A 101,455-nucleotide genomic window follows, 5' to 3' on the forward strand; every position below is an offset into this window, starting at 1 on the left:
CCGCCGCCTCGTCGAGGCCGCCTACGACGCCGACCCGCGCCCCCGGTGCCGCGCACAGCACGGCGTCCACCGCCACCACGGCCGCCGCCGCGCCGTCCGCGCCCTCCGGCACCCGCACTCGCGCCTCGACCCGCAGCGGGCCGGCCAGGGACAGGCCGTGGCCGCGGGCCGTCGTCGCGGGGATGCGCGAGGCAAGCACGAGCGCCTCGCGGGCCTTCACCCGGGCGGCCTCGGCGGCGTCGCCGCGTCCGCCGAAGTCGGCGCCGGCCTGCCACGCCACGGCGTCCGGCGCGTGGTGCAGGGCCGCCCCCACGCGCCACAGCCGGTGCGCCAGCTCCCAGTCCTCCCCGCCGTAGCCCACGAAGGCGGGGTCGAAGCCGCCGCCGTCCTCGTAGACCTCGCGCGCCACCGTGAGCACGGCCGAGATGACGTACCGGTAGCCGGTGGAGTCGGCGCGGCGCAGGTCGTCCGTGGCGCGGTACCCCTCGCGCAGCCAGGCCGGCTCGGCCAGGCGGGCGTCCGCGGGCACCTCGTGCCCGGGCCGCCATCCGTGCGCCCAGGCCCGTTCCAGCCAGGCCTCGGCCAGGTGCCGCCGCCGGCCCACCACCGCGGCGTCCCGGGGCGCCTCGGCCACCGCCGTCAGGGCCGCGGCGAGGTACCCGGGCTCGGGGAGCATGTCCCCGTCGAGGAAGGCGAGCACGTCGCCGTCGGCCGCCTCCGCCCCGAGCGCCCGGGCCGCCGAGGCGCGGAACCCGCGGTCCTGCTGGCGCACGGTCACCACGTCGAACGGCAGGCCCGGGTCCAGCCGGGGCGGGACGGGCGAGCCGTCGTCGGCCACCACGAGCTGCAGCCCGCCGGCCACGCCCTCCTGGGCCGCGAGCGCGGCCGTGAGCCGGTCGAGGTCCGCCTGGGCCCGGTAGTAGGGCACCACCACGGAGACGGCGGCGCTCACGTCCACCTGTGCACGCGGCGGAGCACGTCGAAGAGCATCCGCGCGCAGTCCTCGGCCCCGGGCGAGAGGTCCACGCCGGGGTCCAGCCACGTGCGTTCGGGGTCCTCGACCGCTTCGGCGATGGCCTCGGCCATCGCGTAGGCCGGCGACCCGTTCGGGTGCACGAGCCGCAGGGTGCCCGGGCGCAGCCTCTCCATCTCCTCCGTGTAGCGGCCGGCGGAGGCGATCGCCCGCCGTCCCACCGAGGTCCACGCCGCCAGGGACCCGGACGCGGACACGTTGCGGTGCGCCGCGAACGGGATGCCCGCCGAGAGCAGGGCCGCGTCCGCGAACTCGTCCGGCACGAACCCGGTGACGCGGAACTCCAGGCCGCGCGCCTCGGCGTCGCGGGTCAGCTCCGCCACGAGGTCGTCATGCCCGATGCTGACGGGTCCGAGCGCCGTCAGCCGGCGCGGCGCCCCGGAGTCCGGGCCCCACTGGCGGTGCAGTTCGGTGAGGGCCTCCAGGGCGAGGGCGTGCCCCTTGCCCGGGTAGACGAAGCCGAAGAGCACGAGGTCCCGGTCGAGGCCGGCCATGCTCTCCGGCACCACCGGCTCGGCGCGGGCGGCCGCGGCCCGGCGGTCCTCCACGGGCAGCGGGACCACGTCCGCGGCCACGTCCACCAGGTCCGCCAGCAGCGCCCGCTCGTGCTGTGAGGAGACCACGACGCCGTCCACCGCCTGGGCGAGCCGCGCGTATGCCTCGCCGCGGCGGCGGTAGCGGCCGTCGCCCTCGGCGGGCTGCGGGATGTCGTGCAGGGTGAGCGTGGTGCCCTCGGGCAGGACGTCGACGAGCAGGTCCGCGGCGGCGGTCGCGGTGGGGCCGAACAGCGCGTCCGTGACGTCCAGGTGCACGGCGGCGCCCAGCGCGCGCGCCTCCTCCAGCAGGGGCACGAGGCCCCGGAACGCCGCGACGTCCTCCGCCGTGAGCAGCTCCACCTCGGCGCCCACCCGACGGAGGGCGGCGGCGGTCTGCCGGCCTTGGCGCACCACGCCGTGCTCCGGCGCGCCCACGGTCACGTACAGCACACGTCCCTGCGGCTGCGAGTCCACGTCCACGATCCCCTTCACCTGCGGCGGCGCTCCTCGACGCGGCGGCGCGCCGGAACGGACAGGATGCCGCTGCTCCGATTCTCCGATCCTGCCCTGACAGACTAGATTCCGCGACCCCCGGCCCGGGACGGGGACACGCCGCCCGCGCGGCATCGCATCCCCCAGGTCAGGAGGCCCTCCCCCGTGAGCATCACCGTCCAGCACGTGCCCGCGCAGCACCCGTACACCCGCGCGATCCGCCCCCTCGACCCGGGCGCCGCGCCGGACGTGGAGTTCCTGCCGGACCCGCCGGTGCCGGGCGCGCCCGCGCACCAGTGGTGGCCGCCCCGGGCCCTGCACGCGGAGTGGCTGGCCGAGCACCGCCCGGACGTGCTGCACGTGCACTTCGGCTTCGAGCACTTCAGCCCCGCCCAGCTGGCCGCCGCCCTGGACGCGCAGCACGCGCACGGGGGCGCCGTCGTCGTGACCGTGCACGACCTCGAGAACCCGCACCTGACGGACCAGGGCCCCCACCGGGACCGCCTGGCCGTGCTGCTGGGCCGCGCGGACGCCGTGCTCACGCTCACCCCCGGCGCCGCGGCGACCCTCGCCCGCGACTACGGCGTGCGCGCCCTCGTGGTCCCCCACCCGCACATCGTCCCGCTCGAGGACCTCGTGGCGCAGGGTGACGACGACGCCCCCGGCGCGGAGCCCGGCCTGCTGCCCCCCGACGCGTCCGACGACGGCGACGGCGCGGCCGCCCCCGCCCGCCTGCTGGTGCACGCCAAGGACCTGCGGGCCCAGGTGGCCCCGGTGGCGCTGCTGCCGGTGCTCGCCGCCGCCGTCGCGACGCTGGCCGACCACGGCCTCGACGCGCGGGTGACCGTGGAGGTCCAGGACACCGTGCAGGACGAGGACGCCCTGGCCGCGCTGCGCGCGGGCTGCGCCCACCACGGCTTCGAGCTGTGGCAGCACGACCGGCTCGACGACCCCGCCCTGCACGCGCTGCTGCGCGACGTGGACGTGTCCGTGCTGCCGTACCGCATCGGCACCCACTCGGGCTGGGTGGAGATGTGCCGGGACCTGGGGGTGCCGGTGGCCGTCGCGGACATCGGGCACATCGCGGACCAGTCCGGCGCCTGGTTGAGCCCCGACTCGCTCGCCGCGTTCGACCCGGAGGATCCCGACTCCCTCGCCGACGCGCTCGAGACGCTGGTGCGCGCCCGCGCGCGCACGGCCCCCGCCGATCCCGCCGCCCGGGCCCGGCAGCGCCGTCGCGTGGCGGCCGCCCACGTGGCGGTCTACCGCGAGGCCCTCGCCCGGGCGCGCGGGGCGCTGCCGAGCGTGTCGGTGCTGGTCATCACGGGGCACCGGGACGCGCACCTGGCCCGCGTGATCGCCGGGCTGGAGCGCTCTCACCGCCGCCCGGACCAGGTGGTCGTGGTGTTCATGGGCCAGCCGGACGGGCGCGTCCCGGCCACGGACCTGCCCGTCACCGTGGGGCACGTGGCCGCCGACGCCGGGCTGCCCCTGGCGCAGGCCCGCAACCGCGCGGCCGAGCTCGCCACCGGCGAGATCCTCGTCTTCCTCGACGTGGACTGCATCCCGGCCGCCGAGACCGTCGGCGTGCTGGCCACCGAGGTCGCGGCCCACCCCGGGTCCGTGGTGATGGGCCGGCCCCGCTACCTGCGGCCGGGCTGGACCCGCGACGTCGGGGAGGCCGACCTGACCTCGCACCGCGCCGACGCCCTGCTGCGCCGCCTCTCCGTGCCCCACCGGGCGCGCGCGCACCTGACCGCCGGCCCCTCGGACGAGTGGCACCTCGTGTGGACGCTGATCCTGGCACTGCGGCGCGCGGACCTGGCCCGCATCGGCTGTTTCGACGCGGGCTTCACCGGCTACGGCGCCGAGGACACGGACCTGGCCTTCCGCGCCCGCGACGCCGGCCTGACGCTGCGGTTCAGCCCCGCCGAGGCGTTCCACCAGCACCACGGCGTGATGACCCCGCCGCTGCACCACCTCGAGGACATCCTGGTCAACGCCCGCCGCTTCCGGCAGGTGCACGGCCGATGGGCCATGGAGGGGTGGCTGCGCGCGTTCGCGGACGCGGGGCTGATCGCGTGGGACCCCGAGGGCGAGCGGCTCGAGCTGCTGCGTCACCCGACGGAGGCGGAGCTGACGGCCGCCCGCCGCGACGACGCCGCGTACTGAGCGCCGTGACGGCCGGGGGCGGCGGGGCGGACTCAGCCCAGGGCGCCCTCGATCGCCGCCTCCCAGCGCCGCCGGTACTCGCCCGGCGCCACGAGCAGCAGGCCCGCGAGCCGGTCGGCGGCGGCCGGGTCCGCGAGGGCGCCGCGCACCGCGCCGGCCCAGTCGGCGTCCGGGTCCTCCCACGCGCACCACGGCACGCCCGCGGCCCGGTGGATCTCGCGGACGAACACGCGCTGCTCGTCGAACGGCCGCGGCTCGGGGGCGAGCACCACGGGGCGGCCGGAGCGGGCGGCGTCCACCACGGCGTTGTGCCCGGCCGAGACCACCACGACGTCGGCGTCCGCGGCCCGGCGGGCCGGCGCCTGGACCCAGCCGTGCAGCGTCACGGTGGCGGGCATCGCCTCCGCCGCGAGCCCGCCCGGCGCCTCCGGATCGCCCACCCCGGCGATCGGGCCGTACACCTCCCACGTCGCCTCCGGCACGGCGGATGCCGCCCGGGCCAGGTCCGCGGCCCGCACCCCGCCGCCGCCTGTCCCGGCGATCACGGCGACGCGCGGGGCGGCGCCGGCGGACGACGTCGTCGTGGCGCGGGTGCCGAGCCGGCCGGTGACGTCCGCGACCCCGAGGTAGGTGACCCGGTCCGCGTGGGCGGCGCGCCAGGCGGGGACCTCGAGCTCGGCGGCGTAGTGGGCGAAGAGGCCGTCGGCCTCGGCGTAGACGAGGGCGTGCGCGGGGTCGGTGCGCTCGCCGTGCATGCGGCGGTGCAGCACGGGCCAGCCCGCCAGGCGCAGGAACAGGGCCGCCTCCACGGACACGTCCACCACGCACACGTCCGGGTCCACCCGTTGCGCCGCCGCGTGGAGGGCGTCGAAGCGCGCCCGGATCTCGGTCCCCACCGGGGACCAGTGCAGGGGTGAGCGGGCCGGCTGCTGGTGGCCGGGCACGAGGTCCGAGGGCAGCGGGATGACGGGGACGTCCGCGGGCAGCAGTTCGGCCGCCCGGGGGTGGGCGGTCACGACCGTCACGTCGAACGCCCCGGTCGACGCCAGGCCGGCGGCGTGCCGTAGGTGCCCCGCCCCGTGCTGGTGGGCGTAGTAGAGGACCCGCCTGCGGGCCGGAGCCATCAGAGGGACTCCAGGTCCGCCGCATCGGCGGACGGGCGCGGGACCCCCTGCGGGTCGAACCCGTACGCGTCCTCGGCGGCGGCGAGGTCACGGGCGTCCTCGGCGGCCTGCTCGAGCAGGTCCACGTAGCCCTCCACCATGGTCTCCGCGCTGAACCGGCAGGCCCACGCGCGCACGCGTCCCCGGTCCTTGCGGCGGGCGTGACGGATCGAGACCGCGAGCTCCTGCGCCGTGTGGTGCACGGCCAGTGCGCCGGCCTGCGGGGCGACGATCTCCCCCATCGCGCCGCTGAGCAGCGCGGCCACCGGCACGCCGAGCGCCATGGCCTCGACCACGGCGAGCCCGAACGGCTCGGCCCACAGGGGGGTGGCCAGGAAGACCTCGCCCGTGGCGAGCATGTGCGGCAGCGCGTGATGGTCGAGGTGGCCGTGGTAGACGGTGTCCGGACCGAGCCGCGGCACGACCTCGCGGGCGTGGTACTCCTCGTCCGAGATCGGCCCGGCGAAGTGCAGCTCCATGCCCGCGATCCGGGCGGCGTCGATCGCCACGTGCAGGCCCTTCTCCGCCGTGATCCGGCCCGACCACACGGCGCGGCCGCGCACGGGGACGGCGTCGGAGACCCACTGGTGCAGCTCGATCCCGTTGGGCACCACGTCCACCCGCGGCAGCCGATGCTGCCAGGCCAGCGCGTTCGACGCGGACACCGAGGCCCACCGATGGTGGTCGGGGGCCGTCCAGCCCGGGGCGTCGACGACGGCCAGCACCTCCGCCAGCGTGGCCGGCGTGTGCAGGACGGTGACCATGGGGCGGGCGCGCAGCAGCTCGAGCGGCGCCGGAGAGAGGGAGTTGTTCAGGACGGCGTCGGAGTCGTCGTCGAGGATCAGCGCGCAGGCCCGGCGGGCGGCCTCCTCGCGCACGCGGGCGCCCGCGCGGCCCGGGCCGGCGCCCTCGGCGGGCAGCACGGCGACGACGTCGCCCGGCACCCGGGTGCCCTCCCGCGCGTAGACCGTGACGTCGTGGCCCCGGCGCACGAGGTGCTCCACGGTCATGGCCGTGTGCATCTCCAGCCCGCCCTCGTAGGGCGAACGGATGGGGTGGAGCATGTGGGTGAGCACGCTGATGCGCATCGGCGTCCCCTTCCCGGCCCGGGCCGGGCCGAACGGCCCCGTGCGGGGCGGCAGAAGCGCGACTGACCTGCGGTGACACGACCGCATCACGTCCGCGCTGACGTACCCCGGCACTGTAGACACCCGGGGGGTCCCCCCGGAAGCGCCGCCCCCCCTCCCGGGGGTGAGGGCAGGGCAGGCGCACACGCCCCCGTCACGAGAAAGTCCCGGCCCGCGACCTCGAGGATCGCGGACCGGGACGGTCCGTGGAGCTAAGGGGAATTGAACCCCTGACCTTTTCATTGCGAACGAAACGCTCTACCAACTGAGCTATAGCCCCAGGTCATGCCCTCCCGCGGGAGTGCACCGGACCATCATACGCCCGACGCCCCCGATCCTCCAATCCGGCGGCGCCACGCGGCGAGCACGCCGAGCACCACACCCGCCAGATCCGCGACGACATCCACCGGGTCCCCCGTCCGCAGCGGCACCCACGCGTGCTGCACGAGCTCGCTCACCGGCGCGTGCACCGCGAACGGCAGCGCCCACCATGCGCTCCGCCCCCGCCACACCGCGAGGAACGCGGGCAGCGCGAACACGGCCACGTGGATCGCCTTGTCCAGCCCCGGCACGGCGAATCCGGCCTCCGGCACCTGCTCGCCCGGCAGGTACAGCACCACCAGCTGCACCACGACGGCGACGGTCAGCGCCGCCGTCAGGGCGCGGCGCCGTCGTCGGGAAGCGGGGGTGGAGGGAGCGGCCGGGGAGCCGGAAGGAACGGTCATCCGCCCATTCTGTCCGGCTTCTGCGCCGGGCACTCATGGTCCCCGCCCTGCTGAAAAGGCTCTATGTTTTTGCCATTTCTGCGCCGACCATGTGATGATCGCGCCATCCGGGTGGGCTCGTTCCGCCAGGATGCCGGTGTTGACAGCGCCGCCCAGGGCCGAGGGACCGCGATGGCTTGAGCAGAGAGCTCGCCGTTCGTGGACTCGGGACCCGGCGGGATGCCCTCCACCTCCCCGGCCCCTGGCCGCGACGTGATCGGTACGCCACCCTCCGCCCTGCGGAGCCGTGCCCTGACCGGACCGCGCCGGGGGACCGGGACGTCCACAGTCACTCGTGCGAAAGGAAGTCCGATGCCGCCCTCCCAGGACGCAGCATCCCTGACCCAGCTCGGCGTGATCGGGGTGATCCTGCTCGTCGCGCTGTTCTACGGCGGGACCATGATCATGTCCGTGGCCATCTCCAAGAAGAAGGAGAACGCCGACGCCTACATGACGGCCGGCAATCAGATCGGCTTCGGCGTGTCCGCCGCCTCCATGACGGCCACCTGGATCTGGGCCGCCTCCATGTACGCCTCCGTGACCGCCGGCTACACGTACGGCGTCTCCGGCCCCCTCCACTACGGCCTCTGGGGCGCCCTGATGATCCTGTTCATCTACCCGTTCGGCCGCCGCATCCGCGCGGTCGCGCCGCGCGCCCACACCCTCGCCGAGGTCATGTACGCCCGGCACGGCCGCTCCTCGCAGCTCATGCTGGCCGGTTCCAACGTGCTCGGCTCCGTCATCTCCCTGACCTCCAACTTCATCGCCGGCGGCGCCCTGATCTCCCTGCTGTCCCCGCTGTCCTTCGGCGCGGGCATCCTGATCGTGGCCGCGGGCGTGCTGCTGTACACCCTGTGGTCCGGCTTCCGCGCCTCCGTGCTCACCGACTTCGCGCAGGTGATGGCCATGCTCGGCGCGACCGTCATCATCATCCCCGCCGTGTTCTTCGCCGCGGGCGGCCCGGGCATGTTCCAGGCCGGTGTCGAGGCCGGCCACGTCACGGCCCAGCAGCAGAGCTTCTTCTCCTCCGACGCGTTCATGAACCAGGGCGCGCCGTACATCGCCGCGGTGCTGGCCTACGCGATCGGCAACCAGACCATCGCCCAGCGCCTCTTCGCCGTGCGTGAGGACCTCATCAAGCCCACCTTCATCACGGCCACCCTCGGGTACGGCGGCACCGTGATCGGCGTCGGCATGCTCGGCGTCATGGCGCTCTACCTGGGCGTCGAGCCGCTCGACGGCGACGTCAACAACCTCCTGCCCCAGATGGTCGCCGACCACCTGCCGCTGGCGCTCGTGGCCCTGGCGTTCCTGATGATCATCGGCTCGCTGTCCTCCACCGCCGACTCGGACCTGTCCGCCCTCTCGTCGATCGTGATGACGGACGTCTACGGCCAGTCGGTCGGCCGCCAGAACGCCGACCCGAAGACCATGCTGCTGATCGGCCGCATCACCATGATCGTGGCGACGGCGGCGGCCCTGTACTTCGCCACCGCCAAGTTCGACATCCTCGACCTGCTGGTCTTCGTGGGCGCCCTGTGGGGCTGCCTCGTGTTCCCCGTGATCGCGTCCTTCTACTGGGGCAGGATCACCAACGTCGCGTTCACGGTGTCCGTCCTCGCCGCGCTGACCGTGTTCCTGCCCGTGCGCTTCGAGTGGATCCCGCTCGAGGGCGCCTGGGCGTTCGTGGTGGAGACCCTCGCGATCCTCGGCGTGGGCGTCGTGCTGGGCATCATGTGCTTCGGCTTCTTCGGCCTGCGCCCGGCAGTCGTGGTCGGCGCGATCGCCTCGGTCGTGATGCTGTTCCTCGGCTACGGCTTCCTGCGGGACTACGCCACCCTCACGGGCTCGCTCGTGGCCTACGCCGTGTCCTTCCTCGTCTGCTGGGGGCTCTCCGTCCGCTCCGGCCGGGACTTCGACTTCGACCGGATCGCGCGCGTGACCGGCGACTTCGACCCCGCGACCGAGGACCTGCCGCAGGTCGAGCGCGCCTCGGCCCCTGCGTCCTGATCCCCCCCGTCCCCCGACTCGCAAGGAGCATCCGCATGACCGTCGGTCTGACCCTGTACGTCCTGATGTGGCCCGTCCTCGTGCTGGCCGTCCTCGTCTCGATCGCCCGCGGCTTCTTCGCCGACTGGGCCGCGGCCCGTCGGGAGGGCCGCTCGATCATCTGAGGCCTCCGCCGGGGGCGGCCCGTGACCCTGGTGGTCCTCGCCCTCGACGCGGTCGTCCGCCTGACCCCCGCCGAGACCTCGGCCGCCATCCCGGGCATCGCCGGGCTCGGGCACATGCTCGTGACCGCCGGTCTCGCGCTGCTGTTCGTCGCCCTGTACAGCGGCGTACGGGAGCGTCAGGACCGCCTCGAGACGGGCCGCGCCGGCGGCGCCGTCGTCGAGGGGGTCTGACCCGCCCGATCCCTGCCCGACCGCGCCCGCGTCAGCGAGCGCGGTCGAGCAGGATCACGTCCAGGCGGCGCGGCCCGTGCACGCCTTCGACGCGCTCGAGCTCGATGTCGCTCGTGGCCGAGGGCCCGGAGATCATGGTGATCGGCGCCGTCGCCTCCACGCGGGCCAGCGCCTCCGGGAAGAGCTCCACCACGGAGTCCAGCGGCACGATGCACACGTGGTGGTCCGGGACCAGGGTGATCGCCCGGCGGCCCTCGTCCGGGCGGCCGCTGAGGAAGATCGTCCCGGTCTCCGCGCAGGAGACCGTCGAGGACGTCACCACCGCGTCCACCTCGTTCAGCGCGTCCACGCTGAGGGGCTCGCGCTCGCCGTCGTGGGCGCCGCGGACCGCGGCCCGCTCCCCCGTGTGGCCCACCGCGGGCTCCGTGATGCGCTCCCGGCCTGCCCCGCGGGAGTCCGTGGGGAGCCAGTCCGGCTCCAGGCCGGCCGGCACCACGTACCGGGCGTCCGGGCCGAGCAGCTCGGCGATGGCCGCGGCCACCGTCTCCTCGGTCTCGTCCCGCACGGAGGCCCGGTAGTCGATCAGCCGATCGCGCAGCATCTCCACCACCTCGGCCCGGTCCCGGGAGGAGGTCCGCCGGTAGGTGCGCTGCACCGGGTCCGCGACCGGCCCGTCCGCCGTCGCCTCGCGGATGCGCCGCAGGATCTCGGCCTTCGCCTCGCTCATCGTCCGTCCTCCTCGACGTGCTCGTCCTCCTGGCGGTCCAGCCCGGCGACGCCGTCCAGGGCGGTCCGGTGCTCGGTCTCATCCTTGTGGCGGGCCCACCAGTTGCGGAAGGACTCCCGCGGGGGCGCCGGCACGTCACGCTCGTCGGTCCACCCGCCGGCGATGCCCGGCAGCCAGCCGAGCACCCGGTCCGGCCCGGCCGCGACCCGGCCCAACCCCAGGCCCCGCTCGGCCAGCGACATGCGCCGACCCGAGGACATCACCACGGAGGCGCCCTTCATCGCCACGTCCATCTGCGAGGGCGTGACGGACTCCACCGCCGCCTTGGCGCGGGCCAGGGGGCCGGCAGCGGCGTCCTTCTCCGTGCGCAGGGCCTTCCGGGCGGCGTGGGTGGCCTGCACGTCCTCGTCCCGGAGGTGGATGAGGATCGAGGGGATGTCGATGGCCACGGGGCAGACGTCGTAGCACGCGCCGCACAGCGTGGAGGCGTAGGGCAGGGTGCCGTTCTCCCCCGCGTCCACACCGGTGAGCTGCGGGGAGAGGATCGCGCCGATCGGGCCCGGGTAGACCGAGCCGTAGGCGTGGCCGCCGGTCTGCTCGTACACGGGGCACACGTTCATGCACGCCGAGCAGCGGATGCAGTGCAGCGCGGAACGGCCCTTCGGGTCGGACAGCACCGCGGAGCGGCCGTTGTCCAGCAGGACCAGGTGGAACTCCTGAGGACCGTCGCCCTCGGTGACGCCCGTCCACATGGAGGTGTACGGGTTCATCCGCTCGCCCGTGGACGAGCGCGGCAGCAGCTGCAGGAACACCTCGAGGTCCTCGAAGGTGGGCACGAGCTTCTCGATGCCCATCACGGTGATCAGCGTCTCCGGCAGGGTCAGGCACATGCGGCCGTTGCCCTCCGACTCGACGACGGAGAGCGTGCCCGTCTCGGCGACGCCGAAGTTCGCCCCGGAGATCGCCACCTTCGTGCTCAGGAACTTCTCGCGCAGGTGCCGGCGTGCGGCCTCGGCCAGATCGGCCGGCTCGGAGGTGAGGCTCTCGTCCGTGTCCGGCATCTCCCGGAGGAAGATATCCCGGATCTCCCGGCGATTGCGATGGATCGCCGGGACGAGGATGTGGCTGGGCCGGTCGTGGCCGAGCTGGACGATGAGCTCGGCCAGGTCCGTCTCGACGGCGGCCACGCCGGCATGCTCGAGCGCGGCGTCCAGGCCGATCTCCTGGGTGGCCATGGACTTGACCTTGATCACCTCGTCCACGCCCTTGGCGGTGACGAGCTCCGTGATGATGCGGTTGGCCTCGGCCGCGTCCCGGGCCCAGTGCACGACGCCGCCGCGCGCGGTGACCTCGGACTCGAGCCGCTCCAGGAGCGCGGGCAGGTCCGCCATGACGGACTGCTTCAGCGCGGAGCCGGCGGCGCGCAGCTCCTGCCAGTCCGGCAGCTCCTCGACGACGCCGGCACGCTTGGCACGGATGGTGTGCGTGGCCCGGCGGATGTTGGCGCGCATCTGACCGTTCCCCAGCTGCTCGCGGGCAGACTCGGGGAACGGGGTGTTCAGCAGGATCTCGCCCTCGCCGTGGACGGGGCGGACGGTGGGCATTCCCAGGCGCACGCGGGTGGGTGCGGTGCTCATCGGCGGGCCTCCTCAACACGGGCGGACGGTCCGCGGCGGGCGCCGGCGGACGCGGGGATGGACAGTTCGACGGGGCCGTCGACCTCGAGCGGGTTCTCCCGGGTGGCCGCGAGGATCTCGGCGAGGTGCACGGTGCGCAGCGGGCGGCCGTCCTGGCCGCGCGCCTCGCGACGGTGCATGGCCCCGTCCAGGTGGAGCAGGCAGGAGGCGTCGCCGCCCGTGCAGAGGGAGGCGCCGGACGCGGTGACCTTCTCGATCTTCTCCTCCGCGATGGCGGCGGAGACGTCCGGGTTCTTCAGGGAGAAGGTGCCGCCGAAGCCGCAGCACTCCTCGGCGTCCGGCAGCGGTCGCAGGTCGATGTCCGCGACGGTGCGCAGCAGGTCCTCCTGGCGCGAGCCCAGGCGCAGCAGGCGCATGCCGTGGCAGGAGGGGTGGTAGGTCACGGTGTGCGGGAACCAGGAGCCGAGCTGGGCCCCGGCGTCCGTCACCCCGAGGACGTCCGTGAGCAGCTGCGACAGCTCGAGGGTGCGGGAGGCGACGACCTCGGCGTCGCGGGCCAGACCCTCGTCCCCGCCGGAGCGGGCGACGTCCGGCTGCTGGTGGCCGAGCGAGGCCACGCAGGAGGCGGAGGGGGCGACGGCGAGGTCGTAGTCGGCCTTCATGAAGGTGCGGACGTGGTTGCGCACGACGGGCAGGGCGTCCTCCATGTATCCGCTGTTGACGTGCATCTGCGAGCAGCAGACCTGGCCGGGCGGGAAGACGACCTCATGGCCGAGCCGCTCGAGGATGCGGACGGTGGCGAGGGCCACCTTGGGGTACATCGCGTCCACGATGCACGTGGCGAACAGGGCGATTCTCATGCCGGTCTCCGTTCCGGACGGGGCGCCTGGGGCGCCGTGCGGTGCCGCAGCACACGGGTGCCGTAGTGGTCAGACCATATCATGCCAGCCTCTTGCGAGGTGACCGCCCTCACAGTACGCTCCTTGGTCTGACCACAGTGGTCCGACCATCACCGGCCCGACCGGATCCCGCCCCGTCCCCTCGCCCACCGGGAGACCCCCGTGCACACCTTCACCCCCACCCCCGATGCCGCCGGCAGCGTCGCGCTCTCCGCCGCGCTCGGCGTCCTGCCCCTGCTGACGTTCTTCGCCACCCTCCTCGGTCTGCGCCTCAAGGCCTGGCAGTCGGGGCTCGCCGCGCTCGTGGTGGCCCTGCTCGTGGCCGTGCTGGGCTTCCACATGCCGGCCCACCTGGCGGCGCTGGCCGCCGCCCAGGGAGCGACCTTCGGCCTGTTCCCGATCGTCTGGATCGTCGTGATGGCGCTGTGGTTCTACCAGGTCACCGTGCTCTCCGGGCGATTCGACGACATGCGCGCGATCTTCGACTCGCTCGGCGGCGGAGACATCCGCATCCAGGCCGTGCTCATCGCGTTCTGCTTCGGCGGCCTGCTCGAGGCCCTCGCCGGCTTCGGCGCCCCCGTGGCCATCACGGCCACCATGGTGCTCGGCCTGGGTGTGCCCCCGCTGCGGGCGGCCACCGCCGTGCTGCTGGCGAACACCGCGCCCGTGGCCTTCGGCGCCGTGGGCACCCCCATCACCACCGCGGGCACGCTCACCGGCATCCCCGCCACGCACATCGGCGCGATCGTCGGCCACCAGGCCCCGTTCGTGGCCGTGTTCGTGCCGTTCCTGCTCGTGTTCATCATCGACGGGCTGCGCGGCGTGCGGCAGACGTGGCCGGCACTGATCGTGATCGGCGCGAGCTTCGCCGTCGCCATCTGGCTGGCCTCGACCTACTTCTCCTACGAGCTCACCGACGTCGTGGCCTCCCTGGTCTCCCTCGCCGCCGCCGTCCTGCTGCTGCGCTTCTGGCGGCCGCGGGGCGCCGAGGAGGCCCGCCAGCGCCTCGACGCCCCCGCCCGCGCGGCGGCGCAGGACCTCACCCCCGGCCGGATCTTCATGGCCGTGCTGCCCTACATCGTGGTCGTGGCCGTGTTCGCCCTGGCCAAGCTGGTCCCCTCGATCACCGCGGCCCTGAACTCCGCCACCGCCAAGATCCCGTGGCCCGGGCTCGACGGGCACCTCGTCGACGCCTCCGGCGCGCCCCTGGCGAGCACCGTGTACAAGTTCGAGTGGCTGGCCTCCCCCGGCACGCTGCTGCTGATCGCCGGCCTGATCATGGCCGTGGTCTACTCCCGGTTCGACCACGACGGCCGGTTCCCGCTCTCGGTGGGGAACGCGCTCGCCGAGATCGGCCGCTGCTTCGCCCGCATGCGCTGGTCCGCCCTGACGATCGTGATCGTGCTCTCCCTGGCCTACGTCATGAACTTCTCGGGCCAGACGGTCGCCATGGGCACGTGGGTGGCCGGCCTGGGCGCGGCCTTCGTGTTCCTGTCCCCGGTGCTCGGCTGGCTCGGCACCGCCGTGACCGGCTCGGACACCTCCGCGAACGCCCTGTTCTCCACCCTGCAGCAGACCGCCGCCACGAACATCGGCGCCGATCCGGCCCTGCTGGTGGCCGCCAACACCTCCGGCGGCGTCGTGGGCAAGATGATCTCCCCGCAGTCCCTGGCGATCGCCGCGACGGCGGTCGGCATGGAGGGCCGGGAGTCCGAGATCCTGCGCCGCGTGGTGGTGTGGTCGCTCTTGCTCCTGCTGGCGGTGTGCACGCTCGTGTACCTGCAGTCCAACGTGCTGGCGTGGATGCTGCCGGCGGCGGGCTGACCGCCTGCACCACCCGAGCGGGGCGGCGTCCATCGGTAGGATGGACGGTCGCCGCCCCGCCCCCTCGGAAGGTCCGTCCATGACCGCTGCCCCCGCCTACACCATCGTGCTCGACTGGCTCGAGGCCGAGCTGCGCTCCGGCGCCGTGGTCGTGGGGGACAAGCTGCCCGGCGAACGCACCCTGGCCGAACGCTTCGGCATCTCCCGGGCGTCCGTGCGGGAGGCCACCCGGATGCTCGAGGCCATGGGCCTGATCCGCGCCAGCGCCGGCTCCGGGCCGAACTCGGGCGCCGTCGTCGTCTCCGAGCCGTCCGCGGCGCTGGGCTGGGCGCTGCGCCTGCACATCGCCACCCGGTCCCTGCCGATGGCCGACGTCGTCGCCGCGCGCGTGCTCCTCGAGACCGATGCGGCGCAGGCGGCCGCCGCCACCTCCGGCGACCCCGAGAGCGTCGCCGTCCTGGCCGAGGTGGAAACCCTGCTGGACCGGATGGACGACCCCGCGCTGCCGGAAGAGGACTTCCACCTGCTCGACACCGAGTTCCATGTGCGGCTGGCCACCCTGGGCGGGAACGTCGTGACGGCGATGATGCTGGACTCCCTGCGCCAGGCGACCATCGGCTACGTGACCGAGACCGTGGCCGGGCTGTCCGACTGGCCCGCCGTGCGCGCCGGCCTGCAGGCCGACCATCGGCGGATCCTCGCCGCCTCCGCCGCCGGGGACGGCCGGGCGGCCGCGCAGGAGCTGCGGGAGCACGTCCTCGGCTTCGCCGCCCTCGCCCAGACCGGCAGGGTGCCCGCCGGCGGCTGAGCCGGCGAAGGGTCCGGCGCGCGCGGGGTCCCGCCGGACGGACGGCTCCGGCGGTTCAGGCGGTGACGCCGTGCACCAGGGCGCCCACGCCCACGGCGGTCAGCGAGCCCAGCGCACAGCAGAACTCCACGAGCATGCCCATGCCCATGGCCGTGAGCGCGCCGATCGAGCTGCTGAGCGCGGCCCGGGCGTCCCGGGTGCGGGCCCACTGGGAGGCGAACAGGCCGACGGCGAAGCCGAGGAACAGCCCTACCACCGGGATCACGAAGAACCCGACGGCGGCGCCGGCCACCCCCCACAGGATCGGGCCGCGGGTGACGCGTTCACGTCGCAGCCGTCGGCCGGTCAGCACCGCGGACGCGCTCAGCCCCGCCACGGCGAGACCGGCCGCGATGACGCCGAACGTCCAGGACGCGGGGGAACCCAGCAGCGCGGCCCACCCGAGAGCCGTCACGAGGTTGAGCAGCGAGCCGGGCAGGACGGGGTACACGGTGCCCACCAGCCCCACCAGGAGCAGGAGCACGGCCACGAGGGAGATCAGCGCGGGAGTCACCGCACCAGTATGACGGGACGGGCACCGCGGTGACGGCGGCACCGGCGACCGCGCAGCGGCCCCCGCGCCCTCGCCGGAACGGGCCGGATGGGCTAGATTCGCCGCATGTTGGTCGCCGTGCCCACCGAAGTGAAGAACAACGAGTTCCGTGTGGCCCTGACGCAGGGCGGGGTCCAGGAGCTGGTGCGCGCAGGCCACCAGGTCCTCGTGCAGTCGGGGGCCGGCGTCGGCTCCGGCGCCTCGGACCAGGACTACCGCGACGCCGGCGCCGAGCTGGTCGACGACGTCGACGAGCTCTGGGAGCGCGCCGAGCTGGTCCTCAAGGTCAAGGAGCCGCAGCCGGAGGAATACGGCCGCCTGCGCCGCGGCCAGGTCCTCTTCACCTATCTGCACCTGGCCGCCTCCCCCGCGTGCACGCGGGCGATCCTGGACGCCGGCACGACGGCGATCGCCTACGAGACGGTCACCCGCGGTCGCTCCCTGCCGCTGCTGGCCCCCATGAGCCAGGTGGCCGGCCGCCTGGCCCCCGCCGCGGGCGCCTACCACCTCCTCCAGCCGCAGGGCGGCTTGGGCGTGCTGATGGGCGGCGTGCCCGGCACCCGCCGCGCCCGGGTGGCCGTGATCGGCGGAGGGGTGGCCGGCGAGGCGGCGGCCGTGATCGCCGCGGGCATGGGCGCGGACGTGACCGTCCTGGACATCTCCCTCGAGCGGCTCGCGCAGCTGGACGCCGTCCACCAGGGTCGGATCCGCACGCTGGCCTCGTCCCACCTGAACATCGGCGAGACCGTGGCGGACGCGGACCTCGTGATCGGCTCCGTGCTGATCCCCGGCGCCGCGGCCCCGAAGCTGGTGACCGCCGAGATGGTGGAGTCCATGCGGCCCGGCTCCGTGCTGGTGGACATCGCGATCGACCAGGGCGGCTGCTTCGAGAACTCGCGGGCCACCACCCACCAGGATCCGACGTACCTCGTGGGGGACAAGATCTACTACTGCGTCTCCAACATGCCCGGCGCCGTGCCGCAGACCTCCACCTCGGCCCTGACCAACGCGACGCTGCCCTACATCAAGCGCATCGCCGACCTCGGATGGCGCGCCGCGCTGGCCGCGGACGAGGGCTTCGCCGGGGGCCTCAACGCGCACGACGGCGTCCTCACCCTGCCCTCCGTCGCCACGGCCGTGGCCGACGAGCTCGGCCTGGACCCCCAGAAGGACGTCCGCGTCACCTCCGAGGTGCTCGCGGAGGCCTGAGCCCCGCGCCCGTCGCGCGCGGGGCCGGCCGGCCGCTCAGAGCCCCGCGAGGAACGCCCGGTGGAAGGACCAGTCGCCGGTCACCTCAGGGTGGAAGGCCGTGGCGAGCAGGTGGCCCTGCCGCACGGCCACGGGCAGCCGCGCGTCGCCGTCGAGCCCCGGTTCCGCCGCGGGCACGGACAGGCGCGACGCCGGCACGCTCGCCAGGACCTCGACGCCCTCCCCCGCCTGGACGACGGCGGGGGCGCGGATGAACACGGCGTGCACCGGCTCCGCCGCGACCGCGGGGATGTCCAGGTCCTCCTCGAACGAGTCCACCTGCGCGCCGAAGGCGTTGCGCCGCACGGCCACGTCCAGCACGCCGAGCCCGCCCTGATCCGGCGCCGGGTTGCGGATCTCGCGGGCCAGCATGATCAGCCCCGCGCACGTGCCGTAGGCGGGCAGCCCGTCGCGGAGGGCGGCGATGAGCGGGTCCTTGAGCCCCATGATCCGGGCGAGGCGGTCCATCACGGAGGACTCGCCGCCGGGCAGCACGATGCCGTCCAGACCCTCGAGGTCCGCGGGGCGGCGCACGGGGCGCGTGCGCGCGCCGAGGGACTCGAGCACGTGGGCGTGCTCCCGCACGTCGCCCTGGAGGGCGAACACGCCGACGGTCTTCTGTGGACTCACCAGCCGCGCTCGGCCAGGCGGTGCGGGGCGGGCAGGTCGCCCACGTTGATGCCCACCATGGCCTCACCCAGGCCGCGGGAGGCCTCGGCGACCGCCATCGGGTCGTCGAACTGGGCGGTGGCCTTGACGATGGCGCGGGCGCGCTCGGCCGGGTTGCCGGACTTGAAGATGCCGGAGCCCACGAACACGCCGTCGGCGCCCATCTGCATCATCAGGGCTGCGTCGGCCGGGGTGGCCACGCCGCCGGCGGTGAACATCACGACGGGCAGGGCGCCGGTCTCGGCGACCTCGCGCACCAGCTCGTACGGCGCCTGCAGCTCCTTCGCGGCCACGTACAGCTCGTCCTGGGCCAGGCCCTGGAGCTGGGCGATCTCCTTGCGGATGGTGCGGATGTGCTTCACGGCCTCGGAGACGTCGCCGGTGCCGGCCTCGCCCTTGGACCGGATCATGGCCGCGCCCTCGGTGATGCGGCGCAGGGCCTCGCCGAGGTTGGTGGCGCCGCACACGAAGGGCACGTCGAAGTCCCACTTGTCGATGTGGTTCACGTAGTCCGCCGGGGAGAGCACCTCGGACTCGTCGATGAAGTCCACCTTGAGCGCCTGCAGCACCTGGGCCTCCACGAAGTGGCCGATGCGCGCCTTGGCCATCACGGGGATGGACACGGCCTCGACGATGCCGTCGATCAGGTCGGGGTCGGACATGCGGGCCACGCCGCCCTGGGCGCGGATGTCGGCCGGGACCCGCTCGAGCGCCATGACGGCCACGGCGCCGGCGTCCTCGGCGATGCGCGCCTGCTCCGCGTTGACGACGTCCATGATCACGCCGCCCTTCATCATGTCCGCCAGGCCGCGCTTGACGCGGGTCGTGCCGGTGCCGCGGGCGCCGTCGTCGGCGGCGGAGGCGGTGGAGGCGGAGAAGCTGCGGGCGCGCTCGTCGCTCATGGTGGTCCTTCCGAAGGGGTGGCGGCCCCGGCCGCGGGGCGGCTGGCCGGGGCGAAGACGCGGTCAACTCTAGTCCCCCGGCGGCGCAGCCCGGCCCGCGTCACGGACGACGACGTCACCCGGCCCCGTGCCGGCGCAGCGTGCGGCGTCGGCGCCACACGACGAACGCGGCCACGGCCGCGAGGATCAGCACGAGGGCGAGGGCGCCCCGGCCCTCTCCGAGCGCCGCGCCGATGACGGCCCACACCACGGCCATCCCGACGGTCCCGTACACCACGCCCCACAGGAACGTGCCGAGCGCGGCCGCCGGCAGGAACCGGCGCCAGGGCATGCGGGCGACGCCGGCGGAGCCGATCACCGCCGTCTGGATGCCCACCGTGAGGTAGCAGAACGGGATGGCCCACACCCCGTGGCGCTGGATGAAGCGCTGGGCGCGGACATAGACGGGCCCCTCCATCACGCGGGCGAACCAGCGGGTCCGCTCGACGCCGGAGGCCAGCCCCCGCCCGAGCGAGAACACGATCAGGGTGCGCAGGATCGCCAGCATCCAGAAGAACCCGATGGACCACAGCAGCGGCAGCCCGTCGATCCACGCCATCATGGGCGGAGCCACCCGTCGGTGCGGGGACTCATGCGCGCGCCCCGGCCGTGCTCACGCGTTCCAGAGCCCGTACGAGTCCGCGAGGTCCGCGATCTTCTGGGCGCGCAGCACGCGGGGCAGGTACGAGCCGTCGCCGACGGCGGCGCCCTGAGCATGCTTCTCGAGCAGGTCGCGGGCCCACGCGAGCTCGTCCTCGGACGGGGACATCGCCCGGTTGACCCAGTCCACCTGATCCCGGTTCAGGACGAGGCGGCCGGTCATGCCCATCGAGGCGGTGACGGCGCTGGAGTCGACGACCGCGTCCTCACCGTCCGCGTTGCCGGGCGGTCCGTCGATCGCCCCGGGCAGACCGCCCACGCGGGAGGCGATCACCATGCGGGAGCGGGCGTAGGCCATGGCCAGCGGGTCCTCGCCGACGCCGACGTCCTTGCGGAAGTCGTTCACGCCGAAGGCGAGACGGAACGTGCCCGGCGCCTTGGCCACGGCCGTGGCGTTCTCGATGCCCAGGGCGGACTCCAGCAGGGCGATCACCGGGGTGCCGGCGCGCAGACGCATCGCGGTGAACGTGACCTGCTCCGGCTCCTCGGTCTCGGCCAGCACGACGCCGCGCACGCCGTCGAGACCCGCGAGCGCCTCGAGATCCCGCTGCCAGTGGACCGTGGAGGTCGCGGAGATGCGCACCCACGCCGTCATGCCACCGGAGAGGGCGTCCACGACGTGCTGGCGGGCCGCGTCCTTCTGCTCCTCCGGCACGGCGGCCTCGAGGTCGAAGATGACGGAGTCGGCCTCGGAGGCCAGGGCGGGGGCGAACGCGTCGGGGGTGGCCGCGTTGACCAGCAGCCAGGAGCGGCTGAGCTTGGCGGGCAGGGCGGCGGCGCGACGGTTCCTCACGGGCATGGCCTCCAGCCTAGCCCGCCGCGGCCGTCCGCCCGCGGGCCCCTTCCCACCCGCGGGAGGCCTCACATCCGCTCGCAGCGGGCGAGACGGACGGCCGTAGCATGGAGAGGCCGTCGGTCCGTCCGACGCCGCCGACCCCCGACCGCCAGGAGTACCCGATGCGCCCGCCCTCCCCTTCCCGCGCCCTGCGGATCACGGGTGCCGTGGCCGCCGCGTGCCTGCTGGCCGGCTGCGCGGTCGCCCCCGACCTGGCCGAGGACTCGGCGTCCGACGACGGCGTGCCCCTGCCCGCGACGGAGGGGTATCAGCCGCTGACGGTCCACCTCGCCGTCGCGGAACCGGAGGCGGTCCCGGGGACGAGCGGCCGGCCCTTCGGCTGCGGCGACCTGCTGGTGCCCGTGCAGACCGTGCCGACGGACACCGAGGACGAGGCGGACACCGCCCTGGACTTCCTGTTCGCGGACGAGCGCGGCTGGCACGGCGACCCGTCGCTGTGGAACGCCGTGTTCGACGCGCGCGAGACCCTCACCCCGACCGGGCACCGCCGCGAGGGCGACGTGGAGATCTTCACCTTCACCGGCACCGTGACGCCGGAGGACGAGTGCACGGCCGAACGGATCCGCGCCCAGCTGCAGGCGACCGCCGCCGCCTTCACGTCCGCGGGCCAGGTCCGACTCGAGGTGGACGGCCGGGACCTCGACGACGTGTTGGGGCTCGAACCGCTCCGCCTCGGCGAGTCCGTGGACGTCCCGCAGGGGGACCCCACGCCGAGTGGGGAGCCGAGCGACGGATCCGGCGGGCAGACGTGGGCGCCGGCCGAGGAGTCGTCGTGGGGTCCCGCCGAGCCGACCCAGGGCACGTGGTCCCCCGGCCAGGAGCCGAGCGCCCCCTGACCGCGCGACCCGCCGTCGTCGCCCGTCATCGGACCTTCGGGCACGGCCGCGCCGTGCTATAGGGTGCCGAGCGTGCGGAACCTCCGAGATCACCTGTCCCAGCGCGCCGTCGGCGTGAAGCAGTCCGCGGTCCGCGACGTCTTCGACATCGCGATGGACCCGAACCTCGTCTCGCTCGCGGGCGGGAACCCGTGGCTCGCCGACCTGCCCCTCGACGAGCTGGGCCGGATCGCCTCCGACCTGATGACCCGGTTCGGCACGGAGTCCCTGCAGTACGGCCCCGGCCAGGGCACCGAGGAGATGCGTGCCGCCGCGACCGCCGTGATGGCCGCCGACGGCATCCCGGACGCGGATCCCGACCTCGTGGTCATCACCCCCGGCTCGCAGGCCGCGATCGACACCGCCTGCCGGGCGTTCGCGAACCCGGGCGACGTCGTCGTGGTGGAGGACCCCACGTTCGTGGGCGCGTTGACCACCTTCACCACCTGGCAGCTCGAGGCCGTGGCCACGGGCACCGACGACCACGGCCTGGTGCCCGCGGCCCTCGACGAGACCCTGACCCGCCTGGCCGCCGAGGGCCGCCGCGTGGCCTTCCTCTACACGATCCCCTCGTTCGCGAACCCCTCGGGCGCCCTGCTGCCCCCGGGCCGCCGCGCCGAGGTGGGCGCGATCTGCGAGAAGCACGGCGTGCTCATCGTGGAGGACAACCCGTACGGGCAGATCGCGTTCGACGGCGAGCCCGTCGCCCCGATCGCCGCCGACCACCGGGACAACGTGGTCCACCTCGGCACGATGTCCAAGATCTTCTCCCCGGGCGTGCGCATCGGCTGGGCGCTCGTGCCGGCCGCGCTCAAGCGCGAGTTCTACCTGTGCGCGGAGTCCGCCTACATCCACGCGTCCACGTACTCGCAGATGCTCTCCACCGCCTTCGTCACGCAGCTGGACTGGCAGGGCCACGTCCGCCACGTGACCGGGCTGTACCGCGAGCGGGCCGCGGCGCTCGTGGACGCGGTGCGTGAGCACTGGGACCCGGCGGTCGAGTTCATCACCCCGCAGGGCGGCTTCTTCCTGTGGGCCACCCTGCCCGCCGGGGTGGACACCCTCGAGGTGATGCACCGCGGCATCGAGGCGGGCGCGGTGTTCGTGCCGGGGGCGGCCTTCACCCCCGTCGAGGGCACGCACTCCACCCTGCGCCTGGCGTACTCGTTCGTGGCGGCCGAGAAGCTCGTGGAGGGCGTGCGGCGCCTGGCCCCGGTGGTGAACGAGTCGATCGCACGGGCCCGCTGAGCCGCGGCGGGCGCCCACGACGACGTCGGCCCGGCGCGTCTGCCGGACGTGCGACCTCTTCCCCGGGCCCGTGAGATCGTATACGATCTCGACCATGACGCAGAGCACACCGGATCCCACGCCCACCGTCACCGAGCACGACTTCACCGTCCGGGAGAACCGGCCGGGCAAGGTGCTCGCCGTCCACCTGAACTACCCCTCCCGCATCGCCCAGCGCGGCCGGTCCCCGCAGGCCCCCGGCTACTTCCTCAAGGCCGGCACCTCCCTCGCCCGCACCGGCGACACCATCGAGCGCCCCGCCGGCACCGAGCTGCTCGCCTACGAGGGCGAGATCGCGCTGATCATCGGCCGCACCGCCCGGCGCGTCAGCCCGAAGGAGGGCTGGTCGCACGTCTCCGGCATCACCGCCGCCAACGACTGGGGCCTCTACGACCTCTGCCACGCGGACAAGGGCTCCAACGTCAAGAACAAGTCCGGCGACGGCTACACCCCGCTCGGCCCCGCGGTGATCTCCGCCGCGGGCCTGGACCCGGCCGCCCTGCGCGTGCGCACCTGGGTCAACGGCGAGATCGTCCAGGACGACACCACCGAGGGCCTCGTCTTCCCGTTCGGCCGGCTCGTGGCCGACCTCTCGCAGCTCATGACGCTCGAGGAGGGCGACGTCATCCTCACCGGCACCCCCGCCGGCTCCTCCGTGGCCCGGCCGGGCGACGTCGTCGAGGTGGAGGTGGACGCCCCCAGCGCCCCCGGCGCCCCGACCACCGGCCGCCTGGTGACGACGGTCGTCGACTCGGAGCACTCCCTGGCCCCGTTCGGCGCGCAGCCGCAGGTGGACGACGTGCAGCGCGAGGAGGCCTGGGGCTCCCGCCAGGCCGCCGGCCTGGCCCCGCAGGCCGAGGCGGCGTCGTCGTCCGCGGTGGACGAGAACGGCCACTGGGTCGCGAGCGCCCCGCAGCCGGACCGTTCCCTGCTGACCCCGGAGCTGCGCGCCAAGATCGACGCCATCGCGGTGGCCACCCTCACCGCCCAGCTGCAGAAGCGCGGCGTCCAGAACGCGACCATCGACGGCCCGCGCCCGATCCACCGGGGTCGGCGCGTCCTCGGCTACGCGAAGACCCTGCGCTACATCCCCAAGCGCGAGGACCTGGCCAAGGAGTTCGGCGGCGGCTTCAACGCCCAGAAGCGGGCCATCGATTCGGTGCAGCCGGACGACGTGGTGGTCATGGAGGCCCGTGGCGAGCACGGCACCGGCACCCTCGGGGACGTCCTGGCCCTGCGCGCCCAGGTGAACGGCGCGAACGCCGTGATCACGGACGGCGGCATCCGCGACTCCGCCGCCGTCGCCGAGGTCGGCCTCCAGGTGTACGCCGGCGCCACGCACCCGGCGGTGCTGGGCCGCCGTCACATCCCGTGGGAGGTCGGCGGCACCATCGCCTGCGGCGGCACCACCGTGCAGCCCGGCGACATCATCGTCGGCGACGACGACGGTGTGGTGGTCATCCCGCCGTCCCTGCTCCAGGAGGTCGTGGACGACGCCTACGAGCAGGAGCTCCAGGACGCCTGGGCGTACGAGCAGGTCAAGGTCGGCTACCCGGTGGACGGGATGTTCCCCCCGAACGCCGAGTGGAAGGCCAAGTTCGCCGAGTACCGCAAGACCCTGCCGGACGCCCCGGCCCCGGAGGGCGACGCCTGAGCATGCGCCGCACGGACATCGGAACGGTCGGCCTCGCAGGCGCCCCCGTCTCCAAGGCGGACCGCGCCTACCAGGCGATCCTCGAGGGGATCCGGGACCAGCGCCACGAGCCGGGCGACCGGCTGGTGCTGTCCCAGATCGCCGCGGAGCTGGGCATGTCCGTGGTGCCCGTGCGGGAGGCGATCCGCCGCCTGCAGTCCGAGAAGCTGGTGGCCTACGAGCGCAACGTGGGCGCGACCGTGGTCGGCATCGATCCGGTCGAGTACCGCCACACCATGGAGACGCTGGCGCTGGTGGAGGGGTTCTCCACCGCCCAGTGCGCCCCGCACGTGACCGCCGAGGACCTCGCGGCGGCCCGCGAGGTGAACGCGACCATGCGCGCGATGACGGAGTCGGAGACGGCCTGGGACCCGGTGGCGTTCACCGAGCTCAACCGCCGCTTCCACTCGATCCTGTTCGAGCATCACCAGAACGAGCACGTGCACGACCTGGTGCACCGCGGCTGGAACCGCCTGGCCGCGCTGCGCTCCTCCACGTTCGCGTACGTGCCCGGCCGGGCGGTGGCCTCCGTGGACGAGCACGAACACCTGCTGCGCCTGATCGAGGACGGGGCGCGCTTCGAGGAGATCGAGGCCGCCGCCCGCGCCCACCGCCTGAACACCCTGCGCGCCTACCTGGAGCACAGCGCCGAGCCGTCCGCGTGAGCGCCGGCCGGACCGGCGCCGACGCCGTCGGCTCCAGGCCCCGATCATCAGACCCACCCGAAGCACTCAGCGAAAGAGACACCATGACGGAGAAGACCAGCATCGAGGCCCGCACGCCCGAGGGCCTGCCCGACGTCCTGCGCCACTACATCGACGGCGAGTTCGTCGACTCGATCGACGGCGACACCTTCGAGGTGCTCGACCCGGTGACCAACGAGCCGTACCTGACGGCCGCCTCCGGCAAGGCCGCGGACATCGACCGCGCCGTCGCCGCCGCGAAGCGGGCCTTCGAGTCCGGCGAATGGTCCCAGGCCCTGCCGCGCCAGCGTTCCCGTGTGCTGCACCGGATCGCCGACATCATGGAGACCCGCGGCGACCAGCTGGCCGCCATGGAGTGCTTCGACACCGGCCTGCCGATCAAGCAGGCGAGGGGCCAGGCCGCGCGCGCCGCCGAGAACTTCCGCTTCTTCGCGGACCTGATCGTGGCCCAGCACGACGACACCTTCAAGGTGCCGGGCCGCCAGATCAACTACGTGAACCGCAAGCCGATCGGCGTCGCCGGCCTGATCACCCCGTGGAACACCCCGTTCATGCTGGAGTCCTGGAAGCTGGCCCCGGCCATCGCCACCGGCAACTCGGTGGTGCTCAAGCCCGCCGAGTTCACCCCGCTCTCGGCCTCCCTGTGGGGCGGGATCTTCGAGGAGGCCGGCCTGCCGAAGGGCGTCTTCAACATGGTCCACGGCTTCGGCGAGGAGGGCTACGCGGGCGACCCGCTCGTGAAGCACCCGGACGTGCCGCTGATCTCCTTCACCGGCGAGTCCCGCACCGGCCAGATCATCTTCGCCAACGCCGCCCCGCACCTGAAGGGCCTGTCCATGGAGCTCGGCGGCAAGTCTCCCGCCGTGGTGTTCGAGGACGCGGACCTGGACGCGGCGATCGACGCGACCATCTTCGGCGTGTTCTCCCTGAACGGCGAGCGCTGCACCGCCGGCTCCCGCATCCTGGTCCAGCGTTCCGTCTACGACGAGTTCGTGGAGCGCTACGCCGCCCAGGCCTCCCGCGTGAAGGTCGGCCTGCCGGACGACGAGACCACCGAGGTCGGCGCCATCGTGCACCCGGAGCACTTCGAGAAGGTCATGTCCTACGTGGAGATCGGCAAGACCGAGGCCCGCCTGGTGGCCGGCGGCGGCCGCCCGGAGGGCTTCCCCGAGGGCAACTTCGTGCAGCCCACCGTGTTCGCGGACGTGGCCCCGGACGCCCGGATCTTCCAGGAGGAGATCTTCGGCCCGGTGGTGGCCATCACCCCCTTCGACACGGAGGAGGAGGCCCTGCAGCTGGCCAACAACACCAAGTACGGTCTGGCCGCCTACATCTGGACCAACGACCTCAAGCGCGCCCACAACGTCGCGCAGAACGTGGAGGCCGGCATGGTGTGGCTGAACTCCAACAATGTGCGGGACCTGCGCACCCCGTTCGGCGGGGTGAAGGCCTCCGGCCTGGGCCACGAGGGCGGCTACCGCTCGATCGACTTCTACACCGACCAGCAGGCCGTGCACATCAACCTCGGCGAGGTCCACAACCCGGTGTTCGGCAAGCAGGAGCAGGCCGCGGCGCAGATCGACGGCTGACCCCGCGCTGACCGGCGACCATGACGGCGCCCGCACCGTCCCCGCGACGGTGCGGGCGCCGTCGTCGTGGTGGGGCCGGGCCGGGTCTCTCCCCCGGCCCACCGACGCGGGTTGAGTTGTCGCGGGTGCGGGCGCCCCGGACCCGCGACAACTCAACCCGCGTTCCTCGACCGCCTTCCCGCCGGTCGCCCGGATCGTATACGATCGAGCCCGTGACCGTGTCCCAGGCCACAGCGCACCGCCCCCTCACCAAGGAGCACCGATGACCAACCTCGAGAGCCGCCAGAAGACCTCCTCCGGCTTCTTCGTCACCAAGGAAGTCCCCATCGACCCGGAGAACCCCCTCCCCACCCCGACGTCCGAGGCGCCGGACATCCTGCGCTGCGCCTCGATGGAGCTCGTGGTCACGGACCTCGCCGCCTCCCGCGAGTTCTACGTGGACGTGCTCGGCCTGGTGGTCACCGAGGAGGACGAGGAGACCGTCTACCTGCGCTCCATGGAGGAGTTCATCCACCACAACCTGGTGCTGCGCCAGGGCGAGACCGCCGCCGTGGCCGCGTTCTCCTACCGCGTGCGCACCCCCGAGGACCTGGACAAGGCGGTCGCCTTCTACGAGGAGCTGGGCTGCCGCGTGGAGCGCCGGAAGGACGGCTTCGTCAAGGGCGTCGGCGACTCCGTGCGCGTCGAGGACCCGCTGGGCTTCCCCTACGAGTTCTTCCACGACGTCGAGCACGTGGAGCGCCTGGCCTGGCGCTACGACCTCTACACCCCGGGCGCCCTGGTCCGCCTGGACCACTTCAACCAGGTGACCCCGGATGTGCCGCGCGCCGCCCGCTACATGCAGGACCTGGGCTTCCGCGTCACCGAGGACATCCAGGACGAGAACGGCACCGTCTACGCCGCGTGGATGCGCCGCAAGCCCACCGTGCACGACACCGCCATGACCGGCGGCGACGGCCCCCGGATGCACCACGTGTGCTTCGCCACGCACGAGAAGCACAACATCCTGGCGATCTGCGACAAGCTCGGCGCCCTGCGCATGTCCGACCACATCGAGCGCGGCCCGGGCCGCCACGGCGTCTCCAACGCGTTCTACCTCTACCTGCGCGACCCGGACGGCCACCGCGTGGAGGTCTACACCCAGGACTACTACACCGGTGACCCGGACAACCCCGTGGTCACCTGGGACGTGCACGACAACCAGCGCCGCGACTGGTGGGGCACCCCGATCGTGCCGTCCTGGTACACCGATGCCTCCCGCGTGCTGGACCTCGACGGCAACCTGCAGCCGCTGGTCTCCCGCACCGACGACTCGGAGATGGCCGTGACCATCGGCGCCGACGGCTTCTCCTACACCCGCGAGGGGCAGGGCGAGGAGTCCATGCCGGAGTGGAAGCAGGGCGAGTACAAGCTCGGCAACCAGCTCTGACCGGCACGGCCGGCACCGCTTCGGGACACCACGACGACGGCGGGCACCCAACGCAGGTGCCCGCCGTCGGCGTCCGCCCTCCCTACCATCCTCCGCGTCTCCCCGCCCCACGCCGTTCGAGGCGGAAAATCCACCTCATTCGAGCCGGGAGGGCCAGTTTGAGCTCGATTTCCCGCCTCAAAGCGTGGGGAGCAGGGGTGTCCCGCCTCGCAGACGGGCGTCGGGGGGCTGGCCTGGCTCACGGTGCACCGCCGCAAGCCCGGGCTGGGCATCGGGACGCGCGCCCCGGACTGATCCGGGGCGGTGACAGGATGGCGACGGGGCCGGGGGCCGAGCCGCGTAATCGTATACGATGAAGGCCAGGCCCCTGCCCGTCGTCGTGAAGGAGACCGCTGTGCTGGACCACGAGACCCACGTCAAGATCGCCGACGAGCTGCACCGTGCGGGCATCGACCGCGTGCCCGTGCCGCGGCTGACCGCGCGCTACCCGGAGATGGAGATCGAGGACTCGTACGCCGTCCAGCGCATCTGGGCCGAGCGCCAGGTCGAGGCGGGCCGCCGCAAGGTGGGCCACAAGATCGGCCTGACCTCCAAGGCCATGCAGGACGCGACCGGGATCGACGAGCCGGACTACGGCGTGATCTTCGACGACCAGGTGTTCGAGTCCGGCCACGTGTACGAGTGGAAGAAGTACACCCATCCGCGCGTCGAGATGGAGCTGGCGTTCGTGCTGCGGGACGAGCTGCGCGGGCCCGGCCTGAACCTGATGGACGTGCTGCGCGCCACCGAGTACGTGGTGCCCGCGCTGGAGGTGCTGGACTCGCGCATCGAGATGGCCGGCCGCACCATCACGGACACCATCTCGGACAACGCCGCCCTGGGCTCCCTGGTGATCGGCGGCCGCCCCGTGGGCGTGCACGACGTCGACCTGCGGTGGGTCTCCGGCATCCTCTCCCGCAACGAGGAGATCATCGAGACCGGCGTGGCCGCGGGCGTGCTGAACCACCCGGCCAACGGCGTGCACTGGCTGGCCAACCGCATCGCCGAGCACGGAGACGCGCTCGAAGCCGGTGAGATCGTGCTCGCCGGCTCCTTCACCCGCCCGATGTGGGTGTACGAGGGCGACACCGTCTACGCCGACTACGGCCCGCTCGGCACCATCACCTGCCGCTTCGCCTGACCCGCCCGTCGTCGTCGCCCCGCCCGCCCGCGCCCGCCCGCCCGCAACGCGGGTTGACCTATCACCAGTACGACGCCGCTCCACCCGCGACAACTCAACCCGCGTCGGGTGGAGGATGCGGAGAACCCCGGAGGAACGTCCCATGCCCGTCCGCCACAACCCGCAGCCGCTGTTCCGCGACCTCTTCACGCCCGAGGCCGTCGCCGCCCGTGGGGGCCGCCCCGCCGCCGGCATGTTCCTCTCCTCCGGGGACCCGACGACGGCGGAGATCTGCGCCGGCGCGGGCCTCGACTACCTGCTCATCGACGCCGAGCACGCCCCGCTGACGCTGCAGGACGTCCTCGCCCAGCTGCGCGTGATCGCCGGCTACCGCGTGCCCACCCTGGTGCGCGTGCCGGCGCTGGACACCGTGGCCATCAAGCAGTTCCTGGACCTGGGCGCCCAGACCCTGTTGGTGCCCATGGTCGACGACGCCGCGATGGCCCGCAGCGCCGTGGCCGCCGCCCGCTACCCGGACGGCTCCGCCGAGGGCGGGGTGCGCGGCGTGGGCTCCGCCCTGGCACGCTCGGGCCGCTGGAACCGGATCCCCGGCTACCTGCCCGGCGCGGCGGACCACGTCTCCGTGATCGTGCAGATCGAGACGGCCGCGGGCGTGCGCAACGCCGACGAGATCGCGGCGGTGGACGGGATCGACGGCGTCTTCATCGGTCCCTCGGACCTCTCCGCGTCCCTGGGACTGCTCGGCCAGCAGTCGCACCCGGAGGTGGTGGCCGCGGTCGAGGAGGTCATCGCGAAGGTCAAGGCCGCCGGGAAGTTCGTGGGCGTCAATGCGTTCGTGCCCGCGCAGGCCGACGCCTACGCCGCCGCCGGTGCGGACTACGTCAACGTGGGCGCCGACGTCGCCCTGCTGGCCCGCGCCGCCGAGGCCCTCGCCGACCGCTGGTGCCCGGAGCCGAGCGACGCCGCGGCCGACGGGGAGGGCGCGCCCCGCACGTCGTACTGACCTGGTCATCCCCTCACTTCGGGGCGCGAAATCCACCTCAAGAACGCCCGATCCTGGCCCATGACGTGGATTTCCCGCCTCGAATGGCTCGGGGCCGGCGCCCCGGGGGACGTCACCGCCTCCTGCACAACCACGCCGGGCCCCCTCGTGCGTCCCCAGGCCCCCGCTCGTCCGTCTCGGGACGCGGAGCGACGGGGCACGCTCGCCGCATGCCCCGTCGTCCCGCCCCGCTGCCGCCGTCGATCGACCCCGCCGCCTTCACGGTCGACGACGCGCGCCGGGCGGGTGTGACGTGGTCCCGACTGCAGTCCTCAGACCTGCGGCGGCTGCGCCACGGCATCTACGGGCCGGCCGGCCCTGCGGCGGCCTCCGTCCGTGAGTGGACGATGGACGAGGTCCGCGCGTACCAGCGGCGCCACCCCGGCGTCGTCGTCAGCCATGAGACCGCCGCCCGCCTGCACGGCCTGACCGTGCCCGCACGGCTGCTGGCCCCCGGTGCGGTGCACGTCAGCGTCGGCACCTCGGGCGGCCGGCCGGTCCAGGCGGGTCTGGTGCCGCACCGCATCGAGGTGCCGGAGGGACAGCGGATGACGCGGGGCGGCGTGCTCGTGACGACGCCGGCCCGCACGCTGTGGGACCTGTGCGCGGCACGGTCGGCGCTCACCGAGCGGGACGTCGTCGCCGCCGGTGACGCGCTGCTCTACCCGCCGTGGCTGCCCGGCGGCGGACGCGGGGCTCCCGCCTACACCCCGGAGGAGCTCGTCCGATCGCTGGCCGAACGGGGACGTTTCCAGGGGCGAGGACTGGCCCGGGCGGCGCTGGCGAGGATGCGCGTGGGGGCGGATTCGCCGCGCGAGACACGTCTGCGGCTGGCGCTCGTCGATGCCGGGCTGCCGGAGCCCGAGGTGCAGTGCCGGCTGGACCCGTCAGACCGCCGCGCTCCGACGGTCGACCTCGGGTATCGGCCGTGGCGCCTCGCGTTGCAATACGAGGGCGAGCACCACCGCTCCGCCGAGCAGCAGGCCCGGGACGTGCTGCGCGACCGCTGGTGCGCCGACCGCGACTGGCTCTCGATCAAGGTCATGTGGGCCGACGCCCGGGACGACTACGCGGACGTCGTCGCCCGGGTGCGGCGCCGGGCGGCCGCGTTCGGTGGGTGACCCGGTGAGATCCACGGTCACCGCAGTCCGCCACGGCCCCCCGTTTCGAGGCGGGAAATCCAGGTCAAAGCGCTCTGGTCCACGCCCGTGGGGTCGATTTCCCGCCTCTAAAGGACGGGCCCGGTGGGAGTCGGCCCGTGAACACCCGGCCTCCCCCACGTAGCGTGGCCCCATGACCGCGTCCGTTCCCGCCCTGAGCTCGCATTTCGCCGACACCTTCCCGGAGCTCGCCCTGCCCTGGCAGGCCCAGGCCACGGACGGCCCGCAGCTCGTCCTGCTCAACGCCGGCCTCGCGGCGGAGCTCGGCCTCGACGCCGAGTGGCTCGCCACCGACGACGGCGTCTCCTTCCTCACCGGCGAGCAGCCCGGCCCGGGCGCGCGGCCGGTCGCGCAGGCGTACGCGGGCCACCAGTTCGGCCACTACTCTCCCCGCCTGGGTGACGGGCGCGCCCTCCTCCTCGGCGAGCTCACGGCTCCGGACGGTCGGCTCCACGACCTGCATCTCAAGGGCTCCGGTCGCACGCCCTTCGCGCGCGGCAACGCCGACGGGCAGGCCGTGCTCGGCCCCATGCTCCGCGAGTACGTGGTCTCCGAGGCGATGCACGCCCTCGGCGTGCCGACCACGCGGGCGCTGGCCGTCGTCGGCACGGGCCACCCGGTCCGCCGCGAGACCGTGCTGCCGGGTGCGGTGCTGGCCCGGACGGCCGCGTCGCACCTGCGCGTCGGCACGGCCCAGTACGCCGCGGCCCTCCCCGAGCAGGCGCACCCCACGGAGGTGCTGCGCCGGATCGTCGACGAGGCCATCGCCCGCCACCACCCGCACGCCACCGACGCCGAGCACCCCGCGCTCGCGCTCTACGAGGCGGTGATCGCCGCGCAGGCCGAGCTCATCTCCCGCTGGATGCTCGTCGGCTTCGTGCACGGTGTGATGAACACGGACAACATGACCCTGTCCGGCGAGACCATCGACTACGGCCCCTGCGCGTTCATCGACGCCTTCGACCCGGCCGCGAGCTTCTCCTCGATCGACACCCAGGGCCGGTACGCGTACGGCAACCAGGGGCCCATCGCCGCGTGGAACCTCGCCCGGCTCGGCGAGGCCCTCGTGCCCGTGCTCGACGACGACCCCGACCGCGCCGTCGCACTCGCCCAGGAGGCGCTGGGCAGGTTCCACGGCGCCCATCTCGCGGCGTGGCGGGGCGGACTGCGGGACAAGCTCGGCCTCCCGGCGTCGGTGGCGGAGGACGACGTCGCCGCGCTCACCGACCGCCTGTTCCCGTGGCTGGCCGCGGCGCGGGCCGACTGGACCTCGTTCTGGGTGCGGCTGGCCGAGCACACGGCGCCGCCCGTGGACGACGACGCGGCCCGCACCGAGGCGGCACGGCTCGTCCCCGGCGCCCCGGACCCCGCGGGGCTCGCCGCCTGGCTCTCGGACTGGCGGGCGATGGGTCCCGATCCGGCCCGCATGCGCGCGGTGAACCCCGTCTACATCCCGCGGAACCACCTGCTCGACGAGGCCCTGACGGCCGCGGAGGACGGGGACCTCACCGCCGTCCACCGGCTGCTCGAGGCCGTGACAGATCCCTTCACTCCGCGCCCCGGGTTCGAGCGGTACGCGGAGCCGGGTCCGGCGGACGGGGCCCCGTTCGTCACCTACTGCGGCACCTGACCGCTTGTCGTTGACGAAACGGACGCCCTCCAGGGCACTTTCGTTGACGAAACGGGCGCTCTCACCCCCGCGCCAGCGACTTGACCGGCACGGCCGGGTCCGCGAGCGCGGCGGCGTCCACCACGATCCCCCGGTCGATGATGCGCCGGGCGGCCTTGACGGTCATGGGGTCGTCAATCGACGCGGCCCCGCGCAGGGTCCCGTCCGCGGCCAGCGCGAAGCTCGCCACCACGACGCCGCGCACCTCGCGGTCCACGATCCGCCCACCGGCCGGCACCGTCATGTCCCCCACGGCCTCCACGTGTGCGTCGTACCGGTCGGACCAGAACCACGGGGCGCCCGGGGCGTCCGCCTGTCCCCCCAGGAACGCCGCCGCGGCGGCCGCACCGGACCGCAGGGCCGGCTCCCAGTGCCGCGACGGCGCCCACGCGGACTCCCGGGCGCGCGCGGCGTCGCCCACGGCCAGGATCCCGGGCACGGTCGTGCGGCCCATCGCGTCCGTGAGCACGCCGTCGGCCACCTCCAGACCGGCGTCCGCGGCGAGGGCGGTGTCCGGCACGGTGCCGCCGGCCAACACCACGACGTCGGCGTCCACGGTCCGCCCGTCGTGGAGGTGGAGCCGGTGGGCGGCCGGCAGTGCGGCGCCGCCGTCGGCGTCCCGGTGCTCGATCCAGGCCGCCCGCCCGACCTCGACCGCGACCCCGTGCTCGGCGTGCATCCGGTGCAGGCGGGCGGCCAGCGCTGGCCCGACCGCCGCGCGAGCCGGGGCGTCCGTCCCGGTCACGAGCGTCACCGCGGCGAGCGAGCGGCGCGCCGCGGCCGCGACCTCCGCCCCCGTGAAACCGCCGCCCACGACCGCCACCTCGGTCCCGAACGTCAGGCGGTCGCGCAGGGTCTCGGCGTCGGCGCGGGTGCGCAGGGTGATCAGGTCCGGGTGGTCGGCGCCGGCGACGTCGAGGGCCCGGGGTCGCCCGCCCGTGGCGAGCACGACCGCGTCCGCGTCCAGGACCCGCCCGGAGGCCGTCTCCACCCGGTGGGGCGCGGGGCCGCCGTCGGGGTGGACGCCGCCCGGCACCACCCGGACCGCCTCGTCCTCCACCAGCTCCACCCCGTGCTCGGCGAACCATGCCGGCGGGGCGAGCAGCAGGCGGTGCGCGTCCGCGTCGCCGGTCAGGAACTCCTTGCTCAGGGGCGGCCGGTCATAGGGCACGCCCTGCGGGTCCACGAGGGCGATCCCGCCCGCGAAACCGCGGCGCCGCAGCTCGCGGACCACGGCGAAGCCCGCGACGCCGCCGCCCACCACCACGACCGAGCCGGGCACGCCCGCCGGGGCGTCGACGTCGTGGCTCATGCGCCGGGGACGAGGTAGAGCTGGCCCTCGCGCTCCTCGACGCGGTGCACGCCGACGCCCTTGGTGGCGGGCAGGCAGAGCGCCTCGCCGGTGCGCAGGCAGAACTGCGCGGCGTGCAGGGGGCACTCCACGCGGTCGTCCTCGAGCCAGCCCTCGGCCAGCGAGGCGTCCTCGTGGGTGCACGTGTCGTCGATCGCGTGGAACTCGCCCGCGTCCGTGTGGAACACCGCGACGTCGTCCCTCGTCCCCGCCGTCGCCGCCGGGACGACGATCGCCTCGCCCTCCGGGACGTCCGCCGCCGCGCCGATGTGGATCGGCTCCGCCATGGTCTGCCTCCTCTGGTTCCCGGGCCGGGCGGCCCGTGGTGGTCTCCCGTCACCGTATCCCCCGGCGCGGACCCGACACCCCTCCGCTGTGCTCCGCCCCGGTGCCACACCGCGCCCACCTGTGAATGGGTGAACCGGACATCACGGGGGCGTGAAATCACCCGACAAGCCTTCGAAAAATGTTCCCGGGAATGGTCGATCACGCTACGATCACGACGGCTCTCCGGCCCTCATCCCGCCCTCACCACGTCACCGACCCGGGAAAGCGACACGGCCCGCGCCTGTCGTTCCTCGGGCACTCCACCTTCCGAAGGCATCCGCATGAAGATTCTCCCGCCGCGTTCCGCCGCGTCCCCCCGCCCGCTCGCGCCCGCCGTCGCGGTCGCCGCGCTCTCCGTCCTCGTCGGCGGCCTGCTCCCGCAGCCGCCGTCCGCGACCACGGAGGGCGCCCCCGACGTGCGCCCGCTCGACGACGCCGCCCGCGCCACGACCGTCGGCGCGGCCGCGACCCCCGCGTCGGCCGCTCCCGTCGAGGGCGCCGGCGTCGCGACCGTCCCGCAGGAGGGCGAGAACCTCGTCCCGGCCGAGGAGGCTCCGGCCGGCGTCGTGCTCGGCGAGCCCGTGGTGGACCGCCCGTTCACGGTGGCCGCCGCCGTGTGGGACACCGCGGCGGACGACGCCGTCGAGCGCGTGGAGATCCGCGTGCGTCAGGACGGGGCCTGGGGCCCGTGGCAGGTCCTGGATCGGCCCGTCCTGCCTGAGGACGCCGCCCCCGCGCGCACCGGCACGGACCCGTTCGTCGCGTTCGGCGCGGACGGCGCCCAGCTGCGCGTGACCACCGCCGACGGCGCAGCCCCGGCCGGCCTCGAGCTGTCCCTCATCGACCCGGGCACGGCCGCCACGGACGAGACCGTCGCGAGCGCGCACCCGGCGGTGACCGCCGAGCAGGCCGCGGAGACGGCCGGCCTGCCGCGGGGCGTGAAGTCGAGCGCCGTCGTCGGGGGCGCCGCACCCGCCGAGGCCCGCACCGTGGCCACGGCCTCGGATGCGCGCGCGAAGATCCTCCCGGACGTGATCACCCGCGCGCAGTGGGGCGCGGACGAGTCCTGGGCCGAGTCCTCCCCGCAGTTCGACCAGGTGCGCGCGCTGACCATCCACCACACGGCCGGCACGAACGACTACTCGCGCGCCCAGGCCGTGGAGCAGATGCGCGGCATCTACGCGTACTACACGAGGACCCTCGGCTGGGGCGACTTCCCGTACCACCTGATCACGGACCGCTTCGGCAACATCTACGAGGGCCGCCGCGGCGCCCTGGACTCGAACCCGCTGGGCACGCACGCGGGCGGGTTCAACCGGGGCACGATGGGCATCTCCACGATGGGCAACTACGACGTGGTCGCCCCGTCCGAGGAGGTGGTGGACGCGATGGCCCGCGCCACCGCCTACTACCTGTACCGCGACGGCATCGACGCGCGGGGCCGAGTCACCCTGACCTCGGGCGGCAGCACGAAGTACGCCGCGGGCACGCCCGTCACCGTGGACACGATCTTCCCGCACCGGGCCACGTCCGCGACCGCGTGCCCGGGGCAGCACCTGATGGCCCGCTTCGACGACCTGCGGGACCGCGCCGAGGCCATCGCGACGGCGGCCGGCCAGCCGCCGGCACCGGCCACCCCGGCTCCGACGCCGGCCCCGACGACCGAGCCGTCGACCGCCGGCACGTACACGGTGCAGCCGAACGACGGCTGGTGGACCATCGCCCGCCGCACCGGCGTGCCCGCGGCCACCCTCCAGGAGCTCAACGGCATGACCGAGTCGACCGTGCTCCACCCGGGCATGGTGCTGCGCACCGTCGCCGACCCGACCGCCCCGGAGCCCACCCCGATCACCACCGGCACCTACACGGTGCAGCCGAACGACGGCTGGTGGGTCATCGCCCGACGGACCGGCGTCAGCGCCGCGGAGCTCCAGCGGCTCAACGGCATGACGGCGTCCACCGTCCTGCACCCCGGCATGGTGCTCATCACGGCCGCCACGGCGCCGACCTCCCCGCCCGCGCCTGCCCCGGCCCCGGCCCCCGCCCCGGACACGTACACGGTCCGCGAGGGCGACGGCTGGTGGATCATCGCCCACCGCACCGGCGTGACGATGGAGACCCTCCAGCGCCTCAACGGCATGACCGCGACCACCGTGCTGCACCCGGGGATGGTGCTGCGGACCGGCCAGACCGCCTCCGCCCCGGCGCCCTCGCCCGCCACCTACGTGGTCCAGGCGAACGACGGCTGGTGGCTCATCGCCCAGCGCACGGGCGTCTCCATGGAGCGCCTGCAGCGCCTCAACGGCATGACGGTCTCGACCCTGCTCCACCCGGGCATGGTGCTGCGCACCGCCTGAGCACCCCGCCGGGACGACGTCGGCCCGCACCTGCGCGCGAAGGTGCGGGCCGCCGTCGTCGGTTGAGTTATCACCGGTCGTAGGCCGCCGCACCCGGGATAAGTCAACCGGCGTTCCCCCGAGGCACGAGTGGCACGCCGAAGACGCCCTCGTGGCGCCGCGCCGCTGAGCGGCCGTCACAGTCCCTCCCCCTCGGCCCCCGGACGGCCCCGGGCCCCGCCCGCGGCCTACCCTGGAGGAGCCCGACCCGGGAAGCGACCGAGTCACGAGGAGATGAGACGAGCGCATGACCCGCCTGCCCGGTCTGCGTCGCCCGCGGTTCCTGGACCCGTGGCGTCGCCCGCTGGCCCCTCGTCTGCCCTGGCACGTGGTCCTCGCGGCCTCGATCGCGGGGGCACTGACCATCGCCACCCTCAGCCTCGGCGAGGACCTGGCCTCCGCGCCGCTGCTGGTGGGCGCCTTCGGCTCCTCCTGCGTGCTCGTGTTCCTCGTGCCGCACGGCCCGCACTCCCACCCCGCCAACGTGCTCGTGGGGCACGTGGTCTCGGCCGCATGCGGGATCGCCGTGATCTCCATGCTGCCCCTGGCCTGGTACTCGCTCGCGGCCGGCATGGGCCTGGCCATGGCCGCCATGGCCGGGCTCCGCGTGATCCACGCCCCCGCGGGCGCCACCGCGCTGACGGTCATGCTGAGCAACGCGGACTGGGACTACCTGGTCACCCCGGTGCTCGCCGGGGCGCTGGTCCTCACCGGGTGCGCGCTGCTGTACCGCCGCCTGATGTGGCGGGTGATCGGGCCGGCGGAGTGAGCTCACGCCGGGCCGCTCACGTCAGGAAGTCGCGCGCCACCTCGAGGAAGCGGTCGTTGGCCTCCTGCTCGCCGATGCTCACGCGCACGCCCTCGTCCGCGAACGCCCGGACGGACAGGGCCCGGGCCTGGGCGGCCTCGGCGAAGGCCTGCGTGCGCTCGCCGAGCGGCAGCCACACGAAGTTGGCCTGCGAGGAGGGCAGGTCCCAGCCAGCCTCGGCCAGGGCGGCGGCGACGCGCTCGCGCTCGTCGACGACGACCTGCACGCGCTCGAGGACCTCGTCCAGGTGCTCGAGCGAGGCGATCGCGGCCTCCTCGGCCACCGTGGACACCGCGAACGGGGTGGCCACGGTGCGCAGGGCCTTGGTGATCTCCGGCTGCGAGACCGAGTAGCCCACGCGCAGGTTGGCCAGGCCGTGCGCCTTCGAGAAGGTGCGCAGCACGACGACGTTCGCGTGCTTGCGGTACATCTCCAGACCCTTGACCGCGTCCTCGTCGCGGACGAACTCCACGTACGCCTCGTCGATGACCACGAGGATGTGCGCGGGCACGCGCGCCAGGAAGTCCTCGACCTCGGCGGTCGTGAGCACGGGGCCGGTCGGGTTGTTGGGGGTGCAGAGCAGGATCACGCGGGTCCGCTCCGTGATCGCCTCCAGCATGGCCGGCAGGTCGTGGCGGTGGTCCGCGGTGAGCGGCACCTGCACGTCCACGGCACCGGCGGTGCGGACCACGATCGGGTAGGCCTCGAAGGAGCGCCACGCGAAGATCACCTCGTCGCCCTCCCCGGCCTCGCCGTGGCCGGCGAAGGCGGTGATGACCTGGGCCAGGGCGCCGAGGGAGCCGGCACCGGTCACGACGTCGTCCGCCGGGACGTCCAGGTGCGCGGCCAGGGCCTGGCGCAGGCCGGTGGAGAGGGTGTCCGGGTAGCGGCAGAGGGTGCTGGGCGCGCCCTCCGGGCCGGTCACGACCTGACGCACCCGGTCGATCACGCCGGGCACGGGCGCGTAGGGGTTCTCGTTCGAGGAGAGCTTGTAGGGGTGCAGGCCCGGGACGGCGACCGGCGGCTTGCCGGCGGCGTACGGCGGCAGCATGCCGACCTTCTTGTGGGGCGCGACCACGGCGGGCGTCTGCTGTGCGTCATCAGTCATGGCCACCAGGGTAATGCGGGCTGCGGACGCCGTGAGCGGCACCACGGGACCCGGGCTCAGGCTGCGCCGAAGGCGACGGCGACGGCCCGGGCCGCCTCACCGAGCCGGTCCCCGAGGCGCGCCGGGTCCTCCGGCCGCGTCGCGTAGACCACGGCGAGGGCGGCGGGCAGCTGGCCCGGGACCCGCAGCGGCACGGCCACCGAGGAGACGCCGGTGATGACCTCGTCGGAGCTGACGGCCCAGCCGCGCTCCCGCACGTCGTCGAGCTCGGGTCGCTCGGGCGGGGCCTCACCGGGCAGCCGCGCCCACTCCTGTCCGGTCAGGGCGACGGCGATCGCCATCCCCGGCGCACCGACCCCGAGGGGGTGCCGGGTCCCCGGCCGCTGCGTGACGAGGTTGCCGCTGGGCGGCTCGGCCGTGGCCAGGGTGAGGCAGTGGGCCCCGTCCCACACCACCAGGAACGCGGTCATGCCCAGGTCGGTGGAGACGGCGGTCAGGTGCGGCATGGCCGCCGCGCGCAGATCCTGCTCCACCCGGCGGGCGAGGACGGCCAGGCCGGGGGCGGCGTGGACGCGGCCGAGGCCGTCGCGGCGCAGCAGGCCGTGGGCCTCGAAGGTGCGCAGCATGCGGTAGGCGACCGAGCGATGGACGCCCAGGCCGTCGGCGAGGTCGGCGATGGTGGGCGGCTCGGGCGCCTCCACGACGGTCTCGAGCAGGGTGAGCGCGCGGGAGAGCGTCTGGGAGGGTGCGCCCTCCCGGACCGGGCCGCCGTCGTGCTCTGCCATCCGTGCTCCTCGCCTCGCGTGCCGGACGTGACGCGCCCGGGGCGTGGTCGGCCCGCGCACCGGTTGTGAACCCTGTCACGTCCGCGTACAGTCTGGCACACATGTGTTCCCAGGGGGAACACCGTGTTCTCTGAGAGAACACGCCGTCGGGTGGCACGCGCGCCGCGCAGCGACATCCCCCGCAGCGAAAGGACCCCCATGCTCTTCCACCACCACGGCTATGTCTCCACGAACCCGCGCGTCCAGGTGGCGGCCGGCATCGGCCTGGACCGCCCCGCCGAGCTGCCGGACGAGATGGACGTGCTGATCGTCGGCTCCGGCCCGGCCGGCATGATCGCCGCCGCCCAGCTCGCGATGTTCCCGGACGTCCACACCCGCATCATCGAGCGCCGCCCCCACCGCCTCGAGATCGGCCAGGCGGACGGCATCCAGGCCCGCTCCGTGGAGACCTTCCAGGCCTTCGGCTTCGCGAGCGAGATCATCGACGAGGCCTTCGACCTGACCTCCATGGCGTTCTGGAACCCGGCCGAGGACGACGCGGACACGATCGTGCGCACCTCGCTGGCCGAGGACGACCCGGAGGGCGTCTCCGAGTTCCCGCACCTGATCGTGAACCAGGCCCGCATCCTGGACTGGTTCGCCGAGTACATGAAGAACTCCCCCACCCGTGCGCGGCCGGACTACGGCTGGGCGTTCGAGACCCTCGAGGACACGAACGACGGCGAGCACCCCGTGCTCGTGACCCTGCGCCGCACCGTGGACGCCCAGGGCAACGCCCTCGAGGACCCCGCCTCGGGACCAACCCGCCAGGTGCGCGCCAAGTACGTGGTGGGCGCGGACGGCGCGGGCTCTCGCGTCCGCAAGGCGATCGGCCACACCCTGACCGGCGACGCCGCGAACCACGCGTGGGGCGTCATGGACGCGCTGGCCGACACGGACTTCCCGGACATCCGCACCAAGTGCGCGATCCACTCGTCCAGCGGCTCGATCCTCCTGATCCCCCGCGAAGGCGGGCACCTGTTCCGCATGTACGTGGACCTCGGCGAGGTCCCGGCGGACGACAACCACAAGGTGCGCCAGACCCCGCTCGAGGAGATCATCCGCCGGGCCCAGCAGATCCTGCGCCCCTACACGCTGGACGTGAAGGAGGTCGCCTGGCATTCGGTGTACGAGGTGGGCCACCGCCTCACCTCGGGCTTCGACAACCGCGAGCGCGTGGCCCACCCCAACGTGTTCCTGCTCGGCGACGCCTGTCACACCCACTCCGCGAAGGCCGGCCAGGGCATGAACGTGTCCATGCAGGACGGCTGGAACCTCGGCTGGAAGCTGGGCCAGGTGCTCTCCGGGATGGCCCCGGTCGAGCTCGTGCCGACCTACTCGGAGGAGCGCAAGGAGATCGCCAAGAACCTGATCGACTTCGACAAGGAGTGGTCGACGCTCATGGCCAAGCCCACCTCCGAGCTGGGCGACCCGAACGAGGTGGCCGAGTTCTACACGAAGACCGCCGAGTTCCCGGCCGGCTTCATGACGGAGTACCAACCCTCCCTCCTCACCACGGACGCCACCGGTCAGGCGCTGGCGCAGGGCTACCCCATCGGCAAGCGCTTCAAGTCGGGGCTGGTGGAGCGCTCGTGCGACACCAACGTGAAGCACCTGGGCCACCTGCACCGCGCGGACGGCCGCTGGCGCGTCTACGTGTTCGCCGACACCGCCTCCCCGCGCGCCGAGGATTCGAAGGTCGCGGCGTGGGCGAAGGCGATCGTGGAGGACCCGCGGTCCTTCCGCAACCGCCACACCCCGTCGGACGGACCGGAAGACGCCCGCTTCGACATCAAGGTCGTGTACCAGCAGAAGCAGACCGAGTTCGCCCACCCGGACGTGCCGTCGATCTTCCGGCCGACCACCGGCCCCCTCGGCCTGCACGACCTGAACAACATCTTCGCCACGTGTCAGCCCAAGCACGGCGAGGACATCTTCGAGGCCCGCGGCATCAGCCGTGACGGCGCCGTCGTCGTGGTCCGCCCGGACCAGTACGTCTCCGGCGTCTTCGGCCTGGACGAGGTCGACCGCCTGAACGCGTTCTTCGCCGGCGTGCTGCTCGACGCGAACTGAGCGGGCGGCGGCGGGCGCCCCGCCGCCGGCGCGCTCACCGGGATCCCGGGGGCAGGTGGCCCCGCTCGGGCGGCGTGCGGCGCAGGCGCACCGCCCGGCTCGAGGCCACGGTGCCGGCGGTCAGCCCGGCCAACGCGGCGGAGAGCCCGGCGACCTCCGCCCGGGATGCGGGCTCGGCGGCCTCGAACTGCCGGATCAGGTCCACCTGGACGTCGAAGTCGTGGGCGGCGTCCAGGTCGTCCTCGGCCGCCAGCGGAGAGGTGGTCCGGAAGCCGCCCCCGGGCGCATCCCACCCGTGGCCGGCCGGGTGGAAGACCACCTCGGCCCGGCGCGCCGAGACGGGGGTGGGCGCCCCGTCCGCGGCGACGGCCAGGTCCCCGTCCGCGGAGAACTCCAGCACCGCGGTCCGCCCGGTCTCCACCGCGTTGCCGGACGGCGCCGCGACCGTCATGACGCCGGTCACGGGGTACACGGACGTGAAGTCCTCGCGCCCGGCCAGGTTCACGGCGTGCACCCCGCCCTGGGAGTAGCCGGCCAGGACGAGCGGGGCCCCGTGCGGGACGTCGGCCGCCTCGAGCGCCGCCCGCACCGCCGGGGCCGTGACCTCGGACTCGGAGCCGAGGGCGTCCAGGAGTCCGCCGGCGTCCCACGGGTCGGTCGACTCGGAATCCGGGATCAGGCCGCCGCGGGTGCCCGGCAGACCCACCACCCAGGCGCGGCTCCCGTTCTCTCGCACCACCTCCGTGACCGTGAGGTCCCCGTCCCCCTCCCCACGCGGGATGAGAGAGGCCAGCCCCGTGGCCGAGCCGTCCAGCAGGGCGGGCGCCGTCGGCCGGTCCTGCGGCGCCCCGTGCGGGGTCACCGCGCCCCGGGGCGCCGCGCCGGCGAGGGTCAGGGCGTCCGCCGCCACGGTCCACGCCTCGTCCGGGGAGACCCGCAGCGCCTCGGTGAGGTCCGACGCGGCATCCGTCCCCTTCTTCGCCGCGGAGGAGACGGGCCGCTTCAGCACGAGCTTCTGCGCCCTCGTCAGCATCTTCACGTCGATCCGCGCCAGGGCCGCGAGCAGGGGGAAGCCGGCGGCCGTGAGCATGGCGGCCACGATGGCCTCGGGCACCGCCTGGACGAGGTCCTGCACGAGCCGCTCCGCCTCGCGGGTGGTGAGGCCGTCATGGCCGTCCCGCCAGAGCAGCGCCGGCAGCTCCTCCAGGGAGGCGTCCTCGGCGGCCATGATGCCGGCCGCCGCGCGCTCGGCCTCCTCGTAGCGGGCCGCCGCGGAGAGCAGGTCGCGGTGCAGCTCGGCGCACTGCTCCGACAGGCTCCGCACGCGACCGACCGCCTCCGCCAGCCGGTCCTGCAGCAGGGCGGCGGAGGCGAGCCACGTGGCCGATCGGCCCAGCCCGAAGGCGGCCGCGTCGACCTGCCACGAGGCTCCGGCCGCCTCTTCGGCGGCGTGCTCGTGCCGCCCGGCCACGACGCGCATCTCCTCGGCCTCCGCGTAGATCGAGCCCGGTCCGCCGTGCGTGCTGAAGGCCACCGCCCCCGGGCCCGCACCCCGCCCGCCGGTCATGCCGCCACCGCCAGCGAGCGCAGGACGGCCAGCGCCGCCTCCTCGGCCGCCCGCTGCCGGGCCTCCGCGTTCCGGCGCGCGTCCTCGGCGTCCCGCTCGGCGGTGGCCCGCAGGGCGAGCCACTCCCCGGCCTCCCGTTCGAGCTCCGCCGCCAGGGCCGCCGCCCGCCGGACGGCCTCCCCATAGGCGCCGGCGGCCTCCCCGCGCCATGCCGTGTGCATCGCCGAGCGCACGTCCGTGGCGGCGCTGACCAGCCCGCCCAGCGCCGTGCGCAGCTGCGTCTGGGCCACGGCGAGGTCGGCGAGGGCCTGCTCGGCGGCCTCCCGCTCGCGCCGGGCGGGGTCGGCCCACGCGACCAGGCGGGCGGCGTCGTCGTCGAGTCCGACGGCCCGCAGGGCCGTGGCGATCTGCTGAGGTCCGATGAGGGGTGACATGCGGCCACCGTAGGGAGGGCCCGGGTCCCGCGACCGCGGCGAGGGGCGATCCGGGGATGGGGGACACCGTCGGGACGCCTGTGCAGGAGAGAACCGTCCCGCACCGTCCCGACGGCCGCATCGCACCCGGGCCCCGCATGCCCCGGCGTGTTGACCGAGGTCACACCCTGGCCTATCCTGAACGAGCGGTCAGTAATTCGGTGCGCCCCGGTGCGCCCTGACCACGGAACCAGCCCGCACTCAGCGTGAGGTGATCCCCATGACGCAGACCAGCTCCCCCCAGCACCTGGCCTCCGTCCCGTCCCCCGAGGATGCGGCCGGCCAGGAGAACTTCGATCGCCTGATCGCGGAGGACTCGCGCATCGAGCCCCGCGACTGGATGCCCGAGGCGTACCGCAAGTCCCTGACCCGCCAGGTCTCCCAGCATGCGCACTCCGAGATCATCGGCATGCAGCCGGAGGCCAACTGGATCACCCGCGCCCCCTCCCTGAAGCGCAAGGCGATCCTCATGGCCAAGGTTCAGGACGAGGCCGGCCACGGCCTGTACCTGTACTCCGCCGCCGAGACCCTCGGCACCCCGCGGGACGAGCTGAACGAGCAGCTGCTCTCCGGCCGCGCGAAGTACTCCTCGATCTTCAACTACCCGGCCCGCACCTGGGCGGACATGGGCGCGATCGGCTGGCTCGTCGACGGCGCCGCGATCTGCAACCAGGTGCCGCTGTGCCGCGCCTCCTACGGCCCGTACGGCCGCGCGATGGTGCGCGTCTGCAAGGAGGAGTCGTTCCACCAGCGCCAGGGCTGGGAGATCCTCTACGAGCTCTCGCACGGCACCCCCGAGCAGAAGCAGATGGCCCAGGACGCCGTGGACCGCTTCTACGGTCCGGCCCTGCAGATGTTCGGCCCGCCGGATGATGACTCCCCCAACTCCCGCCAGTCCATGGCGTGGAAGGTCAAGCGCTTCTCCAACGACGACCTGCGCCAGCGCTTCGTGGACATGATCGTCCCGCAGGCCGAGGCTCTCGGCCTCACCCTGCCGGACCCGGACCTGAAGTGGAACGAGGAGCGCGGCCACTACGACTTCGGCGAGCTGGACTGGGACGAGTTCATGTCCGTGATCAAGGGCGACGGCCCCATGAACACCCAGCGCATGGCCCGCCGCATCCAGGCCCACGAGGAGGGCGCCTGGGTCCGCGAGGCCGCCGCCGCCTACGCCCGCCGCCAGGCCGAGCAGCACGCGCCGGCCGAGACCCACCTGATCGGAGCCTGACCCATGAGCGAGACCACCGCCGCCTCCCACGCCTGGCCCCTGTGGGAGGTCTTCGTCCGCGCCAACCGCGGCCTCTCCCACGTGCATGCCGGCTCGCTGCACGCCCCGGACGCCACCCTGGCGCTGCGCAACGCGCGGGACCTGTACACCCGCCGCAACGAGGGCACCTCCGTGTGGGTCGTCCCGGCCGAGGCCATCGCGGCCTCGGACCCGGACTCCAAGGGCGGCTTCTTCGAGTCCGCGCAGGGCAAGTCCTACCGTCACGCCACCTACTACCAGCAGTCCGAGGGGGTGCCGCACCTGTGAGCTTCGCGACCAACGACTCCGCCACGAGGCACTCCGCGGGCGTGGCCATCACCGCGGAGGAGATCGCGGCCGGCGAGCAGAAGGCGAGCGACGACGTCGCCCGCTACGCCCTCGCCCTCGGCGACGACGCCCTGATGCTCGGGCAGCGCCTGTCCTGGTGGATCTCGCGCGCCCCGGAGCTCGAGGAGGACATCGCCCTGGGCAACATCGCCCTGGACCTCGTGGGCCACGCCCGCTTCCTCCTCTCCTACGCCGGCACCGCGTGGGGCAAGACCGAGGACGAGCTCGCGTACTTCCGCGACGAGGAGGAGTTCCGCTCCGTCCGCCTCGTGGAGGCCGAGAACGGCGACTTCGCCAAGACCATCGCCCGCCAGCTGTACTACTCGTTCTACTCGTACGAGCTGTACACCCGCCTGCGCGAGTCGGCCGACCCCACGCTCGCCGCCATCGCGGACAAGGCCCTCAAGGAGGTCCTGTACCACCAGGACCACGCCGCCCTGTGGCTGCAGCGCCTGGGCCTGGGCACCGAGGAGTCGAAGCGCCGCATGCAGCGCGGCCTGGACGAGCTGTGGCCCTACGTGGCCGAGCTCTTCCACGACGACGACGTCGTCCGCGCCCTCGCCGAGCAGGGCGTCGCCGTGCTGCCGTCCTCGCTCGAGGAGCCCACGATGACCCGCATCCGCGCGGCCATCGAGGAGGCCGGCCTGACCGTGCCGACGACGGGCACCGCCCGCGGCGGCGACCGCTCCGGCGCCATGAGCGAGTACCGCGGGTACATCCTCGCGGAGATGCAGTCCCTGGCGCGCCGTCACCCGGGAGCGACCTGGTGACCACCGCCAGCGAGCTGCGCCCCGCCGATCCCGCCGACGCGCGGGCCTGGGATGCGGCCTCCACCGTGCACGACCCGGAGATCCCCGTGCTGTCCATCGCGGACCTCGGGATCCTCCGGGAGGCACGGGCCGATGGCGAGAGGGCCGTCGTCGTCATCACGCCCACCTATTCCGGCTGCCCCGCCATGGACACCATCACCACGGACGTCACCCGCGCGCTCGAGCGCGCCGGATTCCCCGACGCCGAGGTGCGCCTGGTGCTCCAGCCGGCGTGGACCACGGACTGGATGACGGACGAGGGCAAGGCCAAGCTCAACGAGTACGGCATCGCCCCGCCCGTCGCGCGCACCACGGACGGCCCGATCAGGATCGGCATGGCCGTGAAGTGCCCGCGCTGCCACTCCCTGAACACCCGCGAGATCACCCGCTTCGGCTCCACCTCCTGCAAGGCCCTCTACACCTGCCGGGAGTGCCTCGAGCCCTTCGACTACTTCAAGGTGCACTGATGACCGAGACCACCGACGCCCCCACCACCGGCAAGCGCCGCGCCACGTTCAACACCCTCGAGGTGTCCGAGCTGCGCCGCCTGACCGAGGACTCCGTGGAGGTCACCTTCGCGGTGCCCGAGGAGCTCGCCGACGACTACGACTACGTGCCGGGCCAGTACGTGGCCCTGCGCAAGGAGCTCGACGGCGCCGAGGTGCGCCGGTCCTACTCGATCTGCGCCGTCCCGAAGCGCGGCGAGATCCGCGTGGCCGTGAAGAAGGACATCGGCGGCACGTTCTCCACGTGGGCCAACGAGAGCCTCGAGGTCGGCGAGAGGATCGACGTGATGAACCCGCAGGGCGCGTTCACGTCCCGCACGCACGTCACCTCCCTCAACGACGCCCAGAGGGTGGCGGCGGAGAAGGTCGCGGAGAAGAAGGACACGCACCTGGTGGCGTTCGCGGCCGGCTCGGGCATCACCCCGATCATGGCGATCGCCAAGGCCGTGCTCGCGGCCTCCGAGACCTCGCGCTTCGACCTGGTCTACGCGAACCGCTCCGCCATGGACGTGATGTTCGCCGAGGAGATCGGCGACCTCAAGGACAAGTACCCGGCCCGGTTCACGGTGCACCACGTGCTCTCCCGCGAGCAGCGCGTGTCCCCGCTGCTCTCCGGTCGCATCGACGAGGACAAGCTCACCACCCTCCTGGACCGCGTGATCGACGTGCAGGGCACCGACGAGTGGTTCCTCTGCGGCCCGTTCGAGCTCGTGCAGCTCACCCGTGAGACGCTCGCCGCCCGCGGCGTGTCCGAGGACGACGTGCGCTTCGAGCTGTTCACCACCGGCCGCCCGGAGAACCCGCAGGGCCACTCCGGCCGCGTGGTGGAGGTGGACCCGCAGGGCGACAACGTGACCATCGAGTTCAACCTCGACGGCCTCACCGCCAAGGTCGAGTCCCCCACGTCTGCCCACGAGACCGTCCTCAACGCCGCGCTGCGCGTCCGCTCGGACGTGCCCTTCGCCTGCGCCGGCGGCGTGTGCGGCACCTGCCGCGCCAAGGTCGTCGACGGCGCGTACGAGATGGACGAGAACTACGCGCTCGAGAAGGACGAGGTGGAGAAGGGCTACGTGCTCACGTGCCAGACCCGCCCGACCTCCGACTCGATCACGCTGGACTTCGACGCCTGAGCGCCCGCCCACGAGACCGAAGGAGCCCCCGATGATCGAGATCACCGTCGAGAACGGCGTCGCCGAGATCGTGCTGGACGCCCCCCAGAGGATGAACGCCCTGGACGAGGCCGCGCTGGCCGAACTCCAGGCCGCCTACGAGCGGGCCGCCGCCGGCGTCGAGTCCGGCGAGGTCCGGGCCGTGCTGCTGCGCGGCGAGGGCCGCGGCTTCTGCGCGGGCCGCGACATCTCCGCCGTGGTCCCGGCCGAGGACGACGCCACCGCCTACCTGCGGGACAGGGTCACCCCGGTGCTGCGGGCCATGTCCGAGATCCCGGTGCCCACCTTCGCCGCGGTGCAGGGCGCCTGCCTGGGCGTGGGCCTCGGCCTCGCGATCGCCACGGACGTGGTGTACGTGGCCGAGGACGCGAAGATCGGCTCGCCGTTCGCGAACCTCGGGGCCACCCTGGACTCGGGCGGCCACTGGCTGTTCACCGAGCGCCTGGGCGCGCACCGCACCCTGGACCTGATCTACACGGCCGAGCTCCTCTCGGGCGCCGAGGCCGTCCAGGCCGGGCTGTTCTCCCGGGCCCTGCCCGCGGACGAGCTGCTCGAGTTCACCCGCGCCAAGGTCGCCCAGGTGGCCTCCGGCGCGACCCTCGCGTTCCGCGCGTCGAAGGAGCTCGTGGCCCAGGTCCGTGACCACCGCGTGGGCCTGTGGGAGTCCCTCGGCGCGGAGAACATCGCCCAGGGCGAGCTCTGCGGCACCGCCGACTACGCCGAGGGCTTCCAGGCCTTCCAGGAGAAGCGGAAGCCGGAGTTCACCGGCCGCGGCTGAGCCGCCGCACCCCGCCACCGACGACGGCGCCGCACCCTTTGCGTGAAGGGCGCGGCGCCGTCGTCGTCCCGGCTTGGCCGCGTCACATTCCCGTCATCAGCTGGGATCGTGGCGTGAGTCACAGAGGATCGTATACGGTGACGGGTGTCACTTCCCGACCGATCGGTCGGGAACCACACCGTCCCGCCGCCGTCTCACGGTCGGCCGCCGCCCCGCATCCCAGGAGCATCCATGAGCCACACCGTCGCATCCCCCGCGGCGCCCGCCCCCGCGCGCGATCGCCGCGAGGAGCGCAAGGTCATCGCCGGCACCGTCGTCGGCACCACCATCGAGTGGTACGACTTCTTCATCTTCGCCCAGGCCACCGCCCTCGTCTTCGCCGCCCTCTTCTTCCAGCCGATGGGCGAGAACGGCTCCCAGATCGCCGCGTGGGCCACCCTCGGCATCTCCTTCCTCATCCGCCCGCTCGGTGCGATCATCGCCGGCCACCTCGGCGACCGCTTCGGCCGCAAGTTCGTCCTGTCCCTCACGCTGATCGGCATGGGCCTGGCCACCACCCTCATCGGCCTGCTGCCCACCTACGCCCAGATCGGGGTGTGGGCGCCGATCCTGCTCGTCGTGCTGCGCCTGCTGCAGGGCCTGTCCGCCGGCGGCGAGTGGGGCGGCGCGGCGCTGCTGTCCGTGGAGCACGCCCCCCACGGCAAGCGCGGCCTGTTCGGCTCCGCCCCGCAGATCGGCGTGCCGCTGGGCATGATCCTGGCCACCGGCGTGCTGTTCATCGTGCGCTCCACCATGTCCGAGGAGCAGTTCCTCGCCTGGGGCTGGCGCATCCCGTTCCTGATCTCCGTGGTGCTGATCGTCGTCGGCTACCTGATCCGCAAGGCCGTGGAGGAGTCCCCGGTCTTCAAGGAGATGCAGCAGCTCAAGGTGGACGAGTCCGCCCCGCTGGGCGAGCTCTTCCGGCACCACACCAAGGAGGTCATCCTCGCCGCCGTGATCTTCGCCGCGAACAACGGCGTCGGCTACCTGCTCATCGCGTGGTTCTCGAAGTACGGCGGCCCGAAGGGCCTGGGCATGACCTCCTCCGAGGTGCTCATCGCGAGCCTCGTCGGCGGCGTCGGCTGGTTCATCTTCACCCTGCTCGGCGGCTGGGTCTCGGACAAGATCGGCCGCAAGCTGACCTTCGTCCTCGGCTACGGGTTCCTGATCGTCTGGGCCTTCCCGCTGTTCGGGCTGCTGAACACCGCGTCTCTGCCGCTGTTCTCGCTGGGCCTGTTCGTCCTGACCCTCGGCCTGGGTCCGTCCTACGGTCCGCAGTCGGCGATGTACGCCGAGATGTTCCCGGCCCGCGTCCGCTTCTCCGGCGTCTCCATCGGCTACGCGCTCGGCACCATCATCGGCGGCGCCTTCGCCCCGCTGCTCGCCGACCAGCTCGTGAAGACCGGCTGGGAGAACGTGGCCTGGTACATCATCGTGATCTCCGCGATCTCGCTCATCGCCGTCCTGTTCGTCCCCAAGGGCATCCAGGACCGCGAGCTGCACGACGAGCAGGTCGTCGCCACCCGCTCCCACCCGGTGGTCCCGGCCTGATCCGGGCCGCCTGACGGGCTTCGCCCGTCCCCACCCCACGACGACGGCGCGTCCTCCTCCGGAAGGGCGCGCCGTCGTCGTGCGGTGCGCGGGCCGGACCGGGCCGGCGCCGAGGCCCGCAGACACGCCGCCACGTCGGGGACGAAACGGCGCGTCTGCGGGCCTCCGTGCGGGGTGCGCCGGGTCAGACGCTGATCGACGTGGCCTCGGCGCGGCCGCCCGGCCCCGTCTCCGCCCCGTCACACCCCGCCCCCGCAGTTGACCCCCGTCACACCGGCCCGGGATACTGAACCTGAACGCACGGTCGGTAATTCGCCGCGCCCGCCTCGTCGTCGGTCACTCAAGGAGTCTCCATGTCCGCACAGTCCCAGGCCCTGCTCGTCGGCGGTCGCCGCACGCCCGTCGGCAAGTACGGCGGCGCCCTCTCCTCCGTCCGCCCCGACGACCTCGCCGCCCTGACCATCAAGGCCGTGATCGAGGACGCCGGCATCGACCCGTCGGTCGTGGACGACGTCATCCTCGGCAACGCCAACGGCGCCGGCGAGGAGAACCGCAACGTCGCCCGCATGGCCTGGCTGCTGGCCGGCTTCCCGGACACCGTCCCGGGCATCACCGTGAACCGCCTCTGCGCCTCGGGCATGTCCGCGATCGGCATCGCCACCGCGATGGTGCGCTCCGGGATGGCCGACGTCGTCGTGGCCGGAGGCGTGGAGTCGATGTCCCGCGCCCCCTGGGTGATGGAGAAGCCGACGACGGCGTTCGCCAAGCCCGGCGCGGCCTTCGACACCGCGATCGGCTGGCGCTTCGTGAACCCGCGCTTCGCGGACGGCGAGTTCGGGGAGAAGTTCACCTTCTCCATGCCGGAGACCGCCGAGGAGGTCGGCGAGGTGGACGGCATCACCCGCGAGAACGCCGACGCCTTCGCCGCCCGCTCGCACGAGCGTGCGCTGGCCGCCATCGAGGCCGGCCGCTTCGCGGACGAGATCGTGCCCGTCGTCGTCACGGGCCGCAAGGGCGCCGAGACGATCGTGGACACGGACGAGGGCCCCCGTCCCGGCTCCACCCCCGAGGTGCTCGCCGGCCTGCGCCCGATCATCAAGAAGGACGGCGTGGTCACCGCCGGCAACTCCTCCTCCCTCAACGACGGCGCCTCGGCGATCCTCGTCGTCTCCGAGCGGGCCGCGCAGAAGTACGGCCTGACCCCGCGCGCCCGCGTCGTGGAGTTCACCTCGGCGGGCCTGGCCCCCGAGATCATGGGCCTGGGCCCCGTCCCGGCCACCGAGAAGGCCCTCGCGCGCTCCGGCTGGTCCGTGGCGGACCTGGGCGCCGTCGAGCTCAACGAGGCCTTCGCCACCCAGTCCCTGGCCTCGATGCGGCGCCTCGGCCTGGACCCGGAGACCGTCAACGCCGACGGCGGCGCGATCGCCCTGGGCCATCCGCTGGGCTCCTCGGGGTCGCGTCTCGTGGTCACGCTGCTCGGTCGGATGGAGCGCGAGGGCGCGGACAGGGGCCTGGCCACGATGTGCGTGGGCGTGGGCCAGGGCTCCGCGATGCTCGTCGAGAGGGTCTGAGCAGATGACCGACTTCAGCCACTTCTCGGCGCTGCACGTCGAGGAGCGCGAGGACCGCGTCCACGCGCGCATGGACCGCCCGGGCGTGCGCAACGCGATCGACCAGACCATGGTCGACGAGTTCCACGAGCTCTGCGCCCACCTCGAACGCGAGCCGAAGATCCTGATCATCTCGGGCACGCAGGTGGAGTCGAAGTGCGAGCCGGGGACGTTCTCCGGCATCTTCGCCTCCGGCGCGGACATCGGACAGCTGCGCGAGCGCCGCCGCGACGACGCCCTGCGCGGCGTGAACTCGCAGGTCTTCGACCGCATCCACCGGCTGCCCATGCCCGTGATCGCAGCGATCGACGGCTTCGCCCTCGGCGGCGGCGCGGAACTGGCCTACGCGGCCGACTTCCGCATCGCCACCCCGGCGCTGAAGATGGGCCAGCCCGAGACGAGTCTGGGGATCACCGCCGCTGCGGGCGCCCAGTGGCGGCTCAAGGAGCTGGTGGGCGAGCCGGTGGCCCTCGAGCTGCTGCTCGCCGGACGGATCCTGGACGCGCAGGAGGCCCTCGAGCTCAAGCTCGTCACCGAGCTGCACGAGCCGGAGGCCCTCCTCGACGCCGCCGACGCCCTCGCCGACCGCATCGCGCAGCAGGACCCGCTGGCGGTGCGGCTGTCCAAGCGCGTCTTCCACCTCCCCCGCGAGGCCCACCCCCACGTGGACGAGATCGCGCAGGCCATCCTGTTCGAGTCCGAGGCCAAGTTCGAGCGCATGCAGGCGTTCCTCGACCGCAAGAAGAAGTGAGGACTGACATGACCGATCAGCAGCACACCCCTGATGCCGCGCCGTCCTCCGTGCCCGCCGTCGTCGGCGTCCTCGGCGGCGGCCGGATGGGTGGCGGCATCGCCCACGCGTTCCTCGTCTCCGGCTCGTCCGAGGTGGTCGTCGTCGAGCGCGACCCGCGGTCGGCCGAGGCCGCCAGGGAGCGCATCGAGGCCGACCTGGCCGCCTCCCTGGACCGCGGCAAGATCGACGGCGACCTGGACGAGTGGGCGCAGCGCCTGACCGTCACCGTGGACCGCGCCGACTTCGCCCGCTGCGACCTCGTGGTCGAGGCCGTGTTCGAGGACATGCAGGTGAAGATCGAGGCGCTCACCGACGTCGAGGCCCACCTGCGCGAGGACGCCTGGCTGGCCAGCAACACCTCCTCCCTGTCCATCGACGAGATCGCCTCGCACCTGCAGCGTCCCGAGCGCTTCTGCGGCCTGCACTACTTCAACCCGGTGCCCGCCTCGAAGCTCGTGGAGGTCGTGATCGGCGAGCAGACCGGTGCGGAGCTCCAGGCCCTGTCCACCGAGTGGGTCCGCGGGCTCGGCAAGACCCCCGTCGTCGTCAAGGACGCCCCGGGCTTCGCCTCGTCGCGCCTGGGCGTGGCGATCGCGCTCGAGGCCATCCGCATGGTCGAGGAGGGCGTGGCCTCCCCCGAGGACATCGACGCCGCCATGGTGCTCGGATACAAGTTCCCGGTCGGCCCGCTGGCCCTGACCGACATCGTGGGCCTGGACGTGCGCCTGGGCATCGCGGAGTACCTCGAGTCCCAGCTGGGTGAGCGCTTCGCCCCGCCGCAGCTCATGCGGGACATGGTGGCCCGCGGCGAGCTCGGCCGGAAGTCCGGCAAGGGCTTCTTCGACTACCGCTGAGCCCCCGGGGCAGGCGCTTTCGAACGGGAGATAGGGCCTATCTCCCGTTCGAAAGCGCCCATTCCCCCGATATCACGTTCGAAAGTGCGGGGCGGCGCGGCTAGCGTGACGGGTATGGACGAGCCCACGCTGCTGCGCGTCGCCCGCGACCGCGCCCTCGAGCTGCCGGGCAGCGCCGCGTCGCACCCCTTCGGCCCGGACACCGAGGTCATGAAGGTGCAGGGGAAGCTGTTCGCGGTGTTCATCGACCACGACGGGCGCCGCCTCGTGAACGTCAAGGCCCGCCCGGAGGACGGCGCCCAGCTGCGCGCGGCCCTGCCCGCGGCGATCACGCCCGGCTATCACATGGACAAGCGGCACTGGCTTAGCCTGGCCGCGCACCCGGCCCTCGACGAGCAGCTCGTGCGGGACCTCGTCACGGAGTCGTACCTGTTGGTCGTCGCGAAGCTCCCCCGCACCCGGCGCCCCGTGGACCCCGAGACCTTCGGCCGGGCCTGATGTCGGTCGACCGCCCCTTCCGCTTCACCCACCGCTGGGCCGTCCCCGCGGACGCCCGGTCCGTGCTGGCCCTGCTCGCCGACCCGGCCGGCTACCCACGCTGGTGGCCGGCCGTCCCGCGCGTCCGTCGCCTGGGCCCCGACCGCGCCGCCGTCCGGCTGCGCGGGTTCGTGCCGGTGCGTCTGACGATGGAGCGTCTCATCGACGACCGCGCCCGCGGCCTACTGGTCGCCCGCCTGAGCGGGGGCCTGACGGGCACCGTGCGGGTCACCGTCCACGACGACGGTGCCCCGGCCGGACACGCGCCGCGCTGCATCGTGGCGTGGGAGCAGGAGGTGGTGCTCACCTCGCCGTGGATGCGCGCCGTGGCCCACGTGCCGGGCGCCCGCACCGCGATGGGCCTCAGCCACGCGGCCGCGATGCGCTCCGCGCGTCGAGCGCTCGGGGCGAAGGCCGTGCCGACCGCTGATCCCGCTCGAAGGGCTCGTCCATGACGGCCCGGCGCCCCAGGCCGGCTCAGAGCTCGGCCTGCGCCTCGTTCCACTCGCGGGACAGCGGCGGGCGGGAGAGGCCGTCGAGGAGGCCGTCGGCGGGGTCGATGCCGAGCTCCACGATCCTGTTGTCCGCGTCCACGTGGACGACCTTGGGCTGGAAGTGGCGGGCCTCGTCGTCGTCCATCTGCCCGTAGGCGATGAGGATGACGATGTCCCCCGGATGCACCAGGTGGGCGGCGGCGCCGTTGATGCCGAGCACGCCGGAGCCCCGCTCGCCCGCGATGGTGTAGGTCTCCAGTCGCGCGCCGTTGGTGACGTCCACGATGGACACGAGCTCGCCGGGGAGGATGTCCGCGGCGTCCAGCAGGTCCTGGTCCACGGTCACGGAGCCCACGTAGTGCAGGTCCGCCTGGGTCACGGTGGCCCGGTGGATCTTGGCGTGGAACATGGTGCGCAGCATGCGGCAGAACTCTCCGGATGAGGGGGTGGGTCGGGTCCGAGAGGACCGGTGCTCGATTCTACGCCGGTCCGGAGACGAGGGGCAGGGGCCGACGCCGGCCCGAGGCTCCCGCCCCTCTCGCCGAGGCCCGCAGACACGCCGTTACCGCCAGGCCGTAGCGGCGCGTCTGCGGGCCTCGACAGGTCAGATCCACGACGGCGGCACTCGGCCCGGCATCGTCCGCGCGGCCACCAGGCCCCGCAGCTGCCGCACGAAGAGCTCCCAGTGCCCCGGCAGGAACACGTCGGCGGTCACCCGGATCACCTCCCACCCCTCCGCGCGCAGGGCCGCGTCCCGCTCGCGGTCCTCACGCCACTGCCGGCGATCCGTGCGGTGCTGATCGCCGTCGTACTCGACGGCCACCTTGGCCTCCGCCCACACCAGATCGACGCGGAGCCGCTGTCCCGTGGCGAGGCGGATGCACGGGTTCACCGCGGGCTCGGGGACGCCGTCCAGGACGAGCCGCACCCGCAGCCGGCTCTCCTGCGGCGAGTCGGCCCCGGGACGCACGAGCTCCAGCGCCTCCCGGGCCGCACGGATCCCGCGCACCCGACCGCGTTCCTCGACGGCGGCGCGCAGCTCGGCCACGTCCGTCACCCCGGGAGGCAGTCGACGGCGGCGGGCCTCCGTCGGGGCGGTCCGAACCATGCTGTCCCCCAGCGCGACGAGATGCTCGAGCGGCCCGGCGTGCGCGGCGAGGTCCACGAAGGTCCACCCCGGTGCGGTCACACGCACCCCGTCCACGATCCGCACCGGTGCGTCGGCGCGGAGGCGGTGTGAGCGGATCCCGGCCCGGCTCGACGCGGTGCCGTGGCCGCGCGGGGTCGCGATGTGCACGGACCGGTCGGCGGCGAGCGGCCCGGTCAACCACAGGCCGAGCACCCGGGCGGCCGTGACGTGGCTGAACACGCCCTCGGGGTGCAGATCCTGCAGTGCCCGCACATGATCCATGGGGTCCGGTGCGACGCCGCGCAGGCCCCAGAGCCCCCAGCCGAGGGAGACCACGTCCCCGCGCCGCAGCCGGGCCGCACTCACGCCCGCCTCGCGCGCGGCCGGGGTCGAGAACACGGTCGGAGCGCGGAGGAGGCCGTCCAGTCCGCAGCGCATCGGAGGCAGGGGCGCGGGCGAGCGGGGCATGGGCCGAGCGTGCCCGATCCGGGCGGGCCGCCGTCGTCGTCCGCCGGGATCTGTGGACGACGCCCCGCCGAGGCCCGCAGACACGCCGCCACGTCCTGGCCATAGCGGCGTGTCTGCGGGCTTTGGCGCCACGGGTCGCCGCCAGACCCCACCCCACCCCTCCCCACGACGACGGCGTCACCCGCCCGGCTCCCCCTCCCGCGTGATCCACGTCTCGGCTAGGGTGAGGAGCAATAACCGACCGATCGGTCGGGACTCGTCCGCGCCCCCGACACCAGGAGACCCCGTGACCGTCACCGCCCCCTCCCTCCCGGAGATCCTCCCCAGCTACGTCGCCGGCAGCTGGTGGACGCCGTCGCACCCGTCCAAGGTCACCGACGTGACGGACGCGAACACCGGCGCGCGCCTGACCGGCGTCTCCACCGACGGCCTCGACACGGCCGCCGCCATCGAGCACGCCCGCACCGTCGGCCAGCAGGCCCTGGGCGAGCTGACCATCCACGAGCGCGCCCTCAAGCTCAAGGAGCTCGCGCTCTTTCTGAACTCCCGCGTCCAGGAGCTCTACGACGTCTCCTTCGCCACCGGCGCCACGCAGCGCGACCACGCCTTCGACGTCGACGGCGGCATCGGCACCCTCTTCACGTTCTCCGGCAAGGGCCGCCGCGAGCTACCGAACTCCACCGTGATCATCGACGGCGACGTGGAGCCCCTCTCCCGCGACGGCTCCTTCATCGGCGAGCACATCTACCAGCGCATCCCGGGCGTGGCCGTGCAGATCAACGCGTTCAACTTCCCCGTGTGGGGCATGCTCGAGAAGTTCGCCCCGGCCTTCGTCGCCGGCGTGCCCACCGTGGTCAAGCCGGCCACCCCCACCGGCTACGTCACGCAGAAGTGCGTCGAGCTGATGCTCGAGTCCGGCGTGCTGCCCGAGGGCTCGATCCAGCTGATCTCCGGCTCCGCCCGCGACCTGCTGGACCACCTGGACTACCGCGACCACGTCGCGTTCACCGGCTCCGCCGCCACCGCGGCCACGCTGAAGAAGCACCCGAACGTGCAGGAGGGCGGCGTCCGCTTCACCGCGGAGACCGACTCCCTCAACGCCGCCATCCTCGGCCCGGACGCGGACCCGGAGTCCCCCGAGTTCGAGGCGTTCGTGAAGGTCGTCTTCCAGGAGATGACGGTCAAGGCCGGACAGAAGTGCACCGCCATCCGCCGGGTGATCGTCCCGCAGGATCGGGTCGAGGCCGTGACCGCCGCCCTCACCGAGCGCCTGGCCGCGAAGGTCGTCCTGGGCGACCCGCGCGTCGAGGGCACCACCATGGGCGCCCTGGCCTCGAAGGACCAGCAGGGCGAGGTCCGCGGCGCGGTGCAGCGCCTGGTCGACGCCGGCGGTCAGGTCCGCCTCGGCGGCCCCGAGGGCTCGACCGGTGACGCCGACGCCGAGTCCGGCGCGTTCTTCGCCCCCACGGTGCTCACCTTCGAGGACGCGCGCACCCCCGAGGTGCACAGCGTCGAGGCGTTCGGTCCGGTCACCTCGGTGATCGGCTACACGGACGTGGCCGACGCCGTGGCCCTGGCCGCCCTGGGGTCGGGTTCGCTCGTGGCCACGGTCGCCACGAACGACGGTGAGACCGCCCGCGCGTTCGCCGCCGGGATCGGTGCCCACCACGGCCGCGTGCACGTCCTGAACCGCCAGACCGCCGCGACCACCACGGGCCACGGCGCCCCCGTGCCGGTGCTGATCCACGGCGGCCCCGGCCGCGCCGGCGGCGGCGAGGAGCTCGGCGGCGTCCGCGCTGTGAAGCACTACATGCAGCGCACGGCGATCCAGGGCTCCCCGGACATGCTCACGGCCATCACCGGCGTGTGGCATCAGGGCGCCGCGACCCACACGGTGACCCGCGAGGACGTGGAGGCCGGCACGGCCGTGCACCCGTTCTACAAGTCCCTGGCCGAGCTGACGGTGGGCGACCAGTTCGCCTCCGGCCTGCGCACCGTCACCCTGGAGGACATCACCGCCTTTGCGGAGGAGACCGGGGACAGGTTCTACGCCCACACGGACGAGGAGGCCGCCATGGCCAACCCGTTCTTCCCGCGCCGCGTGGCCCACGGCTACCTGCTGGTCTCGTGGGCCGCGGGGCTGTTCGTGGCCCCGGATCCGGGCCCGGTGCTGGCCAACTACGGCCTGGAGAACCTGCGCTTCATCACGCCGGTGACCTACGACGACGCCATCCGCGTGACCCTGACCGCCAAGCGCATCACCCCGCGCGTGAGCGACGAGTACGGCGAGGTGGCCTGGGACTGCCGGATCCACAACCAGAAGGACGAGCTCTGCGCTCAGTACGACGTGCTGACGCTCGTGGCCAAGACCTGGCCGATGGCCCCGTCCGAGACCTCCCAGGGCTGAGCCTCCCCGCCCCGACGGGCCGTCCCGTGCGCCCGCTGCGCACCGGGCGGCCCGTCGTCGCCCCCGGGAACAAGGAGCGTGCCCGGGGCGTTCACCTGTACGTCCCATTCGGACCGCGAGAGAAGAAGGTCGACACACATGTCCGAGTTCACCCGTTTCGAGCAGGTCGCCGTGCTGGGCACCGGCGTGCTGGGTTCGCAGATCATCATGCAGGCGGCGTACCACGGCAAGAAGGTGATGGCCTACGACGCCGTCCCCGCCGCCCTCGAGGGGATCGAGCGCCGCTGGGCGTGGATCCGCCAGGGCTACGAAGCAGACCTCGGGGAGGGCTACGACCCGCAGCGCTTCGACGAGGCCATCGCCCGCATCACGCCGACCTCGGACCTCGGCGAGGCCCTGGCGGATGCGGACATCGTGGTCGAGGCCGTCCCGGAGAACCTGGAGCTCAAGCGCAAGGTGTGGGCCCAGGTGGGCGAGCTCGCCCCCGCCACGACCCTGTTCGCCACGAACACCTCCTCCCTGCTGCCCTCGGACTTCGCCGACGCCAGCGGCCATCCGGAGCGCTTCCTGGCCCTGCACTACGCCAACCGCATCTGGGCGCAGAACACCGCCGAGGTCATGGGCACCGCCGCCACCTCGCCGGAGGCCGTCGCGGGAGCCCTGCAGTTCGCCGAGGAGACCGGCATGGTCCCCGTGCACGTGCGCAAGGAGATCCCGGGCTACTTCCTCAACTCCCTGCTCATCCCGTGGCTGCAGGCCGGCTCCAAGCTGTACATGCACGGAGTGGGCAACCCGGCGGACATCGACCGCACCTGGCGCGTGGCCACCGGCAACGAGCGCGGCCCGTTCCAGACCTATGACATCGTGGGCTTCCACGTGGCCGCCAACGTCTCCCGCAACACGGGCGTCGACTGGCAGCTCGGCTTCGCTGAGCTGCTCGAGAAGAGCATCGCCGAGGGCCACAGCGGCGTGGCCGACGGCCAGGGGTTCTACCGCTACGGGCCGGACGGGGAGAACCTCGGCCCGGTGGAGGACTGGAACCTGGGCGACAAGGACACCCCGCTCGGCTGACCTCCTCCGCTGACGGATCAGCGGCCGTCCGGTGCGCACCACGCATCGGGCGGCCCCGTTGCGTGCCCCCGCCGCTTCCTTGTGGCATCCGTCACAGCGCACGTAGAGTCGGGCCATGACGACCTCCCGACTCCCCCTGCTCGGCGCCCTCGCCGTGGGCGCGCTCGCCCTCGCCGGGTGCGCGGGCGGCGGCGGCGCGGAGCCCTCCTCCCCCGCCCCCTCGTCGGCGTCGTCCACGACGACGGCGGCCTCGTCCGCCCCCACGTCGCCCGCGGCCAGCAGCTCCACGGAGAGCACGGGCGCGGCGGAGAGCACGGCCGGCGCCTCCGCCTCGGGCAGCCTGTCCCTCGAGATGCCCCCCGCGCTGGACGGGCAGCGGACCCTGGCCGTGCAGGCCGCCGTCCAACGGGCCGCGGGGCCGGGGTCCGAGGTGGGGCTGAGCGCCGCCTCGCCGCTGGAGCGGCAGACGGAGCTGCGCCAGCGGGCCGCCGGCCTGGAGCAGGCGGTCGACGCCGGTGCGAGCCCGGCTTCCACCCGCAGCGCGGAACAGCAGGCCTGCCTGGACGCCACCCGCTCCGATCTGGAGCGGGACGCCGAGGCCGGGGCGGCGGACCTGGGGCTCACGGCCCAGCCGGAGACGGCCGCCACGACCGGCGGCGGGCCCACCACGACACCGGCGCCCTCCTTCACGGCGTCCCCCGACGCCGAGGTCACTCCGCTCGGCGTGCGCGTCACCGTGTACCCCACGGAGGAGGCCGCCCGCGCCGCCCTGGAGGACGCCCGAGCGGCGGCGCAGGCCTGCACCGGGGTGGACCTGGCCGGGCTCGACGTGGAGAGCGTGACGCGGACCGAGCACGAGGGCGGCACCGCGTACACGGCGCTCCCGGCCCCCGGGGGGTCCGTCTACTCCCACCTCACTGCCGTGCAGGACGGCGCCCGCACCGTGGCCGTGGCCCAGGCCGACGCGGACGGCGGGGTGCCCGCGGACGCCGAGGACCGTGCGGCCTCAATCGTGGCCGACGTGCTCGCCGCGCTCGACGGCGAGGGCTGAGGACAGCGGGCCCTCAGCCCCGCAGACCCCCGAGCACCACGCCCGTGACGGCGTCGATCATCTGGTCCGGTCCCTGCTGGCCGGGAACGCCGCGATCCGGCCGGTACCAGTCGACGATCGAGTTGATCATGCCGAGCGCGAGGCGGGCGAGGTTGCGCGGGGTCACGTCGGAGCGCACCGCACCCGCGGCCTGGGCGGCCTCGAGCAGGTCACCGAAGCGCCGGGTGATCTCGCGCCGGCGCTCGACGGCGGCCACCTCGACCGCCGAGTTCCCGCGCAGGCGCAGCAGCAGGGTCACCTCGGGCTGCTTCTCCGCCAGCACCCCGAGCGTGCCGCGGATGGCCGCCTCGACCTGCGCGCCGGCATCGGCCCCGCTGGCCACCACATCGTCCAGGCACGCCTCGAGGGCGTCGAGCGCCTCCGTCACCGCGTGGTCGAGGATCGCCTCCTTGGACTCCACATGGTGGTAGATCGCGGACTTGGAGATGCCCAGGTGGGCGGCGAGCATGCCCATGGACGTCGCCTCGTAGCCGTGCCGGTTGAAGAGCTCGACGCACTCGGCCAGCAGCGTCTGCCGGTCATAGCCGGGCCGGCCGCGGCGCGGGGTGGGGCTGCTCTGGGGCACGGGGCTCCTTCAGGGGCGGGCGGACGCCGACGACGACGGCGCACCGGTCCACTCTACCGGGCACGCCGGCGTCGGGTTCGGCCGCGGGGTCGGGATCAGGCCTGGTCGCGCAGGTCGTAGATCCGCTTGAGCTTGCCGGAGGAGCGGGCCAGGGACTCCGGCTCCACCACGTTGATCACGCACGAGGAGCCGATCTTCGTCTTGATCTCCATGCGCAGGTGCGCCGCGCAGGCCTGGGCCTCCTCGAGGGACGCATGATCACGGCGCTCGATGTTCACGGCCATCTGGTCCATACGGTCCGGGCGGGTGATCTCGAGGGTGAAGTGCGGCGACAGGGCCGGCTCCTTGAGGGCCAGCTCCTCGATCTGCGACGGGAACAGGTTCACACCGCGCAGGATGATCATGTCGTCCGAGCGGCCGGTGATGCGGCCCATGCGGCGGTGGCCCGGGTGCGTGGTGCCCGGCAGCAGGCGGGTGAGGTCGTGGGTGCGGTACCGGATGATCGGCAGCGCCTGCTTGGTGAGCGAGGTGAAGACGAGCTCGCCGTGGCGGCCGGTCTCGAGGACCTCGTCCGTGAGCGGGTCGATGATCTCGGGGCGGAAGTGGTCCTCCCAGATGTGGGAGCCGTCCTTGGTGGCCGCGGACTCGCCGGCCACGCCCGGGCCCATGACCTCGGAGAGGCCGTAGATGTCCAGGGCGTCGAGGTCGAAGGTCTGCTCGATCTCGCGGCGCATCTCCTCGGTCCACGGCTCGGCACCGAGGATCACGACCTCGAGGGAGGACTCGCGGGGGTCCAGGCCGAGCTTCTTGAAGCCGTCCGCGATGGTCAACAGGTAGGTGGGCGTGGAGAGGATGGCGCGCGGCTGGAAGTCGGTGATCAGCTGCACCTGCTTCTCCGTCTGCCCGCCGGACATCGGGATCACGGCCGCCCCGATGCGCTCGGCGCCGTAGTGGGCGCCGAGGCCGCCGGTGAACAGGCCGTAGCCGTACGCGTTGTGCACGCGGTCACCGGGGCGGATGCCGCCGGCGCGGAAGCAGCGGGCGACGAGGGTGGCCCACGTGGCCAGGTCGTCGTCGGTGTAGCCGACCACGGTGGGCTGGCCGGTGGTGCCGGAGGAGGCGTGGATGCGGCGCAGCTCGGGGCCCGTGGCGGCGAACGCGCCGAACGGGTAGCTCTTCCGCAGGAACTCCTTGTCCGTGTACGGGAACTTGGCGAGGTCCCCGAGCTCCGTGAAGTCCGAGGGGTGGACGCCGTGCGCGTCGAAGTGCTCGCGGTACGCGGGCACGTTCTCGTAGGCGTGGTGCAGGGTCCAGCGGAGGCGCTCGAACTGGAGCGCCTCGATCTGGTCCCGGTTCATCGTCTCCTCGGGGTCCGGGGCCCCGCGGTCGGCGGGGGCGGGCAGGGGTGCCGGCGTGTACGGGTTGGGGATCGAGGCCTCGAGCATGGCGTCCTCCTGGGGATGCGGGGTCGGGCGGCGGTCGACGACGGCGGCGCACCGGCGGGTGCGCCCGCCGGTCAGCGTCCGGGGGCGGGGATGGTGCGGGAGCGGCCGCGGAAGGCGGCCACCGGGGTGCCGTCGTCGGTGGTGACGGTGATGTCGTAGACGGCCGAGCGGCCCGCGGCGGCGACCAGGCGGCCCTCCGCGACGAGGGTCTGCCCGGCGCGGGTGGCCGCGAGGAAGTTGACGTCCACGCCGGAGGCCACGGTGAGGGTGGAGCCGTCCGAGGCGGGGTCGTTGCAGGCCAGCGCGAAGCACGTGTCCGCGAACGCGAAGACGGCGCCGCCGTGGGCCAGGCCGAAGCCATTGTGCTGGTCCTCGGTGAGCGTCATCCGGATGCGCGCGTGGTCCTTCTCGGCGGCCTCGAGGGTGACGCCGAGCCACCGTGCCACGCGGTCCTCCGCGAGCATGGGGTGGTGGGCGGTCTCGGTCATGGGCGGGCCTCCCTGCCGGCACGGGCGCGCCGGCGCGGCGGCGCAGAGAATTACTGAACGATCATTAGGTAACTCCCTGGATGTGACCCACGTCAAGTCCGGCCCGGTGTGTGACGCGCGCCGCCGCCCTGCCGCCGCCGGGGCGAGGCGCGCCGGGACCCTGTGGGCGGGCCCTGCCCATCGTGTCCGCGGCTCCTGTCTAGGGTGACGGCATGGTGACCTTCGCGCCGGACCGCGCCTCCTTCATGCTCAGCCCCTCGGACATCACCGCCGCCGCGACGTGCACCTACGGGTGGCTGCGGGGGACGGTGGACCCCGCGCTCGGGCGCGCCCCGCGGATCGGCGTGGCGGACGCGTTCCTCGAGCGGGTCTCCCGCCTCGGGGACGAGCACGAGTCCCGCGTGCTCGCGCGACTCGAGGCGGAGCACGGCGGGGACCAGGTGGTCCGGCTCGCCCGCCCGGAGCGCTACACGCCCGAGGGTGTGCAGGCCGCCCGCGAGCGCACCGCGGCGGCGTTGGCCGCGCGTCCCGCCGTCGTGTTCCAGGGGATGCTGCACGACGGCGCGTTCGGCGGCCTGGCCGACTTCCTCGTGCTCCGCACGGACGAGGAGCACCCCGAGGGCGCGTACGAGGTGGTGGACACGAAGCTGGCCCGGCATGCGCGGGTGACGGCGCTGCTGCAGATCGCCGCGTACGCGGACCTGCTGGACGGCATGGGCGTGCCGCGGGCGCGGCAGGGCAGCCTGTGGCTCGGGGACGGTTCCCGGCACGTCGCGGACCTGGACGAGGTGATCCCGGTGTACCGGCACCAGCGCGCCCGGCTGGAGGCGCTGCTGCAGGATCATGTGGCCGCCGGGGAGCCCGCCCGCTGGGGTGACGACCGCCTGAGCGTCTGCGGCGCATGCGAGGCGTGCGAGGAGGCCGTCGCCGAGCACCGGGACGTGCTGCTCACGGCGGGGGCCACGCGATTGCAGCGCACCCGGCTGCGCGAGGCCGGCATCATGACCATCGAGCAGCTCGCGGCGTCCGTCGCACCGCCGGAGGGCATGGCCCGCCGCACGTGGGAGGCACTGCGGGAACAGGCGGCGATCCAGCTGGAGCCGGCCGGGGCGGACGGGCTGCCGCCGCATCGGATCGTGGACCCGCGGGCCGTGGCGGGGCTGCCCGTGCCGGACGCCGGAGACGTCTTCTTCGACTTCGAGGGGGACCCGCTGTGGGTCTCCGCGGACGGGAGCATGGAGGGCCTCGAGTATCTGTGGGGCTGGGTCGAGGCGCCGGGCGGGGACACCGCGCGCACCGCCTCGGCCGACTTCCGGTTCACGGGCCTGTGGGCGGACACCCGTGCCGCCGAGCGGGCGGCGCTCGAGCGGTTCGTGGCGTTCGTGGAGGCGCGGCGCGCGGCCCACCCGGGGATGCGGATCTACCACTACGCCGCGTACGAGGTCACCGCGCTGAAGCGCCTGACCGTGCGCCACGGCGTGGGCGAGCGCGAGCTGGACGACTGGCTGCGCGCGGGGCTGTTCGTGGACCTCTACTCCACGGTCCGCGCCGCCCTGCGGGCCGGTGTGCCGAGCTACTCCATCAAGAAGCTGGAGCCCCTCTACATGGGGGTGGAGCACCGGGCGGAGGACGGCGTCACGACGGCGGCGGACAGCGTCACCGAGTACCACCGGTACGTCGCCGCGCTGGAGGCCGGAGACACCGAGGTCGCGCGGGCGATCCGCGCCGACATCGAGGACTACAACCGGTACGACTGCGTCTCCACGGCGCGGCTGCGGGACTGGCTGCTGGCACAGGTCGAGCCCGAGGAGGCCGCCGTCGCGGACCGTCCCGTCGACGACGCCGCGACCGGGAACGAGCCGCTGGTCGAGGCCGCGCCGTCGCTCCAGGAGCAGGACGCGGCCCTCGCCGCCTCGCTGCAGGCGCTGGCAGATGTCGAGAGGGACGAGGCGGGTGGGACGGGGGCCCCGGAGGCGGAGCTCGACGGCGGGCGGCGCGGTATCGCCCTGCTGGCCGCGGGCCTGGGCTACTTCGCCAGGGAGAACAAGCCGCTGTGGTGGGCTATGTTCGATCGGGCCGTGTCCGCCCCGGACGAGTGGCAGGAGCCGCGCGCGAACCTGGTGTTCGACACCGTCGAGTCGGTGGGTGCGTGGGAACGGCCCACCCCGCGGAGCAACCCCGCCCGGACGCTGACCGTGACCGGGCGCCTCGAGCCGGGCACCGAGGTCCGGCCGCGTCGGAACAGCCAGGAGAGGTTCAAGCTCAACGCCCTGTACGAGCGGCCGCCGCGCTGGGCGGAGCTGGCCCCCAACGCCGTCCGCTGGCAGAGCCGATCGCCCGTGGACGTGACCGAGGTGGAGGAGATCGCACCGGGCCGGTTCCGCGTCAGCCTGCTGCAGCGCCTCAGCACCAAGCACGAGCCGGAACCGCACGGGGAGGTGCCCATGGCGGTCTTCCACCTCAACTATGTCCGGCCCGGTGGCCTCCTCGAACGCATCCGGGAGCAGGCCGCCGAGGCCGCCCGCCGCGGCCGACTGCCGGACGGAGCGGTGTTCGACATCCTGGCGCGCCGTGCCCCGCGCACCACGGGCCGGACCCTCGCCGCGATCGGGGCGGACGTACGAGACGGCCGACGGGACGGCGTCGGGGGCCTGGTCGAGGCGGTCGAGTCCGCACGCGGCTCCTACGTGGCCGTGCAGGGCCCTCCCGGCACCGGCAAGACGTACGTGGGCAGCCGCGCGGTGAAGGAACTCCTGGACCGGGGCTGGACGGTCGGCGTCACCGCCCAGTCCCACGCGGTGGTGGAGAACTTCCTCGACCAGCTGATCGGCGTCGGTGTGGACCCCGACCGCGTGGGCAAGGAGCCCAAGGACCCGGACGGACCGCACCGCTGGACGTCCCTGGGCTCATCGGAGGTCCATGCCTTCCTGGCACCGGGCCGGGTCCTGGGCGGCACCGCGTGGACCTTCGCGAACGCCGCGGCCCAGCCGGTCGACCTCCTGGTGGTGGACGAGGCAGGGCAGCTCTCCCTCGCGCACCTCCTGGGCGCGAGCGCCCTGGCCGAGACGGTGCTGCTGCTGGGTGACCCGCAGCAGCTCCCCCAGGTCAGCAGGGGCGAGCACCCCCAGCCCATCGGCGACGCGGCCCTGACCTGGATCGCGGAGGGCGCCCCCGTGCTCCGCCCCGACCGCGGCTTCTTCCTGGACACCTCGTGGCGCATGCATTCGGCGCTCTGCGCACCGGTCTCCGAGCTCTCCTACGCCGGCGAGCTCGGCGCGAAGGAGGACGTCACGGACGCCCGCCGGCTCGACGGCGTGGAGCCCGGGCTGCACCCGTGGCCGGTCTCCCACACGGGCAACGCGGTGTCCTCGCCGGAGGAGGCCGCGGCCGTCGTCGAGATCGTCCGGTCACTGCTCGGCCGCACCTGGTCCACCGGCCCGGACGACCCCGGCCGGCCGCTCGAGCCGTCCGACGTGATCGTGGTGGCCCCGTACAACGCGCAGGTCGCCACGGTCCGGGAGGCGCTCGACGCCGCCGGTCTCGAGGGCACCACCGTCGGCACCGTGGACAAGTTCCAGGGCCGGGAGGCCGCCGTCGCGATCCTGACGATGGCGGCGTCCTCACCGCAGGAGGTGCCGCGCGGGCTGGACTTCCTCCTGAACCGTAACCGGCTCAACGTGTCGATCTCGCGCGGGCAGTGGGCCGCCTACCTCGTCCACTCCCCCGCCCTCGCGGACGCGCTGCCCACCCGCCCCGAGGACCTGCCGATGATCGGCGCGTTCCTGCGGCTCGTGCACCGTTGAGTCAGCCGGCGGCGCCCTGGCGCAGCAGGAACCGCTGCAGCTTGCCGGAGGGGGTCTTGGGCAGCCGGTCCACGAAGTGCACCCGGCGCGGGTAGGCGTGCTTGGAGTACTCGTCGCGGACCTTGGCCTGCAGCTCGGCCGCCAGGGCGTCCGGGTCCGCGACGGCCCCGGCGGGCACCACGAACGCCACGACCTCCTCGCCCCGCACCCCCTCCGGGTCCGGCAGGCCGACGACGGCGACCTCCTGCACCCGCGGGTGGTCGATGAGCACGGACTCCACGTCGAACGGGCCGATCCGGTAGCCGGCGGCGAGGATCACGTCGTCGTCCCGGGAGGAGAAGAAGAACCAGCCGTCGTCGTCCTGCCGGGCGGTGTCCCCGGTCAGGTACCAGCGCCCGTCCGGGGTGAAACGCTCCGCGGTCTTCTCCGGCTCCCCGAGGTAGCCGGGGAACCAGAACAGGGGCGAGGCCGCGTCGATCGCGATCTGCCCGTCCCGGATCTCGGCGGCGATCCCCGGCAGGGGCACACCCATCGAACCCGGGCGGGGCGGCGCGGCCAGCTCGGGGTGCGCGAGGGTGCAGATGACCATGCCCAGCTCGGTCTGGCCGTAGTGGTCGCGGATCTCCGTGCCGAGGGCCGTCCGGCCCCACTCGAGCACGGACGGCGGCAGCGGCTCCCCCGCCGTGGACACGCGCCGCAGCCGCAGCGGGGCGTCCTCGGTGACCTCCCCGGCCTTGGCCAGCGCGCGGAACATCGTGGGGGCGCCGGCGAGGTTCGTGATGCCCTGCGAGCGGATCACCTCGACCATGGTCGCCGGGGAGAAGGCGCCGCGGTACTGCACCGAGGTCGCCCCGAGCACCAGCGTGCCGACGATCCCGTAGTACAGCCCGTACGCCCAGCCGTGGTCGGCCGCGTTCCAGAACAGGTCCTCGGGGCGCAGGTCCACCGCGCACGTGAGGTAGACGGCGAACGCGGCGGCCGCGCGCAGCGGCACGGGCACCCCCTTGGGGCGGCCGGTGGTGCCGGAGGTGAACAGCAGGGCGATCGGCCCGTCCCCGCCGACGGCGACGTCCTCGGCCAGCGGCGCGGAGTCCGCGAGCGCGTCCCACTCCGGGCCGGTGCGGATGATCTCGATGCCGGGGATGTCCGTGAGCTTCTCGGCCTGACGGGGTTCGGCGACGACGAGCCGCGCCGCCGCGCCCTCGATGCGCATCCGTGCGGCGCCCTCTGCGAACGCGGTGAACAGCGGCACGTGCACGGCGCCGAGCCGCCAGAGGGCCAGCAGCGTGATGACGAGCTCCTCCCGTTTGGACATCATCACGGGGACCCGGTCGCCGCGCGTGACGCCGCGGGCGGCGAGACCGGTGGCGAGGCGGCGGGAGCGGTCGGCCAGCTCGCCGAAGGTGAGGTCGACGGCGGACATGTCCTCCGCCACGAACCGGAACGCCACGGCGTCGGCCGGCCAGCGGTCGCAGAGCAGGTGGGCGGTGCAGGCGTCCGGGGTCTCGACGTCGGCGACCCACCCGGCCATCAGCCGGTCGATCGTCCCGGCCTCGTGGGCCTGCCCGGTCCGTTCCGTCATCTCGGTCTCCTCATCCCTCTCGGCACGCCGACGCCGGGCGACGGCGACGTCAGCCACGGTAGGTCCACCGCGCCCCGGGCCACCGGGCGCGTCCGCATGTTGCACCCGCCACCCCGTCGCGGTCGAGGACGGACCCGGTCGTCGCCTGCGTCGGGCGTCCGCGGCGCCTGCCAGAATGGGGGCCATGACCTCGCAGCCCGCGCCCGCGTCCACCGCCCACCGCCGTTCCCTCGCCGAGGCCGGCATCGCCCTCGGCCCCCTGGACGGCCGCTACCGCGCGGCGGTGGAGCCGCTCGTGGAGCACCTGTCCGAGGCGGCGCTGAACCGCAACCGCATCCACGTGGAGGTCGAGTGGTTCATCCACCTGGCCGAGCAGCGCGTGCTGCCGGGTCTCGAGCCGCTCACGGCCGAGCAGCAGGCGGGCCTGCGGGCGATCGTCACGGACTTCGACGCGGAGTCCGTGGCCGAGCTGGCGGCCACCGAGAAGGTCACGGTGCACGACGTGAAGGCCGTCGAGTACTTCATCGCCGACCGCCTCGAGGGGCTGGGCCTGGGCCGGCTGAAGCCGCTCGTGCACTTCGCGTGCACCTCCGAGGACATCAACAACCTCGCCTACGCGGTGGGCGTGCGCGACGCCGTCGAGCAGGTCTGGCTGCCGGCTGCCCGCGCCGCCGTGGCCACCGTCTCCGCGATGGCCGCCGAGGCCGCCGAGACCCCCATGCTCTCCCGCACGCACGGCCAGCCGGCCACGCCCACCACGCTGGGCAAGGAGATGGCCGTGTTCGTGCACCGTCTGACCCGTCAGACCCGGCGCATCGCCGGCCAGGAGTACCTGGGCAAGATCAACGGCGCCACCGGCACCTACGCCGCCCACCTCGCCGCCGCCCCGGACGCGGACTGGCCGGCCCTGTCCCGGTCCTTCGTGGAGCACCTCGGCCTCACCTGGAACCCGCTGACCACCCAGATCGAGTCCCACGACTGGCAGGCGGAGCTGTACGCCGACGTCGCGCGCTTCAACCGGATCCTCCACGGCTTCTGCGTGGACGTGTGGAGCTACATCTCCATCGGCTACTTCGCGCAGATCCCCGTGGCCGGCGCGACCGGCTCCTCCACCATGCCGCACAAGGTGAACCCGATCCGCTTCGAGAACGCGGAGGCCAACCTCGAGGTCTCCTGCGCCCTGCTCGACTCGCTGGGCGCCACCCTCGTGGAGTCCCGCTGGCAGCGCGACCTCACGGACTCGACGTCGCAGCGCAACATCGGCGTGGCCCTCGGCCACTCGGTGCTCGCCCTGACCAACGTCACCAAGGGCATGGGCCAGCTCCAGGTGGCCGAGCCCGTGCTGGCCGAGGACCTCGACACGAACTGGGAGGTCCTCGGCGAGGCGATCCAGACCGTCATGCGCGCCGAAGCGATCGCCGGCGTGCCGGGCATGGACAACCCCTACGAGCGCCTCAAGGAGCTGACCCGCGGCCACCGCGTGGACGCCGCCCGCATGCGCGAGTTCGTGCAGGGCCTGGGCCTGTCCGAGGGCGCCGAGGCCCGCCTGCTGGAGCTGACCCCGGCCGGGTACACCGGCGTGGCGGCGGAGCTGGCCAAGGAGTTCGGACCAGCGCAGGGCTGACCCGGGGCCGCCTGACAGGGGACGATGGGCGGGTGCTGCTTCCGTCTCTCCCCGTGTGGCTGCTGTCCGCCGCCCCCAAGGACCCCGCCGAACTCGAACGGGACGTGCCCGAGCCGATCGACGCGCACGGCGAGCTCGCCGACGCGATCACCGCGGCGATCACCGCCGTGGACCTCGTGGGCGTGTTCTTCTTCGCGATCTCGGGCGCCGTCCTCGCCGTGCGCAAGGGCTACGACATCGTCGGCTCCCTTCTGCTGGCCCTCATGGTGGGCACGGGCGGCGGCGTCGTCCGTGACCTCGTGGTCGGCCGGGACGTGCCCGCGGCCTTCGACAACCCCTGGTACCTGATCCTGCCGGCGGTCGCGTCCCTGGCGGTGTTCCTCCGCATCTTCGACGGCGAGCGCGGCCACCACGCCGTCATGGCCTTCGACGCCATCGGCCTGGCCGTGTACTGCGTGGTGGGCACGCGCATCGCCCTACTCGCCGGCCTGAGCCCGGTCGCCGCCGCAGTGCTGGGCCTGGTGACCGCCGTCGGCGGCGGCATCCTGCGCGACGTCGTCGCTGGGGAACCGCCCGCCGTGTTCGGCGGGCGCGGCTGGTACGCGCTGCCGGCCATCCTCGGCGCGGGCACGACGGCGGCCCTCGGCCAGGCGGAGCTCCTGAACCCGCTGACCTCGGCGGCGGTGATGGTGCTCGTGCTCGTGCTGCGCGTGGTGTCCCTGCGCAGGGAGTGGCTCGCCCCGGGGGCCGAGATCTCGGGGAAGACCCAGCGCCAGCGCCTGGATCCGCACGACGAGCCGCCCGTGCCGGACATCCGCGACCGCAAGGGCAGGGACGGCCCGCCCGCCGACCCCGGCGAGGACGGCCCCCCGGCGAACGAGGAGACGCCGGGGGCAGGCGAGGACGTCCCCCCGGGGACACCCGGGTGAACAAACGAGCCACCGCGCGGGCCGCACGGGACAATGGCCGGTGAACCCCGGACTCGACGGAAGGAGCCGCCGTGGACGTGCAGCAGTTCTTCGCCACCCTCACCGACGTCCCGTGGCTGCTCACGACCCTGGACCTGATCGGGATCTTCTTCTTCGCCACCTCGGGGGCGCTGCTGGCGGCCCGCAAGCAGTTCGACCTTGTTGGCTCGATGGCGCTGTCCCTGCTGGCCGGGCTGGGCGGCGGCTTCACCCGGGACATCCTGCTGGACCGCGGCCTGCCCGCGTCCCTGGAGAACCCGGTCTACCTGGCCCCGCCGGTGCTCGTCTCCCTGCTCGTGTACGTCAAGCTGATCCACCCGAATCGGCTGAACCTGACCATCACCCTGTTCGACGCCGCCGGGCTCGCCCTGTTCACGGTGTCCGGCGTCCTGCTGGCGCACTCGATGGGCGTGCACCCGGTGTCCACGGTGGTGATCGCGATGGTCACGGCGCTGGGCGGCGGCGTGCTGCGGGACATCGTCGCCAACGAGGTGCCGTCCATCTTCGACCCCCGCGGCGTGTACGTGCTCCCCACGTTCCTGGGCGCGGTGCTGGCGACCGTGGTGGCGATGAACGGCGCGCTCAACACGTTCACCGGCTTCCTCATCGCGTTCCTGATCTTCGCGGTGCGGATGATCGCCTACCGCTACCAGTGGCGGTTCTTCGGCGCGGAGATCTCCCAGGACAAGGAGTCCCTCGCGCGTCTGCGGCGCCTGGCCACGCAGGCGCAGGAGGCGGCCGCCCGCCGGGTGGAGCGCACCCTCGAGCGCCGGCTGCGCGCCCCCGGCGCCCCCGCCTTCCCCGACGACGACACGCACGAGTCCTACGGCCCGCGGCAGGAGTACGAGGACCAGGTGCGGGTGGACGACTACGATCCGCAGACCCAGACGATCACCGTCGTCGACCCCGCCTCACACCAGCAGGTGCGCCTGGACCGCGGCACCGGCGTCATGGACGTCACTGACCTGCGCACCGGGCGCACACGCAGCTTCGACGACCCCGAGCACGACTGGATCGCGGACGACCCGGAGGACCAGCGGGACTGAGGGATGTGGTGGGTGCGACTCCCAGCCGGGGCCACGCGCCCCGCGGACAGGTCTATGCTGAGAGTCCATGACCGGCACGCATGAGACCGCCCGCCCTGCCAGCACCACCACGGAGGCCGCGGCCTCCGGCCCCCTCCACCGCGTCGGATTCGACCGCGCGAAGTACATCGAGCTCCAGTCCCAGCACATCCAGGAACGCCGCCGCCAGATCGGCGGGAAGCTGTACCTGGAGATGGGCGGCAAGCTCTTCGACGACCTGCACGCCTCCCGCGTCCTGCCCGGCTTCACCCCGGACAACAAGATCGCCATGCTGGACCGCATCAAGGACGAGACCGAGATCCTGGTGTGCTTCAACGCCAAGGACCTCGAGCGGAACAAGGTCCGCGCGGACCTGGGCATCACGTACGAGGACGACGTCCTGCGCCTCGTGGACGTGTTCCGGGAGCGCGGATTCCTGGTGGAGCACGTGGTGGTCACGCAGCTGGAGGACGCCAACCACCGTGCGCTGGCGTTCCTCGAGAAGCTCGAGCGCCTCGGCCTGAAGGTGGCCCGCCACCGCGTGATCCCCGGCTACCCTCACGCCATGTCCACGATCGTCTCGGAGCAGGGCTTCGGCGCCAACGAGTGGTCCGAGACCACGCGGGACCTCGTCGTCGTGACGGCCCCCGGCCCGGGCTCCGGCAAGCTGGCGACGTGCCTGAGCCAGGTGTACAACGATCGGCAGCGGGGCATCCCGGCCGGCTACGCGAAGTTCGAGACGTTCCCCATCTGGAACCTGCCGCTCGAGCACCCGGTGAACGCCGCCTACGAGGCCGCCACCGTGGACCTGGACGACATCAACCTGATCGACCCGTTCCACCTGGCCGAGTACGGCGAGCGGGTGACGAGCTACAACCGCGACGTCGAGGTGTTCCCGCTGCTGTCCGCGCTGCTGGAGAAGGTCACGGGCACCACCCCGTACAAGTCCCCCACGGACATGGGCGTGAACATGGCCGGCGCGGCGATCGTGGACGACGAGGTGTGCCAGGAGGCCGCGAAGCAGGAGAGCATCCGGCGCTACTACAAGGCCCAGGTCAACGAGGCCCTGGAGGGCGCGGACGACACCGAGTCCGAGCGCGTGGCCCTGGTGATGTCCAAGCTGGGGCTGAGCTCGGAGGACCGCCCGGTGGTGGGTGCCGCGCAGCTGGTGGCCGAGCGCACCGGCGAGCCCGGCGCGGCCGTGCAGCTGGCGGACGGGACCCTGGTGACCGGCAAGACCTCGGAGCTGCTGGGCTGTTCCGCCGCGGTGCTGCTCAACGCCCTCAAGGTGCTGGCCGGCATCGAGGACGACGTGCACCTGCTCTCCCCCGCCTCGATCGAGCCGATCCAGACGCTCAAGACCGTGCACCTGGGCTCCAAGAACCCGCGGCTGCACACGGACGAGGTGCTGATCGCGCTGTCCGTGTCCGCGGCGACCGACGAGAACGCGAAGGCGGCCGTCGAGCAGCTGGCGAGCCTCGAGGGCTGCGACGTACACACGACGACGATCCTCGGCTCCGTGGACGAGGGCATCTTCCGGTCCCTGGGGATGCTCGTGACGAGCGAGCCGAAGTTCCAGAAGAAGGGGCTGTACCGGAAGCGGTGAGGCGAGGCGGTTCTTGCGACGAGCCTTGCGATATGGCCCTTTCCGGGGCGTTTTAGGGGCCATATCGCAAGGCTCGTCGTCCCGTGGAGGCAGACCACGACGCCGGCACGCGCCGCCGGCTCACTCCCCGGGCAGTCGCGGCGGCAGCACCGTGCCGTGTCGGGCGGCCTGGCGACGCATGAGGCGGGACAGGTCCCCGACGAAGCGGGGCCAGCCACCGCGTGTGAAGACCTCGCCCGCGACCCAGGTGACGGCCCAGTCGTCGGCTTCGAGACCGCGCCTGCGCGCCCGATCCCGCTGCCACTGAGCCCGATCCGTACGGTGCTGGTCGCCGTCGAACTCGAGGCACATCCGCAGTTCCTCCCAGGCCAGGTCCACGCGGACCGTCTCCCCGGAGCTGAAGCGGATCGGGGGATTCACCTGAGGCTCGGGGAATCCCGCCTCGTGGAGCCGGTGCCGTAGCCGCGACTCCGGCGGAGAGTCCGCGCCCGTGCGCAATAGGTCCAGCACAGCGCGAGCCCGCACGATGCCGCGGACGTTCTTCCGTGCGTGCGCGAGACGCCGCATCTCGTCCACCGTGGTGGCCCGGGGAGGCAGGTGACCGAGACGGCGCGCCTCCGCCCCGTGCGGTGACGGCAGCAGGCTGTCCCCAGCGACCACGAGATCCTCGACAGAGAGGTGGTGGGCGAGGTCCACCCAGGTCCAGGCGGGGGCGGTCAGACGCAGACCCCGGTACTCGATCACGGGTGCGTCCGGCTGGAGCTGGTGAGTGACCAGGCCCGACCGACTCGTCCGTCCTCCGTGGCCGCGCTCCTTCGCGAGATGGACCCGCGGATCCTCGAGCAGCCGGCCCGGGATCCACATCCCCCAGATCCGCGCGGCCGTGGCGTGGGAGAACACCCCCGAGGGGTTCAGCGACTGGACGGCGCGCAGATAGTCCGTCCACGTGGCCTCGACATCCCGGCTCATGCGCAGGCCGTGGCCGATCGCGACCAGGTCCGGTGCGCGGAGCCGGGCGCGGCTCAGGCCGGCCTCTCGGCCCTCCGGGACGGTCAAAATCGTAGGAAGCGACGTGGCGAGAGGAGCGAGGGGTCGCGGCATGCGACCAGGCTGGTGCTCCGCGTGGGCGATCGGGGCGCGCGGAGTCCGACCGGTGGACCACGGCCCGGCCACACGCACCTGTGCAGGAGACCGTCCAGCACCGCCCCCACCCACCCCCGGTGACGAGCCCTGCGATATGGCCCCTGCCAGCGGGTTTTAGGGGCCATATCGCAGGGCTCGTCACTCAGCAGGGGGTCTGCGCGTAGCCGGTCTGGGTCAGCCCACCCGCGTCACGCCGATGGTGTGGTCGGTGGTGAACTCCTCCAGGGCCCACTCGCCGTTGAACCGCCCCAGACCGGAGTTCCGGGCGCCACCGAAGGCCACGTGCGCCTCGTCCTGCACGGTCATCTCGTTGATGAAGCTCATGCCCGCCGCCAGTCCGTTCGCGAAGCGCAGCCCGCGGTCCAGATCCTGCGTGAAGACGGCCGAGGAGAGGCCGTACTCGTGGTCGTTGGCCAGCTCGAGCGCATGGGCTTCGTCATGGGCCTTGAGCACCACCGTCATGGGGCCGAAGATCTCCTCACGCGCGATGTCCATGTCGGCCGTGGCGTCCACCCAGACGAAAGGCGGCACCACACGGCCCTGGATCTCGCCGCCCACGAGTGCCCGGGCACCGTCCGCCTCCGCCGACGCGATCTTCTTCCTGAGGCTCTCGACCTGGGAGTCGTTGATGATCGGCCCCACCAGGACGCCCTCCTCAGCAGGGTCGCCGACCTTGAGCGCCTTCACCGCGCCCTCGTACTTGGGCAGGAACTCGTCGTAGACGGACTCGTCCACGATCACGCGCTGCACCGACATGCAGATCTGCCCGGAGTGGAGGTAGCCGCCGAGCACGGCCTGGTCGACCGCTGCGTCGAGGTCGGCGTCGTCGAGCACCACGAGCGGCGCGTTCCCGCCGAGCTCGAGCGCCACCTTCTTGATGGTGTCCCCGGTGACGGCGTTCGCGGCCACCTGTTTGCCCACGACGGTGGAGCCGGTGAAGGAGATCAGGCGCGGCACGGGGTGGGTGACGAAGGCGTCACCGATCTCGGAGCCGGAACCCACCACAACGGACAGCACGCCGGCGGGCAGTCCTGCCTCCTCGAAGACGCGGGCGATCAGGGTTCCGCCCGTGACCGCGGTGTCCGACGCGGGCTTGAGGACCACCGCGTTGCCCAGCGCGAGCGCGGGAGCCACGGAGCGCTGGGACAGGTGGAGCGGGAAGTTCCACGGTGAGATGACCCCGACGACGCCGATCGGCTTGCGGTACACCCGCGTCTCGCGGTTCGGCGTGTTGGAATCGAAGATCTTCCCGTGCACTCGGGTGGGGAAGCTCGCTGCCTCCTGGGTGATGGCGATCGCGAGGCTGACCTCGGAGTCCGCCTTGATGCGGGTGGAGCCGGCCTCCTTCACGAGCCAGTCGATGACCTCGTCGCGGCGCTCTTCGAGGATCTCGGCCGCACGACGCAGGACGGCGGCCCGGTCCTTCGGCGGCATGGCGGCCCACTCCTCCTGGGCCGCGGCGGCGGCGCGGTAGGCCTCGTCGAGGTCCTCCGCGGTGGCGAGGGCGAACTCGGCGACGACGTCGTCGGTGTAGGGGTTGATGTCCGACGCGCGGTCACCGGAGGCGCCGTCGCGCCACTGGCCGGCGATGAACTGCTGGTCCACACGGGTGTCGTGGAACGTGGCGGGGGTGGAGGTCGTGGGGGTCATGAGGTGCTCCTCTCTCAACGGGGAGTTCGGGACTGGAACACCCAGTTCACCCGCATGGGTGGGGGGCTTGGCGAGACCTTGGGGCCACTGAGGAGAGAAGGGACAAGCTCGAGCCCCCGGGTGCCGTCACCGCAACGGGCTCTCCCCGACGCATCTTCGTCGCCGTCATGGTTGCTCCTCATCCCCGGCACGTCACAGCCCGCGGACCATCACGACGGCCGAGCCGCATCAGGCGACATCGGCAACGGTGGCCTCCCGGAAGCGCTCGTATGCCCACGCGAGATTCTCACGGCATGGGCGGTCCGCCCGCCGCGTGGGCAGCTTCATGAGTTTTCGCCCGTGGAGGTCCTGAAGTCCGTGCCGCAGCATCGGCCCATCTACCTCGTCCAAGAGATCTTGTCGGATCTCCACGGTGAAGTCAGGTGTGATGCCCAAGAAGTGATTGTCGAAAGCACCGTGGTGGATCCTGCACATGGCAAGGCCATTGACAACGGTCGGCAGACCATGCACCTCACGATCCGGAACAATGTGAGCAGCGTCCAGCAATTCCGGATGCGCAAAATTGCAGACCGCGCAGTGGTTGTCGTAGGCGGCCAGCACGGTGGAACGGAAATGCGGCTGGTGAACGCGGATCTTGACCTCCCGCCTCAGGTACCGCTTGAGAGACGCCTCCAGAACAGACTCATGCATGAGTTCCGGCGAATAGTCCTCCGGCTCCATCGGCGCAAAGACGATTTGGTGTCGCTCATCCTCGCGTCCTACAACATAGACCGGAGCCACCACTTGAAACCGTGCCGGACTCATGCCCACGCCAACGAACCAGATCAGCGGGAGGCCGCGCTCGTATGCCCGGAAGAGCCCCTGGTTCGCTGGGAGACGGGGATTCGTGCCCTGCCACTTGTAGCGCATGAGGCCGTCGTCGCCGATTTCATCCTCGTAGGGACGGGCATGACCCTTTGGGCGATACACCGTGTAAAAGGAAAGCGCGGCATCAAACCCTGCCGGCTTGCGGATTCCGTTCTGCGTAGAGATCAGCGGGAACGGCTCCCCGTTCCACCGGAAGTCACCGATGTCCTCCCGGGTGAGCGGTACCTGGCCATCGAGCGAACGCATCTTCAGCCACTCAATGGCAGCGTCACGCAGCCCTATCGGTTCACTCATGGGGGTCCTTGCTCGCGAGCGCCTCAGACGCGGACGCCGTCTATGTCGCACCGTACCAAGCACGGCCCCGCATCGGGCTTGGCCGCACCGGGCCACGCTGCCGAGGATGGTGTCGGGCTCGAGCAGGCCGTGCCGGGTCGGCAGCCCGACGACGGCGCTGGGCCGGGCAGGTTCAGGGTGATGGTCAGGACGGAAACGCCGTCCAGCGCAGAGCTGAGGTCCATGCCCATGGTGGGCACGGGGCGTGGCGCGCCGGGCTCGCGGGCCTGGCTGTGATGTGCATCTTTCTGGGTGTTGGGTCGCGGTGCCTGTTCTCAGCAGTACTCCGCCCACACCCGCCGCTCCGCTCCGTCCACGGTCATCACCCCGCCGTGCGGCAGTACCCACTGCGGCCGGGTGTGGCCGAACGGGACGCCCACGCACACCACCGCGTCCGGGTTGTAGCGCCCGACCTCCTCCAGCACCACATCGGCCTGCTCCGCGCGCCGCCGCGCCCGCTCCTCCGCACCGCGCGGCACCTCGAAGGATCTCGTCGGCGGGCGAGCCGCCAGCACGGCGTCCACGGCGCCGAGCACGCCGCTCTCCCCCAGGATCCGCAGCAGCCGCCGCACCTCGCCGGCGCTCGGCAGCTCCTCACTGGTCTCGATGAGCAGCACACCACCCTCGAGCACCGCCATGTCCGCAGGCCCGCGGCCGGCCGCCATCACCCACGGCAGCACCTCGAGGCAGCCGCCCCACGTCCGGCCGGTCACGGCGCGCCGCGGCCCGGCCCAGCGCCACGGTGAGGCGCCCGCGCCGACGCCGCGCGCGCCGTCGTCGTGCGGGCCCGGCACCGGCTCGCGCGTCCCGAACTCGGTGAGCGCCCGCGGGTCCAGCCAGTCGACGCCGTGATCCTCCGACTCCCCCGGCTCCGTGATCTCCAGCCGCCCTCCCGTCAGCAGGGCGGCCCGCAGGGACGCGGCGTGCACCTCATCCACAGCCGGCCCCGGCCCCAGGTGCACCTGGGTGGAGCCGCCGTAGAAGCTCGCCACGCCGTTCGCCCACAGCCACTGGTGCAGGTTGGTGTTGTCGCTGTAGCCGAGGAACGGCTTGGGGTCCGCGCGCACGGCGTCCGCGTCCAGGTGGCCGATCACGGTGATCTGGTCCTCCCCGCCGACCGTGGCGATCACCGCCCGGATCTGCGGGTCCGCGAACGCCGCGTTCAGGTCCCGCGCTCGGCTCTCGGGACTCGCCCCGAGCTGCCGGGTGGTGGGGTACTCGACCGGCACCAGTCCGGTCACCTCGGCCAGGCGGCGCATCGCCTGCTCGTGCACCGCGGGAGCGTAGCGAGAGGCCACCTGTCCGTCGTTCCTCTCACTCAGACCAGACGACCTGCGCCCAGACCGCCCGGCGCCCCTCACCCCTGACGCAGCTCGCGCCGCAGGATCTTGCCCGTGGCGTTCTTGGGCAGCCCGTCCATGATGGTCACCTCCCGCGGCTGCTTGTAGCGGGCCAGACGTTCGGCCGCGAACGCCTGGAGCTCCTCCCCCGTGGCGGTGCTGCCCGGGGCCAGCGAGACGAAGGCGGCGATCTCCTCGCCCAGCCGCTCGTCCGGCACACCCACCACGGCGGCCTCGACCACGTCCGGATGCTCGTAGAGGACCTCCTCCACCTCACGGGGGTACACGTTCATGCCGCCGCGGATGATCACGTCCTTGAGCCGGTCCACGATCATCACGTACCCGGCCTCGTCCCGGCGGGCGATGTCCCCGGTGCGGAACCAGCCGTCCTCGTCGAACGCCGCCTCCGTGTCCTCCGGGCGGCCCCAGTAGCCGGCCATGATGCCCTCGCCCCGGATGCGCAGCTCACCGGAGGTCTCGAGGTCCTCCTCGGGCACCTCGGTGCCGTCCATCGCGACGATCCGGAACTCGAAGCCGTCCACCGGCCGGCCCACGGTGCCCGGGCGGGTCGGCGCGTCCACGGGGTTGAAGAAGCACGCACCCGCGTTCTCGGACAGCCCGTAGCCCTCCAACACGGGCACGCCGAACAGCTTCTCCGCCGCGCGCAGCGTCTCCACCGGCAGGCTCGCACCGCCGGAGAGGGGCATGCGCAGCCGCGAGAAGTCCGCCGGCTCGGCCCCGGCCTCACGGCGGGCCCGGGCCACGGAGAGGAACGCCCCGTGCATGGTGGGCACGCCGGGCAGGAACGTGATGCCGTGGTCCTGCAGCTGGTCGTAGGCGGCCTCCGGCACGAAGCGCGGCATCAGGGACAGGGTGGACCCGGCGAACACCGCGCCGTTGAGCACCACCGAGAGCCCGAACACGTGGAACATCGGCAGCGCCGCGAACACGACGTCGTCCGGGCCGAGCCGGCCCAGACCGGTCGCCGTCGCCATGGCGTTGGAACGCAGGTTCGTGTGCGTCAGCCGGGCACCCTTGGGTCGCCCCGTGGTGCCCGAAGTGTAGAGCAGGACGGCGTCGTCGTCGGGGTCCCGCGGGGTGATCTCCGTGACCGGGGCGATGCCCTCGGCGGCGCACTCCCGCCCGACCGCTTCGAGGTCCAGGGTGACCACCTCGACGTCGACGTTCCCGGCCACCTCGTCCACGGCCGGCAGCCCGGGCATGGCCCAGAGCATGCGCGCCCCGGAGTCCTCGAGGAAGTACTCCAGCTCACGGGCGGTGAACAGCGGGTTGAGCGGCACCATCACCGCGCCCAGACGCATGAGCGCCTCGTAGACCGCCACGAAGGCCGGGACGTTGGGCAGCATCACGGCCACCCGGTCCCCCGGGCCCACCCCGCGGTGGCGCAGCCAGCCGGCCGTCGCGGCCGTGACCTGGTCCAGTTCGCGGTAGGTCATGCGGGCCTCACCGATCCGCAGGGCCACGGCATCCGGCTGCCGGGCCACGGTGGCCGAGAGCAGCTCGGCCACATGACCCCGGCGCTCGGTGGGCCGGCCGTGGGTGGTCGCGGAGGTGTCGGGGGTCTCGGAGGTGGTCTCGGAGGTGGTCTCGGAGGTCGTCACGGTGGCTCCTGATCTGGTGGGGCGGTCGTCGGAGGGGGGTCAGAGGAAGGCGGAGTGTCCGGTGAGGCCGCGGCCCACGATCAGCGAGTTCACCTCGTAGGTGCCCTCGTACGTGAAGATCGCCTCGACGTCGCAGAAGAACCGACCGAGCCCGACGTCGGCGAGGATGCCGTTGCCGCCCATCATCTGCCGGCCCAGCGCGGCCGACTCGCGGCACATCTGGGAGGTCTTCAGCTTCACCAGGGAGGCCTGCGTCATGGACACCTCGCCGGCGGCCTCCAGCTGCACCGCCCGGTGCGCCATGCCCAGGGTGGCCGCCAGGTTGGCCGCGATCTGCACGAGCAGGGACTGCACCAGCTGATGCCCGGCGATCGGGCGGCCGAACTGGGTGCGCTCCAGCGCGTAGCGGCGGGCGGCGTCGAGGATGCCCTGCTGCGCGCCCACGGCCTGCCAGCCCAGGCCGTTGCGGGAGCCCAGCAGGATCACGTTGGTGTCCGCGAAGGTGTTGGCCTTCTCCAGCTTGTTCTCCGCCGGGATGCGCACGTCCGTGAAGGTGATGTCCGCGTTCTGGACGATCTTCACCGCGGTCTTGTGCTCGATCTTGGTGGCCTCGTAGCCGGAGGTGTCGGTCTCCACGATGAAGCCCTTGACCTGGTCGTCCTCCTCGTCCCGGGCCCACACGATCGCGATGCGGGACATGGTGCCGTTGCCGATCCACCGCTTGGCCCCGTTGATCACCCACTCGTCCCCCTCTCGGCGGGCCGTGGTGGCCATGCCGCCGGCGACGTCGGAGCCGTGCTCCGGCTCGGTCAGCGCGAAGCAGCCGGTGTACTCCATCGCGTACAGGCCCGGCAGCCACGTCTGCTTCTGCTCCTCCGAGCCCAGGGCCTCCAGGGTGGCCCCGACGAGGTCGTTGTGCAGGGCGAAGTACACGCTGAGGGAGATGTCCGCGCGGGCCAGCTCGGCCATCAGGTGCCCGCGGAACAGCGGGTCCTCGGTCATGCCGCTGATGTGGTTGTAGCCCAGCTCCCCGACGCGGCGGGCGATCTCGTGCGGGAACTCGTCCCGGCTCCAGGCCTCCGCCACGTGCGGGGTGACGATCTCGGCCAGGGCGGCGCGGATCTCCGCGAGCTTCTCCTGCTGCTCGGGCGTCAGGAGGCGGTGGTACTCGAGGACGTCGACGTCGATCAGCGAGCGGGTGCGGGAATCCGTGGTGGTCATGAGGGGCTCCTGGAGGTCGTTCGAGGGGGGGTGCTGAGTCGTGGGGGTCAGGCGGTGGGGCTGGCCAGGGCGGTGAGCGGGATGCCCCGCTCCTCCCCCCATACCTGCCAGTGGGCGGCGTCGTGCCGGGAGAGGGCCTCGGTGAGCTGCGCGCGGACGTCCCCGTCCGCGTCCAGCCCGAGACCCTCGACGAGCGCGGCCGCGAAGTGCGGCTCGAGCGCGCCGACGGCCACATGGCCCTCGGCCGCCGGATACACCCCGTAGTGGGGCAGGGCCCCGCCCAGGGGGCTGCGCGGGCCCGTCATGCGGTGCCGGTTGGGCAGGGCCAGGGCGTGCGCGGCATCGGCGAGCGCCACCGTGGCGTGCCCGCCGTCCCCGTCCGCGCCGCGGGCCCACAGCAGGGCCAGCGCGGCGGAGACGGCCCGCTCGGCACCGTGCAGATCCGCCGCGAGGATCCGCGGTGGAGCCCCCGGCGCCAGGAGGCCCGCCGCGGCCTGGTAGTTGATGTCATGGCCTGGCACGTCCGTGCGGTCCCCGTCGTATCCGGTGATGTCCACCTGGCAGATCCGCCGGTGGCGGGCGCGGACGGCGTCGGCGTCCAGGCCCAGCCGGCGCAGCGCCCCGGAGCGGTGGGAGGTGAGGAACACGTCCGCCTCGGCCAGGATCTGCTCCATCTCGGCGGCCCCGGCCTGGGACTTCATGTCCACGGTGCGCACCGACTGCCCGCGGTGCAGCTCCTCGTAGAGGGCCGGCACCAGGGTGGCCACGGGGTCCCCGCTGGGCGGGAGCACCGTGACGACGTCGGCGCCCAGCTCCTGCAGGCGGGCCGCGGCGACGGGCCCGGGCAGGTTCAGCGCGATGGTCACCACGCGCACCCCGGCCAGCGGTGCGGCGCTCATCGGCCCGGCCCCTCGCCTCGCTCGGCCCGCTGCCGGAGGGTGTCGCCGGGACGGAACCGCTCGCCGTAGCGGTCGGCCAGCTCGTCGGCGCGGGCCACGAACGCGGCCGGTCCGCCCTCGCGGTGCGTCATGAACGTCACGGGCCCACCGGTGTGCGGCGGGAAGCCGATGCCGAACACGCCGCCGAGGTTCGCCGAGGGGGCGTCGGTGAGGACGCCGTCGTCGAAGCAGCGGGCCGTCTCGATGGCCATGCGGTAGAGCAGGCGGTCCTGCAGGTCCTGCTCGGGCACGTCCGCCCCGGTGGCGAAGTGCTCGGCCAGGCCCGGCCAGAGGTGCTTGGGGCCCTCCTCCGGGTACTCGTAGAAGCCGGCGCCCTGAGCGCGGCCCGGGCGGCCGAACTCGTCCACCATGCGCTCCACCACGCGCTCGCCCGGACGCACCGGACGCTCACCGCCGGCCTCGGCGACGGCCTTCTCCTCCTCGCGGCGGATGTGCTGGATCAGGGTCAGGGAGACCTCGTCCATCATGGCCAGCGGGGAGGCCGGGAAGCCGGCGTGGCGGGCCGCCCGCTCGATCCGCTGCGCGTCGACGCCCTCCTCCACGAGGGCCGCGGCCTCGAGCACGAGCGTGCCGTAGACGCGGGAGGTGTAGAAGCCGCGCCCGTCGTTGACCAGGATGGGCAGCTTGCGGATCTGCTGCACCAGGTCGTAGGCGCGCTCCACCGTGCGCTGGGAGGTCTGCTCACCACGGATGATCTCCACGAGCCTCATCCGGTCCACCGGGGAGAAGAAGTGCAGGCCGATGAAGTCCTGGGGCCGCTCCCGCGGGCCCTGCAGCAGGGTGATCGGCAGCGTGGAGGTGTTGCTGCACAGCAGGGTGTCCGGGCCGACCACCTCCTCCACCTCGGCGAACACCGCGTCCTTGAGCTCGACGTCCTCGAACACGGCCTCGATCACCGCGTCCACGTGGGCGAGGTCCTGATAGTCCTCGGTGGGCTGTACCCGGGCCAGGACGGCGTCGGCGTCCTCGCGGCTCATGCGCCCCTTCGCCACGCGCCCCTCGAGGAGGGCGCCCACCCGCTCACGGCCGCGCTCGGCGGCCTCCAGGCTGACGTCCTTGAGCATCACGTCCACGCCGTTGAGCGCGAGCGCGTGGGCGATGCCCACGCCCATCATCCCGGCGCCCAGCACCGCCGCCGTGGTGATCGTGCTGCGCTCGCGGGAGGGACCGCCCAGGGCCGTGCCGGAACGCAGCGCCTGCATGTCCGAGTGGAACGCCTGGATCATGGCGGAGGAGGTGTGGCCCGTCACGAGGGACACGAAGTACCGGGTCTCGATGCGCGAGGCGGTGTCGAAGTCCACCTGCGAGCCCTCCACCGCGGCGCTGAGGATCGCCTTCGGGGCGGGCAGGTCCGCGCCGTGGAGCTGCCGGCGCAGGGTGGCGGAGAACGCGGGCAGGCGGGAGGCAAAGGAGGCCTGGGCGGGGGTGCCGCCGGGGATCGTGAAGCCCTTGACGTCCCAGGGCTTCACGGCGGCGTCGGCGTCGTCGCGGTGCTCCAGGATCCAGCGCTTGGCGGCGGGCACCAGGTCCGCGGGGTCGGTCACGACCTCGTCGATGATCCCCTTCTCCATCGCGGCCCGGGCGTCGCGGGCGGTGCCCTGCAGCAGCCAGTCCATCAGGGCGCGCTCCACGCCCACCATGCGCACCAGGCGGGTGATGCCGCCGCCTCCGGGCAGCAGGCCCAGGGTGACCTCCGGGAGGCCGACCTTCAGCCCCGGGTCGTCCACGGCGATGCGCCGGTGGCAGGCCAGCGCGATCTCCAGGCCGCCGCCGAGCGCCGTGCCGTTGATCGCGGCGACCACGGGGCGGCCGAGGGTCTCGAGGCGGCGCAGCTGGCCCTTGACCCGCTGCGTCAGCGCGAACACGGACTCCACGTCCTCGGGGCCGGCCTGGGCCAGGGAGTCCAGGTCGCCGCCGGCGAAGAAGGTCTTCTTCGCGCTGGTCAGGACGACGCCGGTCACCGTGTCCCGTTCCGCCTCCAGGCGGTCCACGACGGCGTCCATCGCGTCCTGGTACCGCTCGTTCATCGTGTTGACCCGCGCCTGCGGGTCGTCCATGGTCAGCGTGACGACGCCGTCGGCGTCCTGGTCCCAGGTGATCATGTGCTCACTCATGCCGGTGCTCTTCCTGCCGTGCTGGTCGGTCGGGTGGGTGGGGCGCTCAGACGCGCTCGACGATCGTGGCGACGCCCATGCCGGCGCCGATGCAGAGCGTGGCGATGCCGGTCCGCAGGTCGCGCCGCTCGAGTTCGTCCACGAGGGTGCCGAGGATCATGGCGCCGGTGGCGCCCAGGGGGTGGCCCATGGCGATCGCGCCGCCGTTGACGTTGGTCTGCTCCTCGGTCCAGCCCATCTCCTTCATCAGCAGCAGCGGCACGGCCGCGAACGCCTCGTTGATCTCCACGAGGTCGATGTCCGCGGCGGTCATGCCGGCCACCTCGAGGGCCTTGCGGCACGCCGGGGTGGGGCCGGTGAGCATGATGGTGGGCTCGGAGCCGACGACGGCGGCGGAGACGATCCGGGCCCGCGGACTCATCCCGGCCCGCCGGCCGGCCTCCTCGGAGCCGATCAGCGTCAGCGCGGCGCCGTCGACGATGCCCGAGGAGTTGCCGGGGTGGTGCAGGTGCTCGATCCCCGCCAGCGAGCTGTACTTCTCCAGCGCCACGGCGTCGAAGCCCGCCTCCCGGCCCAGCGCCTCGAAGGAGGGCTTGAGCGTGGCCAGGGTCTCCACGGACGAGTCGGGGCGGATGGTCTCGTCCCGGTCCAGCACGGTCATCCCGTTCATGTCCGTCACCGGGACCACGGAGCGGGCGAACCGGCCCTCCTGCCACGCCGCCGCAGCACGGCGGTGGCTCTGCGCGGCGAAGCGGTCCAGCTCTGCGCGGCTGAATCCCTCACGGGTGGCGATCAGGTCCGCGGAGACGCCCTGCGGGACGAAGTCGGTGGCCAGGGAGGTGGCCGGGTCCATGGCCCACGCGCCGCCGTCGGAGCCCATGGGCACGCGGGACATGGACTCCACGCCGCCGGCCACGAGCAGAGACTCCCAGCCGGAGCGGATGCGGGCGGCGGCCTGGTTCACGGCCTCGAGCCCGGAGGCGCAGAACCGGTTCAGCTGCACGCCGGCCACGGTCTGCGGCAGGCCCGCCTTGAGGGCGGCCACCCGGGGCAGGACCGCGCCCTGGTCGCCCACCGGGCTGACGCAGCCGAGGATCATGTCCTCGATGTCGGCGGGGTCGAGCCCCTCATGGCGGTCGCGCAGGGCGTGGGTCAGGCCGACGACGAGGTCGATCGGCTTGACCTCGTGGAGGGAGCCGGAGGGCTTGCCGGCACCGCGCGGTGTGCGGAGGGCGTCGTAGAGGAAGGCGTCCTGGGTCACGGGGTCTCCTGGGGTCGGGGTGGGTCTGGGGAGGGGGCGGGCCGGTCAGCGGCCGGAGGTGAGGGCGTCGGCGTAGTCGGCGCGCAGCTTGCGCTTGTTGACCTTCCCGACGCCGGTCCGATCGATCTCCGTCACGAAGCGGACCTCGTCGGGCAGCTGCCAGGTGGCGAAGCGCTCGGCGAGTGCGGCGAGGACGGCGTCCTGGTCGACGTCGGAGTCCTCGTCCCGCACCACGAGGGCCAGGGGGCGCTCCTCCCACTGGGGGTGGGGGACACCGATCACGGCGGCGTCGCGGACCCCGGGGACGGTCATGATGTGGTTCTCCAGGTCGATCGAGGAGATCCACTCGCCACCGGACTTGACCACGTCCTTCAGGCGGTCGGTGACCTTGAGGTAGCCCTCCGGGGAGAGGTAGCCCAGGTCCCCGGAGCGCCAGTAGCCCTCGTCGTCGAAGCCGGCCTCGGTGGCCTCGGCGTTGTCTGCGTAGGAGGTGGTCACCCAGGGCCCGCGCAGGCGGATCTCGCCCACGTTCTCCTCGCCGGGCGGCAGCAGCTCGCCCAGGGGGTCGGTGATCTTCACGTCCACCCCGACGACGACGAGGCCCTGGAACCGCTTGAGGTTCCACCGCTCATCCTCGGAGAGGGTGTCCATGAGGCTCGGCTTCATGCGGTTGAGGGAGACGATGGGCGAGGTCTCCGTGGCGCCGTAGGCGTGGATGACCTCCGCGCCGGTGAGCTCGTCGAAGCCGCGCATCATGGCCACGGGGGGCTCCGTCGCGCCGCACAGCAGGCGCACGCCGTCCATCCGTGGGGGCGTCTCGAGGGTGCGGAGGTGGTGGAGCATCGGCATGAGGATCGCGGGGGCTGCCGGGGCCACGGTGACGCCGTGGTCCACGAGGGTGGAGGTCAGCCACGGGGTGTCCGTGAGGTTGAACCGGCCCGGCAGCACCAGGCGCGCGCCCACGGCGACGGCGGCGAACGGCAGGCCCCAGCACTGCGCGTGGAACATGGGGGTCAGCAGCAGGGCGGTGTCCGCCATGGTCATGCCCAGGGTGGACACCACGGCGTGCGCGTGCAGCCAGGTGGCCCGGTGCGAGTAGAAGACGCCCTTGGGACGGCCGGTGGTGCCCGTGGTGTAGCAGGCGCCGGAGGCGGAGCGCTCACTCACGTTCGGCAGGTCCGCTGTCTCGAGCGGCTCCTGCCCGTCGAGGAGGGCCTCGTAGGAGAGGACGTCGCCGCGACCGGCCCAGTCGGCGGGGAGCTCGCCGTCGCCGGCCACGATCCAGCGGATGCCCCCGGGCAGGTGCGGTTCGAGCGCGGCGGCGAGCTCCAGGAGGGTCTCGTCCACGACGATCGTCCCCACCTGCGCGTGGGTGATCACGTAGGCCAGGTCCGTGGGCGCCAGGCGCAGATTGAGCTGCACCATGGTCGCGCCCAGCAGCGGGACGGAGAAGTAGGACTCGAGGTGGCGGACGTCGTTCCACAGCAGCAGGCCGACCCGGTCCCCCGGCCCGACGCCCTCGGCGCGCAGGGCCGCGGCCATGCGGCGCACCCGCTCCCACACGGCCGCGTAGGTGGTCTGCCACCGGGAGCCGCCGCCGCGGGTGTGGATGATCTGCTGATCCCCGAAGGTCCGGGCGGCGTCCCGCAGGAGGCGAGTGGTGGTGAGCTGCTCGTCGTCGCCCATGGTGGACGGGGTGCCGAGGACGGTGTCGGTGGTCTGCATGGGTCCCCCTGGGAGGTGTGGTGGTCGCGGAGGCGGGCGGCAGTCGTCTGTGACATGCCTCACTGAGCTGATGTTGCACACTCAAGCACGATGTTGCACTAGCGTGCAAGAAGGGTGCGGGGGGCGTTTCGATCCCTGCCGTAGGGTTCAGCGAGCCCCCGCATCCTCATCTCCCGACCACGGGCCATCCCATCCGCCGACCCAGCCCCGAGGACCCGATGAACACCCCCCTGCCCTTCGATCAGGACGATCTCTCCTCCCCCGCGCGCCTGCGCCTGGCGGCCCTCGAGCTGTATGCCGAGCGGGGGGTCGAGATGGCCAGCGTCCGCGAGATAGCGCAACGGGCCGGCGTCGCCCCCGGGCTGGTGCGGCACCACTTCGGCAGCAAGGCGGGGCTGACCCGCGCCGTCGACGACGACGTGCTGCGCCTGATCGCCGCGACCCTCGACGAGGTCCCGCTCGTGGGCACCCCACAGGTGGTGTCCGCGGCCCGCGACGCGGCGTTCGCGGACCTGCTGGCCGACCACCCGGTGGTGGGGGCCTACGTGCGCCGCTCGCTGCTGGAGGCCGGCGGGGAGACCGAGTCCCTGCTGGAGCGCCTCGTGGACCTGACCACGGAACAGACCGAGCGCCTGCGCCGGTCCGGCTTCGCCCCGCGGCGCAGCATGCCGACGTCCGTGTTCGGCACCGTCATCCGGCAGATGGGGCACCTGATGGTCGACCCGTCGGCGGACCGCATCTGGCGCCGGATCGCCGAGACCCAGGAGGGCGCCGCCGAGCAGGCGAGCCCGCGGGTGCGACTCGTGGTCGATCCGCCGCGGTGAGCAGGATCGCCTCCGACCGCGAGGGCGTCATGCACCTCGTCCGCCAGGCCGACGACGCCGGCCCGCCCGTTCCGGGAACGCCTGCGGTCGGTATGGGCGCACTTTTCAGGCTCAAAGCGACCGCACGCGTTCCAGGTCCGCCACCTCACCCGCCCCCGGCCGCCCGCGCCCCCGCCCCCGGACGCGCCGTTTCCCGAACGACAACGCGGGTGGGGCGTAGCCTGGCCGCCATGACCACCGTGTTCTACGACGACCAGGGCCGCCCCGAGCCGCCCTTCGCCGCGGGCGAGGCCGCCACCCTGCTGGGCTTCCTCGACTTCCTGCGCGCCACGATCGAGTGGAAGACGGCGGACCTGGACACGGCCGCGCTGCACCGCCGGCTGCCGGGGCACCCGTCCGCGATGACGCTCGGCGGCCTGCTCAAGCACCTCGCGTTCGTCGAGTTCTGGTGGTTCGAGGCCGTCGCCCTCGGCGAGCCCACCTCGACGCCCTGGGTGGGCGCGGACTTCGACGCGGACCCCGACTGGGACTGGCACAGCGCGGCGCAGGACTCCGCGGCGGACCTGCGCGCCCTCTGGCAGGGCCAGGTGGAGCGGTCCCGGCAGATCGTGGTGGACCTGCTCGCGGCGGACGGCGACGACGGCGCCGCGGCCCTGGCCCGCGCCCACCGGATCCGGGAGGGGCGGGACCCGGTCTCGCTGCGGTGGATCCTCACCCACATGATCGAGGAGTACGGCCGCCACGCCGGCCACGCCGACCTGCTGCGCGAGGGGATCGACGGCCAGGCCGGCGAGTGAGCCCGCCCCACCCGCGGTCCCGCCTGCGGTCGCACCCGGGTTCATCCCCTCGTCGGATGCCCGGCCCCACGCCGGCTGGGTAGATTCTGTGCCATGGCCTCCCCCTCCCCTGCGTCCGCGCACCCGTCCGCCCCCGAGAGCGGGACGGGCCTGGGGTTCACCGGCGCGGCGGGGATCACCGGGCTCACCGCCGCCGAGGTCGCCGAGCGGGAGGCCGCGGGCCTGGTCAACGTCCAGTCGCGGGACACGTCCCGCTCGCTGGGGCAGATCCTGCGCGTGCACGTGTTCACGCTGTTCAACCTGGCGATCGCGCTGTGCGCCGTCGTCGTGATCCTGATGGGCCGCTGGCTGGACCTGCTGTTCTCGTTGGCGGCCGTGGCCAACGTGGTGATCGGCGTGGTCCAGGAGTACTCGGCCAAGCGGAAGCTGGACCGGATCGCGCTGCTGCACCAGGACGACGTCGTCGTCATCCGGGACGGGGCGCGCGTGCCCCTGCCGATGGCGCAGATCGTGCGGGACGACGTCGTGGTGCTGCGCCGCGGCGACCAGGTGCCCGTGGACGGCGAGGTCCTCGTCTCGGACGGCCTGGACATGGACGAGGCGCTGCTCACCGGGGAGAACGACCCCGTGCCGAAGACCCCCGGGGACGCCGTGCTCTCGGGCTCGGCCGTCGTGGCCGGCGCGGGCCTGGTACGCGCGACGGCGGTGGGCTCGGCCTCGCACGCGGCCCGGCTCAGCGCCGAGGCCCGCCGCTACTCCGCCATCCACTCGGAGCTGCGCGGCGCCCTGGAGAAGGTGGCCCGCTGGCTGACGATCGCCCTGGTGCCGATCATCGCGGTGATCGTGCACGGCCAGATGACGGCGGTCGGCGGCTGGGCCCTCGCCCTCTCCCAGCCGCGCGAGGCCGCCCTGGAGCCCGCGCTGATCGCGTCCGTGGCGGCGGTGACCAGCATGATCCCGCAGGGCCTGGCGCTCATGACGACCATCGCGTTCGCCGTGGCCGCGCTCAAGCTGGCCCAGCAGGAGGTCCTCATCCAGGAGCAGCCCGCCGTGGAGGTCTTGGCCCGCGTGGACACCGTCTGCCTGGACAAGACCGGCACCCTCACCGAGGGCGGCGTCCGGTTCGACCGGCTCGCCGCGCCCGCCTCGGCGGACGCGTCCCCGGACGCCCACGACGACGGCGCCCCGGCCGAGGTCGGCGACGGGGCTCGGGCCGTGCTCGCCTGGTTCGGCGCAGACCCGGACGTGAACCCCACCGCGGCGGCCCTGCGCGAGCCCTTCACGGCCGTCCCGGCCGTGGACCCCGCGGCCCAGGTGGCGTTCTCCTCCGCACGCCGGTGGTCGGCGGTCGCGTTCGGCCCCGAGGCTGGGGCCGCGGCCGGCACGTGGCTGCTCGGCGCGCCCGAGGCCCTCGTGGACGAGCAGGTCCTCGGCCCCGAGGCCGCCGAGGCCGTCCGCGCCCAGGTCCACGCCGACGCGGACGCCGGCCGCCGCGTGCTGCTGCTGGCCCGCACGGACGAGCCCCTGGTCGGGGACGTGCTGCCCGCCGGAGTCGTCCCGGTCGCCGTCGTGACGTTCCGCGAGAACGTGCGCTCGGACGCCGCCGAGACCCTCGACTACTTCCACGCGCAGGGCGTGCGGACCGTGGTGATCTCCGGGGACAGCCCGCGCACCGTGGCCGCCGTGGCCCGCGAGGTGGGCCTCGAGGTGGCGGGCCAGGCCTACGACGGGCGCACCCTGCCGGACGATCCCGGGGAGCTCGCCGCCGTGATGGCCGAGCACGACGTGTTCGGCCGCGTCAGCCCGGACCAGAAGAAGGCGATGGTGCAGGCGCTGCAGTCGCGCGGGCACGTGGTGGCCATGACCGGCGACGGCGTGAACGACGCCCTGGCCCTGAAGACCGCGGACCTGGGCATCGCCATGGGCAACGCGGCCCCGGCCACCAAGGCGGTGTCCCGGATGGTGCTGCTGGACGGGCGCTTCGACCGCCTGCCGCGCGTGCTCGGCGAGGGCCGCCAGGTGATCGCGAACATGGAGCGGCTCGCCCACATCTACCTGACGAAGACGACGTACGCGCTGCTGTTCGGCGTGGTGTTCTCCCTGTTCGCGTGGCAGTTCCCGCTGCTGCCGCGGCAGGCCTCCACGGTGGACTTCATCATGATCGGCGCGCCCACGTTCTTCCTCGCCCTGCTGCCGAACCCGCGCCGCTATGTGCCCGGCTTCCTGGGGCGGGCGCTGCGGTTCGCGATCCCCTCCGGCGCGGTGATCCTGCTGTCCATGGTGGCCTTGCAGACGTACGTGCGCCTCACCGCCGGCGACGTCGACCTGGCCCGCCAGCAGGCCGCGTTCATGATCACCCTGACCCTGCTGGGCCTGTGGGTGCTCAGCGTGATGTCCCGGCCGCTGAACGCGCGCGTGGCGCTGCTGATCCTGGCGATGTACGCGGTGCTGGCCGCCGTCGTGCTGGTGCCGGCCTCCCGCTGGTACCACCGGATGGAGGTCCCGCCGGCGGACCTGCTCGTGGCCGCGCTGGTGGTCGCCGCGCTCGGGTGCGGACTGATCGAGGTCATCCACCAGGTGCACCGCCGGCACGTGGCGAGGGTGCTGGCCGCCGCGGGGGCCTGAGACCCCTCAGCGGCGGGCGCGACGCACGGCGGCCCGGTAGTCGAGCCACGTCCACACCAGCACGACGACGGCGACCAGCGGGTACGCGACGTCCCACGCGCTGAGCCGCTCCCCGGCCACCACGCCCGGGAGACGGGTGGCCAGGATGATCACCACGAACGCGGTGACCGCCCAGGCCCGCCGGCGGGGCGCGGCGACCCGGTCCTTCTGGAAGCCCGCGGCGTACGACTCCGGGGAGCCGAGCTCCTCGGCCAGCGGGCGCCCGGCCGCGGCCCCGCGTGCCCGCGCGTCACGGACGATCTCGCCCACCCGCGCGTCGGGCAGGTCCTTGCGCAGCCGCAGGACGCCGGCGAGGCGGCGGGCCCAGGCGTCGTCGTCGAGGGCGGCGGGGGGCTCTTCCACGGGACGGCGGGCCGCCGGGAGCAGCCGGTGTGCGAGCCAGGCGAGGCCCGCGCAGACCGGGGCGACGGCGAGCAGCCAGAACGTGCTCCCGGTGAACAGGTGCGTCTGCGCGTTCACCTCGACGAGCCACCAGGCGAGCACCAGCCCGAGGGCCAGGAGGGCGGCGACGGCCACCAGCGTGGCGGCCAGCCGCGGGACGCGGGCGAGGAGCCGCTCCCAGAGGACCATCACCGCCGCCCCGGGCACACTCATGAGCACCGGGGACAGCAGCAGCCCCCACGTGTAGTCGGTGGTGAGCCCGTCGCGGAGCAGCCAGACCAGGCAGAACAGGACGGCGATGCCGGCGGCGACCGTGAAGCCGAGCACCGGCACATCGCGCCAGGTGGCGTCGGGTGTGGCGGGGTCGGGGTGGGGGCGGATGGTCATCGGCCGGGTCCTTCCTGTGTGCTCCGTTGCGGATCCCTCCGGCGACCCTACGGCCTGCTCGAGCACGTCTCCGCATCGGGCGCCCTCTCTCGTGCCGGCGTCGGCGTCGCTCTACCGTGGGGCCATGGACTCCACGCTCTTCACCCGTTCGGCCGACCGCGCCGCCCACGACGACGTCAACTTCCGCACCCGCAAGTGGGTCAAGCCGGAGGACCTCAACGCGAACAACACCCTCTTCGGCGGCTCGCTGCTGCGCTGGGTCGACGAGGAGGCGGCCATCTACGCGACCCTGCAGCTGGGCAACCCGCGGTGCGTGACGAAGCTGATCTCGGAGATCAACTTCCTGGCCTCGGCGAAGCAGGGCGACATGATCGAGATGGGCCTGCGCGCCACCGAGTTCGGGCGCACGTCCCTGACCATGCGGGCGAAGGTGCGGAACATCGTGACCGGCGAGATGATCCTGACCATCGACAAGATCGTGTTCGTGTCCCTGGGCGAGGACGGCAAGCCCGCGCCCCACGGCTTCACCGAGATCACCTACGACCGCGACCGTCTGCCCCTGGACAACCCCCTCTGAACCGGCCCGCCCCCAACGCGGGAGGGCCGGGGGCTCTAGTCGATGCCGCGGGCGGCCAGGGCGTCCCCGACGTCGTCGGCGTGCTTGAAGCTGAGCACCAGCAGCGGCAGCGCCCAGGCCCACGGCGCCATCCGTACCCCGCGGGCGGCCTGCGCATGCCGGATCTGCTCGGCCAGCGCGCGCAGGTGGCCGATCGAGGAGAGCACCAGGCCCATCGCCAGGCCCACGCGGTCGGCGCGGAACCCCGCCCGCGCCAGGCGTGGCCCCGCCCACGGGATCCGCTCGACCGGCCGCAGCACCGCCTCGGCCACCCCGGTCATGTCCGCGATCCGGGTGGTGCGCGTCAACACCTGCGCGGTGAGCACGAGCCCGAGCACGCGCGCCACCATGAGTCCGGCGGCGAACGCGTCGGTGAAGATCCACTGCGCCGCGAACAGGACCACGTAGAACAGCCACAGGGCGCGCAGATCGGAGGCGATCATCGCCGCCCCACGCCGCAGCCCGAAGCCCACGAGATACGCGGTCACGGCGCCCACGACGGCGGCGCCCGCCGTCCACAGGGACAGCGGCAGCAGGGTCAGGGCCAGCACCCACACCGCGAACAGGCCCGTCTTGAGGCCGGCACGGGCGTGATGCAGGGGCGAGTCGCCGTGGATGTACAGGGAGAGCATCAGCGCAGCTCCGCCGCCACGGCGTGGTCCAGGAAGCGCTCGTACGCCTCGACCACGTCCTCGGCCGGGCCGGTCCGCTCCACACGGCCGCCGTGGATCCACACCGCCTCGTCGCACGCACGGGCCAGCTCGAGGTCGTGCGTCACCAGCAGCAGCTGGAACCCGTCCGGGGCCGAGGGGTCGGCGGCCAGCAGCCGGTCGGCCACGATCCGCCGGTGCCGGCCGTCCAGCAGGGAGGTCGGCTCGTCGGCGATCACCAGGGACGGCCCGGCGGTCATCACCGAGCACATGGCCAGCCGCTGTGCCTGTCCCGAGGACAGGGACAGGCACGCCCGGTCCGCGAGCGCGGTGAGCCGGTGCTCCTGGAGCGCCGCGGCCACGCGTGCGGCGACGTCGTCCTTGGTCAGGCGGCGACCGGCGTCGTCCCTGAGCGACTTCACGGTCAGCTCCACGTCCTCCCGGACGGTGGGCATGACCATCTGCGCGGCCGGGTTCGCGAACACGAAGCCGACGGTGCGGCGCAGCGCCTTCACGTCCCGGACGGCGTCCACCCCGTGCACGGTCACCTCCCCGGCGACGACGTCGGCCAGCCCGGCGATCGCGCGGGCCAGCGTGGACTTGCCGGAGCCGTTCTCCCCGATCACCGCCACGCGCGGGGCCGTGAGGGTGAGGTCCACGCCGTCGAGGAGGACGACGACGCCCTCGGGGCCGTCGGCCTCGACGCGGACGCCCGTGAGGGTGACGGAACGGTCCTGGCTCATCGGAAGGCGCGGGGGTAGGCCTTCCACAGGCCGACGATGAGGATGACGGACACGACGAGCTTGATCAGGTCACCGGGCACGAACGGGGCCATGGAGAGGACGGCGGCGCCGAACTCCATCCCGGCGATCCCGACGAAGCCGAGCACGCCGAAGAAGTAGACCATGACGACGCCGCCGATCAGCCCGGCGACGGCCGCACCGAGCGCGACCCGTCCGGCGCCGAGGCCGGGACGGGCACGGGAAGTGAGGGCCCAGAAGATCAGGCCGACGATCAGCGCGGACGGGATCCAGCCGAGGATGAAGCCGGCCGTCGGGCCGGCGAACACGCCCAGGCCGCCGCGGCCGCCGCTGAGCAGCGGCAGGCCGAGCGCCACGAGGCCGGCGAACAGCGCCATCGAGGCGGCACCGCGCCACGGGCCGAGGATCACACCGGCCAGGATCACGGCGATGTTCTGCAGCACGATCGGGGCGGGCACACCGGCGACGGCGATCGGCGGCACCAGACCGAGGACGGCCATCAACGCGGTCATGACGGCGATGCGCGCGAGGCTGCCGCCGGCGGAACCGCGACGGGGGCGGCCGGCGTCGGTGGGGCGGTCCGCCGTCGTGGTGGCCGCGGGGCGGACGTGGCCGTCGTGGGACGAGGGCACGGAAGTGCTCATGGAGGGACTCCTGGTGCGGAAGCGAGTGCGAGGGGGCGCTCAGCCGAGGCGCGGGGCGCATGGCGAGTGCCCGACGAGTTGAACAGTGTTCAGGAGTCTACTGCAGGGGCGGAGGTGTGGGCGGCCGGGGTGCGCTTCCGGGCGATGGTGCTGTCGAGATGCAGCGAAGATTTCACAAACGCGCAAATATGTTTCATGCGACCATGAGTCACTTAGGTATTGACATTTGAACCTTGATCGACTAGGGGTCATAGTTCTCCAGTCAGCCCGTGTGCGACGCTGACACCATGAACCAGCCCTCCATGGCCACCCTGTCTTCGGGAAAAATCACCCTGCGCGACGCCCGCCGCGGGACCACACGGGATGTGGAACTGGAGCCCTTCGAGATGGCAGTGCACCCCCTCCATGACCGGAGCACCGGACGCCCGCTCACGCCTCTGACATGGTTCGAGACCATCAACCTCTGCAACGAGCTATCCAATGCCGAAGAGCTGCAGCCGGCCTACACGCGTGCTGGGGACGGACGCTCCGTTACCTGGAACACGAGCGCTGACGGGTACCGATTGCCCACCGAGGCCGAGTGGGAGTACGCCTGCCGCGCCGGAACGACCTCGCCCGCCTACGGGCCGCTTGAAGACATCGCCTGGACCGGCCTCGACCACCTCGAGGGCCCCCAGCCCGTCGTCCGTTCAGAGAACCCTTGACCTTCCCCCGTAGGGGAAGGTGCAGACTGAAGATCAACCACTGGAAAACCAGCCATCAGCTTCTGCCGTCACGCAATGAACCGGTGCCCGATGGCAGTGTAGGGAGATTCGCATGAACGAGGCAGTACCGCATTTCGATCTGGCGATCATCGGTTCCGGTGGTGGCGCGTTCGCTGCCGCGATCAGGGCAACGAACCTCGACAAACGGGTCGTCATGATCGAACGCGGGACCGTGGGCGGGACCTGCGTGAACACCGGATGCATCCCCTCCAAGGCTCTGCTCGCCGCAGCCGAGGCACGCCACACCGCCCAGGACGCCGGCAGGTTCCCCGGCCTCACCGCCACCGCGGGACCCGTGGACATGGAAGCACTCATCGCGGGAAAGCGCGCCTTGGTGGAGAACGTGCGCTCCGATAAGTACGTGGACCTCGTCGCGGACTACGGGTGGGAGCTGCGCCACGGCAATGCTGTATTCACCGGCACCGCCGCGGACCCTGCGCTGGAGGTCACCGCGCAGGACGGGACCAGGGAGACGATCACGGCCGCCCACTATCTGGTCGCGACCGGCTCCACCCCGTGGGCCGCACCGATCAATGGTCTGGACACGGTCGATTACCTGACATCGACCACGGCCATGGAACTCGACGAGGTACCCGAGTCCTTGCTGGTCATCGGCGGCGGGTACGTCGCCCTGGAACAGGCCCAACTCTTCGCCCGCCTCGGCTCGAAGGTCACCATGCTGGTGCGCTCTCGCCTGGCATCGGGTGAGGAACCCGAAGCATCCAGGGCATTGATGAGCGTCTTCGCCAACGAGGGCATCCGGGTCATCCGCCGCTCCACCGTCTCCTCCATCACCCAGGACACGGACGGCGGCATTGCCGCCCAGGCCGACATCGCCGGCGGGCGCGAAACCCTCCGGGCCTCCAAGGTCCTCGTCGCCACGGGTCGGCGCCCGGTCACCGACGGGCTAAACCTGGCCGGGGTGAGCGTGAAGACCGGGGACAAGGGGGAAGTCGTCGTCGAGGACACCCTGGTGAGCTCTAACCCACGCGTTTGGGCTGCGGGGGACGTGACCGGGCACCCCGAATACGTGTACGTCGCCGCATCCCACGGCACCCTGATGGTCGACAACGCCTTCAGCGACGCCGGCCGCGCCGTGGACTACAGCCACCTGCCCCGCGTCACGTTCACCAGCCCTAACCTCGCGGTTGTCGGCATGACCGACAAGCAGGCAAGAGACGCCGGGATCAGGTGCGAATGCCGGGTTGTACCGCTGGAATACATACCCCGCGCCGTGGTGAACCGGGACACCCGCGGATTCATCAAGATGGTCGCAGACGCCGACACCGGCAGGATCGTCGGTATCACCGCCGTCGCGAAGGAAGCCGGCGACCTCGCTGCAACAGGCGTGTACATCCTGCAGGCCGGGATGACCGTCGATCAGGTCGCGAACCTCTGGAGCCCGTACCTGACCATGGCCGAGGGCATCAAGATCGTTGCCCAGTCCTTCAAGACGGATGTCTCCAAACTTTCCTGCTGCGCCGCCTGAACACCTGAACCACCGATCGCCGAACACTGACACACCATGCCTTGAAAGGAACGACCGCGATGAACAACATCAGCGAGGTCACTGACCGGCTTGCGTCCAACGAGACGGGGATGGAGCCCTGGCTGTGGATGCCCCTACTGAAACTCCTCGCCCTGGGCGACCCGGTCGACGTGAGCGACCTCGCCGCGGCGACCGGCCGTGCCGGGGAGGAAGTCCGCACTGCCCTCAAGGCGATGGGCGACACGGAGTACGACGGGTCCGGGCGGATCATCGGGCAGGGCCTGACGCAGCGCCCCACGCAGCACCGGTTCGAGGTAAACGGTGAGCAACTCTACACCTGGTGCGCGCTGGACACCCTGATCTTCCCGACCCTGCTGGGCGCATCCGCGCGTATCGAATCCTCACATCAGGCCACAGGCACCCCGGTACGGGTGGCTGTCACAGCGATGGGTGTCACCAGCGTGGAGCCGGCCACCGCCGTGGTGTCCCTGGTGAACCCGGAGGACATCAGCTCCGTCCGCTCATCGTTCTGCAACCAGGTCCACTTCTTCGCCTCACCCGACGACGCAGCGCCCTGGCTCGAAACCCACCCCGGCGGCACCATCATGCCTGTCAAAGAGGCCTACGAACTCGGATCCTCCATGGCTGAGAAGATGCTCACCCACACACCAGGACCCGCCACCGACCAGGTAAGCAACGGCGTCCAAAGCTGCGCCTGCTGAACCAACCGACCACCCACCACTACCCGCCGGACCACCACTGGCAACTGGAGGGCTTGCACGGGTTCAGTACCGGTGCAGGAGGCGGGCCGGGGCCGGTGCGAGATGTTGACGAAGGACCGGAAAGAGCCGGGAAAGATCCGCTGAATCTGAAGGAGAAATTCTCATGAGTGAACATTTCGATGTTGCCGTCCTCGGTCTGGGCCCAGGCGGGGAGGTCGCGGCCGACCGGCTTCTGAAAGCCGGGAAGAACGTCGTGGTCTTCGAGCGGGAACTAATCGGCGGGGAATGCGCCTACTGGGCGTGTATCCCTTCCAAGACCGTCCTGCGGCCGCCGGAAGCGCGCACGGAAGTTCAACGGGCCGCCGGTGTCTCCGGCGCCGAACTGGACTGGGCTGCCACTGCAAAGTACCGGGACTACATGATCCGGAACCTCGATGACCAGGCACAGGTCGACGGGTACATCAAAGAGGGCGCCGTGGTGATCAAGGACGAAGCTCGGATTACCGGACCGGGCCGGATCCAGGCTGGAGACCGCGAGATCACAGCCGAGCACATCATTATCGCCACCGGCTCCGACGCCGTGATCCCACCGTTGGACGGCATCGACCAGATCACGGCCTGGACGAACCGTGAAACCTACACCACCAGCACGCTCCCCGAGCGGGCGGTCATCATCGGCGGCAGCGCCGTCGGCGTGGAAACCGCGACGTTCCTGGCCCGCTTCGGAGTGGCCATCACCCTGATCCACTGCGGCGAGAGGTTACTGGACCGCGAAGGGCCCCGGGTGGGGGAACTTGCCCACCAGTACCTGCAGGAGGCCGGCATCGACATCCGGCTGGCCACCTCCGCCGTCCAGGCGCGGCGCGAGGGAGCCGACAGCATCATCGAGCTTCAGACACGCGACGGCGATCCAGCCGGTGAGGTGGCAGCAGACGTCGTGATCTTCGGTACCGGCCGCACACCACGCACCGAAGGACTCGGCTTCGAACACGCTGGCGTAACCCTCGGCGACCACGGAGAAATCCAGATCGACGACCACTGCCGCGCCGGCGAAAACACGTGGGCCATCGGCGACGTCACCGGCATCATGCCTTTCACCCACGTCGCGAAGTACCAAGGCCGGATCGCCGCCGACGCCATCCTCGGCCGACCCCACCCGGCCACCTACGACGGCATACCGCGTGTCGTATTCACCGACCCCGAAATCGCCGGCGCCGGACTAACCCAGGAACAGGCAACGAAGCAGGGCATCCGCACCATCGCCACGGAACTGGACCTCGCCGACGCCATCGCCCGACCCTGGACCTACGAGCAGGACCCCCGCGGGCACCTCGGCCTACTCGCCGACGCCGACCGGAAGATCCTCATCGGAGCCTGGGCCGTCGGCCCCATGGCCGGAGAGTGGATCCACCACGCCTCCCTCGCCATCCGCACGCAACTGCCGATCGACACGCTCCTGGACCAGGTCGCCCAATTCCCGACCTACCACGAGGCCTACCAGGTCGCCCTCGAACAACTCGACCTCACCCCCTAACCGGGTCGAGAAACGTACAGGCGGGAGCACGAAGGAATTGGCACACCACAAAGACCCCCATCACCTTCGTGATCTTCCAGCAAAATGGAAGATTACGGAGTCTTTCGAGAACGAGGTGAAGCATGCGTATCGGTGAAGTAGCGGCGGCCTCCGGCGTGACGACCAAGGCCTTGAGGTTTTACGAGGAGCGAGGGCTCCTGCCGCAGGCCGACCGAGCCACCAACGGCTACCGCGACTATCCAGAGGACACGATCGTCAGGCTTGAATTCATCCGGCGCAGCCAAGTTGCCGGCCTCACTCTGGCCGAAATCCTCGACATCCTCCAAATCCGGGATGCTGGCACGGCGCCGTGCGGCCACGTGCGTGATCAGCTTGCCGAGCACCTGACGAACCTGGACAGGCACATCGCCGAACTCACCGCGCTCAGAGAAACCGTTGCCGGCCTTCACGGAACCGCGGCGGCCGGCGACCCCGCTCAGTGCAATGCCGAAGTCATCTGTAGCTACCTTTGATCATCGGCACATCCACAACCAGACGTTTCAACGGAATCACTCAGCGACGACGGACCGCAATCCATAAGCCGCACCGCCGGCAGACGTAAGCCGCGCCATCCGCCAACGCGTGCAACCTGCTCAACGGCAGACGCCGCCCACAGCACGAACAGTGCGCACTGGTGTCGCTGGTTTGGACCATTGTCCATCGTAAGACCGACTCTTCAACCACAGGCCCTCTAGGTGTAGGAGGGCATGACGTTGTTGACTCGGGCCGGGGCCAACGAGGCCGGAGGGGCGTC

The 101,455-nt window shown here is 72.9% G+C and carries 88 protein-coding genes and 1 tRNA gene; 49 read left to right on the forward strand and 40 right to left on the reverse strand.

The genetic code is table 11. The features are described 5' to 3' along the window. Positions 1 to 952, reverse strand: a 952-nt coding sequence (locus ACZ1IK_RS05205; RefSeq protein ID WP_465098372.1) for a glycosyltransferase, incomplete at its 3' end; no start/stop codon positions are given. After that, positions 949 to 2,061 carry a glycosyltransferase family protein gene (locus ACZ1IK_RS05210; protein ID WP_465098373.1) on the reverse strand — a complete coding sequence of 371 codons (1,113 nt, stop codon included), beginning with the start codon at positions 2,059 to 2,061 and terminating at the stop codon, positions 949 to 951. The genes ACZ1IK_RS05210 and ACZ1IK_RS05205, both read right to left, overlap by 4 nt. Before the next feature lie 165 nt (positions 2,062 to 2,226). Here ACZ1IK_RS05210 and ACZ1IK_RS05215 point away from each other — a divergent pair, with 165 nt between their 5' ends. Next, positions 2,227 to 4,233: a glycosyltransferase gene (locus tag ACZ1IK_RS05215; protein WP_465098374.1), complete on the forward strand. Its 2,007-nt coding sequence runs from the start codon at positions 2,227 to 2,229 to the stop codon at positions 4,231 to 4,233. 32 nt (positions 4,234 to 4,265) lie between these two features. On the opposite strand, the gene ACZ1IK_RS05220 is transcribed toward ACZ1IK_RS05215, so the two are convergent. The 4 genes from ACZ1IK_RS05220 to ACZ1IK_RS05235 all read right to left on the reverse strand — a co-directional run bounded on the left by ACZ1IK_RS05220 (position 4,266) and on the right by ACZ1IK_RS05235 (position 7,248). Beyond that, the gene (locus ACZ1IK_RS05220) at positions 4,266 to 5,357 is read right to left on the reverse strand and encodes a glycosyl transferase (RefSeq protein ID WP_465098375.1); all 1,092 of its coding nucleotides are present in this window, start codon (positions 5,355 to 5,357) and stop codon (positions 4,266 to 4,268) included. After that, positions 5,357 to 6,484 (reverse strand): glycosyltransferase, encoded by a 1,128-nt coding sequence (locus ACZ1IK_RS05225; RefSeq protein WP_267715232.1) that lies wholly within the window; start codon positions 6,482 to 6,484, stop codon positions 5,357 to 5,359. Before ACZ1IK_RS05225 ends, ACZ1IK_RS05220 begins: the two co-directional genes overlap by 1 nt. Before the next feature lie 246 nt (positions 6,485 to 6,730). Beyond that, a tRNA-Ala gene (locus ACZ1IK_RS05230) sits at positions 6,731 to 6,803 on the reverse strand. Between the two features lie 34 nt (positions 6,804 to 6,837). After that, positions 6,838 to 7,248 carry a VanZ family protein gene (locus tag ACZ1IK_RS05235; RefSeq protein ID WP_465098376.1) on the reverse strand — a complete coding sequence of 137 codons (411 nt, stop codon included), beginning with the start codon at positions 7,246 to 7,248 and terminating at the stop codon, positions 6,838 to 6,840. A gap of 351 nt (positions 7,249 to 7,599) precedes the next feature. Here ACZ1IK_RS05235 and ACZ1IK_RS05240 point away from each other — a divergent pair, with 351 nt between their 5' ends. From ACZ1IK_RS05240 to ACZ1IK_RS05250, 3 genes are read left to right on the forward strand one after another with little or no spacing between them, the layout of a single operon-like run. Beyond that, a complete protein-coding gene (locus tag ACZ1IK_RS05240) occupies positions 7,600 to 9,297 on the forward strand; it encodes a sodium:solute symporter family protein (protein ID WP_465098377.1) in 1,698 nt (565 codons plus the stop codon). 35 nt (positions 9,298 to 9,332) lie between these two features. Continuing rightward, positions 9,333 to 9,461, forward strand: coding sequence for a putative transporter small subunit (locus ACZ1IK_RS05245; protein WP_210411798.1), 129 nt, complete (start codon positions 9,333 to 9,335; stop codon positions 9,459 to 9,461). 21 nt (positions 9,462 to 9,482) lie between these two features. Beyond that, a complete protein-coding gene (locus tag ACZ1IK_RS05250) occupies positions 9,483 to 9,692 on the forward strand; it encodes a hypothetical protein (protein ID WP_095353745.1) in 210 nt (69 codons plus the stop codon). 31 nt (positions 9,693 to 9,723) lie between these two features. Here the strand turns inward: ACZ1IK_RS05250 and ACZ1IK_RS05255 are convergent, their stop codons facing one another. From ACZ1IK_RS05255 to ACZ1IK_RS05265, 3 genes are read right to left on the reverse strand one after another with little or no spacing between them, the layout of a single operon-like run. After that, on the reverse strand, positions 9,724 to 10,419 hold the full coding sequence (locus ACZ1IK_RS05255) for a LutC/YkgG family protein (RefSeq protein ID WP_020624126.1): 696 nt from the start codon (positions 10,417 to 10,419) through the stop codon (positions 9,724 to 9,726). Further along, positions 10,416 to 12,056, reverse strand: a complete 1,641-nt coding sequence (locus ACZ1IK_RS05260; protein WP_060974161.1) for a LutB/LldF family L-lactate oxidation iron-sulfur protein — start codon at positions 12,054 to 12,056, stop codon at positions 10,416 to 10,418. The genes ACZ1IK_RS05255 and ACZ1IK_RS05260 overlap by 4 nt, the downstream gene beginning before the upstream one ends. Then, positions 12,053 to 12,916, reverse strand: a complete 864-nt coding sequence (locus ACZ1IK_RS05265) for a (Fe-S)-binding protein (RefSeq protein ID WP_036339657.1) — start codon at positions 12,914 to 12,916, stop codon at positions 12,053 to 12,055. The genes ACZ1IK_RS05260 and ACZ1IK_RS05265 overlap by 4 nt, the downstream gene beginning before the upstream one ends. 201 nt (positions 12,917 to 13,117) lie before the next feature. Between ACZ1IK_RS05265 and ACZ1IK_RS05270 the strand changes: the two genes are divergently transcribed. Together ACZ1IK_RS05270 and ACZ1IK_RS05275 are read left to right on the forward strand one after the other, a co-directional pair. Then, on the forward strand, positions 13,118 to 14,779 hold the full coding sequence (locus ACZ1IK_RS05270; RefSeq protein ID WP_041102623.1) for an L-lactate permease: 1,662 nt from the start codon (positions 13,118 to 13,120) through the stop codon (positions 14,777 to 14,779). 79 nt (positions 14,780 to 14,858) lie between these two features. Continuing rightward, entirely contained in the window at positions 14,859 to 15,587 is a 729-nt protein-coding gene (locus ACZ1IK_RS05275) for a FadR/GntR family transcriptional regulator (protein WP_036313468.1), read from the forward strand. A gap of 55 nt (positions 15,588 to 15,642) precedes the next feature. Here ACZ1IK_RS05275 and ACZ1IK_RS05280 read toward each other — a convergent pair whose 3' ends face one another. Beyond that, complete coding sequence (locus tag ACZ1IK_RS05280) at positions 15,643 to 16,140, reverse strand: DUF456 domain-containing protein (protein ID WP_036339666.1); 498 nt, start codon at positions 16,138 to 16,140, stop codon at positions 15,643 to 15,645. Positions 16,141 to 16,245: 105 nt separating this feature from the next. Here ACZ1IK_RS05280 and ald point away from each other — a divergent pair, with 105 nt between their 5' ends. Further along, positions 16,246 to 17,388 (forward strand): alanine dehydrogenase, encoded by a 1,143-nt coding sequence (gene ald / locus ACZ1IK_RS05285; RefSeq protein ID WP_041102622.1) that lies wholly within the window; start codon positions 16,246 to 16,248, stop codon positions 17,386 to 17,388. 36 nt (positions 17,389 to 17,424) lie between these two features. Here ald and pdxT read toward each other — a convergent pair whose 3' ends face one another. The 4 genes from pdxT to ACZ1IK_RS05305 form a co-directional block, all read right to left on the reverse strand. Continuing rightward, positions 17,425 to 18,057 (reverse strand): pyridoxal 5'-phosphate synthase glutaminase subunit PdxT, encoded by a 633-nt coding sequence (gene pdxT / locus ACZ1IK_RS05290; RefSeq protein WP_170721351.1) that lies wholly within the window; start codon positions 18,055 to 18,057, stop codon positions 17,425 to 17,427. Then, positions 18,054 to 18,998, reverse strand: coding sequence for a pyridoxal 5'-phosphate synthase lyase subunit PdxS (gene pdxS / locus ACZ1IK_RS05295; RefSeq protein ID WP_036313496.1), 945 nt, complete (start codon positions 18,996 to 18,998; stop codon positions 18,054 to 18,056). Before pdxS ends, pdxT begins: the two co-directional genes overlap by 4 nt. Before the next feature lie 115 nt (positions 18,999 to 19,113). After that, entirely contained in the window at positions 19,114 to 19,599 is a 486-nt protein-coding gene (locus ACZ1IK_RS05300; RefSeq protein ID WP_060974159.1) for a DedA family protein, read from the reverse strand. 51 nt (positions 19,600 to 19,650) lie between these two features. Continuing rightward, a complete protein-coding gene (locus tag ACZ1IK_RS05305) occupies positions 19,651 to 20,496 on the reverse strand; it encodes an HpcH/HpaI aldolase/citrate lyase family protein (RefSeq protein WP_101967618.1) in 846 nt (281 codons plus the stop codon). 158 nt (positions 20,497 to 20,654) lie between these two features. On the opposite strand from ACZ1IK_RS05305, the gene ACZ1IK_RS05310 reads away from it, so the two are divergent. The 10 genes from ACZ1IK_RS05310 to ACZ1IK_RS05355 all read left to right on the forward strand — a co-directional run bounded on the left by ACZ1IK_RS05310 (position 20,655) and on the right by ACZ1IK_RS05355 (position 33,142). Then, the gene (locus ACZ1IK_RS05310; RefSeq protein ID WP_101967619.1) at positions 20,655 to 21,389 is read left to right on the forward strand and encodes a GerMN domain-containing protein; all 735 of its coding nucleotides are present in this window, start codon (positions 20,655 to 20,657) and stop codon (positions 21,387 to 21,389) included. A 72-nt stretch (positions 21,390 to 21,461) separates the two neighbouring features. Beyond that, the gene (locus tag ACZ1IK_RS05315; RefSeq protein ID WP_113914328.1) at positions 21,462 to 22,676 is read left to right on the forward strand and encodes an aminotransferase-like domain-containing protein; all 1,215 of its coding nucleotides are present in this window, start codon (positions 21,462 to 21,464) and stop codon (positions 22,674 to 22,676) included. 94 nt (positions 22,677 to 22,770) lie between these two features. Next, complete coding sequence (locus ACZ1IK_RS05320; RefSeq protein ID WP_465098378.1) at positions 22,771 to 24,369, forward strand: fumarylacetoacetate hydrolase family protein; 1,599 nt, start codon at positions 22,771 to 22,773, stop codon at positions 24,367 to 24,369. A 2-nt stretch (positions 24,370 to 24,371) separates the two neighbouring features. Further along, entirely contained in the window at positions 24,372 to 25,073 is a 702-nt protein-coding gene (locus tag ACZ1IK_RS05325; RefSeq protein ID WP_355505218.1) for a GntR family transcriptional regulator, read from the forward strand. A gap of 83 nt (positions 25,074 to 25,156) precedes the next feature. Continuing rightward, positions 25,157 to 26,701 carry a 5-carboxymethyl-2-hydroxymuconate semialdehyde dehydrogenase gene (gene hpaE / locus ACZ1IK_RS05330; protein ID WP_465098379.1) on the forward strand — a complete coding sequence of 515 codons (1,545 nt, stop codon included), beginning with the start codon at positions 25,157 to 25,159 and terminating at the stop codon, positions 26,699 to 26,701. A gap of 262 nt (positions 26,702 to 26,963) precedes the next feature. After that, the gene (hpaD, locus tag ACZ1IK_RS05335) at positions 26,964 to 28,130 is read left to right on the forward strand and encodes a 3,4-dihydroxyphenylacetate 2,3-dioxygenase (RefSeq protein WP_113914330.1); all 1,167 of its coding nucleotides are present in this window, start codon (positions 26,964 to 26,966) and stop codon (positions 28,128 to 28,130) included. Positions 28,131 to 28,524: 394 nt separating this feature from the next. Then, positions 28,525 to 29,310, forward strand: a complete 786-nt coding sequence (locus tag ACZ1IK_RS05340) for a 2-keto-4-pentenoate hydratase (RefSeq protein ID WP_044658782.1) — start codon at positions 28,525 to 28,527, stop codon at positions 29,308 to 29,310. 142 nt (positions 29,311 to 29,452) lie between these two features. Beyond that, a complete protein-coding gene (locus ACZ1IK_RS05345) occupies positions 29,453 to 30,313 on the forward strand; it encodes an HpcH/HpaI aldolase family protein (protein ID WP_041102612.1) in 861 nt (286 codons plus the stop codon). A gap of 209 nt (positions 30,314 to 30,522) precedes the next feature. Continuing rightward, the gene (locus ACZ1IK_RS05350; protein ID WP_166437489.1) at positions 30,523 to 31,473 is read left to right on the forward strand and encodes a hypothetical protein; all 951 of its coding nucleotides are present in this window, start codon (positions 30,523 to 30,525) and stop codon (positions 31,471 to 31,473) included. A 172-nt stretch (positions 31,474 to 31,645) separates the two neighbouring features. Continuing rightward, positions 31,646 to 33,142 carry a protein adenylyltransferase SelO gene (locus ACZ1IK_RS05355; RefSeq protein WP_159228067.1) on the forward strand — a complete coding sequence of 499 codons (1,497 nt, stop codon included), beginning with the start codon at positions 31,646 to 31,648 and terminating at the stop codon, positions 33,140 to 33,142. Positions 33,143 to 33,203: 61 nt separating this feature from the next. Here the strand turns inward: ACZ1IK_RS05355 and ACZ1IK_RS05360 are convergent, their stop codons facing one another. Continuing rightward, a complete protein-coding gene (locus tag ACZ1IK_RS05360; RefSeq protein WP_041102609.1) occupies positions 33,204 to 34,493 on the reverse strand; it encodes an NAD(P)/FAD-dependent oxidoreductase in 1,290 nt (429 codons plus the stop codon). Beyond that, complete coding sequence (locus ACZ1IK_RS05365) at positions 34,490 to 34,819, reverse strand: bifunctional 3-phenylpropionate/cinnamic acid dioxygenase ferredoxin subunit (RefSeq protein WP_002857882.1); 330 nt, start codon at positions 34,817 to 34,819, stop codon at positions 34,490 to 34,492. The genes ACZ1IK_RS05360 and ACZ1IK_RS05365 overlap by 4 nt, the downstream gene beginning before the upstream one ends. A gap of 321 nt (positions 34,820 to 35,140) precedes the next feature. Here ACZ1IK_RS05365 and ACZ1IK_RS05370 point away from each other — a divergent pair, with 321 nt between their 5' ends. Both ACZ1IK_RS05370 and ACZ1IK_RS05375 read left to right on the forward strand, forming a co-directional pair. Next, positions 35,141 to 37,216 carry a LysM peptidoglycan-binding domain-containing protein gene (locus ACZ1IK_RS05370; protein WP_465098380.1) on the forward strand — a complete coding sequence of 692 codons (2,076 nt, stop codon included), beginning with the start codon at positions 35,141 to 35,143 and terminating at the stop codon, positions 37,214 to 37,216. A gap of 286 nt (positions 37,217 to 37,502) precedes the next feature. Continuing rightward, positions 37,503 to 38,024 carry an HPP family protein gene (locus ACZ1IK_RS05375; protein WP_063188632.1) on the forward strand — a complete coding sequence of 174 codons (522 nt, stop codon included), beginning with the start codon at positions 37,503 to 37,505 and terminating at the stop codon, positions 38,022 to 38,024. A 16-nt stretch (positions 38,025 to 38,040) separates the two neighbouring features. On the opposite strand, the gene ACZ1IK_RS05380 is transcribed toward ACZ1IK_RS05375, so the two are convergent. Together ACZ1IK_RS05380 and ACZ1IK_RS05385 are read right to left on the reverse strand one after the other, a co-directional pair. After that, positions 38,041 to 39,171 (reverse strand): histidinol-phosphate transaminase, encoded by a 1,131-nt coding sequence (locus ACZ1IK_RS05380; RefSeq protein ID WP_181743472.1) that lies wholly within the window; start codon positions 39,169 to 39,171, stop codon positions 38,041 to 38,043. Between the two features lie 56 nt (positions 39,172 to 39,227). Next, positions 39,228 to 39,956: an IclR family transcriptional regulator gene (locus tag ACZ1IK_RS05385; protein WP_020624880.1), complete on the reverse strand. Its 729-nt coding sequence runs from the start codon at positions 39,954 to 39,956 to the stop codon at positions 39,228 to 39,230. A gap of 198 nt (positions 39,957 to 40,154) precedes the next feature. Between ACZ1IK_RS05385 and ACZ1IK_RS05390 the strand changes: the two genes are divergently transcribed. Continuing rightward, the gene (locus tag ACZ1IK_RS05390) at positions 40,155 to 42,068 is read left to right on the forward strand and encodes an FAD-binding monooxygenase (protein WP_060973454.1); all 1,914 of its coding nucleotides are present in this window, start codon (positions 40,155 to 40,157) and stop codon (positions 42,066 to 42,068) included. Positions 42,069 to 42,102: 34 nt separating this feature from the next. On the opposite strand, the gene ACZ1IK_RS05395 is transcribed toward ACZ1IK_RS05390, so the two are convergent. Together ACZ1IK_RS05395 and ACZ1IK_RS05400 are read right to left on the reverse strand one after the other, a co-directional pair. After that, entirely contained in the window at positions 42,103 to 43,635 is a 1,533-nt protein-coding gene (locus ACZ1IK_RS05395; RefSeq protein ID WP_101967625.1) for a hypothetical protein, read from the reverse strand. Beyond that, positions 43,632 to 44,069, reverse strand: a complete 438-nt coding sequence (locus tag ACZ1IK_RS05400) for a hypothetical protein (protein WP_044658769.1) — start codon at positions 44,067 to 44,069, stop codon at positions 43,632 to 43,634. Before ACZ1IK_RS05400 ends, ACZ1IK_RS05395 begins: the two co-directional genes overlap by 4 nt. Before the next feature lie 259 nt (positions 44,070 to 44,328). Here ACZ1IK_RS05400 and paaA point away from each other — a divergent pair, with 259 nt between their 5' ends. The 12 genes from paaA to ACZ1IK_RS05460 all read left to right on the forward strand — a co-directional run bounded on the left by paaA (position 44,329) and on the right by ACZ1IK_RS05460 (position 54,803). Then, entirely contained in the window at positions 44,329 to 45,336 is a 1,008-nt protein-coding gene (gene paaA, locus ACZ1IK_RS05405; RefSeq protein WP_101967626.1) for a 1,2-phenylacetyl-CoA epoxidase subunit PaaA, read from the forward strand. Positions 45,337 to 45,339: 3 nt separating this feature from the next. Continuing rightward, on the forward strand, positions 45,340 to 45,642 hold the full coding sequence (gene paaB, locus ACZ1IK_RS05410) for a 1,2-phenylacetyl-CoA epoxidase subunit PaaB (protein WP_020624884.1): 303 nt from the start codon (positions 45,340 to 45,342) through the stop codon (positions 45,640 to 45,642). Then, positions 45,639 to 46,472, forward strand: a complete 834-nt coding sequence (gene paaC / locus ACZ1IK_RS05415; RefSeq protein ID WP_041102600.1) for a 1,2-phenylacetyl-CoA epoxidase subunit PaaC — start codon at positions 45,639 to 45,641, stop codon at positions 46,470 to 46,472. Before paaB ends, paaC begins: the two co-directional genes overlap by 4 nt. Beyond that, on the forward strand, positions 46,469 to 46,978 hold the full coding sequence (gene paaD, locus ACZ1IK_RS05420; RefSeq protein WP_036339058.1) for a 1,2-phenylacetyl-CoA epoxidase subunit PaaD: 510 nt from the start codon (positions 46,469 to 46,471) through the stop codon (positions 46,976 to 46,978). The genes paaC and paaD overlap by 4 nt, the downstream gene beginning before the upstream one ends. Beyond that, positions 46,978 to 48,147, forward strand: coding sequence for a 1,2-phenylacetyl-CoA epoxidase subunit PaaE (paaE, locus tag ACZ1IK_RS05425; RefSeq protein ID WP_036339061.1), 1,170 nt, complete (start codon positions 46,978 to 46,980; stop codon positions 48,145 to 48,147). Before paaD ends, paaE begins: the two co-directional genes overlap by 1 nt. Before the next feature lie 31 nt (positions 48,148 to 48,178). Then, the gene (locus ACZ1IK_RS05430; protein ID WP_036339064.1) at positions 48,179 to 48,964 is read left to right on the forward strand and encodes an enoyl-CoA hydratase/isomerase family protein; all 786 of its coding nucleotides are present in this window, start codon (positions 48,179 to 48,181) and stop codon (positions 48,962 to 48,964) included. A 231-nt stretch (positions 48,965 to 49,195) separates the two neighbouring features. After that, positions 49,196 to 50,554 carry an MFS transporter gene (locus ACZ1IK_RS05435; protein WP_465098381.1) on the forward strand — a complete coding sequence of 453 codons (1,359 nt, stop codon included), beginning with the start codon at positions 49,196 to 49,198 and terminating at the stop codon, positions 50,552 to 50,554. A 353-nt stretch (positions 50,555 to 50,907) separates the two neighbouring features. Then, positions 50,908 to 52,125 (forward strand): thiolase family protein, encoded by a 1,218-nt coding sequence (locus ACZ1IK_RS05440; RefSeq protein ID WP_060973845.1) that lies wholly within the window; start codon positions 50,908 to 50,910, stop codon positions 52,123 to 52,125. Between the two features lie 4 nt (positions 52,126 to 52,129). Then, positions 52,130 to 52,915, forward strand: a complete 786-nt coding sequence (locus tag ACZ1IK_RS05445; RefSeq protein WP_060973844.1) for an enoyl-CoA hydratase/isomerase family protein — start codon at positions 52,130 to 52,132, stop codon at positions 52,913 to 52,915. Positions 52,916 to 52,923: 8 nt separating this feature from the next. Further along, positions 52,924 to 53,811: a 3-hydroxyacyl-CoA dehydrogenase family protein gene (locus tag ACZ1IK_RS05450; protein WP_123244484.1), complete on the forward strand. Its 888-nt coding sequence runs from the start codon at positions 52,924 to 52,926 to the stop codon at positions 53,809 to 53,811. Positions 53,812 to 53,925: 114 nt separating this feature from the next. After that, a complete protein-coding gene (locus ACZ1IK_RS05455) occupies positions 53,926 to 54,309 on the forward strand; it encodes an MmcQ/YjbR family DNA-binding protein (protein ID WP_044658760.1) in 384 nt (127 codons plus the stop codon). Then, complete coding sequence (locus ACZ1IK_RS05460; protein WP_134377429.1) at positions 54,309 to 54,803, forward strand: SRPBCC family protein; 495 nt, start codon at positions 54,309 to 54,311, stop codon at positions 54,801 to 54,803. The genes ACZ1IK_RS05455 and ACZ1IK_RS05460 overlap by 1 nt, the downstream gene beginning before the upstream one ends. 22 nt (positions 54,804 to 54,825) lie before the next feature. On the opposite strand, the gene panD is transcribed toward ACZ1IK_RS05460, so the two are convergent. After that, positions 54,826 to 55,263, reverse strand: coding sequence for an aspartate 1-decarboxylase (gene panD, locus ACZ1IK_RS05465; protein ID WP_010080090.1), 438 nt, complete (start codon positions 55,261 to 55,263; stop codon positions 54,826 to 54,828). 183 nt (positions 55,264 to 55,446) lie between these two features. After that, positions 55,447 to 56,439, reverse strand: coding sequence for a DUF559 domain-containing protein (locus ACZ1IK_RS05470; protein ID WP_095353734.1), 993 nt, complete (start codon positions 56,437 to 56,439; stop codon positions 55,447 to 55,449). Between the two features lie 286 nt (positions 56,440 to 56,725). On the opposite strand from ACZ1IK_RS05470, the gene paaZ reads away from it, so the two are divergent. From paaZ to ACZ1IK_RS05485, 3 genes are all read left to right on the forward strand, one after another. After that, the gene (gene paaZ / locus ACZ1IK_RS05475) at positions 56,726 to 58,846 is read left to right on the forward strand and encodes a phenylacetic acid degradation bifunctional protein PaaZ (RefSeq protein ID WP_230278107.1); all 2,121 of its coding nucleotides are present in this window, start codon (positions 56,726 to 56,728) and stop codon (positions 58,844 to 58,846) included. A gap of 138 nt (positions 58,847 to 58,984) precedes the next feature. Then, complete coding sequence (locus tag ACZ1IK_RS05480; protein ID WP_070708800.1) at positions 58,985 to 59,917, forward strand: 3-hydroxyacyl-CoA dehydrogenase; 933 nt, start codon at positions 58,985 to 58,987, stop codon at positions 59,915 to 59,917. A gap of 115 nt (positions 59,918 to 60,032) precedes the next feature. Further along, the gene (locus ACZ1IK_RS05485) at positions 60,033 to 60,968 is read left to right on the forward strand and encodes a hypothetical protein (RefSeq protein WP_036313913.1); all 936 of its coding nucleotides are present in this window, start codon (positions 60,033 to 60,035) and stop codon (positions 60,966 to 60,968) included. Positions 60,969 to 60,981: 13 nt separating this feature from the next. Here ACZ1IK_RS05485 and ACZ1IK_RS05490 read toward each other — a convergent pair whose 3' ends face one another. The 3 genes from ACZ1IK_RS05490 to ACZ1IK_RS05500 all read right to left on the reverse strand — a co-directional run bounded on the left by ACZ1IK_RS05490 (position 60,982) and on the right by ACZ1IK_RS05500 (position 63,526). After that, positions 60,982 to 61,593: a TetR/AcrR family transcriptional regulator gene (locus tag ACZ1IK_RS05490; protein WP_036313911.1), complete on the reverse strand. Its 612-nt coding sequence runs from the start codon at positions 61,591 to 61,593 to the stop codon at positions 60,982 to 60,984. A gap of 95 nt (positions 61,594 to 61,688) precedes the next feature. Beyond that, positions 61,689 to 63,038 carry a phenylacetate--CoA ligase family protein gene (locus tag ACZ1IK_RS05495; RefSeq protein WP_230278108.1) on the reverse strand — a complete coding sequence of 450 codons (1,350 nt, stop codon included), beginning with the start codon at positions 63,036 to 63,038 and terminating at the stop codon, positions 61,689 to 61,691. 71 nt (positions 63,039 to 63,109) lie between these two features. Next, positions 63,110 to 63,526, reverse strand: a complete 417-nt coding sequence (locus tag ACZ1IK_RS05500) for a PaaI family thioesterase (protein WP_155934171.1) — start codon at positions 63,524 to 63,526, stop codon at positions 63,110 to 63,112. Positions 63,527 to 63,738: 212 nt separating this feature from the next. Between ACZ1IK_RS05500 and ACZ1IK_RS05505 the strand changes: the two genes are divergently transcribed. Further along, positions 63,739 to 67,329 (forward strand): TM0106 family RecB-like putative nuclease, encoded by a 3,591-nt coding sequence (locus ACZ1IK_RS05505; RefSeq protein WP_256748678.1) that lies wholly within the window; start codon positions 63,739 to 63,741, stop codon positions 67,327 to 67,329. 1 nt (position 67,330) lies between these two features. Here ACZ1IK_RS05505 and ACZ1IK_RS05510 read toward each other — a convergent pair whose 3' ends face one another. Beyond that, complete coding sequence (locus ACZ1IK_RS05510; RefSeq protein ID WP_206452512.1) at positions 67,331 to 68,911, reverse strand: AMP-binding protein; 1,581 nt, start codon at positions 68,909 to 68,911, stop codon at positions 67,331 to 67,333. Positions 68,912 to 69,095: 184 nt separating this feature from the next. Between ACZ1IK_RS05510 and purB the strand changes: the two genes are divergently transcribed. From purB to ACZ1IK_RS05530, 4 genes are all read left to right on the forward strand, one after another. Then, positions 69,096 to 70,535, forward strand: a complete 1,440-nt coding sequence (gene purB, locus ACZ1IK_RS05515) for an adenylosuccinate lyase (protein ID WP_465098382.1) — start codon at positions 69,096 to 69,098, stop codon at positions 70,533 to 70,535. Positions 70,536 to 70,567: 32 nt separating this feature from the next. Next, complete coding sequence (locus ACZ1IK_RS05520) at positions 70,568 to 71,464, forward strand: trimeric intracellular cation channel family protein (RefSeq protein WP_326847854.1); 897 nt, start codon at positions 70,568 to 70,570, stop codon at positions 71,462 to 71,464. A 71-nt stretch (positions 71,465 to 71,535) separates the two neighbouring features. Further along, complete coding sequence (locus ACZ1IK_RS05525) at positions 71,536 to 72,549, forward strand: trimeric intracellular cation channel family protein (RefSeq protein WP_230278222.1); 1,014 nt, start codon at positions 71,536 to 71,538, stop codon at positions 72,547 to 72,549. Positions 72,550 to 72,616: 67 nt separating this feature from the next. After that, complete coding sequence (locus tag ACZ1IK_RS05530; protein ID WP_465098383.1) at positions 72,617 to 74,173, forward strand: DUF1846 domain-containing protein; 1,557 nt, start codon at positions 72,617 to 72,619, stop codon at positions 74,171 to 74,173. 120 nt (positions 74,174 to 74,293) lie between these two features. Here the strand turns inward: ACZ1IK_RS05530 and ACZ1IK_RS05535 are convergent, their stop codons facing one another. From ACZ1IK_RS05535 to ACZ1IK_RS05580, 10 genes are all read right to left on the reverse strand, one after another. Next, a complete protein-coding gene (locus ACZ1IK_RS05535; RefSeq protein ID WP_095347226.1) occupies positions 74,294 to 75,229 on the reverse strand; it encodes a hypothetical protein in 936 nt (311 codons plus the stop codon). Between the two features lie 261 nt (positions 75,230 to 75,490). Further along, positions 75,491 to 76,966 (reverse strand): aldehyde dehydrogenase family protein, encoded by a 1,476-nt coding sequence (locus tag ACZ1IK_RS05540; protein ID WP_036336669.1) that lies wholly within the window; start codon positions 76,964 to 76,966, stop codon positions 75,491 to 75,493. Positions 76,967 to 77,194: 228 nt separating this feature from the next. Beyond that, positions 77,195 to 78,127: an HNH endonuclease gene (locus ACZ1IK_RS05545; protein ID WP_036336667.1), complete on the reverse strand. Its 933-nt coding sequence runs from the start codon at positions 78,125 to 78,127 to the stop codon at positions 77,195 to 77,197. Between the two features lie 314 nt (positions 78,128 to 78,441). Continuing rightward, entirely contained in the window at positions 78,442 to 79,464 is a 1,023-nt protein-coding gene (locus ACZ1IK_RS05550) for a S66 family peptidase (RefSeq protein WP_256999299.1), read from the reverse strand. Between the two features lie 59 nt (positions 79,465 to 79,523). After that, the gene (locus ACZ1IK_RS05555; RefSeq protein WP_235188104.1) at positions 79,524 to 81,128 is read right to left on the reverse strand and encodes a long-chain-fatty-acid--CoA ligase; all 1,605 of its coding nucleotides are present in this window, start codon (positions 81,126 to 81,128) and stop codon (positions 79,524 to 79,526) included. Positions 81,129 to 81,167: 39 nt separating this feature from the next. Continuing rightward, the gene (locus ACZ1IK_RS05560; protein ID WP_465098384.1) at positions 81,168 to 82,349 is read right to left on the reverse strand and encodes an acyl-CoA dehydrogenase family protein; all 1,182 of its coding nucleotides are present in this window, start codon (positions 82,347 to 82,349) and stop codon (positions 81,168 to 81,170) included. A 47-nt stretch (positions 82,350 to 82,396) separates the two neighbouring features. After that, positions 82,397 to 83,248 carry a CoA transferase gene (locus tag ACZ1IK_RS05565; protein ID WP_036336661.1) on the reverse strand — a complete coding sequence of 284 codons (852 nt, stop codon included), beginning with the start codon at positions 83,246 to 83,248 and terminating at the stop codon, positions 82,397 to 82,399. After that, entirely contained in the window at positions 83,245 to 85,422 is a 2,178-nt protein-coding gene (locus tag ACZ1IK_RS05570; protein ID WP_036336659.1) for a 3-hydroxyacyl-CoA dehydrogenase NAD-binding domain-containing protein, read from the reverse strand. The genes ACZ1IK_RS05565 and ACZ1IK_RS05570 overlap by 4 nt, the downstream gene beginning before the upstream one ends. A 46-nt stretch (positions 85,423 to 85,468) precedes the next feature. Next, positions 85,469 to 86,683: an acetyl-CoA C-acetyltransferase gene (locus ACZ1IK_RS05575; protein WP_036336657.1), complete on the reverse strand. Its 1,215-nt coding sequence runs from the start codon at positions 86,681 to 86,683 to the stop codon at positions 85,469 to 85,471. Between the two features lie 45 nt (positions 86,684 to 86,728). Then, positions 86,729 to 88,408: a long-chain-fatty-acid--CoA ligase gene (locus ACZ1IK_RS05580; protein ID WP_061866815.1), complete on the reverse strand. Its 1,680-nt coding sequence runs from the start codon at positions 88,406 to 88,408 to the stop codon at positions 86,729 to 86,731. A gap of 218 nt (positions 88,409 to 88,626) precedes the next feature. Here ACZ1IK_RS05580 and ACZ1IK_RS05585 point away from each other — a divergent pair, with 218 nt between their 5' ends. From ACZ1IK_RS05585 to ACZ1IK_RS05595, 3 genes are all read left to right on the forward strand, one after another. Beyond that, on the forward strand, positions 88,627 to 89,232 hold the full coding sequence (locus ACZ1IK_RS05585) for a TetR/AcrR family transcriptional regulator (protein ID WP_061866814.1): 606 nt from the start codon (positions 88,627 to 88,629) through the stop codon (positions 89,230 to 89,232). 230 nt (positions 89,233 to 89,462) lie between these two features. After that, the gene (locus ACZ1IK_RS05590; protein ID WP_041104677.1) at positions 89,463 to 90,029 is read left to right on the forward strand and encodes a DinB family protein; all 567 of its coding nucleotides are present in this window, start codon (positions 89,463 to 89,465) and stop codon (positions 90,027 to 90,029) included. Positions 90,030 to 90,122: 93 nt separating this feature from the next. Further along, positions 90,123 to 92,654: an HAD-IC family P-type ATPase gene (locus ACZ1IK_RS05595; RefSeq protein ID WP_256748795.1), complete on the forward strand. Its 2,532-nt coding sequence runs from the start codon at positions 90,123 to 90,125 to the stop codon at positions 92,652 to 92,654. A gap of 6 nt (positions 92,655 to 92,660) precedes the next feature. On the opposite strand, the gene ACZ1IK_RS05600 is transcribed toward ACZ1IK_RS05595, so the two are convergent. Further along, complete coding sequence (locus ACZ1IK_RS05600; RefSeq protein ID WP_256748794.1) at positions 92,661 to 93,482, reverse strand: hypothetical protein; 822 nt, start codon at positions 93,480 to 93,482, stop codon at positions 92,661 to 92,663. Between the two features lie 124 nt (positions 93,483 to 93,606). On the opposite strand from ACZ1IK_RS05600, the gene ACZ1IK_RS05605 reads away from it, so the two are divergent. Further along, the gene (locus ACZ1IK_RS05605) at positions 93,607 to 94,059 is read left to right on the forward strand and encodes an acyl-CoA thioesterase (protein ID WP_073117263.1); all 453 of its coding nucleotides are present in this window, start codon (positions 93,607 to 93,609) and stop codon (positions 94,057 to 94,059) included. Positions 94,060 to 94,094: 35 nt separating this feature from the next. On the opposite strand, the gene ACZ1IK_RS05610 is transcribed toward ACZ1IK_RS05605, so the two are convergent. The 3 genes from ACZ1IK_RS05610 to ACZ1IK_RS05620 are packed head-to-tail and all read right to left on the reverse strand — an operon-like array spanning position 94,095 to position 96,153. Beyond that, positions 94,095 to 94,730 (reverse strand): energy-coupling factor transporter transmembrane component T family protein, encoded by a 636-nt coding sequence (locus ACZ1IK_RS05610; protein ID WP_036336646.1) that lies wholly within the window; start codon positions 94,728 to 94,730, stop codon positions 94,095 to 94,097. Then, on the reverse strand, positions 94,730 to 95,491 hold the full coding sequence (locus ACZ1IK_RS05615) for an energy-coupling factor ABC transporter ATP-binding protein (RefSeq protein ID WP_113914459.1): 762 nt from the start codon (positions 95,489 to 95,491) through the stop codon (positions 94,730 to 94,732). The genes ACZ1IK_RS05610 and ACZ1IK_RS05615 overlap by 1 nt, the downstream gene beginning before the upstream one ends. Then, entirely contained in the window at positions 95,488 to 96,153 is a 666-nt protein-coding gene (locus ACZ1IK_RS05620) for a biotin transporter BioY (RefSeq protein WP_010080061.1), read from the reverse strand. Before ACZ1IK_RS05620 ends, ACZ1IK_RS05615 begins: the two co-directional genes overlap by 4 nt. 287 nt (positions 96,154 to 96,440) lie before the next feature. Here ACZ1IK_RS05620 and ACZ1IK_RS05625 point away from each other — a divergent pair, with 287 nt between their 5' ends. The 5 genes from ACZ1IK_RS05625 to ACZ1IK_RS05645 all read left to right on the forward strand — a co-directional run bounded on the left by ACZ1IK_RS05625 (position 96,441) and on the right by ACZ1IK_RS05645 (position 101,174). Next, complete coding sequence (locus ACZ1IK_RS05625; protein ID WP_227448837.1) at positions 96,441 to 96,857, forward strand: SUMF1/EgtB/PvdO family nonheme iron enzyme; 417 nt, start codon at positions 96,441 to 96,443, stop codon at positions 96,855 to 96,857. Between the two features lie 112 nt (positions 96,858 to 96,969). Beyond that, a complete protein-coding gene (gene merA, locus ACZ1IK_RS05630) occupies positions 96,970 to 98,406 on the forward strand; it encodes a mercury(II) reductase (RefSeq protein ID WP_078025618.1) in 1,437 nt (478 codons plus the stop codon). A gap of 59 nt (positions 98,407 to 98,465) precedes the next feature. After that, positions 98,466 to 99,128, forward strand: a complete 663-nt coding sequence (merB, locus tag ACZ1IK_RS05635) for an organomercurial lyase MerB (RefSeq protein WP_036336638.1) — start codon at positions 98,466 to 98,468, stop codon at positions 99,126 to 99,128. A 163-nt stretch (positions 99,129 to 99,291) separates the two neighbouring features. Then, entirely contained in the window at positions 99,292 to 100,662 is a 1,371-nt protein-coding gene (locus ACZ1IK_RS05640; RefSeq protein WP_036336637.1) for a dihydrolipoyl dehydrogenase family protein, read from the forward strand. 122 nt (positions 100,663 to 100,784) lie between these two features. Further along, positions 100,785 to 101,174 carry a heavy metal-responsive transcriptional regulator gene (locus ACZ1IK_RS05645; protein WP_036334145.1) on the forward strand — a complete coding sequence of 130 codons (390 nt, stop codon included), beginning with the start codon at positions 100,785 to 100,787 and terminating at the stop codon, positions 101,172 to 101,174. Positions 101,175 to 101,455 lie beyond the last annotated feature (281 nt).

The organism is Micrococcus sp. CS26, assembly GCF_055522295.1.

Excerpts from the sequence above, each read along its gene's own strand:
- paaE (WP_036339061.1), top strand. The coding sequence starts at position 46,978 with ATGACCGAGACCACCGACGCCCCCACCACCGGCAAGCGCCGCGCCACG.
- ACZ1IK_RS05610 (WP_036336646.1), bottom strand. The coding sequence starts at position 94,730 with ATGCTCTCCCTGTACATCCACGGCGACTCGCCCCTGCATCACGCCCGT.
- ACZ1IK_RS05350 (WP_166437489.1), top strand. The coding sequence starts at position 30,523 with ATGCCCCGTCGTCCCGCCCCGCTGCCGCCGTCGATCGACCCCGCCGCC.
- merA (WP_078025618.1), top strand. The coding sequence starts at position 96,970 with ATGAACGAGGCAGTACCGCATTTCGATCTGGCGATCATCGGTTCCGGT.
- merB (WP_036336638.1), top strand. The coding sequence starts at position 98,466 with ATGAACAACATCAGCGAGGTCACTGACCGGCTTGCGTCCAACGAGACG.
- ACZ1IK_RS05640 (WP_036336637.1), top strand. The coding sequence starts at position 99,292 with ATGAGTGAACATTTCGATGTTGCCGTCCTCGGTCTGGGCCCAGGCGGG.
- ACZ1IK_RS05580 (WP_061866815.1), bottom strand. The coding sequence starts at position 88,408 with ATGCAGACCACCGACACCGTCCTCGGCACCCCGTCCACCATGGGCGAC.
- ACZ1IK_RS05245 (WP_210411798.1), top strand. The coding sequence starts at position 9,333 with ATGACCGTCGGTCTGACCCTGTACGTCCTGATGTGGCCCGTCCTCGTG.
- ACZ1IK_RS05365 (WP_002857882.1), bottom strand. The coding sequence starts at position 34,819 with ATGGCGGAGCCGATCCACATCGGCGCGGCGGCGGACGTCCCGGAGGGC.
- ACZ1IK_RS05220 (WP_465098375.1), bottom strand. The coding sequence starts at position 5,357 with ATGGCTCCGGCCCGCAGGCGGGTCCTCTACTACGCCCACCAGCACGGG.
- ACZ1IK_RS05430 (WP_036339064.1), top strand. The coding sequence starts at position 48,179 with ATGATCGAGATCACCGTCGAGAACGGCGTCGCCGAGATCGTGCTGGAC.
- ACZ1IK_RS05500 (WP_155934171.1), bottom strand. The coding sequence starts at position 63,526 with ATGACCGAGACCGCCCACCACCCCATGCTCGCGGAGGACCGCGTGGCA.
- ACZ1IK_RS05645 (WP_036334145.1), top strand. The coding sequence starts at position 100,785 with ATGCGTATCGGTGAAGTAGCGGCGGCCTCCGGCGTGACGACCAAGGCC.
- purB (WP_465098382.1), top strand. The coding sequence starts at position 69,096 with ATGACCTCGCAGCCCGCGCCCGCGTCCACCGCCCACCGCCGTTCCCTC.
- ACZ1IK_RS05615 (WP_113914459.1), bottom strand. The coding sequence starts at position 95,491 with ATGAGCCAGGACCGTTCCGTCACCCTCACGGGCGTCCGCGTCGAGGCC.
- ACZ1IK_RS05485 (WP_036313913.1), top strand. The coding sequence starts at position 60,033 with ATGACGACCTCCCGACTCCCCCTGCTCGGCGCCCTCGCCGTGGGCGCG.
- ACZ1IK_RS05345 (WP_041102612.1), top strand. The coding sequence starts at position 29,453 with ATGCCCGTCCGCCACAACCCGCAGCCGCTGTTCCGCGACCTCTTCACG.
- ACZ1IK_RS05370 (WP_465098380.1), top strand. The coding sequence starts at position 35,141 with ATGAAGATTCTCCCGCCGCGTTCCGCCGCGTCCCCCCGCCCGCTCGCG.
- ACZ1IK_RS05445 (WP_060973844.1), top strand. The coding sequence starts at position 52,130 with ATGACCGACTTCAGCCACTTCTCGGCGCTGCACGTCGAGGAGCGCGAG.
- ACZ1IK_RS05255 (WP_020624126.1), bottom strand. The coding sequence starts at position 10,419 with ATGAGCGAGGCGAAGGCCGAGATCCTGCGGCGCATCCGCGAGGCGACG.
- ACZ1IK_RS05625 (WP_227448837.1), top strand. The coding sequence starts at position 96,441 with ATGAACCAGCCCTCCATGGCCACCCTGTCTTCGGGAAAAATCACCCTG.
- paaA (WP_101967626.1), top strand. The coding sequence starts at position 44,329 with ATGACGCAGACCAGCTCCCCCCAGCACCTGGCCTCCGTCCCGTCCCCC.
- ACZ1IK_RS05235 (WP_465098376.1), bottom strand. The coding sequence starts at position 7,248 with ATGACCGTTCCTTCCGGCTCCCCGGCCGCTCCCTCCACCCCCGCTTCC.
- ACZ1IK_RS05260 (WP_060974161.1), bottom strand. The coding sequence starts at position 12,056 with ATGAGCACCGCACCCACCCGCGTGCGCCTGGGAATGCCCACCGTCCGC.
- ACZ1IK_RS05325 (WP_355505218.1), top strand. The coding sequence starts at position 24,372 with ATGCGCCGCACGGACATCGGAACGGTCGGCCTCGCAGGCGCCCCCGTC.
- ACZ1IK_RS05265 (WP_036339657.1), bottom strand. The coding sequence starts at position 12,916 with ATGAGAATCGCCCTGTTCGCCACGTGCATCGTGGACGCGATGTACCCC.
- ACZ1IK_RS05495 (WP_230278108.1), bottom strand. The coding sequence starts at position 63,038 with ATGCTCGAGGCCTCGATCCCCAACCCGTACACGCCGGCACCCCTGCCC.
- ACZ1IK_RS05355 (WP_159228067.1), top strand. The coding sequence starts at position 31,646 with ATGACCGCGTCCGTTCCCGCCCTGAGCTCGCATTTCGCCGACACCTTC.
- ald (WP_041102622.1), top strand. The coding sequence starts at position 16,246 with ATGTTGGTCGCCGTGCCCACCGAAGTGAAGAACAACGAGTTCCGTGTG.
- ACZ1IK_RS05620 (WP_010080061.1), bottom strand. The coding sequence starts at position 96,153 with ATGAGCACTTCCGTGCCCTCGTCCCACGACGGCCACGTCCGCCCCGCG.
- hpaE (WP_465098379.1), top strand. The coding sequence starts at position 25,157 with ATGACGGAGAAGACCAGCATCGAGGCCCGCACGCCCGAGGGCCTGCCC.
- hpaD (WP_113914330.1), top strand. The coding sequence starts at position 26,964 with ATGACCAACCTCGAGAGCCGCCAGAAGACCTCCTCCGGCTTCTTCGTC.
- ACZ1IK_RS05470 (WP_095353734.1), bottom strand. The coding sequence starts at position 56,439 with ATGCCCCGCTCGCCCGCGCCCCTGCCTCCGATGCGCTGCGGACTGGAC.
- ACZ1IK_RS05460 (WP_134377429.1), top strand. The coding sequence starts at position 54,309 with ATGTCGGTCGACCGCCCCTTCCGCTTCACCCACCGCTGGGCCGTCCCC.
- ACZ1IK_RS05560 (WP_465098384.1), bottom strand. The coding sequence starts at position 82,349 with ATGACCACCACGGATTCCCGCACCCGCTCGCTGATCGACGTCGACGTC.
- ACZ1IK_RS05375 (WP_063188632.1), top strand. The coding sequence starts at position 37,503 with ATGACCCGCCTGCCCGGTCTGCGTCGCCCGCGGTTCCTGGACCCGTGG.
- ACZ1IK_RS05360 (WP_041102609.1), bottom strand. The coding sequence starts at position 34,493 with ATGAGCCACGACGTCGACGCCCCGGCGGGCGTGCCCGGCTCGGTCGTG.
- ACZ1IK_RS05310 (WP_101967619.1), top strand. The coding sequence starts at position 20,655 with ATGCGCCCGCCCTCCCCTTCCCGCGCCCTGCGGATCACGGGTGCCGTG.
- ACZ1IK_RS05240 (WP_465098377.1), top strand. The coding sequence starts at position 7,600 with ATGCCGCCCTCCCAGGACGCAGCATCCCTGACCCAGCTCGGCGTGATC.
- ACZ1IK_RS05320 (WP_465098378.1), top strand. The coding sequence starts at position 22,771 with ATGACGCAGAGCACACCGGATCCCACGCCCACCGTCACCGAGCACGAC.
- ACZ1IK_RS05605 (WP_073117263.1), top strand. The coding sequence starts at position 93,607 with ATGGACTCCACGCTCTTCACCCGTTCGGCCGACCGCGCCGCCCACGAC.
- ACZ1IK_RS05455 (WP_044658760.1), top strand. The coding sequence starts at position 53,926 with ATGGACGAGCCCACGCTGCTGCGCGTCGCCCGCGACCGCGCCCTCGAG.
- panD (WP_010080090.1), bottom strand. The coding sequence starts at position 55,263 with ATGCTGCGCACCATGTTCCACGCCAAGATCCACCGGGCCACCGTGACC.
- ACZ1IK_RS05435 (WP_465098381.1), top strand. The coding sequence starts at position 49,196 with ATGAGCCACACCGTCGCATCCCCCGCGGCGCCCGCCCCCGCGCGCGAT.
- ACZ1IK_RS05570 (WP_036336659.1), bottom strand. The coding sequence starts at position 85,422 with ATGAGTGAGCACATGATCACCTGGGACCAGGACGCCGACGGCGTCGTC.
- ACZ1IK_RS05540 (WP_036336669.1), bottom strand. The coding sequence starts at position 76,966 with ATGACCCCCACGACCTCCACCCCCGCCACGTTCCACGACACCCGTGTG.
- ACZ1IK_RS05300 (WP_060974159.1), bottom strand. The coding sequence starts at position 19,599 with ATGATGGCGTGGATCGACGGGCTGCCGCTGCTGTGGTCCATCGGGTTC.
- ACZ1IK_RS05530 (WP_465098383.1), top strand. The coding sequence starts at position 72,617 with ATGACCGGCACGCATGAGACCGCCCGCCCTGCCAGCACCACCACGGAG.
- ACZ1IK_RS05305 (WP_101967618.1), bottom strand. The coding sequence starts at position 20,496 with ATGCCCGTGAGGAACCGTCGCGCCGCCGCCCTGCCCGCCAAGCTCAGC.
- ACZ1IK_RS05450 (WP_123244484.1), top strand. The coding sequence starts at position 52,924 with ATGACCGATCAGCAGCACACCCCTGATGCCGCGCCGTCCTCCGTGCCC.
- ACZ1IK_RS05590 (WP_041104677.1), top strand. The coding sequence starts at position 89,463 with ATGACCACCGTGTTCTACGACGACCAGGGCCGCCCCGAGCCGCCCTTC.
- ACZ1IK_RS05505 (WP_256748678.1), top strand. The coding sequence starts at position 63,739 with ATGGTGACCTTCGCGCCGGACCGCGCCTCCTTCATGCTCAGCCCCTCG.
- pdxS (WP_036313496.1), bottom strand. The coding sequence starts at position 18,998 with ATGAGCGACGAGCGCGCCCGCAGCTTCTCCGCCTCCACCGCCTCCGCC.
- ACZ1IK_RS05480 (WP_070708800.1), top strand. The coding sequence starts at position 58,985 with ATGTCCGAGTTCACCCGTTTCGAGCAGGTCGCCGTGCTGGGCACCGGC.
- ACZ1IK_RS05600 (WP_256748794.1), bottom strand. The coding sequence starts at position 93,482 with ATGACCATCCGCCCCCACCCCGACCCCGCCACACCCGACGCCACCTGG.
- ACZ1IK_RS05565 (WP_036336661.1), bottom strand. The coding sequence starts at position 83,248 with ATGAGCGCCGCACCGCTGGCCGGGGTGCGCGTGGTGACCATCGCGCTG.
- ACZ1IK_RS05510 (WP_206452512.1), bottom strand. The coding sequence starts at position 68,911 with ATGACGGAACGGACCGGGCAGGCCCACGAGGCCGGGACGATCGACCGG.
- ACZ1IK_RS05440 (WP_060973845.1), top strand. The coding sequence starts at position 50,908 with ATGTCCGCACAGTCCCAGGCCCTGCTCGTCGGCGGTCGCCGCACGCCC.
- paaB (WP_020624884.1), top strand. The coding sequence starts at position 45,340 with ATGAGCGAGACCACCGCCGCCTCCCACGCCTGGCCCCTGTGGGAGGTC.
- ACZ1IK_RS05400 (WP_044658769.1), bottom strand. The coding sequence starts at position 44,069 with ATGTCACCCCTCATCGGACCTCAGCAGATCGCCACGGCCCTGCGGGCC.
- ACZ1IK_RS05385 (WP_020624880.1), bottom strand. The coding sequence starts at position 39,956 with ATGGCAGAGCACGACGGCGGCCCGGTCCGGGAGGGCGCACCCTCCCAG.
- ACZ1IK_RS05390 (WP_060973454.1), top strand. The coding sequence starts at position 40,155 with ATGCTCTTCCACCACCACGGCTATGTCTCCACGAACCCGCGCGTCCAG.
- ACZ1IK_RS05545 (WP_036336667.1), bottom strand. The coding sequence starts at position 78,127 with ATGAGTGAACCGATAGGGCTGCGTGACGCTGCCATTGAGTGGCTGAAG.
- ACZ1IK_RS05395 (WP_101967625.1), bottom strand. The coding sequence starts at position 43,635 with ATGACCGGCGGGCGGGGTGCGGGCCCGGGGGCGGTGGCCTTCAGCACG.
- ACZ1IK_RS05225 (WP_267715232.1), bottom strand. The coding sequence starts at position 6,484 with ATGCGCATCAGCGTGCTCACCCACATGCTCCACCCCATCCGTTCGCCC.
- ACZ1IK_RS05595 (WP_256748795.1), top strand. The coding sequence starts at position 90,123 with ATGGCCTCCCCCTCCCCTGCGTCCGCGCACCCGTCCGCCCCCGAGAGC.
- ACZ1IK_RS05275 (WP_036313468.1), top strand. The coding sequence starts at position 14,859 with ATGACCGCTGCCCCCGCCTACACCATCGTGCTCGACTGGCTCGAGGCC.
- ACZ1IK_RS05585 (WP_061866814.1), top strand. The coding sequence starts at position 88,627 with ATGAACACCCCCCTGCCCTTCGATCAGGACGATCTCTCCTCCCCCGCG.
- ACZ1IK_RS05380 (WP_181743472.1), bottom strand. The coding sequence starts at position 39,171 with ATGACTGATGACGCACAGCAGACGCCCGCCGTGGTCGCGCCCCACAAG.